Source organism: Peribacillus acanthi (genome assembly GCF_003073175.1).
GTDB lineage: Bacteria > Bacillota > Bacilli > Bacillales > DSM-1321 > Bacillus_BN > Bacillus_BN acanthi.
This window is the reverse complement of sequence record NZ_QBBX01000002.1, coordinates 162,875-254,775: the sequence shown is the minus strand read 5'-3', so window position 1 is coordinate 254,775 and position 91,901 is coordinate 162,875. Positions and strand designations below refer to the sequence as shown.

91 protein-coding genes, 3 pseudogenes and 1 riboswitch are annotated in these 91,901 nt (G+C 35.7%); of the genes and pseudogenes, 57 read left to right on the top strand and 37 right to left on the bottom strand.

The window, feature by feature from the left end; all coding sequences use genetic code 11:
• Positions 1–151, bottom strand: a pseudogene (locus DBX25_RS21120) (selenide, water dikinase SelD); the annotation flags it as partial.
• Positions 152–308: 157 nt separating this feature from the next.
• Here DBX25_RS21120 and DBX25_RS02995 point away from each other — a divergent pair.
• A pseudogene (locus tag DBX25_RS02995) lies at positions 309–497 on the top strand (Rdx family protein); the annotation flags it as partial.
• Positions 498–563: 66 nt separating this feature from the next.
• Here the strand turns inward: DBX25_RS02995 and DBX25_RS02990 are convergent.
• Positions 564–929, bottom strand: coding sequence for an Hsp20/alpha crystallin family protein (locus DBX25_RS02990; RefSeq protein WP_108669287.1), 366 nt, complete (start codon positions 927–929; stop codon positions 564–566).
• 102 nt (positions 930–1,031) lie between these two features.
• On the opposite strand from DBX25_RS02990, the gene selA reads away from it, so the two are divergent.
• Both selA and DBX25_RS02980 read left to right on the top strand, forming a co-directional pair.
• A complete protein-coding gene (selA, locus tag DBX25_RS02985) occupies positions 1,032–2,441 on the top strand; it encodes an L-seryl-tRNA(Sec) selenium transferase (protein ID WP_108669286.1) in 1,410 nt (469 codons plus the stop codon).
• A gap of 95 nt (positions 2,442–2,536) precedes the next feature.
• Positions 2,537–2,986, top strand: coding sequence for a hypothetical protein (locus tag DBX25_RS02980; protein ID WP_108669285.1), 450 nt, complete (start codon positions 2,537–2,539; stop codon positions 2,984–2,986).
• A 53-nt stretch (positions 2,987–3,039) separates the two neighbouring features.
• On the opposite strand, the gene DBX25_RS02975 is transcribed toward DBX25_RS02980, so the two are convergent.
• A complete protein-coding gene (locus DBX25_RS02975) occupies positions 3,040–3,183 on the bottom strand; it encodes a small acid-soluble spore protein P (protein WP_108669284.1) in 144 nt (47 codons plus the stop codon).
• Between the two features lie 166 nt (positions 3,184–3,349).
• On the opposite strand from DBX25_RS02975, the gene DBX25_RS02970 reads away from it, so the two are divergent.
• Positions 3,350–3,610 carry a hypothetical protein gene (locus tag DBX25_RS02970; RefSeq protein ID WP_108669283.1) on the top strand — a complete coding sequence of 87 codons (261 nt, stop codon included), beginning with the start codon at positions 3,350–3,352 and terminating at the stop codon, positions 3,608–3,610.
• A 43-nt stretch (positions 3,611–3,653) separates the two neighbouring features.
• Here the strand turns inward: DBX25_RS02970 and sspO are convergent, their stop codons facing one another.
• On the bottom strand, positions 3,654–3,806 hold the full coding sequence (sspO, locus tag DBX25_RS02965; protein ID WP_108669282.1) for a small acid-soluble spore protein O: 153 nt from the start codon (positions 3,804–3,806) through the stop codon (positions 3,654–3,656).
• A 380-nt stretch (positions 3,807–4,186) separates the two neighbouring features.
• On the opposite strand from sspO, the gene acnA reads away from it, so the two are divergent.
• The 9 genes from acnA (at position 4,187) to DBX25_RS02920 (ending at position 12,080) form a co-directional block, all read left to right on the top strand.
• Positions 4,187–6,898 carry an aconitate hydratase AcnA gene (gene acnA, locus DBX25_RS02960; RefSeq protein WP_108669281.1) on the top strand — a complete coding sequence of 904 codons (2,712 nt, stop codon included), beginning with the start codon at positions 4,187–4,189 and terminating at the stop codon, positions 6,896–6,898.
• A 121-nt stretch (positions 6,899–7,019) separates the two neighbouring features.
• Positions 7,020–7,427: a hypothetical protein gene (locus tag DBX25_RS02955; RefSeq protein ID WP_108669280.1), complete on the top strand. Its 408-nt coding sequence runs from the start codon at positions 7,020–7,022 to the stop codon at positions 7,425–7,427.
• Positions 7,428–7,446: 19 nt separating this feature from the next.
• Positions 7,447–7,956 (top strand): redoxin domain-containing protein, encoded by a 510-nt coding sequence (locus DBX25_RS02950; protein ID WP_108669279.1) that lies wholly within the window; start codon positions 7,447–7,449, stop codon positions 7,954–7,956.
• 76 nt (positions 7,957–8,032) lie between these two features.
• Positions 8,033–8,164, top strand: a complete 132-nt coding sequence (locus tag DBX25_RS02945; RefSeq protein ID WP_108669278.1) for an FbpB family small basic protein — start codon at positions 8,033–8,035, stop codon at positions 8,162–8,164.
• Between the two features lie 68 nt (positions 8,165–8,232).
• Positions 8,233–8,376 (top strand): acid-soluble spore protein N, encoded by a 144-nt coding sequence (locus DBX25_RS02940; RefSeq protein ID WP_108669277.1) that lies wholly within the window; start codon positions 8,233–8,235, stop codon positions 8,374–8,376.
• A 242-nt stretch (positions 8,377–8,618) separates the two neighbouring features.
• Positions 8,619–8,855 (top strand): small acid-soluble spore protein Tlp, encoded by a 237-nt coding sequence (gene tlp, locus DBX25_RS02935; protein WP_108669276.1) that lies wholly within the window; start codon positions 8,619–8,621, stop codon positions 8,853–8,855.
• Positions 8,856–8,964: 109 nt separating this feature from the next.
• Positions 8,965–11,337 (top strand): AAA family ATPase, encoded by a 2,373-nt coding sequence (locus DBX25_RS02930; RefSeq protein WP_108669275.1) that lies wholly within the window; start codon positions 8,965–8,967, stop codon positions 11,335–11,337.
• On the top strand, positions 11,324–11,767 hold the full coding sequence (locus DBX25_RS02925) for an acyl-CoA thioesterase (RefSeq protein WP_108669274.1): 444 nt from the start codon (positions 11,324–11,326) through the stop codon (positions 11,765–11,767). The genes DBX25_RS02930 and DBX25_RS02925 overlap by 14 nt, the downstream gene beginning before the upstream one ends.
• A gap of 1 nt (position 11,768) precedes the next feature.
• Complete coding sequence (locus DBX25_RS02920) at positions 11,769–12,080, top strand: hypothetical protein (RefSeq protein ID WP_108669273.1); 312 nt, start codon at positions 11,769–11,771, stop codon at positions 12,078–12,080.
• Between the two features lie 74 nt (positions 12,081–12,154).
• On the opposite strand, the gene DBX25_RS02915 is transcribed toward DBX25_RS02920, so the two are convergent.
• Positions 12,155–12,442: a HesB/YadR/YfhF family protein gene (locus DBX25_RS02915; protein ID WP_108669272.1), complete on the bottom strand. Its 288-nt coding sequence runs from the start codon at positions 12,440–12,442 to the stop codon at positions 12,155–12,157.
• Positions 12,443–12,653: 211 nt separating this feature from the next.
• On the opposite strand from DBX25_RS02915, the gene DBX25_RS02910 reads away from it, so the two are divergent.
• Both DBX25_RS02910 and DBX25_RS21115 read left to right on the top strand, forming a co-directional pair.
• Complete coding sequence (locus DBX25_RS02910; protein ID WP_108669271.1) at positions 12,654–12,971, top strand: PadR family transcriptional regulator; 318 nt, start codon at positions 12,654–12,656, stop codon at positions 12,969–12,971.
• Positions 12,972–13,847: 876 nt separating this feature from the next.
• Positions 13,848–15,146, top strand: a complete 1,299-nt coding sequence (locus tag DBX25_RS21115) for a globin-coupled sensor protein (protein WP_108669270.1) — start codon at positions 13,848–13,850, stop codon at positions 15,144–15,146.
• Between the two features lie 151 nt (positions 15,147–15,297).
• On the opposite strand, the gene plsY is transcribed toward DBX25_RS21115, so the two are convergent.
• A complete protein-coding gene (gene plsY, locus DBX25_RS02900) occupies positions 15,298–15,894 on the bottom strand; it encodes a glycerol-3-phosphate 1-O-acyltransferase PlsY (protein WP_108669269.1) in 597 nt (198 codons plus the stop codon).
• A 175-nt stretch (positions 15,895–16,069) separates the two neighbouring features.
• Here plsY and DBX25_RS02895 point away from each other — a divergent pair, with 175 nt between their 5' ends.
• The 17 genes from DBX25_RS02895 (at position 16,070) to DBX25_RS02815 (ending at position 35,242) form a co-directional block, all read left to right on the top strand.
• Complete coding sequence (locus tag DBX25_RS02895) at positions 16,070–17,371, top strand: purine/pyrimidine permease (protein ID WP_108669268.1); 1,302 nt, start codon at positions 16,070–16,072, stop codon at positions 17,369–17,371.
• A gap of 102 nt (positions 17,372–17,473) precedes the next feature.
• The gene (locus DBX25_RS02890) at positions 17,474–17,893 is read left to right on the top strand and encodes a CoA-binding protein (protein ID WP_108669267.1); all 420 of its coding nucleotides are present in this window, start codon (positions 17,474–17,476) and stop codon (positions 17,891–17,893) included.
• Positions 17,894–18,298: 405 nt separating this feature from the next.
• Positions 18,299–20,275, top strand: coding sequence for a DNA topoisomerase IV subunit B (gene parE / locus DBX25_RS02885; RefSeq protein ID WP_205685170.1), 1,977 nt, complete (start codon positions 18,299–18,301; stop codon positions 20,273–20,275).
• A gap of 4 nt (positions 20,276–20,279) precedes the next feature.
• Entirely contained in the window at positions 20,280–22,718 is a 2,439-nt protein-coding gene (gene parC, locus DBX25_RS02880; protein ID WP_108669265.1) for a DNA topoisomerase IV subunit A, read from the top strand.
• A gap of 448 nt (positions 22,719–23,166) precedes the next feature.
• Complete coding sequence (locus DBX25_RS02875; protein ID WP_108669264.1) at positions 23,167–23,727, top strand: GNAT family N-acetyltransferase; 561 nt, start codon at positions 23,167–23,169, stop codon at positions 23,725–23,727.
• 254 nt (positions 23,728–23,981) lie between these two features.
• Complete coding sequence (locus DBX25_RS02870; RefSeq protein WP_108669263.1) at positions 23,982–24,734, top strand: hypothetical protein; 753 nt, start codon at positions 23,982–23,984, stop codon at positions 24,732–24,734.
• A 77-nt stretch (positions 24,735–24,811) separates the two neighbouring features.
• Positions 24,812–25,276: a staygreen family protein gene (locus tag DBX25_RS02865; protein ID WP_108669262.1), complete on the top strand. Its 465-nt coding sequence runs from the start codon at positions 24,812–24,814 to the stop codon at positions 25,274–25,276.
• Between the two features lie 154 nt (positions 25,277–25,430).
• The gene (locus DBX25_RS02860) at positions 25,431–26,069 is read left to right on the top strand and encodes a TetR/AcrR family transcriptional regulator (protein ID WP_108669261.1); all 639 of its coding nucleotides are present in this window, start codon (positions 25,431–25,433) and stop codon (positions 26,067–26,069) included.
• A gap of 70 nt (positions 26,070–26,139) precedes the next feature.
• The gene (locus DBX25_RS02855; RefSeq protein WP_108669260.1) at positions 26,140–27,282 is read left to right on the top strand and encodes an acyl-CoA dehydrogenase; all 1,143 of its coding nucleotides are present in this window, start codon (positions 26,140–26,142) and stop codon (positions 27,280–27,282) included.
• Positions 27,283–27,416: 134 nt separating this feature from the next.
• A complete protein-coding gene (locus DBX25_RS02850; protein WP_108669259.1) occupies positions 27,417–29,057 on the top strand; it encodes an AMP-binding protein in 1,641 nt (546 codons plus the stop codon).
• 15 nt (positions 29,058–29,072) lie between these two features.
• On the top strand, positions 29,073–30,425 hold the full coding sequence (locus DBX25_RS02845) for an acetyl-CoA carboxylase biotin carboxylase subunit (protein WP_108669258.1): 1,353 nt from the start codon (positions 29,073–29,075) through the stop codon (positions 30,423–30,425).
• Positions 30,426–30,438: 13 nt separating this feature from the next.
• Positions 30,439–30,651, top strand: a complete 213-nt coding sequence (locus DBX25_RS02840; protein ID WP_108669257.1) for an acetyl-CoA carboxylase biotin carboxyl carrier protein subunit — start codon at positions 30,439–30,441, stop codon at positions 30,649–30,651.
• A 24-nt stretch (positions 30,652–30,675) separates the two neighbouring features.
• Positions 30,676–31,581, top strand: a complete 906-nt coding sequence (locus tag DBX25_RS02835; protein ID WP_108669256.1) for a hydroxymethylglutaryl-CoA lyase — start codon at positions 30,676–30,678, stop codon at positions 31,579–31,581.
• Positions 31,582–31,614: 33 nt separating this feature from the next.
• A complete protein-coding gene (locus DBX25_RS02830; RefSeq protein WP_108669255.1) occupies positions 31,615–32,397 on the top strand; it encodes an enoyl-CoA hydratase in 783 nt (260 codons plus the stop codon).
• Positions 32,398–32,416: 19 nt separating this feature from the next.
• Positions 32,417–33,946: an acyl-CoA carboxylase subunit beta gene (locus DBX25_RS02825; protein WP_108669254.1), complete on the top strand. Its 1,530-nt coding sequence runs from the start codon at positions 32,417–32,419 to the stop codon at positions 33,944–33,946.
• 116 nt (positions 33,947–34,062) lie between these two features.
• Positions 34,063–34,563, top strand: a complete 501-nt coding sequence (locus DBX25_RS02820) for a GNAT family N-acetyltransferase (RefSeq protein WP_108669253.1) — start codon at positions 34,063–34,065, stop codon at positions 34,561–34,563.
• Positions 34,564–34,576: 13 nt separating this feature from the next.
• Positions 34,577–35,242, top strand: coding sequence for a Dph6-related ATP pyrophosphatase (locus DBX25_RS02815; protein WP_108669252.1), 666 nt, complete (start codon positions 34,577–34,579; stop codon positions 35,240–35,242).
• Between the two features lie 51 nt (positions 35,243–35,293).
• Here the strand turns inward: DBX25_RS02815 and DBX25_RS02810 are convergent, their stop codons facing one another.
• Positions 35,294–35,842, bottom strand: coding sequence for a DJ-1/PfpI family protein (locus DBX25_RS02810; RefSeq protein ID WP_108669251.1), 549 nt, complete (start codon positions 35,840–35,842; stop codon positions 35,294–35,296).
• Between the two features lie 26 nt (positions 35,843–35,868).
• Positions 35,869–37,812 (bottom strand): AMP-binding protein, encoded by a 1,944-nt coding sequence (locus tag DBX25_RS02805; RefSeq protein ID WP_108669250.1) that lies wholly within the window; start codon positions 37,810–37,812, stop codon positions 35,869–35,871.
• A 122-nt stretch (positions 37,813–37,934) separates the two neighbouring features.
• Between DBX25_RS02805 and DBX25_RS02800 the strand changes: the two genes are divergently transcribed.
• On the top strand, positions 37,935–38,489 hold the full coding sequence (locus DBX25_RS02800; protein ID WP_108669249.1) for a GNAT family N-acetyltransferase: 555 nt from the start codon (positions 37,935–37,937) through the stop codon (positions 38,487–38,489).
• Positions 38,490–38,548: 59 nt separating this feature from the next.
• On the opposite strand, the gene eutH is transcribed toward DBX25_RS02800, so the two are convergent.
• From eutH to DBX25_RS02785, 3 genes are all read right to left on the bottom strand, one after another.
• Positions 38,549–39,628, bottom strand: coding sequence for an ethanolamine utilization protein EutH (gene eutH, locus DBX25_RS02795; RefSeq protein WP_205685169.1), 1,080 nt, complete (start codon positions 39,626–39,628; stop codon positions 38,549–38,551).
• 71 nt (positions 39,629–39,699) lie between these two features.
• Positions 39,700–40,764: a M24 family metallopeptidase gene (locus DBX25_RS02790; protein WP_115509726.1), complete on the bottom strand. Its 1,065-nt coding sequence runs from the start codon at positions 40,762–40,764 to the stop codon at positions 39,700–39,702.
• Between the two features lie 266 nt (positions 40,765–41,030).
• Entirely contained in the window at positions 41,031–42,716 is a 1,686-nt protein-coding gene (locus DBX25_RS02785; protein WP_108669246.1) for a sigma 54-interacting transcriptional regulator, read from the bottom strand.
• A 256-nt stretch (positions 42,717–42,972) separates the two neighbouring features.
• Here DBX25_RS02785 and DBX25_RS02780 point away from each other — a divergent pair.
• The 6 genes and pseudogenes from DBX25_RS02780 to DBX25_RS02755 all read left to right on the top strand — a co-directional run.
• Positions 42,973–43,331: pseudogene (locus DBX25_RS02780) on the top strand (SDR family oxidoreductase); the annotation flags it as partial.
• A gap of 154 nt (positions 43,332–43,485) precedes the next feature.
• Positions 43,486–44,139 (top strand): HAD family hydrolase, encoded by a 654-nt coding sequence (locus tag DBX25_RS02775; protein ID WP_108669349.1) that lies wholly within the window; start codon positions 43,486–43,488, stop codon positions 44,137–44,139.
• 174 nt (positions 44,140–44,313) lie between these two features.
• Complete coding sequence (locus DBX25_RS02770) at positions 44,314–45,171, top strand: MBL fold metallo-hydrolase (protein ID WP_108669245.1); 858 nt, start codon at positions 44,314–44,316, stop codon at positions 45,169–45,171.
• Between the two features lie 287 nt (positions 45,172–45,458).
• Positions 45,459–45,884 (top strand): hypothetical protein, encoded by a 426-nt coding sequence (locus DBX25_RS02765; RefSeq protein WP_108669244.1) that lies wholly within the window; start codon positions 45,459–45,461, stop codon positions 45,882–45,884.
• Between the two features lie 932 nt (positions 45,885–46,816).
• Positions 46,817–46,987: an imidazoleglycerol-phosphate dehydratase gene (locus DBX25_RS02760; protein ID WP_108669243.1), complete on the top strand. Its 171-nt coding sequence runs from the start codon at positions 46,817–46,819 to the stop codon at positions 46,985–46,987.
• Positions 46,988–47,002: 15 nt separating this feature from the next.
• Positions 47,003–47,353, top strand: coding sequence for a hypothetical protein (locus DBX25_RS02755; protein ID WP_108669242.1), 351 nt, complete (start codon positions 47,003–47,005; stop codon positions 47,351–47,353).
• Between the two features lie 90 nt (positions 47,354–47,443).
• Here DBX25_RS02755 and DBX25_RS02750 read toward each other — a convergent pair whose 3' ends face one another.
• Complete coding sequence (locus DBX25_RS02750; protein WP_276309569.1) at positions 47,444–48,316, bottom strand: YihY/virulence factor BrkB family protein; 873 nt, start codon at positions 48,314–48,316, stop codon at positions 47,444–47,446.
• 126 nt (positions 48,317–48,442) lie between these two features.
• On the opposite strand from DBX25_RS02750, the gene DBX25_RS02745 reads away from it, so the two are divergent.
• The gene (locus DBX25_RS02745; RefSeq protein ID WP_108669240.1) at positions 48,443–48,919 is read left to right on the top strand and encodes a GNAT family N-acetyltransferase; all 477 of its coding nucleotides are present in this window, start codon (positions 48,443–48,445) and stop codon (positions 48,917–48,919) included.
• Positions 48,920–49,314: 395 nt separating this feature from the next.
• On the opposite strand, the gene DBX25_RS21735 is transcribed toward DBX25_RS02745, so the two are convergent.
• The 4 genes from DBX25_RS21735 to DBX25_RS02725 all read right to left on the bottom strand — a co-directional run bounded on the left by DBX25_RS21735 (position 49,315) and on the right by DBX25_RS02725 (position 52,168).
• Positions 49,315–49,428 carry a DUF3898 domain-containing protein gene (locus DBX25_RS21735; RefSeq protein ID WP_108669239.1) on the bottom strand — a complete coding sequence of 38 codons (114 nt, stop codon included), beginning with the start codon at positions 49,426–49,428 and terminating at the stop codon, positions 49,315–49,317.
• Positions 49,407–50,108 (bottom strand): hypothetical protein, encoded by a 702-nt coding sequence (locus DBX25_RS02735; RefSeq protein ID WP_108669238.1) that lies wholly within the window; start codon positions 50,106–50,108, stop codon positions 49,407–49,409. Before DBX25_RS02735 ends, DBX25_RS21735 begins: the two co-directional genes overlap by 22 nt.
• Before the next feature lie 177 nt (positions 50,109–50,285).
• Entirely contained in the window at positions 50,286–50,909 is a 624-nt protein-coding gene (locus DBX25_RS02730) for a hypothetical protein (protein ID WP_108669237.1), read from the bottom strand.
• 200 nt (positions 50,910–51,109) lie between these two features.
• The gene (locus DBX25_RS02725; RefSeq protein WP_108669236.1) at positions 51,110–52,168 is read right to left on the bottom strand and encodes a DUF3900 domain-containing protein; all 1,059 of its coding nucleotides are present in this window, start codon (positions 52,166–52,168) and stop codon (positions 51,110–51,112) included.
• A 150-nt stretch (positions 52,169–52,318) separates the two neighbouring features.
• On the opposite strand from DBX25_RS02725, the gene DBX25_RS02720 reads away from it, so the two are divergent.
• From DBX25_RS02720 to DBX25_RS02710, 3 genes are all read left to right on the top strand, one after another.
• Entirely contained in the window at positions 52,319–53,461 is a 1,143-nt protein-coding gene (locus DBX25_RS02720) for an acyl-CoA dehydrogenase family protein (protein WP_108669235.1), read from the top strand.
• A 49-nt stretch (positions 53,462–53,510) separates the two neighbouring features.
• Positions 53,511–54,035 carry a peptide-methionine (S)-S-oxide reductase MsrA gene (msrA, locus tag DBX25_RS02715; protein ID WP_108669234.1) on the top strand — a complete coding sequence of 175 codons (525 nt, stop codon included), beginning with the start codon at positions 53,511–53,513 and terminating at the stop codon, positions 54,033–54,035.
• Between the two features lie 104 nt (positions 54,036–54,139).
• Positions 54,140–54,715 (top strand): nucleotidyltransferase family protein, encoded by a 576-nt coding sequence (locus DBX25_RS02710; RefSeq protein ID WP_240620128.1) that lies wholly within the window; start codon positions 54,140–54,142, stop codon positions 54,713–54,715.
• 41 nt (positions 54,716–54,756) lie between these two features.
• On the opposite strand, the gene DBX25_RS02705 is transcribed toward DBX25_RS02710, so the two are convergent.
• Both DBX25_RS02705 and DBX25_RS02700 read right to left on the bottom strand, forming a co-directional pair.
• Complete coding sequence (locus DBX25_RS02705) at positions 54,757–55,410, bottom strand: SIMPL domain-containing protein (RefSeq protein WP_108669233.1); 654 nt, start codon at positions 55,408–55,410, stop codon at positions 54,757–54,759.
• A gap of 127 nt (positions 55,411–55,537) precedes the next feature.
• Positions 55,538–55,831 carry a DUF6509 family protein gene (locus DBX25_RS02700; protein WP_108669232.1) on the bottom strand — a complete coding sequence of 98 codons (294 nt, stop codon included), beginning with the start codon at positions 55,829–55,831 and terminating at the stop codon, positions 55,538–55,540.
• Positions 55,832–55,972: 141 nt separating this feature from the next.
• Positions 55,973–56,150: riboswitch (Lysine riboswitch) on the top strand.
• 105 nt (positions 56,151–56,255) lie between these two features.
• On the opposite strand from DBX25_RS02700, the gene DBX25_RS02695 reads away from it, so the two are divergent.
• The 6 genes from DBX25_RS02695 (at position 56,256) to DBX25_RS02670 (ending at position 63,059) form a co-directional block, all read left to right on the top strand.
• Positions 56,256–57,671, top strand: a complete 1,416-nt coding sequence (locus DBX25_RS02695; RefSeq protein ID WP_108669231.1) for an amino acid permease — start codon at positions 56,256–56,258, stop codon at positions 57,669–57,671.
• A gap of 201 nt (positions 57,672–57,872) precedes the next feature.
• Positions 57,873–58,301 carry a MarR family winged helix-turn-helix transcriptional regulator gene (locus tag DBX25_RS02690; RefSeq protein ID WP_108669230.1) on the top strand — a complete coding sequence of 143 codons (429 nt, stop codon included), beginning with the start codon at positions 57,873–57,875 and terminating at the stop codon, positions 58,299–58,301.
• Positions 58,302–58,358: 57 nt separating this feature from the next.
• Positions 58,359–58,757: a DoxX family protein gene (locus tag DBX25_RS02685; protein WP_108669229.1), complete on the top strand. Its 399-nt coding sequence runs from the start codon at positions 58,359–58,361 to the stop codon at positions 58,755–58,757.
• Between the two features lie 322 nt (positions 58,758–59,079).
• On the top strand, positions 59,080–60,018 hold the full coding sequence (locus DBX25_RS02680) for a ring-cleaving dioxygenase (protein ID WP_108669228.1): 939 nt from the start codon (positions 59,080–59,082) through the stop codon (positions 60,016–60,018).
• Positions 60,019–60,117: 99 nt separating this feature from the next.
• Positions 60,118–60,540, top strand: a complete 423-nt coding sequence (locus DBX25_RS02675) for a DoxX family protein (protein ID WP_108669227.1) — start codon at positions 60,118–60,120, stop codon at positions 60,538–60,540.
• A 449-nt stretch (positions 60,541–60,989) separates the two neighbouring features.
• The gene (locus tag DBX25_RS02670; protein ID WP_108669226.1) at positions 60,990–63,059 is read left to right on the top strand and encodes a sigma-70 family RNA polymerase sigma factor; all 2,070 of its coding nucleotides are present in this window, start codon (positions 60,990–60,992) and stop codon (positions 63,057–63,059) included.
• Positions 63,060–63,910: 851 nt separating this feature from the next.
• Here DBX25_RS02670 and DBX25_RS02665 read toward each other — a convergent pair.
• Complete coding sequence (locus DBX25_RS02665; RefSeq protein ID WP_108669225.1) at positions 63,911–67,891, bottom strand: S8 family serine peptidase; 3,981 nt, start codon at positions 67,889–67,891, stop codon at positions 63,911–63,913.
• Between the two features lie 254 nt (positions 67,892–68,145).
• Between DBX25_RS02665 and DBX25_RS02660 the strand changes: the two genes are divergently transcribed.
• Positions 68,146–68,547 carry a VOC family protein gene (locus DBX25_RS02660; protein WP_108669224.1) on the top strand — a complete coding sequence of 134 codons (402 nt, stop codon included), beginning with the start codon at positions 68,146–68,148 and terminating at the stop codon, positions 68,545–68,547.
• Positions 68,548–68,692: 145 nt separating this feature from the next.
• On the opposite strand, the gene DBX25_RS20460 is transcribed toward DBX25_RS02660, so the two are convergent.
• The 4 genes from DBX25_RS20460 to DBX25_RS02645 form a co-directional block, all read right to left on the bottom strand.
• A complete protein-coding gene (locus tag DBX25_RS20460) occupies positions 68,693–68,845 on the bottom strand; it encodes a hypothetical protein (protein WP_157950859.1) in 153 nt (50 codons plus the stop codon).
• 606 nt (positions 68,846–69,451) lie between these two features.
• Positions 69,452–70,459: a biotin synthase BioB gene (gene bioB / locus DBX25_RS02655; protein ID WP_108669223.1), complete on the bottom strand. Its 1,008-nt coding sequence runs from the start codon at positions 70,457–70,459 to the stop codon at positions 69,452–69,454.
• Positions 70,460–70,472: 13 nt separating this feature from the next.
• Entirely contained in the window at positions 70,473–71,117 is a 645-nt protein-coding gene (gene bioD, locus DBX25_RS02650; protein ID WP_157950857.1) for a dethiobiotin synthase, read from the bottom strand.
• A gap of 1 nt (position 71,118) precedes the next feature.
• Positions 71,119–71,691: a biotin transporter BioY gene (locus DBX25_RS02645; protein ID WP_108669221.1), complete on the bottom strand. Its 573-nt coding sequence runs from the start codon at positions 71,689–71,691 to the stop codon at positions 71,119–71,121.
• A gap of 66 nt (positions 71,692–71,757) precedes the next feature.
• On the opposite strand from DBX25_RS02645, the gene bioA reads away from it, so the two are divergent.
• Positions 71,758–73,167, top strand: coding sequence for an adenosylmethionine--8-amino-7-oxononanoate transaminase (gene bioA / locus DBX25_RS02640; protein WP_420812895.1), 1,410 nt, complete (start codon positions 71,758–71,760; stop codon positions 73,165–73,167).
• A gap of 59 nt (positions 73,168–73,226) precedes the next feature.
• Here the strand turns inward: bioA and DBX25_RS02635 are convergent, their stop codons facing one another.
• The 4 genes from DBX25_RS02635 to DBX25_RS02620 are packed head-to-tail and all read right to left on the bottom strand — an operon-like array spanning position 73,227 to position 76,381.
• Positions 73,227–74,024, bottom strand: a complete 798-nt coding sequence (locus tag DBX25_RS02635; protein ID WP_108669219.1) for an ABC transporter permease subunit — start codon at positions 74,022–74,024, stop codon at positions 73,227–73,229.
• Between the two features lie 30 nt (positions 74,025–74,054).
• Positions 74,055–74,852, bottom strand: a complete 798-nt coding sequence (locus DBX25_RS02630; protein WP_108669218.1) for an ABC transporter permease subunit — start codon at positions 74,850–74,852, stop codon at positions 74,055–74,057.
• Positions 74,853–74,858: 6 nt separating this feature from the next.
• A complete protein-coding gene (locus DBX25_RS02625) occupies positions 74,859–75,743 on the bottom strand; it encodes an ABC transporter ATP-binding protein (RefSeq protein WP_108669217.1) in 885 nt (294 codons plus the stop codon).
• Positions 75,744–75,757: 14 nt separating this feature from the next.
• Positions 75,758–76,381: a TetR/AcrR family transcriptional regulator gene (locus DBX25_RS02620; RefSeq protein ID WP_240620127.1), complete on the bottom strand. Its 624-nt coding sequence runs from the start codon at positions 76,379–76,381 to the stop codon at positions 75,758–75,760.
• A gap of 214 nt (positions 76,382–76,595) precedes the next feature.
• Between DBX25_RS02620 and DBX25_RS02615 the strand changes: the two genes are divergently transcribed.
• A complete protein-coding gene (locus tag DBX25_RS02615; RefSeq protein ID WP_108669215.1) occupies positions 76,596–77,663 on the top strand; it encodes a DmpA family aminopeptidase in 1,068 nt (355 codons plus the stop codon).
• A gap of 65 nt (positions 77,664–77,728) precedes the next feature.
• Here the strand turns inward: DBX25_RS02615 and DBX25_RS02610 are convergent, their stop codons facing one another.
• A complete protein-coding gene (locus DBX25_RS02610) occupies positions 77,729–78,997 on the bottom strand; it encodes an ATP-binding protein (protein ID WP_108669214.1) in 1,269 nt (422 codons plus the stop codon).
• 285 nt (positions 78,998–79,282) lie between these two features.
• Positions 79,283–79,798 carry a DUF3189 family protein gene (locus DBX25_RS02605; protein WP_108669347.1) on the bottom strand — a complete coding sequence of 172 codons (516 nt, stop codon included), beginning with the start codon at positions 79,796–79,798 and terminating at the stop codon, positions 79,283–79,285.
• Positions 79,799–79,972: 174 nt separating this feature from the next.
• Here DBX25_RS02605 and DBX25_RS02600 point away from each other — a divergent pair, with 174 nt between their 5' ends.
• Positions 79,973–80,614, top strand: a complete 642-nt coding sequence (locus DBX25_RS02600; RefSeq protein ID WP_108669213.1) for an aspartyl-phosphate phosphatase Spo0E family protein — start codon at positions 79,973–79,975, stop codon at positions 80,612–80,614.
• Between the two features lie 50 nt (positions 80,615–80,664).
• On the opposite strand, the gene DBX25_RS02595 is transcribed toward DBX25_RS02600, so the two are convergent.
• Complete coding sequence (locus tag DBX25_RS02595) at positions 80,665–81,231, bottom strand: sugar O-acetyltransferase (RefSeq protein WP_108669212.1); 567 nt, start codon at positions 81,229–81,231, stop codon at positions 80,665–80,667.
• Between the two features lie 230 nt (positions 81,232–81,461).
• Between DBX25_RS02595 and safA the strand changes: the two genes are divergently transcribed.
• Positions 81,462–82,067: a SafA/ExsA family spore coat assembly protein gene (gene safA, locus DBX25_RS02590; RefSeq protein ID WP_240620126.1), complete on the top strand. Its 606-nt coding sequence runs from the start codon at positions 81,462–81,464 to the stop codon at positions 82,065–82,067.
• Positions 82,068–82,162: 95 nt separating this feature from the next.
• On the opposite strand, the gene DBX25_RS02585 is transcribed toward safA, so the two are convergent.
• A complete protein-coding gene (locus DBX25_RS02585; RefSeq protein WP_108669210.1) occupies positions 82,163–82,705 on the bottom strand; it encodes a cysteine hydrolase family protein in 543 nt (180 codons plus the stop codon).
• Between the two features lie 140 nt (positions 82,706–82,845).
• Positions 82,846–83,268, bottom strand: coding sequence for an Lrp/AsnC family transcriptional regulator (locus DBX25_RS02580; protein ID WP_108669209.1), 423 nt, complete (start codon positions 83,266–83,268; stop codon positions 82,846–82,848).
• 335 nt (positions 83,269–83,603) lie between these two features.
• Here DBX25_RS02580 and DBX25_RS02575 point away from each other — a divergent pair, with 335 nt between their 5' ends.
• Complete coding sequence (locus tag DBX25_RS02575) at positions 83,604–84,875, top strand: sensor histidine kinase (RefSeq protein ID WP_108669208.1); 1,272 nt, start codon at positions 83,604–83,606, stop codon at positions 84,873–84,875.
• 70 nt (positions 84,876–84,945) lie between these two features.
• On the opposite strand, the gene DBX25_RS02570 is transcribed toward DBX25_RS02575, so the two are convergent.
• On the bottom strand, positions 84,946–85,110 hold the full coding sequence (locus tag DBX25_RS02570; RefSeq protein ID WP_108669207.1) for a YfhD family protein: 165 nt from the start codon (positions 85,108–85,110) through the stop codon (positions 84,946–84,948).
• Positions 85,111–85,249: 139 nt separating this feature from the next.
• Here DBX25_RS02570 and DBX25_RS02565 point away from each other — a divergent pair, with 139 nt between their 5' ends.
• Positions 85,250–86,446 carry a DHH family phosphoesterase gene (locus DBX25_RS02565; protein WP_108669206.1) on the top strand — a complete coding sequence of 399 codons (1,197 nt, stop codon included), beginning with the start codon at positions 85,250–85,252 and terminating at the stop codon, positions 86,444–86,446.
• Positions 86,447–86,494: 48 nt separating this feature from the next.
• Here the strand turns inward: DBX25_RS02565 and DBX25_RS02560 are convergent, their stop codons facing one another.
• Complete coding sequence (locus tag DBX25_RS02560; RefSeq protein WP_108669205.1) at positions 86,495–86,803, bottom strand: MTH1187 family thiamine-binding protein; 309 nt, start codon at positions 86,801–86,803, stop codon at positions 86,495–86,497.
• 71 nt (positions 86,804–86,874) lie between these two features.
• Complete coding sequence (locus tag DBX25_RS02555) at positions 86,875–87,594, bottom strand: YebC/PmpR family DNA-binding transcriptional regulator (RefSeq protein WP_108669204.1); 720 nt, start codon at positions 87,592–87,594, stop codon at positions 86,875–86,877.
• Positions 87,595–87,970: 376 nt separating this feature from the next.
• On the opposite strand from DBX25_RS02555, the gene DBX25_RS02550 reads away from it, so the two are divergent.
• Positions 87,971–90,649, top strand: a complete 2,679-nt coding sequence (locus DBX25_RS02550) for a P-loop NTPase family protein (protein ID WP_108669203.1) — start codon at positions 87,971–87,973, stop codon at positions 90,647–90,649.
• A 132-nt stretch (positions 90,650–90,781) separates the two neighbouring features.
• Here the strand turns inward: DBX25_RS02550 and DBX25_RS02545 are convergent, their stop codons facing one another.
• Complete coding sequence (locus DBX25_RS02545; protein WP_108669202.1) at positions 90,782–91,138, bottom strand: hypothetical protein; 357 nt, start codon at positions 91,136–91,138, stop codon at positions 90,782–90,784.
• Between the two features lie 246 nt (positions 91,139–91,384).
• The coding region (locus DBX25_RS21110; RefSeq protein WP_240620125.1) for an NAD(P)/FAD-dependent oxidoreductase at positions 91,385–91,901 on the bottom strand (517 nt) is incomplete at its 5' end.

The following is a 91,901-nucleotide window of genomic DNA, read 5'->3' as shown; positions in this document are numbered from 1 at the left end:
CGGAAGTTTCATTTCCTACTAACAATTCTGGTATATGTGGTTGCTTTGGTAAAAGACGCAAAACTTGCGTCAAGTCCTGAGGACCAATTTTACAGCCTCAGCCAGCCTTTGAGGACAAAGATGTTAATTTAACCTTCTCTTGTTCTGTCATGTAAACCACCTCCCTAAAAAAGGAAATACTAGAATTAATTACTTGCGATTTATACTAGTTTATACTACACTCACAATTAATTCCAAGTTAAAAAGGAGGAAAAATCATGAGTTTTGAGGTAAAAGTTGAATTTTGTATGATGTGAAACTTCGCGCCAAAAGCCGCGAGTCTCGCGGAAGACCTTTTTGAGCATTTTAGAGGAACCATTTCTAAAATGGAATTGATTCCTGCATCTGGTGGCATATTTGAAGTAACAGTAAACGGGGAACTATTACATTCCAAGAAAGAATCTGGTGTATTCCCTGACCATGAGGAACTAATTAATAAAATCGAGCAACTAAAATAAAACAGACTGACACTATGAGAAAGTATAACTCTTAGTGTCAGTCTGTTTTTATTTTGGAATGTAAAATTATCCTTTTTCTTTTTTGGCTACGGTTATTTCTAAAATGTCGCCAGTTAGTTTTGGATTAATCTGGTTCTCTTGAAGGGGAAAGGGAAAATGAACGGAACGGCTTTTTAATACGTTTTTTCCGCATGAACTTGTGCAGAAAACATTAATGATTAGCTTCCTTCCATTAACGTTCACTTGGATATCCTGGTGGTTAATTCCATCAAGAAGAGCCTCCACTATATATTCCTCTGTCGTTTCGAATAAATCGATTCGAAATTGACACTCATCAAGCTCATTTGCATAGGGGTCAAGGAACAAATCATCCTGCCATGATTCAGAAAGGTAAAGCACATCCTCTTTTTTATTGTAAAGATTATCATTCATACAACTACCCCCATTGAATGCTATGTAATATAGTATGTTTTACTAAACCAAGCGTGAAAATGATATAATGATTTATCGAAAAATAGTACGGAGGTCATAAATTTGAATCATATATTACGGAATATTCCTGCCGTTCATGAATTGCAAAAACATGACAGATTTACTTTTCTACAAAAAAAATTCAACCTTGATACACATAAAATAACAGAACTAGTTAGAAAAGAATTAATGGATATAAGAAAAGGGATTTTAGAGGCAGAAACGAATGCTGGTTGGTCGGACAACCTTGATTTTATAGATCAGTTTTTCAGTTCTCTCGAACAACGATTAAAAACCTTATATAGTAAAAGATTAAAGAGGGTAATAAATGGAACAGGAACCGTTCTTCATACAAACTTAGGTAGAGCTCCTTTAAGTCAGTCAGCGATAGAACGAGTGGTTGAAGTTGCCAGTCATTATTCCAATTTAGAATATGATCAAGAAACCGGAAATCGGGGGTCCAGACATTCTCATATTGAACATTGGATTACTGAAATTACGGGTGCTGAATCTGCTATCGTGGTAAATAACAACGCAGCTGCTGTATACTTTATCTTAAAAGCCTTATCTAAAAATAAAGAAGTAATTGTGTCTAGAGGGGAGCTTGTGGAGATTGGTGGATCATTTAGAATTTCTTCAATCATGGAAGAAAGTGGGGCAAAGCTTAGGGAAGTCGGTACTACTAATAAGACCCATCTGTTTGATTATGAGAATGCAATAAATGATGAGACTAGTATGATTATGAAAGTGCACACTTCTAATTTTAAAACAATTGGTTTTACTAAAAGTGTTTCGATGGAAGAATTAATGGCATTGCGACAAAAAAAACCAGATATCATCTTCTATGAGGACCTTGGTAGTGGAGTTCTTTATAATTTTAAACAGCATGGCATTGGTGACGAACCTTTAGTTATGCAAAAGGTTGAATGTGGTGCCGATCTTATTTCCTTCAGTGGAGATAAACTTTTAGGAGGGCCTCAAGCAGGTATCATTGCTGGTAAAAAGAAATGGATAGATTTATTGAAAAAGCACCAGCTTGCTAGGGTATTAAGAGTTGATAAAATGACTCTTGCAGCATTAGAAGCCACTTTAACAGAGTATGCCCACGAGCAAAATGTAACAAATCAAAATCCCGTTTTAAGGGATATCGTCACCGATGAAATGTCCCTAAAAGAAAAATCCATTGCATTGCATTCATTATTAGATGGTATTGAAGCCCTTGAAGTTAGAGTTGCGCCAGACTACAGTAAAATTGGTGGGGGTTCTCTGCCAGATATTACATTGCCAACAATCGTCGTCACGATTAAAGTCAAAGACATGGATGTTGAAGCCGTTCATAAAGAATTAAGAACTTGGATAGTTCCTATAGTTACACGAATTAAGAACGACCATATCGTTTTCGATGTTCGTACTCTTATAGAAGATGACTATTCAATCATTCGTGATGCATTAGTCAATCTGATAAGAAAGTAAATTAGTATGCCTATTTATAAAAAAGATTGAATAATGCGAAACCCTTTTCATAATAGAAGCGTCATTAATTACAAAGGGAGTGTGGAGGTGAGGATTTGTTTGCATTTGGATTATTAACAACGATTCTGCCAGTAATTGTGATTGTATTTGTAATTGCTGTGGCTGTGAAAAACAAGGAAAGAGGGGAAGAATACATGTTTAGGCATTTATATACCTATTTAGTATTATTTGCAACATTGATGATGGTAATAGGTGGTGGCATCTCGATATTCATGGCAACGGCAGATTTAGTGAGCCCGCCAGGTTATTACCAAACGTACCAGGAATTTAAGACCAATAAGCAATATGAAAAAGAAGCGGGTAAAGGAGAATCCTTAAGTGAAGCGGAGTTAAAAGCAGAATATGAAATGATGGTTGAAGACGAAAAGGCCAGACAAAAAAACAATGCTAAAAATCAGTTAATCAAGAGCTTAGGATTCATTATTATTCCACTACCCATTTTCCTATATTTTAATCGGATGAGAAAGCGTGGAGAACCTGCGTAAAATTGAAGAAGCCAAATCGTGTTCTTACGATTTGGCTTTTATATTTTGCTATTCTACATATCGTGACTGCTATTATGTTTTTGGCGGGAATGTTTTTGATTTTTTGCTTTATGGGAACCACTCATTGGGGCGGGTTGTCCCGGTTGATCACCTTTAGGTGCATTTTTTCTCATGTCTTTCCCATCATTCTTGTTCATCTTCATTCCTCCTATGATCATGTACATTAATAGCTCAAAATAGAACCAGCCTAAAAGGCGAGATCTTTTTTTATTTTGCTTAGCTCTCGTTCATTTATTCATGTATAGCATTCTCTAACTTTGCAGACGCTAAAAAAGATTAGTACAAAAAGGAGATGAATCCAAAATGCCATATCATAAGGATAAACAACAGGCATTTCAAGCCGCTCAACAAGGTAGAGAGGAAGCATTTGATGTATATCACGAACTAGTAGAAAAAGGCGCTACATATGGCCAACAGCTTGCGCATCTTAAGCAAGAAGTAAATGAGGCGTATCAACAAATCGAAAATGCGTTAGAGGTTGCGTCAGAACATCAAAGAATCCAACTCGAGCAATATCAACGAGATTTGCAAAGTTTAGTTAATGAAGTGAATAGCATCGAATAAAATGGCCACCCCATTAATGGGGCGGCCTAATTCATTTCATAAATTATTGGTTTTTCTTGCGTTTTTTATTGTTCTGTCTTTCTGCTTCACTTAACGGTTCATTGGATACGGCAAACTCCTCGCCATATGCTTTATTTTGACCTTGGGCACTTGCTCCATTTCCACCTGGGATTAAATTACCTTTTCTTTTCGGCATGTTACTCACCTCCAGTACTAGGATGTGAAGAAAATGCAGAGATTATAAATAGTTTTATTATCTTAATATAACAACTAGTGAAGGTGAATCAAATTTAGGAGAATTGATATTCTTATTGAAAACCTTTATCAATTAGGAGTTACAGAATAGATGGTTTTTTTGTTATAAGAAATACTTATTAAAAACAATAACTTTATTGATATTTACTTATGTATATTTCTATATTAAGATTGAATTGTAAGAAAAGTGAGGATATGTGACAAAAATTCAAACTTTTCGACATATACGGTATTTTCATTTATATTTAAGTAGGGGATTGACCGATGAATGGTCAACCTAGCTTTAGTATGACTTGAAACAGAAAGAAGGGGAAGCATTTCATGACTAAGAAAGACTTTTTCCAAGCGCGTTCTTCCTTTGAAGTGAATGGTAAGCGCTACAACTATTATCGATTAAGTGCTCTAGAAGAAGCAGGGATCGGAAACGTATCCAAATTACCTTACTCCATTAAAGTGTTACTTGAATCAGTATTACGTCAAGCTGATGGCTTCGTAATCAAGCAAGAACATATTGAAAATCTGGCTAAATGGGGAACAAGTGAGCAAGCAGACGTGGATGTTCCATTTAAACCATCACGTGTAATCTTACAAGACTTCACTGGTGTTCCAGCGGTTGTAGACCTTGCATCCATGAGAAAAGCAATGGCGGACCTTGGCGGGAATCCAGACTTAATCAATCCAGAAATCACTGTGGATCTTGTCATTGACCACTCTGTACAGGTAGATAAAGCAGGAACTATGGATTCACTAAATGTAAATATGGACTTAGAATTTGAACGTAATGCTGAGCGTTACCAATTCTTAAGCTGGGCTCAAAAATCCTTCGACAATTACCGTGCTGTTCCACCAGCAACAGGTATCGTTCACCAAGTTAACCTTGAGTACTTAGCGAACGTAGTTCAAACTGTCGAAACGGAAAATGGTGAATTTGAAGCTTATCCAGATTCATTAGTAGGTACTGATTCACATACAACAATGATCAACGGTATCGGTGTTCTTGGTTGGGGTGTAGGTGGTATCGAAGCAGAAGCTGGTATGTTAGGTCAACCATCGTATTTCCCAGTTCCTGAAGTAATCGGAGTTAAATTAGTTGGAGAGCTTCCAAATGGAACAACTGCAACTGACTTAGCGTTAAAAGTAACACAAGTTCTTCGTAAAAAAGGTGTTGTTGGTAAATTCGTTGAGTTCTTTGGTCCTGGGGTATCAGTTTTACCACTTGCTGACCGCGCAACAATTGCTAACATGGCACCTGAGTATGGAGCTACTTGCGGATTCTTCCCAGTTGACAGCGAAGCATTATCATATATGCGTTTAACTGGTCGTGACGAGCAATTAATCAAGGTTGTGGAAGAATACTCTAAAGCAAACGGAATGTTCTTCACTCCTGATGCTGAAGAACCAACTTATACAGATATTGTAGAAATTAATTTATCAGAAATCGAAGCAAATCTGTCTGGTCCAAAACGTCCACAAGATTTAATCCCTCTATCCATGATGCAAAAAGCATTCAAAGAGGCATTAAGTGCTCCTGTTGGAAACCAAGGTTTCGGCTTAGATGCTACTGATATCAATAAAGAAATCACTGTTAAGTTTGCTAATAGCACTGAGACGAAAATGAAGACTGGTGCAGTTGCCATTGCTGCAATCACAAGCTGTACAAACACTTCTAACCCATACGTATTGGTTGGAGCTGGTCTTGTTGCGAAAAAAGCATTAGAAAAAGGTCTTCAAGTTCCTGCATACGTGAAAACTTCTTTAGCACCTGGTTCTAAAGTTGTAACAGGATACCTTCGTGATTCAGGTTTACAACCATTCCTTGATGAACTTGGTTTCAATACTGTTGGTTACGGATGTACAACATGTATCGGTAACTCCGGTCCATTAGCTGATGAAATCGAGAAAGCTGTTGCTGAATCTGACCTTTTAGTAACTTCAGTACTATCTGGTAACCGTAACTTCGAAGGTCGTATTCATCCACTTGTAAAAGCTAACTACCTTGCATCTCCACCGTTGGTTGTTGCATATGCTTTAGCTGGTACAGTGAATATTGACTTCTCTACAGATGCAATCGGTCAAGATAAAGATGGCAATGACATCTTCTTGAAAGACATTTGGCCGACAACAGAAGAAATCAATGAAGTGGTGAAGAGCACAGTAACACCTGAACTATTCCGTAAAGAATACCAACGTGTATTTGATGATAACGAGCGTTGGAATGAAATCCAAACAAGCAACGAGCCGTTATATACTTGGGATAATACGTCTACTTATATCCAAAACCCTCCATTCTTCGAAAATCTTTCTAAGGATGCAGGCGAAGTTAAGCCACTTAATGGCCTACGCGTTGTGGCTAAGTTTGGTGATTCCGTAACTACTGACCACATTTCTCCTGCTGGTGCAATTGGAAAAGATACACCTGCTGGTATTTACTTGCGTGCTAATGGCGTAGAACCACGTGAATTTAACTCTTATGGATCTCGTCGTGGTAACCACGAGGTAATGATGCGAGGTACGTTTGCAAACATTCGTATTCGTAACCAAGTCGCTCCTGGAACTGAAGGTGGACTCACAACTTACTGGCCGACTGGTGATGTTATGTCCATTTATGATGCTTGTATGAAATATAAGCAAGATGGAACAGGTCTAGTTGTATTAGCTGGTAAAGATTATGGAATGGGTAGCTCCCGTGACTGGGCAGCAAAAGGTACGAACCTATTAGGTATCAAGACTGTAATTGCTGAAAGCTTTGAGCGTATCCACCGTTCTAACCTAGTATTGATGGGCGTTCTTCCTCTTCAATTCAAACAAGGCGAAAATGCAGATGTTCTAGGATTGACTGGTAAAGAAACAATCGAAGTTGCTGTTGATGAGACAGTTAAACCTCGTGACATCCTTACAGTTACTGCTACTGCAGAAGATGGAACAAAGAAACAATTTGAAGTTCTTGTTCGTTTTGATAGTGAAGTGGAAATCGATTACTACCGTCATGGTGGAATTCTTCCAATGGTACTTCGTGATAAACTTAAGAAATAATATGAAATCAGCAGATCGAGATTAAACTCGGTCTGTTTTTTTAATTTTTGCAGATACCCCACATCGTATCAATTTTCATTTGGATGAGAATATAGTAAAATAATATATGGAGGTAGAGTAGATGGAAGGTTTTTATTTAGGATCATTTTACGTTCATTTTAGTTGGATAGCCATTTTATCCGGTTATTTACTGGCTTATATTGTGCTGGCTTTTCTAAATGCAGAAGCGAGTATGAAAAAATGGTTTGATGAAAGTATAAATGCAATCTTGCTCTGTTTTTTTACATATAAATTTAGTATTATTTTTTTTCGACCGAGCCTCTTATTAAATCATCCTATATCGATATTATTCTTAACGGGTGGAACTTCAGGGTTTCAAATCGGATTATTAATTGCACTATGTTATTTAATATGGAGAGGTAGAAAATTAAGAGACAAGCTATTCATAAAAAATCAAATTATTGGATTGATAATAATGGTACTGGGCTATTTACTTGTATTAACATTGCTTAATACTTTAAGCCAATAATCCGAAAGGTGGTAATATAATGATGAAAAAAATTATTGCTTCAGTAGCACTCGTATTGCTAGTAACCGTCGCAATGGTTCAAGCAATGGAACAAAAAAAGGAAGACAATGCTCCTGGTTTAAAAATAGGCAAAGATGCACCAGATTTTGAACTTCAAACATTGGATGGTCAAAAAGTAGCGCTTTCTGATTTGAAAGGCAAAAAGGTCATGCTTAATTTTTGGGCAACATGGTGTCCTCCTTGTAAAGCTGAAATGCCTGAGATGGAGGAATTTCAACAACAATTAAGCAAGGATGAAGTTATTTTGGCTGTAAATATTGACCCTCAAAACGATGTTGAAGGTTTTATTGATTCAATGGGTGTCACTTTTCCCATTGCGTTAGATGAAGGTGGAGAGGTTAATAAAATGTATAAAATTCTTACCATTCCAACTACCTACTTCATCGATTCAGAAGGCGTTATCCAAGAAAAATTCATCGGTGCCATGTCCTTAAAAGATATGAAAGAGCTCATGGGAAACCTAGAATAATTTTGTATTTTATAATCATAATTTTTAGTTAATTTGACCATACTGACTAATAATACATTAGTGAGTAGGTGAAATCATGAAAAGAAAACGAAAGCGTTCATTTGAAGAATTAGTAATGGAAAATAAACGTGAGCTGCTAAATGACGAAAAAGCAATGGAAAAGATTGAAGATCGCTTAGAGCAGCGTCACCTTCAAAAAGCGGAGTAATTTGGTCATAAATAACATTCATGATTCCCCTCTTATCGTTCACACTAAGTCTATAAGGGGGGATTATGATGGGAAATCCAAAAAGAGACTCTAAACACTTTAGACCTTATCACCGTGGGACACAATCTACTGCGTCACATGTGAATAACGGAAAGAAAATGGAAGATAATTCAGGACAACACCCTCAACTGATTCAAACTAAAGGTGAATAAATTTTACTAAGTAAAGAAGGCTAATAGGCCTTCTTTATTTCTGCCTGTAGACAAACTCGAAGTATTTCAAGATTGCTTACAATCTTTTTCTTCTTAATCAAAAATAAATATTTAGTTTACATAACAAAATTATGATTTATTGGTTATAATTGCAATCATAAACTCTTGGCAGTAGAACAAACTATATATCGTCACTACTATTTGTGGTGCTTTACTTCATCCAGCTCGAGGAGGAAAAAACTATGGCGTGGAATCAACCTAATAAAGATAATCGCAATGATAATGTGGAAAAGTTACAGGATATGGTGCAGAATACGATAGAGAATATTGAAAAAGCTGAGGAATCCTTGGCATTCAGTGACGGTGTGCAAAGAGAACAAATTGAAGCGAAAAATGAAAGAAGAAGAGAAAGTCTTGAAAGCTTCAGAAGCGAAATTCAAGATGAATCAGAAGCACGACAAAATGGATATCAAGAGTAATATTAAAACTGGCTGATTGGATTCCAATCAGCCTTTAAGTTGTTGTTGAGGCGAACGGTATCGTTATTATGGTAAGATATTATAACGAGAATGTAAAAAGTGAAGTGAAATGATGAAGATTGATGAATTACATAAAAAGGTAACCCTTTGGCGAAAACGAATAGAGAACAATGAACAATTACACTATCCAGAAATATTTGAAATGCTAAAGTTCCTTCAATTTGAAAAACTCCCATTTTCTCAAATTGAAGAAGATCAGCTAAGAAGCATGTTGTTTGCTATGCTAGCAATTGATAGAAAAAAGAATAATAAAGAAGACCAGCTATTTAAAACATGGTTAAAGATGTCATTGCAGTTAGATCCAAAAAATCCTCTAGCAAAGGAATTGAAAATTACAAATTTATTGGTAGAGAAGATTCATTTTTTTGATGATTTACAATTTCCGTCCATAAGAGAAACTGATAATAGACCTGCAAAGAGGACAGTTGCAGAAACTTATATTAAAGTGTGCGTAACTTTTCTTTCAAATATAAATGATGTGTGGGATGAATTGGAGGAAGGATTAGATTTCACCATTCGAAATTCTTCACAGCAAAGCATTCAAGAGTCTTATGGAGAAATGTTGAAATTATTACAGGAAGCCAAAGTTGCTTTAGAGCAATTACTAATTGCAAGTAGAGAATATTTAGATTCTTTAACAGGGGTTTTTTATACGGCAGAGCATTATGAAAAGATGAAAGAACAAGTTGAATTACTTATGGTGATTAAAAGGCAATGGTCTGATATTTTTGTTATTGAAGGTGACGAAAAACAGTTTACGAAAAGTGACCCTTTACAGGAATTGAAACAGATGGTTGGTTTAAAAGAAGTGAAAGAAAGTGTTAATGAATATTATCATTATCTTCAATATCAAAAAAAGAGAAGTGAATTAGGATTCACCACAATAAACGATCAAAGCTTAAATATGGTCATAACCGGGAATCCTGGAACTGGTAAAACTACTCTAGCGAGGTTATTTGCAAAAGTGTATCATCAGCTTGGTATTTTAGAACGTGAAGAAGTAATTGAAATGGATCGTAGTCAACTTGTAGGATCTTTCGTAGGTCAAACAGAGGAAAACATTCTTGCAGCTGTTGAAAAATCGCTAGGTGGAGTTCTATTTATTGATGAAGCCTACTCTCTAAAAAGAGAGGGTGGAACTGGAAACGATTATGGGCAAAATGCCATAGATACCCTTGTTTCATTAATGACAAATAAAAAATATGCAGGGAAGTTTGCTGTTATCCTCGCAGGATACCCAGAAGAAATGAGAAGGTTTTTACAAGCTAATCCCGGATTACGTAGTAGATTTCCGCAATCCAATCATTTTCATCTTCCAGATTATTCTGTGGAGGAATTACTTGAAATAAGTGAATTAATCGCATCTAGATATGATTATTATTTATCACCATCAGCTAAACGAGAACTTGGTTATAGAATCGAACAATCCATGGTGGACGAAACATTTGGGAATGCTAGAGCAGTCAAAGACTTAGTTATGGAGGCAATTCTTAAAAAAGGGGCCTCCGTTTCAAAATCTGAAAATACTGCTATTACAGATTATGCCCTTTTAGAAGCAGAGGATTTCGTAGTAAATTCCAAGGATAAAGATGAAAGCACCTTAGATAAACTCGAGGAAATGATTGGGTTAAATAACGTCAAAGAGGAAATACGGTCACTGATATCATTTGTAAAGCTTCAGCAATTTAGAAGAGATAATGGTTTACCAACGATTCCGCTGCAACTGCATTCCGTCTTTACAGGTAACCCTGGTACCGGAAAAACAACAGTAGCAACCCATTATTCTAAATTACTGAAAGAGTGTGGATTACTTAAAAGAGGTCATCTAATCGTAACAAGCAGAGCAGATTTTGTAGCAGGTTACGTTGGTCAAACTGCGATAAAAACTAAGAAGAAAATACGGGATGCGTTAGGCGGAGTTTTATTTATCGATGAAGCATATTCCTTATTAAGTCAGCAAACTGGGGATTTTTCTAAGGAAGTGATTGATACTCTGGTAGATGAAATGACAAAGCATCATGAAAATCTTGTTGTCGTTTTAGCAGGATATCCGCATGAAATGAATAAATTACTAGAAAGTAATCCAGGCCTTCGTTCAAGATTTAAGAAATTCATCCATTTCCAGGACTATTCAATCGAAGAGTTATTGGAAATCATGAAAAGTTATTTAGAACAATTCGATTATAGGATTGAGAATGATGCATTGGAATTCGTCCAAGAATTCCTTCACCAACATAAATGGAGTGGGAATGGCAGATTGGCTGCAAATATCATGGATGAAAGTATACAGCAACAATCATTACGTTTAATGAGTTCAAGCGAAAACCTTACTAAAGAAAAAGCCTCATTCCTAATAAAAGAGGATGTCCAAGCAGCGTTAAGGAAGATGGAGAAAGGGGAATGGAAAAATGTTAATATCTAAGAAAGAAATTGAAGTGCGATATGCTGAAACTGATCAGATGGGCGTAGTATACCATGCTAATTATCTCGTTTGGATGGAGTTGGGTAGAACACAAATTGTGAAAGATTTAGGCTTCAACTATGCGGATATGGAGAAAGATGGGATTATCTCTCCAGTCTTGAATATTCAAGCTACATATAAAAAGCCGATGCGATACGGTGAAAAAGCCACTGTGCACACTTGGATTGAACAGTATGATGGGTTTAGAACAGTATATGGTTATGAGGTTTATAATGAGCAAGGTGAGCTTTCGTTCATTGGAAAATCTGAACATGTATGTGTAAAGAGGGAGAATTTCCGTCCAATCTCACTGAGAAAAATATATCCTGATTGGCATGAGGTTTATTTGAACAATCAAAGACAAAAGACTCCAGAGGAAACAGTAAAGTAATATGGCATTCGGAATAAATCGAAGTAAACTGCAAAAGTGGAAACGAAAAATAGATGATGGTGAAATTGCATTTCTTACTCATTACTGGATTGATGATCGATTTCCTGGTTGTAAAACGGTAACGAAGGTAGGGTGTAAGGACCTTGAAAAACTAGCATCTTGGGGAAAGCAATACGGCTTGAAAAAAGACTGGATTGATATTCGAAGAGAAGGATATTCGCACTTTGATCTTTTCGGAGATATTGAACTGAAAATCCTTGAAGCTGAAGGCATCGAAGAAGAATTACTGGGTCTCAAACGTAAAAAGGATTAGTTGCCACATCTGAGCGTTTGTTAACAAAAACCTCCAGCATATCTGCTGGAGGTTTTTAATGTTTTTCTGATCTATTATTTATAACTGAATATCGGTTCTTTCAACTTTGGATTAAAACCAACTTCTAAGTCATGTCCTTCAAAGTACCAAGCGTCTTTATCTTCAATAAAGAATAAGATTTTCTTTACTTCTGTAGTGGCAATGGGAGACAGAGGTTTGTCATCTGAAATTCCCAATGAAAAGCCTGCTTGGATGGGGCTGTATCCTCCATAACGTACATAAAATCTAATGGATTCATTTCCTTTTAAGCCCAATTCCTCTATATACCAGTTTGCAGCTTCATCTGAAATTATTAATTTCATATATTTCCCGCCTTTATTAATTGTATCGTTATTATAAATCAAATTGATTCAAAAAACGAATGAAAGAATACAAATACATTTAGATTAAAAAAATTCTGATAATAAAGGGTTTAGGGAGAATTATACAGAATTATAACTATATCTTAATCAGATATAGTTAAGGAGTGTATGCTGTGTAGCTATATCGCATATAGATATAGGTGGTGTGTTGATGAGTCGATCTGAACAGATAAAAGGGTTCTCTGAATTAATATTGTTGGCATTATTAAAAGAACGTGATCGATATGGATATGAGATAACATCTGAAATGGAAGAGAAAAGCGATGGAATATTTAAAATGAAGGAGGGAAGTCTATATCCTGCTTTGAAAAAACTGGAGGAAAAAGGATTCATAAAAAGTTACTGGAAAGATTCATTTGACGGCCCAAGAAGAAAATATTATTACATCACCAAAATAGGGATGACGGAATTGCATAATCAAAAAAGCCAATTTGAATCCTTATACCAAATCATTCTACGTTTTATTTAATGCAAAAAGAGGGATATATAAATTACGGCTTTATTAAAAGACGTTTTTCTATGAGTTGATGGGAGCAGAGTTCGCTTGACTAAAGGAAAAAAACATCCTACCCAAGTAGTTAAAATCAACCCATTTATTCGAAGGCTGTGTTAAAGTCCATTGTTGATTTTTAGCAGTTTGTTGATTGAAGTAGGAGACGCTTGACTCCTGGGGGATTTGCGTTACAGGCGAGTCCACGCAGGAGCGCAAGCGACGAGGATGCTTGGCTAACGCTCACCGAAAAAGCAAGCGTCTGGAACGCAAATCAACAGGCAAGTTTAACAGAGTCAATTCGAAAAAAACTCATACTTATTGAGACCTTTATTTAAGGAGGAGTATCATGAAAATTACATATTCTGCTTATCAAAAGCTCAATGAAATATTGATGCAGGAACGTAATGAGGGTGAACAACTATTCATTCGATTGGAAATGGGAATCGGCTGAGGAGGACCAAAGTTATCGCTTTCTCTGGAGGAGGAGCCTTTAAAAAATGATCACATTATTCAAGTAGATGACATAAACATTCTAATTGGAGAGAGAAGCAAAACTCATTTCAAAGATACCAAGTTAGACTACGTCACTGATCCATTTGGAAACAAGAAATTTATACTATTACAAATTTAGTAAAGAAGACTTCTATATCGATTTATAGGAGTCTTTTTCAGTTAGGTCCGGAAATATGTTAAGAAATTTATAAACTTTTTGAAAACTAGTACATAGTGTATTGACACAACTTAGCTTTACTAGGAAAATAATCATACATTCAGATAATAATATAGGACTGTCGAAATATTGTCTGAAGGCAAAACTAAAGAAATATAGACATAGAAAAATGGGGTATAGACATGGGGATATTTACAAAACAAAGACCTACAGTAGCTAAATGGATTCAAAAGGCAGAACAATTACCTGTAACCATTTCAATTTCTGATCCTGAAGTCCTATTACAACTAAAAACGATTGATTTACAGGAAAATGATTTGCGATTAATCCATGTTTTTCAAGAAGTGGTTTCTGAAAATATCCAAATCTTAGTTGATTCATTTTACCAGTCAATACTTGGTGTTCCTGAGCTAAGTAACATCATACAGTCCAATACGACTGTCGATCGACTTACTTCTACTTTGAATCAACATATCATTGAACTGTTTAATGGAAGAATAGATAATGAGTTCTTGACTAAAAGAATGAATGTCGCTAAATCACATTATCGAATTGGACTCCAGCCGAAATGGTATTTAAGCGCTTTCCAAAATCTACAAAACACACTGATTTCTTTAGTATATGGAAATAGTGACTCGAAGGAAGAACAACAAGCTCTGATTCTCGCCATGACAAAAATCCTTAACTTTGAGCAACAACTTGTGTTGGAGGCTTATGAGAAAGAAAACATCAATATTAGAGAGCGTCAAAATGAAGAAGTGAAACAAGAGGTAAAGCAAACGATATTATCTATTTCAGAAGAGTTAGTTGCGCTAAGTGAACAAACTGATGCTTCAGTTAAGATGATTGTTTCTAATAGTAGACAAGTCAATCAATTAGTGTTCAATAATAATGAAAAATCAAGACATTCTCAAAGTCTTGCAGAAGAAGGGCAACAGAGAATGCGAAAGCTTACCGATAAGATTCATTCAATTTCGCAAAATACAAATAACGTAGAAAAGAATATTAGTGCTTTGAATGATTCACTTAAGCAAATTACGGAATTTGTCGGTTTAGTACAAGGAATTGCCGATCAGACTAACTTACTTTCATTGAATTCTGCTATCGAAGCGGCAAGAGCAGGAGAGCATGGACGAGGATTTGCTGTCGTAGCTGATGAAGTTAGAAAGCTTGCTGATCAAACAAAGAAATCTATCACTGAAATTTATTCCATTGTAAATACTTCGAATATTTATATGGAAGAGGTTATCAAATCAATCCATCAAGTACAATCAGTTGTGCAAATTGGTGAAGAAGAATCCGATTTAACACAGTCGTCTTTCAATGAAATTGTTACATCCATGGAAGAAAGTGTTGTCGGTGTAGGTGAGGTTGAAGAACAAATAAAAGGCTTGATAGCTGTGATTGACGAAATTGGAACAGCGACATCAAGGGTTACTAAACAAGCAGAAACATTGAATGACACAGCTTCATCTTTATAATATTTATAAACACACACGAAAACGGGGGCAATACGATGCCTTTTTCGTGTGTGTTTTTTTCTCCTTATATAAGCAAGCGCTACAATTGTCCATTTTATAAAGAAATAGACCCCGACTTAAAACTGGTCGAGGTCTTATAAAGAAGTGTTATTTAGCGATTTTCTTTACGTTGCATCCACTTTATTTTAGGTTCTGTGCCTTCTTTAATTCTCTTTAGGTTTGCTCGATGTCTATACACAATAAAAGTGGCCATCAGGGCAACAACTATAATTAATGGTATATCTCCACTTATAATTGCTCCTAATAACGCGATGATGGCAGTTATGATAGAAGATAGTGAAACATACCTTGTTATGTATAATGTAATGAAAAATACGGGAAACAACAGTAGGAATAACAAAGGGGCATATCCTAACAACACACCACCTGAAGTTGCTACAGCTTTACCTCCACGGAATCCTGCAAAGATAGGGTACATATGGCCGACAATAGCAAATACACCTACTAAAAGTGGGTGGAAATCGACTCCTAAAAATATAGGTAGAAGAGTAGCTAAAGTCCCTTTTAACACATCCATTATGGATACAATCAATCCTGCTTTAACTCCAAGAGTCCTAAAGGTATTTGTTCCGCCAAGGTTCCCGCTTCCGTGCTCTCTTATATCCGTCGAATAGAACAACTTACCAATTATTAACCCTGATGGGATGGAGCCAATTAAATAAGAAAGAATAAGAACTAAAACCGTCATTTGATAAGCCCTTTCTAATATCTTTACTTGAATTATCAGTGCTATTATTTTACCACGACTTTTGAGAGAAAACCTTAAGAATTTTTTATTAATGGCTTTTTAGAGGTTATTGTTTGAGAAACTTTTCCATATGACATACAATGAGGCAGAATTCGAGAAAAGATAGGTGTAAATAATGAAAACTACATTTTCTTCTTTGCAATGGATGGCCTTTATGTTTGCCAGTGCAATTGTGGCACCGATTGCAGTTGCAGGGCTTTATGGATTAGATGCTGCAGATACAGCCTCTTTCGTTCAAAGGAATATGTTTGTTATGGGAATAGCGGGAATCTTGCAAGCTTTTTTCGGCCATAGGTTGCCAATCAATGATGGACCAGCAGGAATATGGTGGGGGATTTTCTCAGTTTATGCTGGTTTATCAGGGACGTTATTTTCGAGTGAAATTGAAACCTTGCAAGCTCTCCAAGGCGCACTAGTTGTTAGTGGTATTATTTTTATTTTATTAAGTGTATTTGGACTAATAAATCCTCTAAGTAAGTTATTCACACCTGCTGTCACAGGAGTATATCTACTTTTGCTTGTGTTTCAACTAAGTAAAAGTTTCGTACTCGGAATGCTAGGGATAGGATATAGGCAAGACTCCATTGATGTAAAAGTGACCTTGCTATGTTTTCTTATTGTCGTTTTTACCATTTTACTTTCTAAAAGTAAAATACCTCTGTTAAAACAATACGCCATACTTTTATCCCTGGCCTTTGGATGGTTACTTTTTAAAGTGTTTGGGTTAACTTTTAGTATACCGTTACATTCTGACAAAATTATAAGTTTACCGAAAGTCTTAGTCTTTGGAACCCCGATTTTTGATGGTGGATTAATTGTGGCATCTATATTTGTGACCCTTTTACTAATTACTAATATGATTGCAAGTATTAGGATTGTCGAACAGGTAGTACAAGGGCTTGGTGCACCAGTCTTTAGGAATCGTGAGAACAAAGCCGGGACAATGGGAGGTGTCAGTCAAATATTGGCTGGTTTATTTAGCACTATGGGGCCTGTTCCTTTATCGGGGGCAGGAGGATTCATTCAAACGACCAAAACAGCTGGGAGATGGCCTTTTGTTTTAGGATGTGGTTTGGTGATCCTCGTTTCATTGTTCCCAACTTTGATGAATTTCCTATCCAGTTTACCGACACCTGTTGGATATTCTGTTTGTTTTGTTGTTTTTGCGGGAATGATTGGATTAGCTTTGCAGGATATTCAAAGGAACGACAACCCTAACATAAAATTGGCTATTGGGATTTCTCTTTTAAGCGGAGTAGGTTCAATGTTTGTTCCTGCCCAATCATTTTCAAGTTTACCTCCAATCGTCACAGCCATTTTTTCAAATGGATTAATTGTGGGTACCATTGTTATCATAGTTGGACAACAGCTAGTGAATTATTTTGACCGTACAACATTAGAAGATCAACAACACTAGAATTAGTAGCAAAAAGCTTTTTGATTAAAAAATGCCTAATCAATTAGGTCCTAATAGCTTTGCAATTTATTGAGTGGGTATAATGGCTAAAAAAAGGAAAGGATGATTGTTATGATAAATAATCCGACTAGAGAAGAAATGGGGAAAATCTTAAAAGCTTCTAAACGCATTGCTGTAGTTGGCTTGTCAGATAATCCTGATAGAACTTCATACATGGTTTCGAAAGCCATGCAGGATAATGGGTACGAAATCATTCCTGTTAATCCAACGATTAAGGAAGCATTGGGAGAAAAAGCGGTAGCTTCTTTAAAAGACATTGAAGGACATATTGATATTGTTAATATTTTTAGAAGATCTGAAGCCCTCCCAGAGCTGGCAAAAGAATTTGCCGAAATTGATGCAGACGTATTCTGGGCACAATTAGGGGTGGAAAATGAAGAAGCTTTTCAATTCCTTAAGAATAAAGGCTATACAGTCATCATGGACCGTTGCATTAAAGTGGAGCATGCTTTAACTAAATAAGGAAAGTGAACAAGGATGAGCTTCAATAGTTTATCCTTGTTTTTTTAGGTGGAATTTTGCAATTAATGGGGCATTTGTTAATTTATGTACTATGTTGATTGGATTGGGAAAATGGGAGACAGCTCCAAAAAATGACTATATTTTCAATAAAATTTACTAAAACGAATAAAAAGATTATTTGCGAAAAAAATTTTTAACGATACAATAAGTCATAGACTTTACCATTGAAAACAAGGATTTTGTGAATCCGATCTTTTGGTCAATTGAAAACACGAACACTTGTTCTTTGTGTGGTATAATGAAAATATAACTTTTGATAAATAGTATTTACAATGAAGTATGGCTCAGAGTCTTAGGAAGAAATAAAAAACTAAGACGAGTAGGGATGTTTAGTAAGAAAGGGGAATGTCAGTGGCTAGGAATACAAAAACCATTGAATATAACGACGATGCCATTCAGGTGTTGGAAGGATTAGAGGCAGTACGTAAACGACCTGGGATGTATATCGGTAGTACGGATGCAAGAGGTCTCCATCACCTTGTTTATGAGATTGTAGATAATTCTATCGATGAAGCGCTAGCTGGACATGGCGACACGATTATCGTAAAAATACATAAAGACAATAGTATTAGTGTAGTCGATAAGGGAAGAGGTATGCCTACTGGAATGCATAAGCTCGGCAAACCAACCCCAGAGGTTATTTTGACTGTCCTGCATGCCGGAGGGAAGTTTGGACAGGGTGGGTATAAAACGAGCGGTGGTTTGCATGGTGTAGGTGCTTCGGTAGTGAATGCACTTTCTGTATGGCTTGATGTTACCATTAAAAGAGACGGGAATTTATATAAACAACGCTTCGAGAATGGCGGTAAACCCGTAACTACTCTTGAAAAAGTTGGGACAAGCAAATCGACGGGGACGACTATCCATTTCAAACCGGATGCAACGATCTTCTCAACTACCACATTTAACTTTGAGACCTTATCCGAACGCTTGAGAGAATCTGCTTTCTTAATGAAAGGGATGAAAATTGAGTTAATTGATGAGCGTGATGGACAGCATGAAATTTTCCATTATGAAAATGGGATTGAAGCTTTTGTTCAATACTTAAATGAGGACAAAGAAACTCTTCATCCTGTAGTTAGCTTTGAAGGTGAGCAAAACGGAATTGAGCTAGATTTTGCATTCCAATTTAACGATGGCTACTCAGATAACGTCTTAAGCTTTGTAAATAATGTTAGAACAAAAGATGGAGGAACACATGAAATTGGCTCTAAGACAGCTATGACACGTGTGTTCAATGAGTATGCACGTAAAACAGGATTGCTAAAGGAAAAGGATAAAAATCTCGAAGGTACCGATATCCGTGAGGGATTGGCTGCCATCATTTCCGTAAGAATTCCTGAAGAGTTGCTTCAATTTGAAGGTCAGACAAAAAGTAAACTTGGAACTAGTGAAGCACGCTCCAGTGTAGATTCAATTGTATCTGAACATTTAGCGTATTTTCTTCAAGAAAATCCAGAAACAGCTTCCTTGCTAATAAAAAAATCAATAAAGGCGTTTCAAGCACGTGAAGCGGCGAGAAAAGCACGGGAAGATGCAAGAAGTGGAAAGAAGAGAAAAAAATCGGATTCCATTCTATCTGGTAAATTAACACCTGCGCAATCCAGAAACCCACAAAAAAATGAATTGTATCTTGTCGAGGGTGATTCTGCAGGTGGCTCGGCTAAACAAGGGCGAGATCGTAAGTTCCAGGCTGTATTACCATTGAGAGGTAAAGTTATAAATACGGAGAAAGCCAAACTTTCTGATATCTTTAAAAATGAGGAAATCAACACCATTATTCATGCTATTGGTGGTGGAGTCGGTCCTGATTTTAACGTTGAGGATATCAATTATGACAAAATTGTAATAATGACTGATGCCGATACGGATGGTGCGCATATTCAAGTTCTGTTATTAACATTCTTTTATCGATATATGAGACCATTGATTGAAGAAGGAAAGATTTTTATCGCGCTACCTCCTCTTTACAAAGTTAGTAAAGGAACAGGGAAAAAAGAAGTCATTGAGTATGCTTGGAATGATGATGAACTTCAAGGTACCATCAAAAAAGTGGGTAAAGGCTATATTATCCAAAGGTATAAAGGACTTGGAGAAATGAATGCAGATCAGCTTTGGGATACTACAATGAACCCAGAAACTAGAACGTTAATCAGGGTAAGAATTGATGACGCAGCACGTGCAGAAAGACGTGTATCCACTTTAATGGGCGATAAAGTTGAGCCTCGTAGAAAATGGATTGAGTCACATGTTGCCTTTGGCATGGAAGAAGATTCAAATATATTAGATAACCAGAATATGATCATCACGGAGGAGGTCTAATAACATGTCATCAATGGAAAAATTCCGAGATCTCCCCTTGGAGGAAGTGTTAGGCGACCGATTTGGTCGATATAGTAAATATATTATCCAAGACCGTGCACTGCCAGATGCACGAGATGGATTGAAACCAGTACAACGTCGTATCCTTTATGCAATGCATGTTGAAGGGAATACACATGAAAAAGGGTTCAGGAAGTCGGCCAAGACAGTTGGTAATGTAATTGGTAATTACCATCCTCATGGAGACTCTTCTGTTTATGACGCGATGGTACGTATGAGTCAGGATTGGAAGCTACGTAAGCTGTTAGTAGAAATGCATGGTAACAATGGTAGTATCGACGGAGATCCACCAGCCGCAATGCGTTATACAGAAGCTCGCCTGTCCTCCATTTCAGGTGAGCTTTTACGTGATATCGAAAAAAGAACAGTGGATTTTATTCCAAACTTTGACGATACATCCAGTGAACCAGTGGTCTTGCCTGCGATGTATCCGAATCTATTAGTAAATGGTTCAACAGGTATATCGGCAGGTTATGCAACAGAAATTCCTCCTCACCAGCTTGGGGAGGTCATCGATGCTGCTATCATGCGAATGGATCATCCAAAGAGTACGGTTGATGAATTAATGACCGTCATAAAAGGTCCAGACTTCCCGACTGGAGGAATCATTCAAGGGATAGAAGGAATTAAAAAAGCATATGAAACGGGTAAGGGAAAAATTATTATCCGTGGAAAAGCTGCAATCGAAGATGTTCGCGGCGGTAAACAACAGATTGTAATCACTGAAATTCCCTTCGAAGTGAACAAGGCTAACCTTGTGAAGAAGATGGATGAACTACGGTTAGACAGAAAAGTGGAAGGCATTTCTGAAATACGCGATGAAACGGATCGCACCGGACTTAGAATCGTAGTCGATTTGAAAAAAGAAGCGGATGCAGATGGCGTTCTTTATTTTCTTTATAAAAATACCGATCTTCAAGTTACTTATAACTTCAATATGGTGGCAATCCATAAAAAACGTCCAACACTCATGGGACTTCGAGAACTATTGGATGCATATATTGATCATCGGAAGGAAGTCGTTACAAACCGATCTAAATATGAGTTACAGAAAGCTCGCGATCGTGAACACATTGTTGAAGGGTTAATGAAAGCATTATCCATCTTAGATGAAGTTATTGCCGCAATCAGAGCATCCAATGACAAGCGCGACGCGAAAAATAACTTAATGGCTAAGTTCAGTTTTACGGAACCTCAAGCGGAAGCTATTGTATCTTTACAGTTATACCGTTTAACTAATACAGATATTACAGCTCTCCAAGAAGAAGCGGAAGAACTGAAAAACAAAATTGCTGAGCTACTATCCATTCTCGAAAGTGAGAAAAAGCTCCTTTCAGTAATTAAAAGTGAATTAAAAGGCGTAAAAAAACAGTTCAATGATGTTCGGCTTTCTAAAATTGAAGAGGAAATTGAAGAAATCAAAATCAATTTGGATGTTATGGTGGCAAGTGAGGACGTATTGGTCACTGTGACAAAAGAAGGCTATATTAAACGGACAAGCCTAAGATCATTTGCCGCATCTGGTGGCCAAGACTATGGAATGAAGGATACAGATACGATCCGTTTCCAATATGAAATGAATACGAAGGATGTTATCCTCCTCTTTACGAACAAAGGGAATTATTTATATTGCCCAGTTCACCAGCTTCCTGACATTCGTTGGAAAGATATAGGTCAGCACATTGCCAATATCATCCCAATTGACAGAGATGAAAATATTGTGAAAGCGATTCCTATCCAAGACTTCGAACAGCCTCAATTCTTATTGTTTATTACGAAGAATGGAATGGTGAAGAAATCAGAATTGTCCTTATATAAGGCGCAACGATATTCTAAACCACTTGTCGCGATTAATTTAAAAGATGAGGATGAACTTATCGACGTTCATGTTACGGATGGAAATAAGGAAATCTTCCTAGCTAGTAGATTAGGTTACGGACTTTGGTTTAAAGAAGAAGAAATTAGCCCTATTGGAGCTCGTGCAGCAGGTGTCAAAGGGATGAACCTAAAAGATGACGATTTTGTAGTTAGTGGAAAAATTATTGATGAACAAAATCAATCCATCGTAGTTACTACTCAGCGAGGAGCAATCAAGAGAGTAAAACTTTCAGAATTTGAGAAAACAACACGTGCAAAACGTGGTGTCTTGATGCTTCGTGAATTAAAAAACAATCCACATAGAATTTCTGGAATAGAAATAGTAAATCAAACTGATGTCATTACCGTCATGACTGAAAAAGGACAAATCCTAGAAATACCAATGGTTGAACTGAAATTTAGTGACCGATATTCCAATGGTTCCTTCATTTTTGACGAAAGTGACTCAGGTCCAATTACACAAGTGTCCAAAGTTCATAAAAAAACAGAACAAACTGAATCATAAATCTATTAAGAGTAAGTTAGTTCAATACTTTGGTGAAAATTCACACTCAAAAATGCAAGAAAAATAACAAAAGATGTATAAATCAAAAACGCATGGGATCGCAATAATGTCCATGCGTTTTTATTTGCCTAAAATTGCGAACCAACTCAATAAACTCGTTTTTTTTTGAAAAATGAGAGCTTTATCATTTTGTATTTTCTCATATCGATCAAATATATTTTCATTAATTCAATAGAAGCTGACCAAATGGTGTTATACTCAAATAAGGTGTTACAAAAATTTCCATTATCTTTTTATATAATATAATGTTTAAAAATTTATCTATTTTAAGCGATTTCCTTTTAGATGTAGATAGACGTTATGGATCTTTTTCTAGAGCTAAAAAGATTTTGTTAGGCAATGAAAAATTAAAAATAGCCATGAAATTTAGAAAGGATGAAAAAATTAATTGTTAACTAAATTTGATTTTAAAAATTTACTCATTAAAACTAATAGGCTAACCATTAGACCATACCAAATAACAGATGTTGATGATATATATGAAGTAGTGAAAGAACCTAGTTTTTATGATTTTATACCCGAAAGCCCACCATCCATTAAACAAGTAGAAGGAATAGTAAAATGGTCCATTGATTGTAATGAAAAGAATACATTGGAAAACATCTTAAAACTTAATCTTGGAATTGTACACAAGGATGAGAATTGTTTAATTGGTTATTGTGGATTAGGGCCATTTGACTTGGATACTTCGAAGATAGAACTCTATTATGGCATCCGAAAGGATTTTAGGGGTAGAGGGCTTGCAACAGAGGCAGCACTATCACTGATAGACTTTGGTTTTGATACGCTAAATTTAAATGAAATTGTAACAACCGTTTTCCCTCAAAACATTTCGTCAGTAAAGGTATTAGAGAAAATAGGAATGAAAAGACAATATTCTATTGTTTCACCACCAGATGATTTTAAGGAATTTGACGGGATGGATTTTTATTCAATTCATAAGATGTAATAAAAAATAGGATTATTGCGGTTTCTTTTATGAACAGTTAAGGATATACAAAAATTCAAAAACTATTAATGTATTAATATATATCTTCCTGGTTTTGTCCTTTACTGGTTTTATTCTAACTCAAGTCACATTTTAGTCCCAACTCCAATTCGCTTTTTTTACAAATGTAGGGATTTTAAGTGAATTGAAAGGATAAATCCAGTAAAAATGGAAACATTAATTCCATCTCTATTTCAATTTGAAAGGGCCAGGAAATGAAAATAATTAACATTATAATTCCTATAATTTCATTTGGTTTCTTTTTCGCACATCCAGTTCCTGAAATCAAAGCAGGGCAAGTGGAACCTAAAACATTAGTGATAAAAAAAGAAAATGTAACATGTGATGGGAAAAAAGATACTGTTTCTCTAATCGGTATTCCATATGATGAAACTGCAAGCTACTTAAAAGAAATCTTCTTAAAAGTCCAATATAGCGAAGGTGGAGAGAAAACAGTACTTGTAGGAAGTGGATATGAGCCTACTGTGCAATTCGCTGACATAAATCATGATGGGTGTAAGGATGTATTTGTTTCTATACAGACCGGTGGCAGCGGAGGGATTGTGCAGAATGACTTGTACGCCTATAAAGACAGGGAATTTGTAGATTTAACTGTGCCACCACCAGTACAAGTGGAAGCATACTTTATAGATGGATATAAGGCGATTATCAAACTTTCAAATAAAAAAGAATACAACATTGATTTGTCTAACAGAAAAGAAGATTATGATCGACTTGGACTATATAACGATGGGAAACTTAGTGAACTTTCAGAGCTTATGGTCGATCCATATTCTAATATGAAAATTACTGGGACACTATCAGGATTAGGATTAAAAGGGATACAAAGAATTAGCGGAGCCTATCATGCAGACGGGATTGGAGACATAGAATCGCTTTGGTTTTACACAAATGGCAAATGGGTACTTGAAAAAGTAAAATTCAGGGAACTAAAAAGACATAAATGATGGTTTGATTAACCAAAATTAGGCAAACATCATATGATAGGGCAAGGGAAACTTTCAAAAGAAAGGAGTCACTTGCCATGTCTACATTTAATCCAGAAAAGTTGAATACTACATTTATACCTCCAGCAACCCCTTATTCTCCAGTTGATGGAAGGAAGTACACAATGACACATTCAGATACGACTGGTGAATTATTTGTAAGTATCGGGTGTGACTATGATTGGGGGAAAATCAACCCTCATTTGAGGGACGAAGTGTTGGCTGAGTGGAGACCTAATCACGGTGAATATTCATTACAAGCAAAGGTGTATATAAGTGGTGGAGAATTCGATTACAATAATGCAAAAGTTCGATTCTTGATATTTGAACGCGAACTTCCACTGGCTTTTTCCGCAATCTTCCATGCTGATGAAACGTTTTTTCATTTCTTTCCATGGTTCTTAGATTTCCCGATTTATGTTCACTATCAATCGATATATCCAGAATTTCAAAAAACAGTATATGCAGGTACACCCCGGCAATATTTAGTAAAAAAGAGTTAATTACAAATGCTCCCAGTAAAGCTCTACTGAAGACTTTTCTGGGAGCTATATTTTTGAAAGCGATTCCATATATAAATTGACAATTTTAAATTGTCTGTTAAAATCAAATCATGGTTATTTAACTTTTTAATTTTATTTAATTGATTGGAGGAATATTGCTACGGAACTTAAGGATAAAATCATTGATACAGCACTGCGTCTTTTTGAACAGCATGGATATCATGGAGTCTCTGTCCATCAAATTGTTCAAGAAAGTGGAACCTCTAAAGGGGGATTTTATCATCATTTCCAATCGAAAGATGAACTCCTTTATGTCATTCATGATTACTTTATTTCATATGTATTAAATAAAGCTCAAGAAGCACTAGCAACCAGTCAAAGCCCCACAGAAAAACTTCAGAGTATCATACAATCATTTGTAAAAGTGTTTCACCTCTATAAACCTCATATTTCTGTTTTTTATCAAGAGAGTATGTATCTTAAACCGCAATATATTCAAGTGATTAAAAAAAAGCGTGATCAGTATAGGGATTTACTTTTCAAGGTTATCGAAGAAGGTAGAGAAAAAGGGGAATTTCGAAAAGAACTTCCAATTGAGATTACAGGAATGTCCATTCTAGGAATGGTGAACTGGACCTACAAATGGTATAGGGTAGATGGTGGAAAATCGATTGAAGAAATTGCCAATATCTTTTCTGACATTGTTCTACAGTCATTATGGACCGAACAGGCAAGAGATTGTCCAGACTACCAGAAATACCGTTTGGTTAATTCCAATACCCATTCTATATAAAGCGCTTACAAACAATTATGTGCAGGACAGACCAACTAGTCGGTCTTGCAAAAACTAAGGGGGATATAAAATGATTTTTGAATTAACTAAAGAACAACAAATGATTAAAGAAATGGTAGCGGATTTCGCTGAAAAAGAAATTAAACCTATAGCAATTGATCTTGACAGAGATTCTCGTTTCCCAGAAGAAGTTTTTAAACAAATGGGAGAACTTGGTTTGTTAGGAATTCCGTTCCCAGAACAATACGGTGGTTCTGGTGGAGATACGATTTCATATGCAATTGCAGTAGAAGAGATTGGTAAGGCTTGTGGCGGAACTGGTCTAAGCTATGCTGCAGCTGTTTCCCTTGGAGCATCGCCGATTTATTACTTTGGTACAGAAGAACAAAAACAAAAATTCCTAGTTCCTCTAGCTAGCGGTAAAGCATTGGCATCATTCGGTTTGACTGAACCTAATGCTGGATCTGATGCAGGTGGAACGCGTACAAGAGCAGTGTTAGACGGTGATGAGTATGTAATCAATGGCGAAAAATGCTGGATTACCAATGCAGGTTATGCGGAGACAATCACAGTTACAGCTGTAACAGGGAAAGACGAAAGAGGCAAAAATATTATTTCTGCATTCCTTGTGCCTACAAACACGCCTGGATTAAAAATTACTAGCAACTACGACAAAATGGGAGTTCGTGCTTCCAATACTTCTGAAATTATTTTGCAGGATGTTAGAGTACCGAAGGAGAATATTTTAGGAGACCCAGAAAAAGGGTTCAAGCAATTCCTTTATACATTAGACGGTGGAAGAATCTCAATTGCTGCCCTAGCGGTAGGTTTGGCACAAGCAGCCTTTGAGCGAGCGCTTGCTTACTCTAAAGAAAGAGTACAGTTCGGCAAATCTATTTCTAACTTCCAAGCCATCCAATTCAAATTGGCAGACATGGCAATGGAGATTGACTTAGCAAGAACAATGGTTTACAAAGCAGCTTGGTTGAAGGATCAAGGAAAGAACTTTACGAAGGAATCCGCTTATGCGAAACTTTTCGCTTCTGAAATGGCATTCCGCGCTTGTAATCAAGCAATCCAAATTCATGGTGGCTATGGATACATGAGAGAATACGAGGTTGAGAGATTCTTACGTGATGCTAAGTTACTAGAAATTGGAGAAGGAACTTCAGAGGTTCAAAGATTAGTAATCGCAAGACAACTTGGCTGTTAAGTTAAAAAAGTCAACATGAATAAACTCCCATCCTAGATTAATCGATTACATTTTAAAATGTTTCATTAATCGAAAGGGGTATAGGGTGTATCCCTTATCCCTTTCGTTTTTACAAGAATAAAGGAGGAGCAATCATGTCCAATTTGTTGAATATCACGGTAGGTAAATTACTTGAGGATGTAGCTGACAGACAGCCTAATCATGAAGCAGTTGTCTATGCAGATCGCAATTTGCGTTATACATATAAAGAGTTTGACAATGTGTGTAGAAAGGCTGCCCGTGGTTTTATGTCTTTAGGAATTGAAAAAGGCGACCATGTTGCTATATGGGCAACGAATACTCCAGAATGGCTCATCTCCCAGTTTTCAACAGGAAAAATGGGTGCAGTCCTTGTAACGGTAAATACCAACTATCGATCAGCAGAACTTCAATATCTGCTACAACAATCGGACTCCTCCACATTGATATTAATGGAATCCTTCAAAGAACATTCATATATCGATACGTTATACGATATCATTCCAGAGCTAAAGGATTCAGAGCCTGGTAAATTAATGAGCAGTAAACTTCCTAAACTGAAAAACGTAATTGTCCTTGGAGAAAATAGTTATCCAGGTACTTTCAGTTGGGAAGATGTAATGACCTTAGGTAATGGAGTTTCAGAGGAAGAATTGGATTTCAGAATGGAAACTCTTCATCCTGATGATGTCATCAATATGCAGTACACCTCTGGAACAACTGGATTTCCAAAGGGAGTTATGCTTACACATAGTAACATCGTGAATAATGGGTACAACATTGCTAGCTGTATGAAATTGACAGACGAAGATCGACTTTGTATCCCGGTACCATTTTTCCATTGCTTTGGGTGTGTTCTCGGAACGATGGCTTGTGTTTCTGTAGGAGCAACGATGGTGCCTGTACAAGAGTTTAATCCTCGTACAGTCCTTAAAACAGTACAGGATGAAAAATGTACTGGACTACATGGGGTACCAACGATGTTCATAGCTGAATTGAACCTTGAGGAATTCCAGGAATACGATTTGTCACACCTACGGACAGGTATTATGGCGGGTTCAAATTGCCCAATTGAAGTCATGAAGGCTGTCGTTGAAAAGATGGGAGCTAAAGAAATCACCATCGCATATGGTCAGACTGAGGCTTCACCTGTTATCACGCAGACGAGAACAGACGATCCGATTGAGCTCAGAGTAGCCTCTGTAGGAAAGGCTCTTCCAAACGTTGAAGTGAAAATCGTTGAGCCAGGCACAAACCAGGAAGTTCCTTTTGGGACACAGGGTGAGTTATGTACTCGTGGCTATCATGTCATGAAAGGTTATTATAATAATCCGGATGCTACACGTGAAGCGATTGACGAAGAAGGATGGTTACATACTGGTGACTTAGCTGTCATGGATGAAAACGGATATTGTAAAATAACTGGTCGATTGAAAGATATGATTATTCGTGGTGGGGAAAACATCTATCCAAGAGAAATTGAAGAATTCTTATATCAACATCCTAAAGTGCTCGATGTTCAAGTAGTTGGTGTGCCTGATTCTAAATATGGCGAGGAAGTTATGGCGTGGATCATTCTTAAAGAAGGACAAACGGCGACGGTTGAAGAAATGAAAGAGTTTTGTGATGGGAAAATCTCTCGACATAAAATCCCGCGTTATATCGAATTTACAAGCGATTATCCTATGACAGCTAGTGGGAAAATTCAAAAATTCAAGCTTCGCGAACAGTCTATGGAATTAATAAATGCAAATTGAGGAGGAATGTACAGCATGATTCAGAAATTATTAGTTGCCAATCGTGGCGAAATCGCTTCACGTGTCATTCGTACTTGTAAAAAATTAGGTATCATTTCTGTTGCAGTCTACTCTGAAGCAGATGCGGATGCTCCTTTTGTAAAAGAAGCAGATGAAGCCTATTGCATAGGTGGACCTCGTGCACAAGATAGTTATTTACAGAGTGATAAGATTCTCGCTGTAGCCAAGGAAGCTAATTGTGATGCAGTCCATCCTGGATATGGTTTTTTAAGTGAGAATACTACGTTTGCTACAAAATGTAAGGACGAAGGCATCATTTTTATCGGACCTTCACCTGACGTTGTAAACATGATGGGGAAAAAAATCGAAGCAAGAAAAACAATGGAGGCAGCTGGCCTTCCATTAGTACCAGGTATTTCAACTGCAATTGCTGATGCGGATGAAGCGGCATTACATGCTGAAAAAATGGGTTATCCTGTCATGCTAAAGGCTTCTTCAGGTGGAGGCGGCATTGGGATGCAAGCGGTCTTCAATGAAGATGAGCTACGTAAGGCATTCGACGGCAATAAAAAGCGTGCTGAAATGTTCTTTGGTGACGGAGCGATGTTTATTGAAAAGCTTATTGAAAATCCTCGTCATATTGAGATTCAAATTTTAGCAGATTCGTATGGTAATACATTGTACCTTTGGGAACGTGAATGTTCGATCCAAAGGCGTAATCAAAAAGTTGTTGAAGAGGCACCATCTGCATTCCTAGATTCAGAAACTCGAAAGAAAATGGGAGAAGCAGCAGTAAAGGCATCAAAAGCAATTGGGTACGAAAACGCTGGAACGATTGAGTTCTTAGTGGATGAACAGAAAAATTACTATTTCCTTGAGATGAATACTCGTCTTCAAGTCGAACATCCCGTAACGGAAGAAATCACTGGTCTTGATTTAGTTGAACAACAAATCAAGGTGGCTAATGGTGAAAAACTAGAGTTTACTCAAGAGCAGATCAATCTTAATGGGCATGCTATTGAAGTAAGAATTTATGCTGAAGATCCGGTAACTTTTTACCCATCTCCAGGAAAAATCACTTCCCTAACAGTTCCTGAAAAAGCTCGACATGAATTGGCAGTCCATGGTTCTTCAACGGTAAGCCCATTTTACGACCCAATGATTGCTAAAATGATTGTTCACGGTGCTACAAGAGATGAAGCTATCGAATTAATGGAAGAAGCATTATCAAATTACGTAGTAGAAGGAATTAAGACCAATATTCCAATGTTAAAAGAAGTCATCTCCCATGATGCATTCAAGGGAGCAGACACGACTACGGCATTTGTTAGCAAATACTATAATAAAACAAAAACAAGTACAACTTAGGAGGCAAAACAAAATGACAGAAATTAAAGCAAGCATGGCAGGTAGTGTTTGGAAAATCGTAGTGGCTGTGGGTGATAGTGTAGTAGATGGTCAAGATCTAATTATCTTGGAATCTATGAAAATGGAAATTCCCATTGCTGCAGAAGGTTCTGGAACAGTTGCAGAGCTAAAAGTAAATGAAGGCGATTTTGTTAACGAAGGCGATGTTTTAGCTATTATAGAATAATTTTTACGACAAGGAGGTACAAACATGGGGAAGTCTAAGAAAATCATCATTAAAGAAGTTGGTCCTCGTGACGGTCTTCAAAATGAAAAAGTCATGATTGAAACAGAAGATAAAATTTCATGGATTGATTCTTTGTCCAAAACTGGTCTTTCCTATATTGAAGTTACCTCCTTCGTCCATCCAAAATGGATACCACAACTTGCGGATGCACTTCAAGTTGCAAAAGGTTTTCATAAAGAAGAACAGGTAACGTATGCCGCTCTCGTGCCCAATATGAAAGGACTTGAGACTGCGTTAACTACTAACCTTGATGAACTATCTGTATTTATGTCAGCTAGTGAGAGCCACAATTTAAAAAATATTAATAAATCCATTCAAGATACATTTCCTGTGATAAATGAAGTAGTCAATGGAATTTTAGAAAATGGTAAAACCGCTCGTGGATATGTGTCTACGGTATTTGGCTGTCCGTACGAAGGAAAAGTGAATCTGGAATCTGTCATATCAGTTTGCGACACGCTTTTTGATCAGGGAATTCATGAGATTTCTCTTGGAGATACCATCGGTGTAGCCAATCCAAGACAGGTAGAAGAAGTGTTGTCCGTTTTGTTGAAACGTTATGATGCTGGTCGTCTTGCACTCCATTTTCACGATACAAGAGGGATGGCTTTAGCGAATATTGTAAAGTCCATAGAGATGGGAATCACCATCTTTGATTCTTCACTTGGTGGATTAGGTGGCTGTCCGTATGCACCAGGCGCTTCAGGAAATGTTGCCACTGACGATCTTGTCCATATGCTACACGAAATGGGCTATGAGACAGGGGTTGATGAATCAAAACTAATTGAGAGTGCTATGACAATCCAATCTAAATTGCTTAAACCACTTAATAGCCATACGATGCATGTACATAGCTCGACTTGTAAGTAATTTGTTGTCAAAGCAACACAGGAGGTTTCACACATGACAAGTTGTATTAATCATGTAACTGATGAACATGGAATCGTAACGATAACTTTAAATCGTCCAGAAGCAGCAAACGCACTATCGCGCCAATTATTATCGGAGCTTAAAGAGCTGCTGCATGGGCTTTCCTTTGAAACAGCCATTCGCTGCATCGTCATAACAGGTGCAGGTGAGAAAGCCTTTTGTGCAGGAGCTGATTTAAGAGAGAGGGCGACCATGAATGTCACGGAAGTCAAACAGACAGTGGCTCTTATTGGGGAATGTATCACTTCTATCGAAAAGTTACCTCATCCGGTAATCGCTTCTATTAATGGCGCGGCATTTGGTGGTGGATTGGAACTTGCCCTTGCGTGTGATATCCGCATTGCAGCACAAGGAGCAAAAATGGGACTGACGGAGACGTCTCTTGGTATCATTCCAGGTGCTGGTGGGACTCAAAGATTACCACGTCTTATTGGAATTCCAAAGGCGAAGGAGCTCATATATACGGCTCGTAGAATTTCTGCAATTGAAGCCCAAGACATAGGACTAGTAAACGTTGCTGTTCCAGATAGGAATCTTTCTTCTGAAACTATGAATTTAGCTAAAGAAATTGCCAAGAATGCTCCGATTGCTTTACAGCAAGCTAAAAAAGCAATCAATCAAGGGATGCAAACAGATATAAGTACTGGTATGAAAATTGAAGAATTATGCTATGGAGTGACTATCCCAACTAAAGATCGACTAGAAGGACTTCAAGCATTTAAAGAAAAACGACAGCCTGTTTATAAAGGCGAATAATGGGAAGGAGATTCAAGCTATGACCATACAAGAACAGCTTCTTCAAAGAGTTGAAAAAATCAAACAAGGTGGGGCAAGTAAATACCACGATAAAAATGCTGAAAAAGGAAAATTATTTGTTCGTGAACGCTTGGAATTATTATTTGATGAGGGTGTTCAAGTAGAGGATGCGTTTTTTGCCAATTGCATGAGCGATGGCCTTCCAGCAGATGGAGTAGTCACTGGAATTGGGAAAATAAACGGGCAGACTGTATGTGTGATGGCGAATGACTCAACTGTTAAAGCCGGATCTTGGGGATCCAGAACGGTAGAAAAAATCATCCGTATCCAAGAAACAGCGGAAAAATTAAATGTACCGATGCTTTATTTAGTAGACTCAGCTGGAGCTCGAATCACCGACCAAATCGAAATGTTCCCAGGACGTCGTGGTGCAGGGAGAATCTTTTATAATCAAGTGAAGCTTTCTGGACGTGTCCCTCAAGTTTGTCTATTGTTCGGTCCATCTGCAGCTGGTGGAGCTTATATTCCTGCATTTTGTGACATCGTTGTGATGGTGGATGGAAATGCTTCCATGTATCTTGGTTCCCCACGTATGGCTGAAATGGTTATTGGAGAAAAGGTAACGGAAGAAGAAATGGGTGGAGCAAAAATGCACTGTTCCGTTTCTGGTTGTGGGGACGTGCTTGTGAAGTCTGAGGAAGAAGCTATTTCTTTTGCGCGTAAATACCTTGCCTACTTTCCAGCGAATTATGGGGAAAGAGCGCCAGTAGCTCCATCCAGAGACATCAAATCATTTGAGAAATCTTTAGAAGAAATCATTCCACAAAATCAGAATGCTCCTTTCAATATGCAGGATTTAATTGAAAGAATTATAGATGAAGATAGTTTTTGTGAAATTAAGAAACTATTCGCTCCTGAATTGATCACAGGTCTTGCAAGAATGGAAGGAAAGCCAATCGGTATTATCGCTAACCAACCACGAGTCAAGGGTGGAGTCCTATTCCATGATTCAGCAGATAAAGCAGCAAAATTCATTTCACTTTGTGATGCCTTCAATATTCCTTTATTGTTCCTAGCTGACATTCCAGGATTTATGATTGGTACGAAGGTAGAGCAAGCAGGAATCATTCGTCACGGTGCAAAAATGATTTCTGCCATGAGTGAGGCAACAGTTCCAAAAATTTCGGTCGTGGTTAGAAAAGCTTATGGAGCTGGACTTTATGCGATGGCGGGCCCTGCATTCGAACCAGATTGCTGTTTAGCACTACCTACAGCTTCCATTGCAGTTATGGGTCCCGAGGCTGCAGTCAATGCGGTATACGCAAATAAAATTAAAGAGCTTCCAGTAGAAGAGAGAAATGATTTCATTCAACTGAAACGTGAAGAGTATAAGCAAGATATTGATATTTACCGACTAGCGTCTGAAATGATTGTGGATGGCATTGTGCAACCGAACGATCTTCGAAAAGAATTACTACAGAGATTAGAGGCATACAGCAGTAAACAACAAATTTTCACGCACCGTAAACATGCGGTAAACCCAGTTTAATAGAATAAACAAGCAGCCGATTTCAACAATCGGCTGTTTTCCCTTTTCCTTAGGGGTATTGAATTCATTGATAGGGTGAAGTAAGGAAAAAATCATAAGGGAGTTCATTAGTAATTATGGCTATAAGACAATTAACGGAGTACGATGCGGAACAATACCGTGTGATAAGGTTAGAATCTTTACAAAATGCTCCTGAAGCTTTTGGCTCCAGCTATGAGGAAGAAAAGGAGCGCCCGCTTGATTTCTTTAGAAGTAGACTGCAATCTGACTACTCATTAACATTTGGTGCATTTGAATGTGATATATTAGTAGGTGTCGTGACGCTTGTAAAAGAAACAAAATTGAAACTAAAGCATCGAGCCAATATATTTGCTATGTATGTTTTACCAGAATATAGGGGAACAGGTCTAGGCAACAAACTGATTTCTGAGGCAATTAATAAGGCCAAAGAATGGACTGATGTTGAACAAATCAATTTAACTGTGGTCTCTACTAATAAATCAGCTAAACGATTATATCAATCAATTGGATTTGAAGTTTTTGGTGAAGAGAAAAGAGCTCTAAAACTGGATGGCCGATACTTAGATGAGCAGCACATGGTCTTATTCCTGAAATAGAAAGAGGTACAGTATGGGGAAGAAAATCGCATTGTCTTGGAGTGGGGGAAAAGATGCTTGTATGTCGCTTCATACCTTGAAGGAAGCTGGATATGATATCGTATGTTTCTTTACTACACTACCTACTGATATCAACCGGACTTTTGGTCATGGAGAGAAAAAAGAAGCAATCGAAGCGCAAAGTGAAGCCTTAGGTATACCAATTCACTGGATTCAGTGTACGTTTTCTACATATACGGACGATTTTATTAATGAAGTAAAAGTAGCAAAAGAGAAATACGGTTTCGAAGCCATTGCATTCGGTGATTTGTATCTGTCAGAGCATCGGGAATGGGGCGAAAAGGTCGCTAAACAAGCTGAAATTGAAGCTATTTATCCTTTATGGATGGAACAAAGTATGTCACTTTCTGCATTGGATCGTTTTGTGAAATCTGGCTACAAAGCAAAAGTCATCCGAGTATCAGATGAAAAAATGGATCTTTCGTGGTTAGGGAGAGATGTTAATGAAGATTTTTATCATGATATTCAAAAGCTACTAATCTGTCCTATGGGAGAGGGTGGAGAATACCATACCTATGTGTATGATGGACCACTATTCAAAACACCAATCCAAGTACATGATATAGAGACCACAAAACTAGAAACCACACACCGTTTAGAAATAGAAGTTATAAAATAAATAGAGGAAGATCCCATTTGCGGATCTTCCTTTTGCATGTTTTTAAAAGATTTAGATATTCTCCAAATACCAATGATCATCAAATTTTAGATTCAAAGCTCGTCCTAATAATTTTCCGAACGTAATAAATCCTCTTCCGCGTGCCGTAATGATATGGCCGTCTTGGACTACAAGATCTTGTGAATAATTGGCGGGTTCAAATACTCCTATATTATTTATTGCTTCAGGTGGAAGTCCTACTGTATATTTTTTCCCTTTTAGAACTCCTGCTTTTGCTAATAGCAGTGGGGAGCTAGAAATACTTGCAATGACTTCTGCAGAATCTGCAACCTTTTCGATAAATGTAATATATCTGCTATCTTCCGCGATAGGAAATATGTCCATGCAGCCGGTCAGTAATAGACTATCAATCTCTGAAAGATTAACGTCTTTTACCGCCGTATCTGGCAGGACCGTTAACCCGGATTCCCCTTTGATCGGCACCTTATCAACTCCTACAATTATAGTAGGCTTCTGTCCTTGCATAAGTATAGATAGTGCAACAGTTAGTTCATATTCACTGAAATTTGGATACAGTAAAACGACCGTCTTCTTTAACACAAATTATCCTCCAAGGACCTTGATATTTATATAGTCTTTAAAGCTCTAATGTCCTCAAGAATTTGAGAATTTTCTAATGAAGAAACATCACCAACCGATTCATCAAGATAAGCTGCTCTAATGACTCTTCGCATAACTTTTCCATTACGCGTTTTAGGAAGCTCATTCACAAATAATATCGCTTTAGGTTTAAGAGCCTTACCTAAGTTGGCGGATACAAGATCCATCAATTCTTTTTGAACAAGTGATAGGTCTGTATTTTTATCCTTTAGGACAGCAAAGCAAACAGCTGCTTCGCCTTTGATTTCATCTGGCACGCCGATCGCTGCAGATTCTACAACTAGTGGATGCTGGATTAAGATAGACTCCATTTCTGCAGGTCCCAAGCGCTTTCCTGCCACATTTAAAATGTCATCCGACCGTCCCGTAATCGTCCAATATCCATCTTGATCTTTGATTACCCAATCTCCATGTACCCATGTTTCTGGCCAACGGTCCCAATAGGCTGTTTCATAGCGCTCATTTTCCTTCCAGAATCCATTGGTCATGCCAACCCAAGGCTTAAGGATTACTAGTTCGCCTACCTCGTCGATTACTGAATTACCTTCTTGATCATACACCGCAATGTCCATTCCTGGTAAGGCGGCATTAAAGGTGATTGGAGAAATTGGCTTAACTAACACATTTCCAAGTATTCCTCCTGAAATTTCAGTTCCTCCAGAATAGTTGAAAATTGGAATTCGCTTTTTACCGATATTTTCAAATAACCACATCCATGGCTCTGGATTCCAAGGTTCACCGGTTGAGCCAATGAGTCGAAGAGAGGACAAATCGTGATTATTAATCCAATCTGTACCATGCTTCATCGTTGAACGAATCAAAGTAGGAGAGATCCCAAGATGCGTAACTTTATGTTTACTTGTTACTTCCCAAATTCTGTCGACATTTGGATAATCGGGTGTTCCTTCAAATAGCAGGATGGATGCTCCGTTAACCAATCCTCCAAATACAAGAAATGGTCCCATCATCCACCCCATATCTGTATACCAGAAAAGGGTATCGCCTTGTTTTACATCCATACATATTCCAGCATCAAATGCTGACTTAATCGGGAATCCAGCATGTGTGTGAACAGCGCCTTTTGGCTTTCCTGTTGTTCCAGATGTATAAATTAACATAAATGGGTCTGTTCCATTTGTCGAAACGGTTTTGGAAGGGTTTTCATTACAAATTAAAGTATCCCATTGAATATCACGATCATCATCCCAAGGAATGTCTTGACCTGTTCTTTTTACTACGATTACTTTTTCAATCGAGCTACATTTAGATACTGCCTTATCAGCTTCCTCTTTCATAGAAACTATTTTTCCACGACGACTATAACCATCTGCCGTAATTAAGTATCTTGCTTGTGCAGCATTAACCCTAGTAGCTACAGCATCCGCAGCATATCCTGAAAAAGCTGGAGAGAAAATAGCGCCAAGTTTAGCGATCGCAAGCATACTAATGACTGTCTCAGGAATCATTGGCATATAGATGGATACTACATCACCACGCTTTAACCCCATTTTCTCTAAACCAGTGGAAAAAGCAGTGATTCTTTCATTCAAATTTTTAAAGGAATAAGAAATAACATCCCCCTCGTCACTTTCCCAAATAAGAGCGGATTGATTTTGAGTGGAAGCATTTGTTGCCCATTTTTCTACCGCATTATGTACGATATTCATTTTTCCGTCCACAAACCATTTTGGATACTTCCATCCTCCAGTTAGCTCAAGAGGAGATGTATAGGCTGTTTCCCATTCAATCCCAAGCTTTTGTACGGCTTGGTCCCAAAACCAGCCTACCTGATCGACTGTTTTAGTATGAAAGGATTCATAATCGTCAAATCCAAGTTCTTGCATCCAACTATATAATCTAGTATTCTTCAATTCTTGCTCATTAGGAAACCAAACACTCTTTTGAGACATAGTACTCCTCCTAAAAACAATGTGATTAAAAATTCTTAAAGTTTAGATAAATCTATTATATACTATCGAAGTACAGTGACGAAACATGACCTAAAAAAAATTAAAATACGGAAGTGAGACAAATGATAGATTTGAGTTATAAACCACAAATTGTGGGTGAAAAGGTAGTATTAAGGCCTTTTAAAGCCGAAGACCTTCCTTATATAAAAGAATGTTTATTGGATCATGAAGTTATCAAACTTACAGGAAGTACAACTGATTTTGATAGAGATGCTGTTATCCATTGGTACGATACTAGAAACGAACAAAAAGAACGATTAGATTTAGCTATTGTTGACAAATCCTTAAACATCTTGGTGGGAGAAGCAGTAGTCAATCTATATGATGAGAAAAATGAAAGTATGAATTTTAGGATACTCATTGGTCCGAGGGGAAGAAACCGTGGATTAGGAACAGAATCAACTCAACTCATTATCGATTATGTCTTTAAAAATACGAATCTGAAACAGCTCACTTTGGGTGTTTATGACTTCAATCCAAGAGCAAAGAAAGTCTATGAAAAGATTGGTTTTGTTTTAGATAGTGTAGATAAAAATGACTTAGAATTTGAGGGAGAATGGATTGACTCCCTCAATATGGTATTGACAAGAGATCATTGGATGAAAAGACATGTTTGAAAAGTATATTATTGGAGGAGGTAGATTTGAAAAAGGGCTATATTTAAACCATAGCCCTTTCATTGTTTAATTCTGATTTGTTGTGTTGCATAAATCGCTATAATAGCTGCCAATAATCCAGCTGTCAGTTTACCTACAATGAGTGGTAGAACAAAACTTTTTTCCAAACCTGCTACAAAGCCTAGATGACTTCCGAAGACAAATGCTCCGCTAACAGCAAATGCAGTGTTTACGACTTTACCTCTATTGTCCATTTCATGTAAGGTTGCGAACATTGGAATGTGGTGTGCGAAAGATGCGATAAATCCACCAAGAGATTGTTGGTTCATTCCTAGCTTTTTTCCTATTAGGACAAAAGGCTTTTGTAATACTTTTACTAACACGAATACGAACGGAAATGCGCCAGCAAGCATAATGGTGATCTTCCCAACTGTCACGAATCCTTCTTCAAGCGACATCATCCCTGGTATCATCACAACACCCGTTAAAGTTTCAATGATAATGGAGACAAGACCGATGATGATTACAACTTCAATTCCTTTTCCAAACCAAGTAAATCCTCGTATCATTATGGTTTGTGCGAAAATCATACCAATCGCGATTAATACAGAAATAAGAATCGACGGTAATAAATTTTTAATCATCCAGATAAAGTCGAACCCTGCTACATATCCTCCAGCTAAACAGCCAAATGGAATAGTCATAAGTCCAATTAGTATCCCTTTAGCAAAGAAGGGATGATCATCTTTTTTGATAATACTTAAAGCTACTGGAATAGTGAAAACAATAGTTGGTCCCATCATCGTTCCTAAGAATATCCATGAAAAAAGAGCTGCATCATTGGTTTGTGCCATCTCATTTGCAAGAGAGTACCCCCCCATATCCAATGCTAAAAAGGTGGAGGAAAACATCGCAGGATCCGCTCCAAGAAATTGATATACAGGGGAGACTACCGGTGATAATATTTTAGCCAACACAGGGGCTAATGAAATCATACCGATCATTGAAAGAGCTAATGCTCCCATTGATTGGAAGGCTTCCTTGAATTTTTGACCTATCCCCAATCGGTTGTCCAGTAGATAATCAATTGCTCCAAGTATCATAAAACCGGTCATGATAATAATAATGATATCGTTCATTATAAAAACCACCATTCAAGGACATCATACCCCAATCGCTATGATGTCCTTTCTATTTATTTTCATGTTCCTTATAGAATCAGTAATTCCTTTGTCGAATGGGTAATAATTTCATAGCCATTCTCTGTTACAATTACATCATCTTCAATTCTACAGCCACCCCAGCCAGGGACATAAATCCCAGGCTCTATTGTTACCACCATTCCGGTTTGGAGGATTTCTTCACTAATGTTAGAAAGACGTAGTGGTTCGTGTACTTCTAGACCTAAGCCATGCCCAGTTGAATGTCCAAATCGATGTCCATAGCCTTTTTCTGTAATATAGTCTCTCGTTAAATCGTCAATAGTGTTCGTTTTTTCCCCTGATCGAATCCCTTCAGTGCCACGTTTTAACGCTTCTAAAACGACATGATAAATACTATGAAACTCATCTGAACAACTTCCAACAGCTATGGTTCTAGTTATATCTGAACAATATCCCTTATATAATGAACCAAAATCTAACGTTACCATGTCACCGTACTCAACAATTTTTCCAGAGGCTACTCCATGTGGTAAAGCAGCTCTTTTCCCAGAAGCAACAATAATATTAAACGAGGAAGAGGAGGCACCTTGTCTTCGCATATAGAATTCAAGTTCATCCCGAATCTCAATTTCAGAGACCCCAGGTTTAATGATATTTAAAATATATTCAAACGTTTTATCAGCAATTTGTGCTGCCGTTCTCATAGTCTCTAACTCTAAATGATCTTTAATTTCACGAACCTTTTCAATGATATTTTCCAATTGAACTAATTGTGCATTTGTATATTTTTGTAGAGTTGAAAAGGTTTTTAGTGTCATGGAATTTGCCTCTACAGCGATTCTTTGAATGCCTTGTCGGTCGATTTCAGCAGCAACCGCTTGTTCAATATTCCCATCATGAATTACTATTTTTGCAACTTTTACTTCATCTTGTGCTTGCTCGCCATAGCGAAAGTCTGTAATGAATGTAGCTCCATTATGTGAAACCAACACCATGCCTGCAGATCCTGTAAAACCAGTTATATATCGACGGTTTTCACTTTTTGTAATTAAGATTGCATCAACATTGTTTACTAAAAGCTGTCTTTGAATTTTTTCGATTCGGTTCATTATTTTTCCTCTCCTTTTACAATCAACATGTTCTTCGGAAACTTGGTTAAAATTTCAAAGCCATTTTCGTTCATTCATGTAACTTTCTCCTTTATTAAAAAAATGAATCTAGACATACAGGAATATTGCAAGTTTTGTGCCAACCTTAAGTACAAGTGTTTTAAAGCAAGACGAGGTTTAGTGTCTATGTTTATTGACAGATGAATGTATGTAGTGTCAAATTTATTAGACAGAAAAACCAGTGCCTTATCTCTTGGCACTGGTTTTCATCATAGATTGATGTTTAATTTTTTTAATTTATTGTATAAAGTAGCTCGAGATATTCCTAGTTTTTTAGCTGCTGCTTGCTTGTTTCCATTCTCCATTTGAATGGCTTCTAGTATTTTATTTTTCTCAAATTCATTAAGGTCTTCCTGTAATGATTCGTCTAGATAAAGGGAAGAAGAAGTAGTTTGTAGCAGTTTTTGTGGTAATGCTGCGACTGATAGAATTCCGTCTCCTGACAATAACACTAACCGTTCAATAACATTACGTAGTTCTCTAACGTTTCCTGGCCAATCATATTTTAATAGTGCTGAAGTGACCTGTGGATCGACGACTTCAAGATGTCGATTATAGAGTAATGAAAACTCATAGATAAACAGATGGAGTAGCTCCATAATGTCTTCTTTTCTTTCTCTTAAAGGAGGAATCGTAATGGATAATATGTTAAGTCGATAGAATAAGTCTTCCCGGAATGTATTAGCTTCCACCATAGCCTCTAAATCCTTATTCGTTGCTGCGATGATGCGACAGTTGGCTTTTCGTTCTTCAGTTCCGCCTACACGATAGTAGGTTTTATCTTGGAGAACACGGAGTAGCTTTACTTGCATATCCAACGGCAAATCAGCAATCTCGTCTAGAAAAAGTGTTCCTCCATTTGCCAACTCAATTTTCCCGGGTTTTCCTTTAACATCTGCACCAGAAAATGCCCCTTTTTCATAACCGAAAAATTCACTCTCAAACAGGGAAGGTGGAATCGCACCACAATTGACGGCTACAAAAGGAGAGTCATGGCCTTGGTAAAAATGAATAGCTTTCGCAAAGACTTCCTTTCCAACTCCTGTTTCTCCAAGTAGTAAAATGTTCGCACTTGTTTCCGCCATTTTCTTGGATAAAGAAACAGTCTCATGGATTAATTGACTTGATCCCCTTATATGCTGAAATGCATCCTGTGAAGATTGTAGTCTTGAAACCTCTTTTTGAAGCTGGAGGATTTTAGTTGAAGCATTCATAAGTTCCTGGTTCATCAAAACTTGACTCGTTATGTCCGTCTCTGCAGCTACCGCACCGACAATCCGATCCCCGATAATAATTGGACTACTATTAATCATGACAAATAGGTCTTCTCGAGGCTTATGCTGCTTATGACGAAACGATTCTCCAGTTTCCATCGTGACTTTATTTAATAACATTTCTTTTGGAAAAAACTGCTCCATTTTCTTGCCGATAATATTTTTCGCTGGGATAGAAAAAATCCTTTCTGCTCCTGGGGTCCATACCACTGTTTTTCCAGCCTCATCTACAACTGAGACAGAAGCATCCATAGTATTAATCATCGTTTGAAAATAAGCATGTAAATATTGATAGGATTCAAATATCTTTGTAAGCAAAGTCGTGGAGTCAATATAGCCCAGGATTGTACCTTCCTCATCTAAGATAACTACAACATCTGTTGTTTGAATTTCTTGGATAATGTCAAATATTGAAACATTCTCATGAAATGCAAATACACTTTTCCAAGGATAGTCCTTAAGATCATTATGATGAAACTCGTTTCTATTAATCATATAGACTTTACCTTGGTTCTTGTTAAATACATAGGATGCTCCATAATCTTTTTCATGATTAATATCGGATAGCATTATAAAATCATATTGCAATATGTCCTTTATATGAGGAAGAAGATGCTTCATGATGAATCCACCACCTAATTAACTTATCTAACTCATACTCTATCATTTTGGTAGGCCGGTGTCGTTGATAACGGGAAGTTTTTTTATGGATAAAACTACCCAATAAACAATTTTTTTATCTGTAAGTTTGTAAAAATAAAGTACGCTAACATAATCAGCTGGTTTTTATTTTTGCTTAGTTTTAACAACTGAAGCTGTCTTATTATGCTTTAAAATTTCTAATAAATGTTCTGCCATATAATTAGTACTATATTTAAATGGAGTTGTCATTAACATCGCTTCAGCTGGTGGACTTCAAGGAGCTAGAGCAGGTGCAGCTTATACTGCTTCTAAACATGCAGTTGTTGGTTTTACTAAGAATACAGGATTCATGTACGCAAATAACGGCGTTCGTTGTAATGCGATTGCTCCAGGTGGAGTAGAAACCAATATCGGGTCTTCCATGACAGGTAACAATCAATTGGAATGGGAGGTATTCAACCTGGATTAGGAGTAAACCCAAGAGTAGGTAAACCAGAAGAAATTGCTAACATCGCTCTATTCCTTGCATCTGATGAATCAAGCTTTGTAAATGGAACGGTTATTACTGGCGACTCAGGTTGGACAGCCTATTAATTAGATGTGATAGATATTGAACCAACAAGATTATCTTGTTGGTTTTTTATTTGGAGGGGGAAAAGACTATTAAACTAATCGTATAATAGAGGAAAAATCTTACACATTGAAGAAAAGGTATAGAGTAGTAGAATAAGAAAAGGGTGTGTTTGTTATTAAAGCAGTTATTTTTGACTTTGATGGGACACTTGCTGATACTTTGCCAGTTTGTTTCATTGCATTTAAAGGGGTTTTCAAGGAATTTGATAATAGAGAGGTTACAACAGAAGAGATTATTGCCATGTTCGGTCCATCTGAGACTGGCATTATTCGAGAGAACCTTAGGAATTCTGATTATGAAAAAGCTATAGAGTTATATTATGAAAAATATAACGATCATCACAGAACTATCGTTCAGAATAACGAGGAAATAAATTCGTTAATTCATCAGTTAAAAACCGATGGATATAAGCTTGGAATCGTGACTGGAAAAGCACGAAGAAGTCTCGACATATCTTTAGATTGTCTTGGACTAAAAAATGTTTTTGATGTAATAGTAACTGGTGATGATGTAGAATTTCCAAAACCTCATCCAGAAGGAATAAACAAAGCTTTAGAACAGCTAAGCGTGTCAAACAAGGAGGCTGTTTTCTTAGGAGACAGCGATGCTGATATACTAGCTGGTAAGCGAGCAAATGTTTATACGATAGGAGTACAATGGTTACCAAACTACCAGACAATGGAGTTTAAGGTTCAACCAGATGAAGTATATAGTAACATAAATGAATTCTTACCATCACTCTTAGTATCTAAAATAAAAAGTATTTGATAGCTACCAAACTTGGTGGCTATTTTCATTATAGGAGAAAAGTAAAGTAGTTATTACTAGAAAAATATGATACATTGAGAATATTCTAAATATTCATAACTAAATTCAAGAAACTTCTACATTAGTTTTTAAGGAATCTAGAAATTTTGGATAATTAATAAGGGGTTGAAAGGTGTGTTTTTAAAGAAAAAATCATATTTAGGAGAGAAAAATGGCGTTTCCTACTTGAATGGGGTTGTTAAACTCCACAATGTTACGTTAAATGTTCACAGCTATTTAGTTGATGGTGTATTAATTGATACTGGAGCTCAGTCTTTACATAAATATTTTGAAGCATTTATTGATCAAGCCGATTTTGATCAAGTAATGATTACTCATTTTCATGAAGACCATTCGGGTTGTGCAGCTTATATTGAAAAAACAAAGAAACTACCGATTTATTTAAATGAAAAAACAATGGATTATTGTACACAACGGGCAGACTATCCATTATATAGGCAGGTTTTTTGGGGAAGGAGAAAGCCTTTTCAGGCTAAAGCTATGCCTGATACGTTTACTTCAAGAGGTGCCACTTGGGAAGCAATTGATACTCCTGGGCATGCTAATGATCATAAAGCCTTTTTAAATCGGGAAACGGGTCAATTATTCACAGGGGATTTATTTATAAGCGAACGCACCAAAGTCGCTTTGAAAGAAGAAAGTATTCCTACAATTATTCAATCATTAGAGCGAGTATTAACCTATGATTTTAAAGAGGTATTTTGCAGCCATGTGGGATACGTAAATGATGGTAGAGCAGCTCTTCAACGGAAACTAGAGTATTTATTATCTATTAAACATAGTGTATTAACTTTACAAAAAGAAGGGGATTCAGCTGAAGTAATCCGTAATAAGTTGTTTCCTAAACAATACCCAATTATTAAATTCTCTAGCGGGGAATGGGATTCACTCCATATTGTCACATCAATATTGAATGAAAACCATATAATTGAACGAGAGGCTACCTTAAAAGGAACTAATCATTTTAGATAAGTCTACAAATAAACTAATGTGAATTTATTGCTTGGTTATATCTATTCAATTTGATGAATTTCATATAAGTAAATCTCTTCATCTCTGAGTTTGTAAGAAATGATCTTGTGTAAATAACTGAAAATTAGAATATAGTTTATATTAGAAATGCTATCCTCTAAAAGAGAACGATAGCTTTTTCTATGTTTTAGAGCTTTTTTATCAATAACTTCAATCAACAAACATTCTTTGTATTACTTACAATCAAAATGTTTGATGTTATTTGCAAAGGAGGAGAAAAATTCCGGTTGAAAAAGATTATGCTCCCTTTGATCTATGTAGTTGAGCTGGTTTTATTCTTTTATGTTCTTATCTTTGTTTTTCTGTTCAATATGGTCTATTTTGCTAACATTGTGCTTATTGATATGCCTTGGGAAGAACCAATTACGTTTGCATCACCTCTAATTAAATCATTAATGATCATATGTGGAGCAGGGATCTTAGGCTTCCTCTATATAAAATATTTAACAGGAAACAGAGTATATAGAAAAATCAAGGAAGTTATTTGGGGAATATTGTTAGGTTCAAATGCATTAAGTTGTATGCTTTGGTTAATTGTTGGTTATCCCTTTGATTTTTCTAATGATCAAAGAATAGAGTTGCTGTTCGCTACTTTAATTAGTTTACTTTTAACCATCCAGATTTTTATGAAATTCCGTAACGAAAATAAATAGAATCCCGTGAACTGTACATTCTTGGCAATATCGTTGAATAATATCCTAGTGGGCATTTTCCTCAAATTACGGATCCAAGAGTTGTCATTGATTCAATCAAATATTGTTTTAAGCAAATAAATAATGAGATTGAATGAAAGGGGATATTGTTTTAAAACAATTAATGAAAATGGGGTGGAATCTTGGGAATTGACAATGATCAGCGAGAAAAAAGTAAAATGAAACCGATGATGGATGGAATAGAACCTTTTATGGAAGCCCCACAATTGGAGGAATTCTTGTAATTGGTGCAATCGTACTTTACTTTATATTTAAATAGTAATATTCATACGTAAGAATTTAGAGAAGAGCTGACATTTTTCACAGCTCTTTTCATTTGCTAAGGGGGATTATCTGTTTAAAGGGTACAGCTTTTAGATAATCAAAGCGGATAATTTCAAAACAGTTCTTAAAAAGTGAACCATCGTTCTAATTAGTCGTAGAAGCTGTCATTGAGACAGCTTTTTCTTGTTTTTAATTTTTACATCTTTTTAATGTTTATATTCCCTAATGATTACATAAGTTTTATAGAAATAGTATTAGTAGGCGATCCCCACGCGAGATTGAATAAAATCGATTCTTTTTATCTGGCTAAATGTAAATTCAGCTGTATCCTGCACGGAAATTTCAACACCATCTTCCGAATGACCTCCTTTTATTACCCAGCACTTAAATATTTACTATATCTTCTTTTTCAACGAAGAGGCGAATTAACTGAATAGAAGTATATAAACATAACCATTTAACGAGCTAATACACAAAAATTAAGAGCATGACTGTAACAATTATGGCAGCTTTATCTTTTCCTTCTCTTCCATTAAAGGGGATAATGAGTAAAATCCATGGTAATAGCAATACTAAGAAGGATGTTTTTTAGTAAAGGAGGGAATATGATGACGAGTCGCAATGGTAGCAAAGGAAGTCAAAATCAAAATTCACCACAAGCACAATACAATCAAGAATTTGGTAGTGAGTTTGTAAGTGGAGATAATAACAAAGGAAATGAATATCGTTCTAAGATAGGAAATAAATCTAAAAGTAAGTCCAAGCAGAGTGGAGAATGAAAAAATCGTGAGGCAATGAACGCCTCACGATTTTTTTGTAATTTTTTTCTAGATATTCATCTTCCTTCTATCATTCAATCATTAGAAAGAGTACTAACCTATGATTTTCAAGATGTCTTTTGCAGCCATGCAGGATTGGTAAAAGACGGACATGCAGCACTTGAACGTAAACGAGATTATTTATTAACGATCGAACAAAATGTATTGAGTTTACATAATGAAGAGGATACCGCTGAAGAAATCTGTAATAAGCTATTTCCAAAAAAATACCCAATAATAAAATTGCCAAGCGGAGAATGGGATATACTACATATTGTCACATCGATTATTAATGAAAATAATATCTCTAAATCAGAGATTACTTGATGTGAATTCACATAAATAAGAGCATGTTTCAGTGTTTCGAAACATGCTCTTATTTATGTTGTTCGTTACTCTAAACTTCGTATGTTTAATTTACATAGAAATGGATTGATCATTCCTTATTTGTTCCATTCTTCTTTCATATTTGCTAGAGAAGTCACGATGGACCAGGGCATTTATCTCCCCACCTATTACAAGTGAGAGTCCAGTAAGATAAAGCCACAACATTAAGATAATTACCCCACCGAGTCCACCATATGTTGAACTGTAATTGCCAAAATTACTTACATAAAATGAAAACCCAAGAGATATCAATTGCCACAGTAGTGTGGCTACGACCGCTCCAGGAATCACTTGTTTAAAGGGATAATGCTTATTTGGTGCGAGCTTGTACAACAGGGCTAAAACAACGACAATGATGGAAAATGCAACCAACCAACGTAAAATCCGGAATAAAATTTCAGTTTCATCTGGTATTAATACAAATTTCTCGATTGTATTAAGAATAACATCTCCGAAAACTGGTAAAACAAGGGCTACAATAAATGCTACAATCAAACCAATCGTTAACCCAATTGAAATTAATCGAGCAACAATGAAATTTCTAGTTTCTTCAACATCAAATGCAACATTCATCGAATGGATAAAAGCATTCATCCCATTAGATGCAGACCAAATTGTTCCCAATATACCTACCGTTAATAGTCCGCCATTTCTCTCACTAACTAATTTCACGACATTTTCTTCAAACAGCTCAGACGATTCACGGGGCATTAACGAATTCAATACATTCATCACTTTTTGAGGATCAATGTCCAAATATGGGACAATCGATAATAACAAAATCATTAATGGAAATAAGGAAAGCATGTAATAGTAGGATTGCTCCGCCGCCAATCCTGTTGCACGGTCTTCCTTCATTTCTTTCATTAATTTTCTCCCAAATGGGATCCATTTTTTCTTCAAAGGCTTCAACTCCCAAATAGCTATTCTAATAGATGTATAAATGACTATTCCCATTCAGTAACGAATATAATCCTATAATGAGGATTTTCCAGGAATAGCTAGTCATCAAAAAAATGGAGGTATACTATGAAAAAAATAATGAGAGCCACAATTGAAGATGCTTCTGCCATACTATCGGTTCAGAAATTAGCTTATATAAGCGAAGCGGAGATATGTGGCAACTATGAAATAGAACCATTGATGCAAACTGAAAATGATGTAGAAAAAGCATTTGCTACTCATATAATTCTAAAATATTTATATAATGATATTCTTGTAGGTTCTGTGAGAGCCTATGAAAAAGAGGGGACATGTTATATTGGTAAGTTAATGGTACTTCCTGAATATCAAAACAGAGGAATAGCAAAGGAATTAATGAAAGAGATTGAAAGTTTATTTGAGAATGTCAGATATGAATTGTTCACTGGCAGTGAAAGTAAAAAAAATATCTCATTCTATGAGAAAATTGGATATAAAGGTTATAAAATAGAAAAATTAGCAAGAGAGGACACAGTGTTCTTGTTTATGGAAAAAACGACACCTACTCCTACAAATATTAGATAATTAAAAAAATGCCCGTCCATGTTTGTTCAACATGAGCGGGCTTCATATAAGGAGTAATGTATAATATGCAGCTCATCGTAAAGAGGACAAGGCATATGTATTATTTTCACATAAGAAACATGATAAATTATTTTTATTATGTTTTTTTTTGTACAAATAAGAACGAATGTTCTATAATAAGGATTACATCATTTTGAATGAGACTTAGGTATCCGATAGAGGTGAATGAGATGCAATTGTTATCAAAATTTACTGTGTTAAAGCAGAAAAACAATGAAATTATTAGGAATAAGAAAAAACTATCAAAACGGTTATCAGTTTTGATCCTTCAAAATAAAAATAAAACAAAACCACCAGTTTCATAATTGGTGGTTTTATCTATTCAACAACTTTTATTAATTTTCATGTTTTTGTTTTAAGATTTCAATAATTTGGTCTAACGAATGAGGCTTCACAAACTCAATGGGTGAGAAGTTCTTTTCAAACGTTATTCTTCTGATTTTACCCAAGTTTCTCCATACTCATCAATTAATTGAATGCTATTTAATTCCTTTTCAATTTTGAAAACAACACTTCCAATTTCTGAAGTTAAAACCAGTTTGTTTCCTTCTATAAACCAATCAGCAGTAGTTATATCAAACGTTCCAATATAACTATCCATAAAGCTTCTATTAGTATAAAGATGGGATTCTTTCATTAATTTAAAAACAGTATAACCGCCGTCGTTTGACCATACACCTAATAAATCATCTTCAAAAATCACCATTCCATTAATAGTTGTTGAATTACCCAATGTTTTGGAGTATTCTTCCCAACTAATTATACCGTTTGAAGATCCGACAACAAGATTCTTTGTGTCAATTTGAAGTGCATAAGAGATACCTTCACTCTTCTCAAATTCAGATAAAGGATCAAAGACATAATATGATATTCCATCCACTACTTTAGGGGTTTCTTGACTTAAAATTAGGTCGAGTCCTGTAATGTTTTTAACTAAAGACTTTGCTTCTCCTGCAGAAATAATATCTTTTTCTTCATCAGTATCAATTTCTTTAGTTACTTGTTTTTCTTTAACTTCTACTGGTTCTTTAACAACTTCTTCCTTATTAACTTCTTTTTGATTTGAACAAGCAGATAGTAAGATTAATAGTGTTAAAAAAATTGTTAGCTTGGATAATTTGTAATTCATAGTTGTTCCTCCCAATACTGGTACTTTTTACATAAAAAATATTTTACCAGTTAATAGCAACTAATGTCGAATCCTTTTTCAATATTAATAAAATCGAAGATTAGCACAAAACAAAAACCACTGAAATTAGTTTTCGGTGGTTTCTTTGTAGTAGTATTTATTATATTTTTCTTATTCTCATTTTAAATAAATCATACCAGACAAAATTAAACACAGAAAGCCAATAAGAGCACCAATCATTCCAATAGTTATCATATAGTATAAAAGGGTATTAAATACCACTCTCCATAACTTGTAACCAATAACTCCTATTTGAGCAAATGGTAATAGATAATCCTTTTTTCTCTTTTTAGTCCATTTATTATAATCTAAAGGATCAATGCCAACTACTTTGCGATGTATAAATTTGTGGATTGTATAATCAGATTCAAATAAAAAATAAACAAGATATTTTAAGATTAATAGTATTGCAAAATATAATAAGCCATAAATAAAAACAATACCTACAGTTTGATCAAAAACTGATGTGAGTGTAGGCGTAAAGCCAAGGAATTGAATAGCAAGATAGTTAGCAGCTTTAACAGGAAGTAGTAGTAATTTAGCTAATGCTATCCAATCACTTTTTTCAACTAAATTATGTACAGCTAAAAACTTAATAATTACATTAATAAAGGTTAAAAAAGCAATTACAAATAGAAAAGATAATGCGCCACCAATACCAGAACCAATTGAACCACTACCATCAGAATATCCACTTTTATAAGCCTTTATTAAATCACCAAAAGAAAATAACTTTGACATTATGAACCATCCTAATTATTATTATAGGATTATTCTACCATTTTACTTATGGGTTTTATATACATTTACAAATTATTAGGAATATTGAGCGTCTAAAAAGAACCACCAGTCAGTTAAGAGTGGTGGTTGTATTACTAAGAACCTAGTAGTTTTAGGGCGAAATATAGTTTTTATAGGTCACGAATCGGTCACCAAAATCTTTATAATTTATTATTAATACGTTCAATAACCGTGTTTAAATCGTCTGGTTTATGAAATTCAATCGGAGAATATCCTTTATCAAACAACACACTTTCAGCTTCAATTACAAGAATAAACTTACCGTTGGATTTTGCTAAATGGATTTTATCACCAAAATCTGAAAGCATACCTTTAACAGAAATATGGTCTAGTTTCATCTTCAATTCGATTTCAGGATCATGCTCAATTAACACTGAAGATGCCTCTAAAACCTCGTCAGTACTGAAGTGCTCTTGAATCTCGCGCTTATCACTTGTAGCCCAGATTTCCATCGCTTCTTCTAGCTGTTGCTGATCGAAGTCATCTGGCTGTATGGATTCAAATTGGTCACGAACCATAGAGATGACATGGGACTTTACGATTTCAGGCATCGATTCCCCATATTCAACGAATTTAAGGAATTCTTCGAAGTAGCGTGATTGAGAAGACTGATGGAGCTTTAATTCACTTTCCTCGAGCATTCCCTCTTCGGGCATATAAGGATATTGAATTGACTTCATACTTTTTGTCGTAATCGCCATTTCTACGTTTTTAATTAGTGACTTTTCATCTGAAATAGTCGCTACTTTAGGCTCAAAATCACACTTCAACACAAAAAGGAAAGGATCATCATAAAATTTAGTCAGCTTTGCATTCGCAATAATTAAAGCGCCACCACGGACTGAACTAGTATCGATATATGCTTTTACAATTTTTTCAGCTGCTGTTTGAAAATCTTCCTTAGATCCGGCCACCCTTACTTTTTGAAACATATTGAAATTAGGATTGGAGTCGAGTGCGTACCCTTCCTCTACGATAAATCTTCCAATTTTGGTTGGGGCAGCCTCTGATTTTGGATGTCTTTCCACTTTACGTTTTGTAATTTTAGTAAATTCACCGTCAAGGAATTCCTTAAGTGAGCTGGATTCGTACATGGTTTGATCAAGCGTCTGGAAATGCTTATACGTCTTATCCGATCCGTCATCCTTACCTGTAGATTGAATGAGGTAAAAGGATAAGTAGTTTATTTGAAAGTCCATACATTCACCTATTTTCAGTAATTTGCTTCTAAAAGTATAGGTGCTTAAAACTAATTCGTCAATTTTACAAAAAATAAAACGGTTTCCTTGATTTCATAGTTATTTTTCCTTTAAATGAAAGGTACGTAAAGTGAGTAGGAGGTTCAAAATATGTTTATTAAAACTGACAAGCAAGCAGAGCTACTAAAAAAATTAGAGCCTGTCCTGCTGAAAATTGCTGATCGATCTCAGGAATTAGAAGACAGTAGAGATTTTCCCTTTGAAAATATAGAGGATTTGGTTCGAATTGGTTATAGCACTTGGACACTACCAGTTCATGAAGGAGGAAAGGGATTAGGACTGTATGATTTCCTTCTATGTCAGGAAAAAATTGCAGAAGCTTGTGGTCCCACTGCTCTTTCCATTGGATGGCATTCCGGGATTGTGTTACAGCTTCAAGAGAACCGCAATTGGGAAGCGGCTATATTACATGAAACATTCCAACAAATCAAAAAGGGAGCCTTAATCAACCGCGCTGCCACGGAACCAGCTACAGGTAGCCCTACAAGAGGTGGAGTTCCTTCTACACAAGCTCGCAAGGTTCATGACAGTTGGGTTATTTCAGGAAGAAAAACATTCACGTCAATGGCACCTATGCTCGATTTATTCCTCGTCAATGCATGGATTACAGAAGAAAATAGAATGGGATGGTTTTTGATTAACAGGAGCCAACCAGGTGTAACTATAGAAAAAACTTGGGATGTCATAAGCATGCAAGGAACTAGTAGTGAGGACTTACTTTTGGAAGAAGTAATAGTAGAAGATAAATATTTGGTAGAAGAACCTAAAGGGATGGATAAAAAAGGGGAGGGCTGGCTGTTACATATCCCAGCTTGCTATTTAGGAATTGCTTCTGCAGCTCGGAATTTTGCAATTAAGTTTGCTAATGAGTATACACCAAATAGTATTAAAGCTCCGATAGCTACCTTGCCAAACGTCCAACGATTAATTGGTGAAATGGAGCTTGAACTCATGCAATCCAGACATTTCCTATATTCTGTAGCGGGTAACTGGCAAAATGAAATCGATTTACGGCATCAGCTGACTCCTCACTTGGCAGCAGCTAAGCATTCGGTAACCAACTCGGCAATTAGAATTGTTGATAAAGCGATGAGAATTGTGGGAGCTCAAAGTCTTCAAAGAACGAACCCATTATCTACGTATTATAGAAACGTTAGGGCTGGACTGCACAACCCACCGATGGATGATGCTACCATTCACATGCTAGCACAGTGGTCTAATTTGAAAAAATAGATTATTATTTTTATATAAAAAATGCTTTTAGAGAAAGGGATCGATGATAATGGAAAAAGCAACTTTTGCTGGTGGGTGTTTTTGGTGCATGGTAACACCATTCGAAGAACTACCTGGTATTGGAGGAATTGTTTCTGGTTATACAGGTGGTACTACCGAAAATCCAACCTATGAAGAAGTAAAAACAGGGAAAACCGGGCATGTTGAAGTGGTACAAATCACCTTTGATCCTGAAATATTCCCTTACGAAAAATTGTTAGAGCTTTATTGGCCGCAAATTGACCCGACGGATGCTGAAGGCCAGTTCCATGATCGTGGTACACAATATAGACCGGTCATATATTATCACAATGAAAAACAACACGAACTAGCTCTTCAATCTAAGAAGGAATTGGAACTTAGTGGTCGTTTTTCAAAGCCAATTGTAACGGAAATTTTGCCAGCCCAGGTCTTTTATCCAGCGGAAGATTATCATCAGGATTACCATAAGAAAAATCCAAAGCACTATAAAGAAGACCGTGAAAAGTCAGGTCGCGATCAGTTTATTAGTGATCATTGGAAAAACGAAGAGTAATGGTATTAATATTGGAAATCAACCAGTCCAACACATTTGAAATGGACTGGTTTTTTTTCTGTCTCTAGGAATTTTCTGTATAATTCGATAAAGGGGGGATTTGTTTGATAGAAACAAAAGAGGATATTCTAAAATTAATTCATAAAGATGAGTGGTTAATGGAGATTTTATTTCAAGTAAAGTCCTTAAATTTACCTGATTGTTGGGTATGTGCAGGAGTAATCCGTTCAAAAATATGGGACAAGCTACATGGGTATTCACAGAGGACTCCGGTGGAAGATGTAGATGTCGTATACTTTGATCCTGAAGATTTGAAGGAAGAAACAGAAAAAATGTTGGAAAAAAGACTCCTTTCCATCCTACCTTCAATACCTTGGTCAGTGAAAAATCAAGCTAGAATGCATACAGTAAATCAAAATCCTCCATATGACTCCACCGAAGATGCTATTTCTAAATTCCCTGAAACCGTAACGGCCATAGGAGTACGTATGAACGAGCTGAATGAATTGGAACTACTGGCACCATGGGGGATTGAAAATCTTCTAAAAATGGAGGTTCGACCTACAGAAATATTCATTATTAATAAGGATGCTTATGGTACATACGAACATCGAATGAATAAAAAGAAATGGCATGAAACATGGCCAATGATAAAGGTTCATCAAGTTGAATGGAAATAGAAATAAGGGTGGTCATCCACCCTTTAATATAATCGTTTATTCTACAAATGTAGCAAAAATTTCACAATGACTTTCGCTTGAATGCTTAATTCACCTGGCTGGATCGGTGTTGCTGAATCGAATTTGGCAGAGGCAACCATATAAGGTCTAGGGCCTTGTTCAAATACTTCTTGTATGTCGACGATAGCAGGTTCCTTGTTAAATCCAGACGCTCTTGCAAGTGTAATAGCCTTTTGTTTAGCATCTTGTACGGCTAATGTAAGAGCGGATTGATAATAGGCAGTAGGGGCTGTGACAGTAAAATTTATGGATCCGATAAAGTTCGCTCCATTTTTAACAGCCGTATCAATAATCAGTCCCGTTTTACCCATTTCATTTATAGTTACGTTGACAGCATTTGTGACTTTGTAACCGATAAAGGTAGGAGGGGTTTTTGAGTAATCATATTGTGTATCAATTTGATATTGTATGGTCTGGATGGCTGAGTCAGGGATGCCTAACTGTTTGATGGAAGCCAGAACTTGATTCATGACTGCGGCGTTTTTAGCTTGAATCTCGGTTACATTCGATCCGTTTGTGACAACTCCTATTGTGACATTAACGCGGTCAGGCTGGGCTTGAATGGAACCAGTACCTTCAACGGTTATTGTTGCTGATGTAGTGGGAGCGGGTGAGGCAATAGGTTGTCGATACATATTATCACTCCTAAATAATACTGTTCATGACAATATATATGACCTGTTCATATCACATAGAAGAAATTATCCTGTTAAATAAAAAAGCAAAGAAGACTATATCCTTCTTTGCCCCTGTATGTAATGACTATTCATCCTCAGGAAGATGTTCTTTGCAATATGCCTCAAGGACAGCAAGCTCTTCATCCTCAAGTTCGAAGTCTAAATAATCCCCTGATTCTGTTTCAAATAAATCGTACTTCACGATTTTTTGTTCATTTTCTTCCACTAGATAAATGACTTTAACATGAACACCTTTTTCAGAAAACAATTCGTCATCTTCTGGAATGTCTAAATTAAGAAAAAACTCGAAGCGGTCTCCAGACAAAATGCCAAAATCATCATTAATTAATTCGACAGTATGCGAAGTTACATTAATCATATAAACATCCTTTCTTATTATAACCATGTAAGTAAAATAGTACAGAAAATCGATAATTACTTCAATATATTATTGACAAATAATAACTAGACTATTATTATTCTATAGTATGTTTTTAATATAATAATCCTCATCAGCTTAAGATGAGGTAGAGGTCGCGGTTCATAAAAGTAAATTAAGGTAGAGACAGACAATCTCGATGACCTTAATTGAAAGGATGATCCGCCGAAGCGCAGTAGGTTTCTGACTACTGAAAGCTGGGACTGTATCCGAACAGGTGCAGGACTGTCATGGGCATCCATGATGAGCTATCCGTTAAGTTGGTGTAATAATCGTGCAAACACACCATACTAAGGGTGTGTTTTTATTTTTTCTGCTTCTGCCTCTTATATTAAGCTATATGATTAGAAAGGGGTTTAACAACATGAGTCACTCAAATAAATTAGGATTTTGGATTTTGACATCACTTGTTGTCGGAAATATGGTCGGTTCTGGAATATTTATGCTACCACGTACATTATCTGAGGTAGCTAGCCCAGCAGGATCAATATTAGCATGGTGCTTCACTGGACTGGGGGTTCTATTAACAGCAATAGTATTTGGCAACCTTGGTCAACGTAAACCAGAGTTAACAGGAGGTCCGCAAATCTATGCGAAAGAGCTATTTACAAATTCTTTAGCTTCAAGACTTTCGGGGTTTATGACTTCATGGGGGTATTGGATAGGGAATTTAGCAGGTAACATAGCCATCATTACTACATTTGCTGGGTATCTATCAACATTTTTCCCAGTCATGACAAGTGGGGCAGAGTTATTTACTGTTAATGGTTTCACATTAAAAGTAGGAAATGCATTAACTTTTGTAGTTTGTACGATTTTATTATGGGGAACACATTTTATTATCTTACGGGGACTAGAAAATGCAGGGAAGCTTAATTTTATGGCTACTTCTGCCAAAGTTATTGGATTCATGCTATTTATCGTTATTGGATTAATGGCCTTTGAAGCTTCTAATCTTATGCCTTTTGTCGATGTAAGAATGGATGAAGAGGGTAATACTATAGGTTTATTAGGACAAATAAATGCTTCTGCAGTAGCAACATTATGGGCATTTGTCGGGGTAGAGTCAGCAGTTGTTTTCTCATCAAGAGCAAAACGTCAGAAAGATGTTAAAAGGGCTACAGTTCTAGGATTATTATTAGCACTAGGTCTTTATATCGGGATTAGTACGTTGGTTATGGGAATGATGGATCAAGCATCATTGCAACAATCTGAAAAACCGTTAATTGATGCGATCGAAATGGTTTTAGGACCTATAGGTGGTAAAATTCTTGCTGCAATTGGTTTAATCAGTTTGTTTGGATCGACACTGGGTTGGGTTATGTTAAGTGCAGAAATACCTGTAGCTGCAGCAAGACAAGGGATGTTTATCCCAGCATTCGCTAGAGAAAATAAAAAAGGTATACCAGTATTATCATTGGTTATTACAAATGCTTTAGGTCAATTATTCATTTTTTCTACAATATCTAATTCAATCTCAGCAGCATTTGATTTTGTAATCTACATTGCAACATTATCCTATTTGTTCCCGTATGTAATATCAACTCTATTCCAATTAAAACTTGTGATAACAGGTGATACTTATGGGAATTGGGACCGATCAAGGATAACAGATGGGATAATAGGACTCTTAGCAACTGTATATTCAATTTGGGTAATTATAGCAGGAACAGCAGATATTAAAACATTTACATTCGGAATGGCATTAATATTTAGTGGAATTATCTTTATTAAGTTATTACCTAAGAATGGTAATGAATTAGACGTTATAAATAAATAATAGAAAAAAAGAAGTAAAAACCTGCAGAATGCTGACTGCAGGTTTTTTTATGTTATTAACTGGTTAGGCGTTAGGATCACAATTATTGATGAAAATGAAAAAATTAATTTAAAAGGTTATTGACACAAGAGTATTAAAGTTTTATGATTATCTCGCATTAAAGATATTTTAATTCGAGATAATTTTCAAGGAGGTGCTTAAATGATCAGCAAATGTACAAACCAACCATTTTTGTTTTTAATGCAAACTTCAAGAGCTTTACAAGAACGTATCAGGGAAGATATCGCCCTATACAACATAAGTAATACAGAATTTTCGGTTTTAGAGGTATTATTTCTTGAAGGAAAACAAACAATCCAGCAAATAGGTAATAGCATACTAATTTCGAGTGGATCAACGACTTATGTTATAGATAAGTTAGAGCAAAAAAAATTATTAAAACGAAACCCATGCCCTGAAGACCGCCGAGTTATACATGTGACATTAACGGATGATGGGATAGAATTAATGAATAAAATTATGCCGAAACATAAGGATTTCATAAATTATACTTTTGACTCATTAAATGGCAATGAGGCAGATACTTTAGTAAACCTATTGAAGAAAGTATGGGAAAGAGTAAGAAAATAAGATATTTTAAATAAATATCTCGAATTCGAGATAAAAAACTTTTAGGAGGATATAAAAATGATGGATCTTGGCTTATTAATTATTAGATTGGTAATAGGTGTTTTATTCATTGGTCACGGAGCTCAAAAATTGTTTGGTTGGTTTGGGGGTTATGGTTTAAAAGGGACTGGAGGTTGGTTTGACTCTATAGGTATGAAACCTGGTCTAATGATGGCACTTTTTGCTGGATTAGCTGAATTTATTGGAGGAATTTTATTTGCATTAGGACTATTAACTCCATTAGCAGGTATTTTGATTGCAGTAACTATGATAATGGCTATCGTTAAAGTGCATGCTCCCAATGGTTTATGGGCAACTTCAAATGGTTATGAATATAACCTAACATTGCTTGCAGTTGCAATTGGTACAGTTTTAATTGGGCCTGGTCGATACGCTATAGACACTTTTTTATTCTAAAATATCTCGAAGTAAAAATTCTTGGATTAAATAATAAGTTTGATCATTACTGATTATATAAAGCTGATAAAGGAAAGCAATCTGTTAGTCATCTTTCTACTTGTTCATACTATAAAACAGATTATATAAATGAAATATTTGAATTGGTTAAACTATGACTATTTTGCTTTACCCTTCAGCAAACAATTAACATTAGAGGTAAAAGAAGTACAAAGTAAGGTAAAAACCAAGTTGGTATCGAAAGCTTAAAAATAAGTAAGTTGGGTTTTCTAAATGAAATCACTTGATAAATATAAGTGTAAACAAATTGGAGTGTGAAAAAATGAGTAAAAAAACTATGGGTATTCACCATATCACCGCAATTGTAGGACATCCTCAGGAGAATGTAGATTTTTATGCCGGAGTTTTGGGTTTACGTTTGGTGAAACAAACAGTAAATTTTGATGATCCAGGTACTTATCATTTATATTTTGGTGATGAAGGTGGAAAGCCAGGAACTATCATTACTTTCTTTCCATGGACTAATGCGTATCAAGGGAAAATTGGAGACGGGCAGGTAGGCGTGACATCATATGTTGTACCTAAAGGTGCTATGGAATTTTGGGAACAAAGACTAGAAAAGTTTAATATTCCTTTTACTAAATTGGAACGCTTTGGTGAGGAGTATCTAAAATTTGATGATCCACACGGACTTCACTTGGAAATAGTTGAACGAGAAGATGGGGAAGTTAATACTTGGACTTTTGGAGGGGTAACTCCTGATGTTGCAATTAAAGGATTCGGAGGTGCAACTCTTTTATCCACTCAGCCTAATAAAACAGCAGAATTATTAGAACAGGTAATGGGGCTTGAACTAATTGGTAGAGAAGGGGACTTTATCCGTTTTCGTTCAACAGCAGACATTGGAAATATAATCGACCTAAAATTAACTACAATTGGTCGTGGACAAGTGGGTGTTGGAACTGTACATCACATTGCATGGCGAGCAATTGACAACCAAGACCAATTAGATTGGCAACAATATGTTGCAGAAAATGGATATGGTGTCACTCCAGTTCAGGATCGAAATTATTTTAATGCAATTTACTTTAGGGAACATGGAGGAATACTATTTGAAATTGCAACGGACCCTCCTGGATTTGCGCATGATGAAACACAAGAGACTATGGGGGAACACTTAATGCTACCAGAACAGTATGAGCCTCATAGAGAACAAATTGAAAGAGTGTTAATTCCTATTATGGTAAGAGAGATAGATTAATTTTATAAAAAGGAAGGTTTACTTTGCTTTCAATAGATACAACTGAAAATACTGAAAGAGAAAAAATTTTCACACATCATTTTGGAGGTATTGTAAGAAATGTTTAAAAATGAATTAGGTGCGCTTATATTACGTGTAACATTAGGTATATTATTTTTCATTCATGGTTTTGTTAAGTTTCAAGGCGGCATCGAAAATATTGCTGGATGGTTTGAAAGTATAGGGTTACCTGGATTTATGGCATATGGAGTTGCATTAATTGAAATGATTGGTGGCGTCGCATTAATAATTGGATTTGCAACAAGATTAGTTGCTGCTTTATTTGCATTATTAATGATTGGAGCAACTTTAAAAGTAAAGCTTTCGATTGGATTTTTAGGAAATGGACAAATGGCAGGATATGAATTGGATTTAGCGTTTTTAGCGATTGCGATATATCTTGCAATTAATGGAAGTAGGATTTTAACAGTAAGTAAATTGTTATTTCAAAAGGATTCAGATGAGGTAACAAAAGCGGTTTAATAGGTATGTATTTGCAAGAGAAAGAAATAATTTTCGATGTAACTCAAAAATAATACTACCAAAATTTCAGGATAGATTTATTTCTTATCCAAACTAACCATTAAAACTGAAACGAGTTAATGTGACTCTTTTTTTAAAAAAATTCTTATTTAACGTAATATGAAAAAGGCGGGGGAAAACTCCCGCCTTTTTCATATTGAATTTTTCATTTCCTAGGCAAGCGCAATCTTCTAACAAATAAGACAATTTCCTTATTTGTATATTGGTTCAAGAATCATTATTTGGAGGGATATAACAATATATATCGAAATAAGTATTGATTATGTTTGCTTACATACCTGAAATAATTTGAAAAGGGCAAAATGACTTCGAGAAGCTGTTATAATCTTTCAAATAGCTACTCTCCTTAAATCAATTAGTATAAAGAGAAAGATAATAGGGGGACATATATGTTATCAGCAAAAATAGATCCTATTTCAATCACTGGAATAAGCGAAAAAGACGTTGAATACATCTTCAATTGGTTCAATCTTCATAAACAAACGTTTTATACACTTGGTTGGTCCTTTCTTAAAAATCAGCAGCAAATGGAAGAGCTATTTTACCGATCTATTTTAAAAGTTCACAAGGAATTGCCACGATTTAAAAGTGAGACATCTTTCGAATCGTGGGTTACATCGATTTTCATAGATTTCTGCCGGGAGCTTAAAGTTGATAGTAGTTTAAAATCTATGGAGGAAACTGAACCTCGTCAGGATTTATTTAAGGCACTTGATCAATTGAATAGGGACGCGAAAGAAGCGGTGGTCCTTACATATGTAAATAAGCTCTCACACGAGGAAGTGGCGTATCTTCTTCAGGTTTCAGTAGAAAGGATTAAAGAGAGTTTGTTTTCTGGAATCCAGTCACTTAGAAAAGAAATGGGGTATGAATCAAATTTTAAGGGCTGTAAAGAATATCATAATGATTACATCGATTACTTAGAAGGAGCTATGGATCGCTCGAAAAAAATTGATTTAGAAGTACATATTTATCATTGTCAAGATTGTCAGGAGGATCTGGCTACCTTTCAGACTGTTATGTTAACTATGTTAAATCTTACTGAGCGGATCGAAGAGTTGCATATTCCTTCTGGGTTCATGGAGAAGGTCAAAAATAAGCTGGAAGAATTGGAAAAGCACAGTCAACTGAAGAATAAAAAACGTAATAGAAAAGCACTTGTTTTGGCAGGTGTATTCGCGTTCATAATGGGAATAGGTTTTTTTACGGGGGTATTTACTAACCTATATTATACTTGGACAGAAGAAGATCAGGAATTGCGCGTCTTTCTTCAACAGGACCTGGGTGAAAGGCTGAATCTCAAAGCAGAAAGCGATGGGGTAAAAATTACGATCAAGAGCGTCATTGCTGATGATATTCAGACGCTAGTTTTCTATGAAATAGAAGATACAGAAGAAGATAATCAATTTGTAATGAATTATCATGACGGCGTAATAGTAGAGAACGAACATGAAATACTGAGCCGCGTAGCATATCCAAGGCATTATCCACCTGACCTTGAATCGGATGTAAATAAAGAGGCAAAGAATGTGTTTCAAGGGAAGCTTAGTTTAATGCCACTCGAAAAAGATACCGAGACAATTAAACTCAAAATAAGTAAGCTTCAGAAGTTATTTCGTGATTCCTTTGAACAAAATAGTTTAGTAGCTTACGAGAAAATAGAATATAAAACAGGAGAGTGGAACTTCGAGATCTCAGTAACAAAACATCCTTCCAAAGAATACGTATTGGATGAAGAAACTGAAGTCGAAGGGATTCCAGTTCGATTTGATAAACTAATCATTGCTCCAACAGTGACAATATTGCAATATGGTATTAATAATAATAAGTCGGAGAAGCGGATAGAAGCTCTTAATTTTGACAATTTAGAAGTGAACAATAAAAAAGTGAAAGCTGATATGTATGGCAGCTCTTATTTACATCAAAGCATGGATTGGATTACTTCTCATACACACTTTGACCCTCTTTTTGGAGAAAAACCAAAAGAAATCAACCTTCAATTCAAATCTGTTCATTTATCGTATGAAGACCAAAATACTATCGATCTAGATGCTTCAAAGAAATATCCTCATTCCTTTAAATATGCAGGCACTACAATCTCCATCGACAAGGTGGAAGTTGGTAAGCCTACCCAGGTTGTTATCAGCAATCATGAAATTGAGAACCGACCATATGATACGCTTCAATTCCGTATTGTAAGTGAGGATGAAAGTGAATCTATTTCCATGGAGATGAATAATGAAGGAGTGCTTGTGGATAAAAAAGGGATTAAATATGATATAAATAAAAGCCCTTTTGTATATGAAGAAATTGAGCAACCCCGATATTTATTTACAGTTCAAAACATAAGGTTACACAGTAACAATGGTGGAGAAAAAGTGGTTCCTAAGAGGTTGGAGATTTACGGGTATAATACAACCAAATATTTGGATGATGTTGTGAAGATAAAGTTGGATTAAAATTACAATGCAGAAAGGTATTGTACACCTCTGCATTATAATTGTATAAACGTTGAACAAACAATTAACAAATTAATAGCAAGAAAAAAGCGACACTTGAAATAGTGTCGCTTTTACATTTATTCTCTATATGAATTGTGAGTAGGAGAGAATAGATCATCATCTGAATACCTAACTAAAGAAAAGTGTTGCTGGATAAAACGTGGAACAAGAGTAGGAATTAAAACCTCTAAATCGGTGGACCGCTTATAATCCTGAAAAAAGCATACGAGATGTCCAAATCACTTTAATGGGTACGTAAGGTGTTTTTGAGAGAATATGTTAGAGTTCCAAATACAGTAAAAATCATCTAAGGCTTGTAGAAAGACCAAAAGAATGAACTTAAAATCGATTACTTTCGGAGATCATCAAAACGTGTTAACAGTAAAGACCAAAAGATTATCGTAAAATTCACAATTCATATGTTTATTATAGGAACTCAATTAAAATGAGTAAATTTCTTTTTCGTCTCATTAACTTAAGTAATCTTTTTAATTGAGACCTAACTTCTGTGTGTTTGTTCAACTTCCTATAATATATATTATGTAAACTAGAATAAAATTATTTTATTATCCGGTGTTTCCCCTTTAAGTCCCTTGTACGTTGAAGCAAAAGTGTATACATTCATTCTGGAAGCAAATGCGTAACATAAGCCAAAACATCAAGAAATCTATCTACACTTCTGACGCATTCGTACTAACCCTCCAACCATCTAATCACTACTTAAGGTTGTTTCTTATATCCGTGTCTACATGTCAATGAATAAAAACTGCCTGTCTCAAAAACGAACGAGACAGGCAGTTTTTATTTTTTTACTTTAATCCTAATTTCGTCAAAATATTGTCCAATGTAGTCCCTTTATAGGAATCTTTAGCTTTTGGTGCATCTGCTACAGTTGGATTTTGTAATCCGTAGTTTTTGGTAATGTAATTCATGTCTTTTTCATCCACCACTTTATCGAAGTTAAAGTCAGTAGGTGCATGATCTGAACCCCAATACTTCTGTACTTCTAATGCATCTAATACGTCAATGACATCATCTTTATTCGAATCTCCTGCAGCAGCTATTGGCAAATGATAGTTTTGTCTCTTTCCAACAGTTTCTCCTCGAATTTCATTTGATAATACTAGTTGTTTGTTTATCGTAAAGTGTCCAGGAACATCTACTTTTACTATATATGGCGTTTTTTCAGCCTTTATTCCTTCTGCGCTATATGAACCATTTTTAGTAGTAATAGGAGCTTCAATAATGGTATTGCCATCATCAGATGTGACCGTTACTTTTGCACCGATGTTTCTTTGTTCTATAGCGTAGTTCATTTCACCAGTAGAAGGATTTATCGTTCCCTCTAGCTTTAAAGCACCATCTAATTTTGAGTAAGTGGATTTGGTTGTATAGGTTTCCATATAAGTGTAAACATTTTTCGTCTCAACATCTGATTGATCGATTGTTGATGCGCTCATTGAATACCAACTAAATGGCACACTTCTTGTGTACTTATTCAAAGCCTTTAAATCGAAATTGAATAGCTCCAAATCTTCTGGTAATGCTTTATTGCCTAAATACGTAAAAGTAAGACTATAGTTACTTCTTGATCCTGAAGGTGTAGACGTGACAGAAACATGGGCGTCACCATATTGTTTCACTGCCTCATTAACCGCTACATTTTCGATTGCTACTAGAGTTGGGTCAACAGGTAACGTAATTTTTGTCGTTTTTAAATTTTTTACATTATTAGAGCGAACGCTATAGTTTACAGATTCGCCTGTTGTTACGGTTTTCTTATTTGCCTTCAAATAGTAATATGGTAATTTATGATCAACAAACACAACTTTTAACATATGAGAAGCATCTGCAGTGAAGTTTCCAGCTGCATCAAAACCATAAAATGCTACATCTAATGGTGCAGCCTGCTTCCTCACTAATATTTGATCTGTATAATTTCCGTCTTTATCTGTCTTTATTGGATTTGCTGGAAATGGACTGTTATAGAAGGAAACGACGGAATTACTAGATTGATCTAAATCGCTACCAAAACGATTCGCTTGTTCGACTTCAGGATCATGAAGATTAATGTTAAAGTCATATAAAAATTCGCCTTTTTCATTAAATTGACTATCATTATATTCGATTACTTTTTGTTCTAAGGCATCGAAAGTAGATGTCATCGTAGGTGCAGCAAGCTCATAGATGACATCTGAAGCAGCAGTAAAGGCTTTACCTTCTTCATTTGTTCCTACTAGCTTCAACTGGTAATGCCCTGTTTGAACAATTTCAGGAATATAGCTGATTGGATTATCTGAATCATTCGTAAATGGATAGTAAACATTACTAAATCCTCTTGCGATAAAATAGGATTGCTCATTATTTATTAGGATTGGATCAAAGGACCCTACTAATCCAAGGTCTTTACCTGTCTTTGGATCATGTAATATGACATCTAATGTTTTCATATGTGATTTTAATGTGAATTCAAATCCAAGGAATGGATAGGAATTAGCTGGCCAAGCTGTATCAGTTGAATATAAAGGCTTAACAACATTAAATGTTTCAATACCTTCATTCACCACGCGTACACCAAATGGAACTTGATACGTTTCAGAAGGATCCTCATGGTTTGTATAAACGATAAACCCTTCATAGACCCCTATTTCCGCTGTTTTTGGAATCGATAGTGAAACATTTCTAGTAATCTGACTATTGGCTGGTACTTTAATAGACACATCTGTCTTTAATTCTACACCATTTTTCTCCGCATCTTTTGATTCTCTAACATCCGATTGGAAGGTAACCTTTACATCAAAAGTTTTTTCTTTTACTCCATTATTTTCAATCGTTACATTACGGGAATCTTTAAAATCCTTTTCATTAGAAACGACCTTGCCGAAGCTAAGTGCACCTGTCTCTTCCTTTATCTGCTTTTCTTTACCAGTTGAGATTGTCGTGGTTTTATCTTTCACTTTTATTTCAATTGAAGAATGAATGGCCTCAAAAGGATCCACGCGCCCTGCACCTTGTTCAAAGACACTATATGGTTTAGTTAACGGATCTGCAGTATTCATTAAAATAGCTTTTACTTCTTCAGGTTCTAGTTCTGGTTTTGCTTGTAATAATAATGCAGCAACACCCGATGTAAATGGAGTTGCCATGGATGTTCCAGACATACGTTTATAGGCAATTGAATAATTAGTCGTATCATTTGGACTGTTAATAAAGCTAGGAACAGTTGATAATACGCTTACACCTGGAGCGGTAATTTCAGGTTTAATCTCATAGGTTACACGGGAAGGCCCACGGGAACTGAAATCTGCCATTGTATCTCCCTCTGTTTTTGCTTCACTCATTTCAGTAAAGGTAAAGCTATTGGAACCTGCTTGTATTTTTTGCTTCAAAGCTAATCCATCTTCATGAGTCAAATTGAATGTTGGAATGAAGTTAACTCCTTCTCCGAAATAAGCTGGAATATAGCCTTCTTCTCTATTATCATTGTACATTAGGACAATGGCTGCCCCTTTTGACTTTGCGTAAGCAATTTTTGAATCTAAAGTGTAAGTTCCACGACTGATGAGAACGATTTTTCCATTTACGTTTTTACCGGAATAGCCGGCAGGGTCTCCAATACCAACATCTACAATTGTATTCACTTGTCCCTTTAACTCAGTTATGTCATCTGTATATCCCCTTGCCATGAATCGCAAATCTGCGGATATATCCCCTAGCGATCCCTTCGCAGCAACAGTCGTAATCGGAACACTGCTCGCCCCTACTGTAAGTGCCAAAGCTGCGGTACCCGGTGAACCTAGTGTGTACATTTTGTTCCCAGCGTTCCCAGCGGCTACAATTGCGGTCACTCCGCTTAGCACTGCGTTGTTAATGGCGATACTAGTTGGATACATAGGGTCATTATAATTAGCCCCTAAAGATAGATTCATAACGTCCATGCCTTCAGCCACTGCATGATCAATTGCCGCAATTATACCTTCTGTAGCTCCGCTCCCCCCAGGGCCAAGAACACGGTATGCATAAATTTGCGCATCAGGAGCGATGCCCTTTGTTGCGTATTCGCTCTTATTTGTACCTTGACCAGCAATCGTACCAGACACGTGAGTTCCATGATCAGTAACATAAGCGGCTGCATTGCCTGGTTTTCCTGCTTTAATCCAGTCTTCGTATGTCGTTTCCATCGGATCATTTTCATTATTTACGAAATCGTAGCCTCCCTCATAGGCATCCTTCAAGTCTGGGTGGTTGTAATCAATACCTGTATCCAGTATAGCAACCTTAACACCTTTACCTGTGTAACCTCGTTGGTGTAATTGATCTACCTTCAGGAAAGCTCGCTCGTCTGCCATCCCTTGTCCTTCAGTTTTTGTAGAGTTTTCAATGGAAGGTTCTGCTTGTACGGTTACATCACTATATATTGCTAAAACTGCGTCTGATTTCATTAATTCATTAAGCTTATTGGCTGGTACTTCCAACGCGACTCCGTTGAATGCGTGCTTATATTCGCGTTTTATTTTGTATGATCCATCAGATTTATCTTTAAAAATTGTATCTAAATCTTTTTTAAATGTTTCATGGTCTGCTTCTGCATTGCTTTTTGCTTGTTCGTCAGATAAGCTTTTACCTTTTACAACAGCCTCTAATTTTGCAATTTTTTGTGGCTTATTTTTAAATGAAATAATAACCGATACTGTGTTGACACTATCTAAATTAACCGTTGAATCTAGATAAAAACCCGACTGATTATCTGTTGAAAACTGATTTAAGGCTTGTCTTTGCTCTGAGCTCAAATTTGCAAGAATGGGGTAGCGTCAGGAAAATGCGAATTTACAACGTTAAGCAATTTGATACAAGTCTTATGAGACATTGTAAATCCTAATTTAGAGGTATTTTGGATATGTCTCAATAGTCTTTACTCTATTGAGATTGTGAAGGTTTCTACTTAAACTAACGAAGCAGAATAATTCCTTTTAACAGAAGGTATTATGGTATTATTATAAATGGAACAGTTTTCCAAATTATTCAATTGAGAGGGGGAATGAATTTGCAAAAACAAATGTTGACTGGGGTGAAAAAGATCCAGTGTGTGTATCTACCTGCAATAAACACTGAAGAATCTGCAATATGGTATGTTGAACAACTTGGTTTGAAACTATTGAGACCAGTTCATGAGAATCAGGCACAGTTGAGCATAGGTTTTGAGCAAACAATTTTTTTAATCAAGTCGAAAGAGCCAATCAATGTGAATTATACAGAAATTGGTGGGTCTGAGCAGTGCATCATGACAATCGAAGTTGAGAATTTTAATGAACTTTACAGCAGACTGAAACTGTCAGGTACTCATGTAACCGATATTGAGGATAACGCCGAATGTGGGCAGAATTTTTATGCTTATGACCCATCTGGAAACAAGATTGATATATGGAGCGGTTGGCCCAAGGCATAACATGGTACGGAGGCTGTTCACTCTATATCTATCAAAAAGTTTACTAAACTAACGGAGTGCTTTAGTTCAACAGTCGATTCCTTGAAATCGGCTTTTTTTATGGGTAAAAGTTTCCTTATCGTTGTAAATCCGCATTTTCCTGACGCTACCCCAGAATAGACTCAGAATTTAAAGTCGTGACAGCACGGACTCTTGATGGTGAATTAACAAATGGAGCTACCAAACTGCTAGAAACTAAACCTACCCCTAATGTAAGGGCTGTTGCTTGTTTGATGATTTTCTTTTTGATGTGTTTCATGTGCGTATTTCTTCCTCTCCACTAGTTTTATTGGTTTCGTTTTGGGTTAATGCTGTATCAATATCTATTAACCTATAATTTTGATTCCCTCTACCATTGTTGAATTTTCGTAATGTTAGAATTAATCAAACTATAAGAGTAATAATAAGTGGGAAAAGGGATAGAAGTAAATTGGGGTTGTTGAGGTAGGAGTTTTTTGATAGAACACGGAAAAAGTAATGTTTTTGAGTCAAAATTAGACATTTTCCCTTGTGAATTCGTAAGCTTTACCAATGTATAGAGGTCAATAGTCACGGATTTTTGTGTTTATTTTATCTAAAATGCTCCTTGAAAGTTAATCCTAGTAAACCAAAAGGATAATATATACTAAAATAGGCTTATAAGCTCTTTAAGACTAATGTATGTAGTTTGAATTGAAACAGATGAAGGGGGAATTTAATCTCCCCTAATAATTAGAAATGTAATAACAATTTTATATATAGATTTCAATCTTTGTTCTACATAGTAGGAAAAAAAATGAAACCTTGAGTTAACAAGGTTTCGTGGGAATACGGTAGTTTATAATAATTAGTAATACGGACTATATGTAATGAATTTGGAAGAGACTCATAGAGAGCCTTCTAACATTCTCTCCTCTTGTTTTTGAACCAATTCAATTTCAAACCCCAAATCCTCTAACATCGCATGATCCTTATTGGTTTCCTGTCCCTCTGTCGTTAAATAATCTCCAATGAAGATACTATTAGCAGCGAATAGCCCTAAAGGTTGTAGACTACGAAGATTTACTTCACGGCCACCTGAAATACGAATTTCTTTTGTAGGGTTCATGAAGCGGAATAAGGCTAAAACTTTTAAACAATATCGTGGATTCAACTCGTTAGCATCTTCCAATTTGGTCCCTTTTATGGCATGAAGGAAGTTAATTGGGATAGAATCGGCATCTAATTCGCGTAAAGAACGAGCTAATGAGATTACGTCTTGAAGAGTTTCCTTCATTCCAATGATCGCGCCTGAGCATGGTGATATTCCTGCTTTCTTGATTTTTTCCACTGTATCTACACGATCTTGATAAGTGTGTGTGGTAGTTATGTACTCATGATGCTCCTGAGATGTATTTAAATTATGATTGTAGCGGTCGACACCAGCTTCGTGTAATTGATTTGCTTGGTTATCTTTGATTAGACCTAGGCATGCACAAACCTTTAATCCATACTGTTCCTTGATCTCCTTCACTGCTTCGCTTACCGTGTTTACATCACGATTGGTTGGTCCACGACCACTGGCCACGATACAATAAGTTCCTGCTTTTAAATCAAAGGCACGTTTAGCACCTTCAAGAATTTCTTCTTTTGATAAAAATGGATATTTGTCGATGGGTGCACTTGAAATAGAAGATTGGGAACAATAACCGCAATCCTCTGGGCAATAGCCGCTCTTTGCATTGATAATCATATTGAGTTTTACTTTTTTCCCATAATAATGCTTACGTATAATAAATGCACCTTGTAAAAGTAAGAGTAACTCATCATCATCACTGGTTAAAATGCTCAATGCTTCTTCATTTGTTATTTCTTTCCCTTGAATGACTTCGTATGCTAATTCTGACCAATTCATGGTATAACCACCTTTACGCTATTATATTTTCTTCCATCTCTGGGATCCAACCTAATATATCAAGACATGTTAGTTTTTTTATCATGAACATATTATCCTCTTCCATCTCATTTAAAGTGGATGGAACTCTATTGATGATTAATCCTTTAATGTTAATATGATGGTTCTTTAAATACTCTGCCGTAAGAAGAGTATGATTAATTGTCCCCAATTTTAAAGTGGTAACAATAATAACGGGAATGTTCAATAGCTTAATTAGGCTAATCGTATTAAAATTTTCCATCAATGGGACGGCTACCCCTCCTGCCCCTTCAACGATGACGACATCATGTAGCTTTTCTAATTCCTTGTATCTGCTTAGAATTAGCTCTTCATCCATGTGTTGATTTTCTAGTTTGCAAGCTAAATGTGGAGATACAGGAGTGTGAAGGGTATATGTATTGTAATAAGAATAGTCTTCTTGAAGTTGTAGGTGTTCTTTGTAAAAGTCTACATCTTCCCCTATCAATCTATTATTCTTCCTAATTGTCCCACTTTGAATTGGTTTGTAAGGAATGGCGTCAAAACCTTGTTTTTGTAGAAAGTCTACTAAATATGTTGTTGCAATGGTTTTCCCAATATTAGTATCTGTACCCGTCATGAAGTAGCCGATTCCCATATTAGGCAGCCACCTTTCGATGTTCAATCCGTACTTTGGCAAAAAATGCATATAATCGTTTCGCTAATACGCTAGCGAAAAACACTAAGAATAAATCTTGGACAATGCTATATGCAAATCCCATCATCATCACGGCTTGAAAAGATGTTGGGGTTCCCACCCACGTATTTAAGGCTAAATATAGATAGGAGACACCAACAACATAAACAATGAGTAATCCAATAAAATTAGCAAACAGCAAATTTTTGAAAACATCTCCATTTGTTCTTTCCAAAATGAAACCGATTACGTAAGCAGCAACGATAAATCCTATTAAGTACCCGAATGTAGGTCTAAAAATATATTCTGGTCCCCCTCCTGATGCAAATACAGGTACTCCTATTATGCCAATCCCTACGTAGAGAAGTTGACTCAACATCCCTTTCTTGCTCCCTAAAAGACTACCAGCTAAAAATACAAATAAGATTTGAAGTGTAAATGGCACTACCGGTAAAGGAATCTTGATAAAAGCACCAATACTTGTAAGTGATGCAAATAAAGACACGACTGTTAATGAAAAAGTTTTGTTCTGCATGGTATCCCCCAATTAAATTGTTAATTGACAAACTATTAAAAATAAACTACCATGCTAATAAAAAATATGTCAACTAAATTATATAATAGGTTAACATTTAGTTTTAAGAGAAGGGGTATGGTTATGTACAACGAATTAGCAGAAAAAAATAAGAAGTATGTGTGGCATCCTTTCACTCAAATGCAGGATTACATAAATGAAGATCCCTTGATCATTTCACACGGAAAAGACCGTAAACTTTTTGATATGCAAGGCAATGAATATTATGATGGAGTATCTTCCATTTGGTTAAATGTTCATGGTCATAATATCCGAGAATTGAATGAAGCCATTATTCATCAATTAGATCAAGTGGCACATACAACTTTACTTGGGATGGCGAATGTTCCAGCCATTCTCTTGGCAGAAAAGCTAGTTGAAATCTCTCCAGATGGTTTAGAAAAGGTATTTTATTCTGATTCAGGTGCTACAGCAGTAGAGATTGCTATTAAAATGGCCTTTCAATACTGGAGAAATATAGGGAGAAGAGAAAAAAACTTATTTGTGACGATGAAGGAAGCCTATCATGGAGATACGATCGGAGCTGTTTCAGTAGGTGCGATTGACATATATCACCAGGCTTATAGTAGTTTATTGTTTCCAAGTTTAAAATTACCTTACCCTAATATGTATCGGCCGAAATATGAAGGTACAGCTGAAGATATAAAACAAGCATATTTAGCTGAGGTTGAAAATCTCTTTCAGGAAAAAGCCCATGAAATTGCCGCGTTAATTATTGAACCAATAGTCCAAGGTGCTAGTGGGATCATTGTCATGCCTGAAGGCTATCTCAAAGCGCTACATAAGCTGTGTATACAATATGATGTTTTGTTCATTGCAGATGAAGTGGCGACTGGTTTTGGGCGAACGGGGAAAATGTTTGCATGTGACCTAGAAAATGTTACACCGGATATTCTTACATGTGGAAAAGGCTTAACGGGTGGCTACCTCCCCGTAGCTGCAACATTAACGACAAATAGAATTTATGAAGCTTTTTTAGGTACATATGAGGAACAAAAAACTTTTTTCCATGGTCATAGTTATACTGGGAATCCACTTGGGTGTGCGGTTGCAATGGCAAATCTAGAATTATTTGAAAAAAATCAACTTTTAGAGCATGTAGATAAGATTTCACTTTTCATTCAGGAAAAAATGATGAAATTTCATGAATTACTGCATGTTGGGGACATACGACAAAGTGGTATGATGATTGGAATTGAACTGGTATCCGCCAAAGGAACAAAAGAACCTTATCATTGGAATGATCGAATAGGTGTAAAAGTTTCGAAAAGGGCTAAAGAATTAGGGTTATTGACACGACCTCTAGGTAACGTAATTGTGTTTATGCCACCTTTAGCTTCTACAGAATCAGAATTAGCAGAAATGATTGAAATCCTGCATCAATCGATTAAAGATATTACCGAAAATAAGGAATAACAAAAAAACCAAAACTACCAAAAATGAAAATTATGGTGGTTTTGGTTTTTAAATTTTGGCTATACCTTTAAATCTCTCTTTTCAAAGAACGTAAAGGTAACGATCATTAGCAATCCAACTAAAATAAAGGAAATCAGAATGAAAATTAAATCCAAACCTCCACCATACATGACATTTTTTGCTTCAAAGTATTTAAATGGGGTTAGAAATTTTAATCGCTTCATGCTTTCGTTTAAGTCTATGGCTACCGATAAAATAAACATGACTAAGAGTATAGCCGTCGATAAGGAAGATGCTTTTTTAGGATTTTGAGAAATGGCTGCAATAGCACTACCTATTGATAAAAAAAGTAACTGAAGTATATACATTCCTAGTATCGTAATCCCTATATTAGCCTGTACCTCCTCCCCTTCACTATACAACCCTACAAATAAAATACAGACAATCCAAGTGAACAAAGTTAAAATACTAACATTCGTTAGGGCTGCCAATACTTTCGATAAGATAATCTTTTTTCGTGAAATGGGTTTCACAAATAAAAATTCAACCGTTTTCTCTCTCTCTTCTTTCGAAATAATAGTTGCTCCAATCATTACAGCTTGGAGGGTTGCCATCAATAGTAGATACAAAAAAAGTAACCCGTAATATCCACTGGCTGTAGATATATCTAAACTCCCTATCCCCATTAAAGCTTGCAGTGATTGAGGCATTTGTGACATTAATTCATTCATAGATTGACCTGAGGATTTGAAACCCGCATATTTAGCCATCCCTGAACCAATCATAGCAAGCATTCCAATACACCATAGAATTAGTGATTTCCTATATGCCTTCATTTCTCTTATATAAACGTTCATTTGCAACAAGCTCCTTTTACTAGCTGTGTTTTATACAGTTTGGATATCCCTTTTGAGATAAATGATAAAACTAGTTACTACAGAAACAATAATGACAGCTATCCCTGTTACTAAGAAAGAGGTTTCATAGCTAGAATTTTGTACAATATAGGAAGAGTCGAAATACTTAAAAGGAGAAAAGTACCTTCCAATATCCTTACCGTCGCTGGATGCAATCATCCCAATAATAAAGAACATAAATACAATACCTAGCGAAATAGTAATGACTGATTTTACTTTTGGGAAAACCAAAGCTATTAAAATTCCAATAGAAAGAAAAATCAGCTGAATAAATAATAAAGTAAATGAGATTAACAGAAAGATTGTAGTGTTATAATTCTCTATTTTTACTATATTAGCAATAATGTTAGCGGCAATTAGATAAAAAACATTCGTAATCAGAATAGATATTACAGCTGCTAGGAATTTATTATAAAGAATGTATGAACGGCGAACAGGTTTAGTAAACAAAAAATCTGCTGTTTTTTCACGGGTTTCCTTAGAGATAATGGAAACTCCCAAATTCATCCCTTGTATTGCACCGCATAAGGTTATATACGTAAAGGCATAGGAATAAAAACCAATGAGAGATCCAATACTTTCAATTTGTATTCCTAGAGATTTTCTAACCCCTTCTGGGAATCCTTCTAATAACTTTTTAAACCCTACAATTTCCTTTGTGATAGAAGGGAACATCGACATGAAAAGAATTAATATTAAGACTAATGAAGCTGTCCAAACGAATGTGGATTTTTGGTAGGCTTTTATCTCATGCAAAAATATATTCATAGCATGTTAAGCCTCCTTTTCATAATAATGCATAAAAATCTCTTCAAGGTCCGGCTCTTCTATCCATAGATTGCTAATATTGACCTCAGCTATTTTCTTCATTACCGAGTTAATATCCCCTCTGTACACAAAACTAATTGTTTTACCTTGTAATTCAAGATTGTTTACTCCAGCGATATCGAAGAACTCTTTATCAATTTCGTCCTTACACTCAATTTTAAATTTCTTATGGGTATTTTCTTTTAATGTACTAATTTTTTCTACTTGTACAATTTTTCCTTCTTTAATAATGGCGACTCTATCGCATAAACGCTGTACTTCACTTAATATATGAGACGAAAACAGAATCGTGGCTCCTTTTTTATTTTCATTCTCAAGCAACTCGAAGAATTTTTGCTGGTTTAAGGGGTCTAACCCACTCGTCGGTTCATCCAAAATAATTAGTTTTGGTTCATGGAGCAAGCCTTGAACAATTCCTACTTTCTTTTTGTTACCAAGAGAAAGATCATCAATTTTCTTTGTAAGGTCCAAATCTAATATTTCGGCTAATTCTCTGATTCTTTTACTGCAATCTTTTTTATAAAAACTAGCGGAGTATTTTAGTAAATCAATCACCTTCATATTGTCGTAATAAAATACTTCAGAGGGCAAATAGCCAATATCCTTTGCAATTTCGGATGCGTGTTCAATACAGTCTTTTCCAAAGATTTTTGCATGGCCGCTTGTTGGATAAATCAGCGACAACAAGGTTCTTATGGTCGTTGATTTTCCTGCACCATTAGGGCCGATGAAGCCAAATATTTCTCCTTCTTCCACATTAAAACTAATATTATTAATCCCTCTTGATTTACCATAAGTTTTTGTCAGATTATTAATTTCAATGACATTCATGAGTGCAATCCTCCCTATTTATAAAACGAATTTTTCAGTAATTCTATATAGGAATCAATTTCTGATAAGACTTCATTCGCAGCAATTTGATCTACCGACATGGTTTTTGTTTTTGCTTGTTGTCTCGTTGCGACTCCTTCAAACGTCCAAAAAATAACCTCTATAGCTTTAGCAACATCTATACCTTCTTTAAATTTGGATAAATCAATATCAGAAAATAAATTGTTAAAGCTGATTCCAGTTAATTTTTCTTTTAGTTGATTAATATCTTCTTTTACCACTAAAGATTCTTCATTATTTACACTGATTAGGAAATTAATCATTTCTGGGTATTTCTTAAATAATTCAAATTTAATTAATGTAACTTGACGTATTGTCATAAAAATATCTCGTTCTTTCCAATCGAACACATTATATATTTCCTGTGCAAGCAAATCGGTTAAATGATGAAACAAAGATAAATACAAATCCTTCTTACTTTTGAAATAATGAAATAACAAGCCTTTTGAGATTTCTGCTACTTTTACAATGTCATTTGTGGAAGCTTTTTGATAGCCATTTTCCGCAAAAATCTTAGTCGCGGCATTTACAATCCGATTTTCCTTTTCTGGATCTATGTTTAAAGATTTGAACAACAAGTTGCAGTCCTCCATTTATGGAATATTACGTTGACCTGTGTGGTCAATTAGATTATATTACCATTGACCATGATGGTCAACTTGAAAAATTGAAATTCAATGTGTGGCTCTCCATCGAATAGCGGTCTTTTATTCTTTCAAATTAAAAATAGCCATTGCTAAAAAAGATTGAATTTGGAAAAATGAAAAAAAGAATGAATGGTGGGAAAAAAGATTGAAACAAAAAAGGATTAGAGATTATGGAGTAAAAATCGGTTATTTAAAAACTGGAAAATTAAACTCGATAACAGATGTTGAAGGGGTAACAGTTGGGCATGTTACACTGAGTAAAAATGAGATGCAAACGGGTGTAACAGCTATCCTGCCTCATCAAGATAATATTTTTAAAGAAAAATTAATCGCCTCAAGTCATGTCATAAATGGATTCGGCAAAACAGTGGGGACAATTCAGATAAACGAGTTAGGTTGTTTAGAGACACCGATTATATTGACCAATACATTAAGTGTAGGGACAGCAGCGGATGCATTAATTGAACATATGTTATACCACAATCCTGAAATTGGCAGGACAACTGGAACGGTGAATCCTATCATTTGTGAATGTAATGATATGTTTCTTAATGATGTACGTGCAAGATTTATTACGAAGGAGCATGTATTTCAAGCAATATCTGAAGCATCCACTGAATGTAGTGAAGGAACAGTTGGAGCAGGAACGGGGATGATTGCTTACTCATTAAAAGGTGGTATAGGTACTTCTTCTCGGATAATGGAAATGGATCATGGTGTTTATACATTAGGTGTTTTGGTGTTATCTAATTTCGGTAGATTGAGTGATTTAACAGTAAAAGGAAAGCCTGTAGGGGAAAAATTGCAGGAAGAGCTTACAAAGAAAGATGAAGAAAAAGATCAAGGTTCCATTATCATTATTGTTGCTACTGACCTCCCCGTTTCTGAAAGACAGCTGAACCGGATCATAAAGCGTGCAATCAGTGGATTGTCCCGTACAGGATCCATCATTACACATGGAAGCGGCGAGATTGTTATAGGTTTTTCGACAGCAACTAGGATTCCTCATGAAAAAACTTCTACTTGTCTATCAATCTCCATGATTCATGAAGAAGATATTGATACAGCATTTAGAGCCATGGGTGAGGCAACCGAAGAGGCGATATTAAATTCATTAGTAACTGCCACATCAGTAGTGGGTAGAGAGGGAAATAAAAGACCTGCATTAAAAGATTTAATCGATTCTTTAAATATTAAATTATCTACGTTTTAGTTTTATTTATCACGATATCATTCATGAAAAAGAGCTCAAGTCAAATGTATGACAAGAGCTCTTTTTCATGAAGCATTCTTTTGAATCATAATAGGTAATTCAATTGTAACCCTCGTACCATTATTTGGTTCACTTTCAAATATCATTTCCCCGTAATGCTGTTCTACAATTTTAAAACTTGCAGTTAGACCAAGACCTGTGCCTTTTTCTTTTGAACTGTAGAATGGTTCTCCTAACCTTGCCATGAAATCATCTGGAATACCAGGGCCATTATCTTCTATGGTAATTGCCACTTTAGCATTTTCATGTTTCTGTAACCTAACTTTCACAATCCCCTTCTCGCCTGCTGCTTCCATTCCGTTCCTAATAATATTAATGAATAATTGCTTTAATTGGTTTTCCTCACAATCTATAAAGCATTCACCTATATTTTCATAAGTCATTCTGATATTCATCATATTTGCTTCTACTTCTAAAAGAGAGACAACATCTTGAAGGGTTTTAGCAATATTTTTATTGCTAAATTGTAGAACTTGCGGTTTAGCTAATATTAGAAGTTCACCGACAATATCATTAATCCTGTCTAACTCATTGAGCATGATATCGTAGTAGAATTCATTATTATTGTCTTGGGATTTCATTAATTGCGTAAACCCTTTTAATGAAGTTAAAGGATTCCTTATTTCATGACCCACACTAGCGGCTAATTCACCTATTACTGAAAGTTTCTCAGTGCGCAAAAGTCGTTCCTCGGCAACTTTTTTGTCCGTTATGTCCCTACCAATTACGATTAAACCTTTTCGGCTTCCATCCTGATTGAATAAAGGCTGCTTGATTGTATCAAATGTTTTGGTTCCCCCACCTGGTAAAGGAATGGTTTCTTCGCAACGGGTCACAGTTCCGTTGTTCCACGCCTCTTCATCGGATCCAACGCAGTAAAGAAGTGCATCGTGATAGAACTCAGTATACTTTGCTAAATCAGCATCCGTTTTTCCTTTATAATCCACATGTTCTAATTGGAATAATTTTAAGCCATATGTATTAGTTTCAATCCATCTACCTTCTCCGTCTTTAAAACAAACAAAATCAACCATAGAGTTAATTAGTGAAGATAGTCGTTGCTCATCTTTCTTGAGCTGTACCATCTGTTCCATCCTTTTCATTATTAGATAAAAAAGAGTGGCGGTTACCATAATCAAGATAAATCCAATTCCGAATTCACCTATACGGATGAAGTTAGGTGAGATGTATCTATGAATGATAGCTTCTGAAGCTAAGATGAAAACACAGCTGATCAATACATATAATAATAGAAATTTATTACTTTTCTTCATCTTTTACAATCTCCTATATTTTTCAGCTACTAGTATTAACTCGAGTTTACTACTGGTATATCATTTTGTTATACCTTGATTATAAAATTTTACCAGAGAAAGCTATATCCATAAACAAAAAAAATAAACCGTAATTAATACAATGCGGTTTTTAGTGGGAAATTGAGTAAAATACATACTTTTGTAGGGGTTATATAAGTGATTATTGTATGTGATTGATGCATAATATCTATATACTGAAATAGTATTAATGTCTTTATTGGGTCTTTTTTATCGGGTTTAAAATCATGCCTGAAACTTCTTATTTTCAATAACGATAATTTGTTCCTTCGTCTTTTCTTTTGCAATTTGTTTAGTTTGATCCACTAACTGAAATATATGGCTATAACACTGCTGCGCTCCCTTTACGAGTAATGGTACCCCCAAAAAATCCAATCCTAATTCTCTTGATAGGAATCCCCCTAAAGTCATTGCTAGTGGAACAGTTGGAGATGTACTTGAGAAAATGATTTTTTCTTCAAGTTGAGACCTTTCTGCTAAAATCAAACTGAAATTGAAAAGGGAAGGTACTATAAGCCTTGAATATCGAATTCCAATTGTATAAACTGGATGATTTTCTTCGTCTTTCCCATGAAAAATAATTTTTCCTGCATCTTTTTTAGATAATTTATTAAAAAATGGTATGCTTAATATCTCTTCTTTTGTCAGGGTTTTGTTAGAAGCTTTTATGAGATTTAAATGGTATGCCGCAGCTATCGCAGATGTATGGGTACCACCGAAGTCATTATAAATATAAATCATAGCTGTCTCTATCCTTCCCAATTTACATTTTTATCAAATACTATCTCCTTTTAATTGCAATTTTATTTATATAGAAAGATAAACTAAAATGGCCGCTGTATGTAAGTCCATGATAAAATTGTCATTATTACCATTTCATTCAAGCAAATTACTAGGATAAAAGGAAGATTATCAATGATAAATGAGGCAATTGAAAGGATTCGTTCACAGTTATATGAAATAACCGATTTAAATGATTTAAGTGCCCAGCATACAATACAATTGAGCGAACAACTTAACAGATTGCTCAATTTTCAATCTAGAATGACAAATAAGAATGTCAATATGGACTATTCAAACTCACGTGTTCATGCAAATGCGATTCAAAATATACTGGCAGTATCTGCAAAGGAAAAATTTGACCTGTCGTATATACTTGAAAAGAGTATTGTGAAAAATGATACGTGGTACAAACTAGATTTAGTCTATTTACTACTTAACTCCATATCCAATAAGTACGGATGGGATGCAGTAGAGTATATGGGGGAGTTTGTTCCAGAAAAATGCATCTATCCTGATGATATTGATACTTTCTATGATTCCTTGCTTAACTTGAATTATATTTATTATTTAAACCATAAATCTAATATTTATATTGGAGAGTATTTGCTAGAAACGGCTATTAGAAGTGAACTGCAACTTTTTTGTCATACTCCTCATTACCCAGCATCTTTTAATCACGGGATTATAAAAGGACTTGCAAACAAATATAATACTTCACTTAAACTTTCAATCACTAACCTTGATCAAGGTGGACATTTTAAAATTGTCATTTAATCCCTTTAAGCAAAAAAGCCGTTGATTCTAGTGCAGAATCAACGGCTTTTTTACTCCCATTCAATTTTCTTTATGATTCGTGCTGGATTTCCACCTACTACTACATTATCCTGAATATCTTTCGTCACGACTGATCCTGAGGCAATCACTACATTGTTACCTATATTAACTCCAGGATTAATGACCGCTCTTCCACCAATCCAAACATTATGGCCAATACTTACGGGTTTTCCAAATTCTATTCCAGATCGCCGTTCGACTGGATGTAGAGGATGTGTCGCGGTATAGATATGGACTCCTGGAGCCATAAAGCAATGATCCCCAATCCGTACTTCACAAACATCTAAGATGACACAATCAAAATTCGCGTAGAAATTTTCTCCAACATGTAAGTTGTATCCATAGTCACACCGAAATGTAGGTTCTACAGACAAGCTTTTCCCTGTAGATCCGAATAATTCTTTTAATAGTTTCGTTCGTATGTCAGTTTCTGATTCGAGTGTTTGATTGTAAACTCTTGTTAAACGACGCGCATTTTCACGGTCATTCACTAATTGTGGGTCAGCTGCATTATACATCTCCCCACTTAACATCTTTTCCTTTTCTGTTTTTGACATTGCTCCACCTCATGGCTTTTTCATTTAATATACTATAGTAACGTAACAGAATACTATTTTAAGCATATAGCTCTTCCAAAAAAACCGTTGGAAAATATATTTTTCTAGATTTATGTAACTTAACTGATAATTCATTCAATACCTTCCTTATATTGGTCATGTACTCACAGTCTATTTTATTGCAAAATAAATAGTGCAAGATTAATAACTTTAATTAAATGGAGGACAAAATGAAGAAAGTAGTATTATCATCAGTTTTAGCTTTTTCACTACTATTCCCCACTTATGTATTAGGAGCGGGTACATATAAAGTAGTAAGCGGAGATACATTATGGAAAATTGCTTCTAAGAACCAAGTGGGTGTTACAGAATTGATTAAAGCGAACCCGCAAATTAGCAACATCAATATGATCTATGTTGGTCAAACTATTAATATTCCAATGAGTACGACTCAAACGGTAGAGCAACAAGTGGTAAACCTAGTTAACCAGGAAAGAGCGAAAGTAGGCCTTCCTGCATTAAAATCAGATTGGGAGCTTGCTAGAGTAGCAAAATACAAATCTGAGGATATGAGAGATAAAAACTATTTTGATCACAATAGCCCAACTTACGGTACTCCATTTCAAATGATGAAGTCTTTCGGAATTAGCTATAGCTATGCTGGAGAAAATATCGCTGCAGGTCAAACAACAGCACAAGCAGTCATGACAGCATGGATGAACAGCCCAGGACATAAAGCAAACATTCTTAGCAAGAATTTCACGTATATCGGAGTAGGTTATGCTAAGGGTGGATCATATGGCCACTACTGGACACAACAATTTATTAGTAAATAAAAGTATAAAACTTGGTTAGAACCAAGCCTAAGCGCACGAAAAAAGGCAGCTCCGAAGCTGCCTTTTTAATATTTACTTTATCAACTTTACTTTATTTACGAGTTTAAAAGAACTTGTTCCGTAGTAACAACCGTAGCAAACTCTTCATTCAAATTGACCATCGTCATATTATGGATAGTCTCCGCACTATATACAATACCGTCTGGACCTTTACGATCAAACGTAGCTGTTGCGTCCGTAACCAAATACGTATTAAATCCTAAATTACCCGCCATTCTCGTTGTCGTTTCCACACAATGGTTGGTTGTTAATCCAACGATTACTACAGTATCAATGTGACGTTCTCTTAAACTACTTTCTAAATTGGTTCCAATAAATGAACTATTGACCACTTTCCTGATTACAGGCTCTTCTGGTAGAGGCTTCACTAAATCTTTAAAATCATGTGCCGGTTTATAAGATCCTTCAACGTGCTGGATATGGAAGATTGGTCGATCAGAAGCTCTCCATTTTTCCAATAAAGATGCGATGTTTTCTTCGGCTTGTGGATTATTTCGGTTTCCCCATCTTGGCTCATTAAAGAATTTTTGAACATCAATTATAATTAAGGCTGCATTTTTCGGTAATGTTTTTATCATTATTATTCCCCCTTTGGATGATTAAATTGTATATCATCTTTAAGGAATTCTTAATGACAAAACTAAGGTAGTTTTCCCTATTTACTTATAAAATAAAGTTATTTTTTTACATTTACTTGTAAAAAAAAACAAAGGAAATTTTATGTTATGACTGAAGATTCAATCGGTGAAGACAGTACCAACAAAGTAGATGACTTGCCATATTGCATCGTAGAGTCAATAAAGCTTTCTAGGGAATGGACGGAAGAAGTAACCAGTTTGACTAAATAGCTGTATTTACCTGCCAGTCTATGACATTCAACAACATCCGGATATCCCTTGCAAAATTCAACAAACTGTTTGCATCTTTCAGTATCAAATAAAATAAAAGCTGTAATAATTTTATCAAGTTTATGAGGATCGACTGTAATTGTATAATGCTTGATGATTCCACGATCTTCTAATTTTTTGACACGTTCTGTGGCAGCTGGTGCAGTCAAGCCTACAACTTTACCCAATTCGGTCATCGTTTTTCTACCGTTTAGTTGCAATTCAATAAGGATCTTTTTATCTACCTCATCCATTTTCCTAACTCCCCCTCGTCTTTTGCCAATATTAAAATATGTAATGGTTTGCATGAATTTGTCAAATAATATCTAGAAAGTCTTTATTCTAAACTCTTAATTGTATATGTCTGTTAAAGAGAAGAGAATGGTTTAAATCACTTGAATAATATACCAGGATTTTAGCATGGTTAGATGGTAATTTCTATTGATTATTTATTCTGTGACATTTTTCTTTATTCTATATACTGGAACTTTATAGGTGTATGGATTACCATCTCTAGACTATAATTAGATGATGCGTTTAATCTAGTTTATATTTAATTAAAGTTTATTTAGTCAGGCGGAATTATAAAATGAGTATCTTAATTAAAGATTTTCAAACCTTTTTATTGAACACTTTTTTCGTCTTTACTTTTTTCTACCTTTATACCAAGATTATCGAAAGAAAGATGAGTCCCATTATTAATGAGATATTAATAATCATAATATCTGGATTTTCGATACTTCTCTCAATGTCCTTCCCACTCGAATTATCGGAAGGAAATATTTTTGATATGCGTCAAGTTCCCTTTATTATTGGTGCATTGTACGGTGGTAGGAGAGTTGCAGTTATTTTATTTTTCATTTTAGTAGGTTTTCGTTTTTATTTAGATGGTCAAGGATTGTATGGTGCATTTACCGTATCTACTCTTCTGCTAATTTCTTTATGGTTCATTATTCCGTCATTTATTAAAACAGTTAGTATGAAAAAAAGAATATACCTTGCAACTTTGTCTTCCTTACTCGGATTGGTATTTTTGATGTTAATCGTATTCTTGCTTTCCTCTGAAATCGTCAATCAAAGATACTTATCATTTATCATCCCTTTTTTTATAGCGCAATCTATTGCAATTATCTTATTTGTTAATTTTATTGAAAAATCCAAACTAAATGCTGCAGTCGCCAGGGAAATTAGAAAGTTAGAAAAATTAAAAACGGTTAGTGATATGGGTGCAAGTATAGCCCATGAAATTAGAAATCCTCTTACAGTTACAAAAGGTTTTGTTCAATTAATGAGAAATCCTGAGTTAACATCCGATGAGAAGAAGCTTTATATCGATTTCGCTATTGCTGAATTAGACCGAGCTGAACATATCATTTCTGATTATTTGACTTTTGCAAAGCCTACTCTAGAAAATATTGAAATTTTAGAATTAAATAAACACTTAGACTTTATTATTCAAATTGTAAATCCATACGCGACCATGAACAATGTACAACTTAAGGTCCAAATTGAGGATGACATTTATGTAGCAGGAGAGAAACAGAAGCTCCAACAATGTATAGTTAATATTATTAAAAATGGCATTGAATCCATGGAATCCGGCGGGATAATTGAAATTAGTTTAAAGAAAAACAATGGCACAGCCGAATTGAAAATAAAAGATTCAGGTAATGGAATGAATGAAGAACAAATTGACAGATTAGGAACCCCTTTTTACTCAACAAAAGACAAAGGAACCGGATTGGGTACAATGGTTGTTTACAGCATTGTTAAAGCCATGCGCGGAGATATTAAAGTGGAAAGTGAAGTGGGTATAGGAACATGTTTTACAATAAACTTCCCAATCGTTGACAAATCATAACGACTACAAAAATAGACAGCCTAGAGCTGTCTATTTTTTGAGCTGTTCAATTGTAATAAGGTTGTTACTATTATTTTGATTTTTTATTTAAAGATTCTCTTGCTGCTCCATGATGTGCCAATTCTTCTGCAAATTCTTCCGTAACACGGTTTGGCTCAATTTTTAGGTTTTTCGGTGTTTGAGGTAGTGAGTTTTTATTGTTACTAGAAGATGTATGATTATTTCCTCTTCCCATGACGATCCCTCCTAATAATTTTGGTTCGATTATAGTATTGGTTCAGAACGAACTTTTTTATGTTCAAAAATAAAAAGTGTCTTAAATTAAGTGTGAGAGCAAATACTAAGCATTGGAATCGCACTAGGAGGGCTTGAATATGATTCACATTTTTTCTCACAATGATTTAGATGGACAATCATGTGGAATGCTCGGCAGAATCGCATTTGGAGAGGAATCGGTAAAAGCTACATATTGTTCGCATGACACCATTAACCAAAGAGTCTCACATTTTTTAGATGAAGTTAAAGATGAAAATCAAACTTTATACATAACGGACATTGCTGTGAATGACGATGTAGCCAAGAAAATCCAATCCTTTTTTGAAAGTGGACATACCGTTCATTTAATTGATCATCATGCAACCGCATTTCATTTAAATAGTTATAAATGGGCAAAAGTGATTGACAAAGCTGATGATGGAAAACTTACTTCCGCCACTTCCCTATTCTATGAACATCTAGTTGAAAAAGGTTTATTACAGGATAGTGGTGCGCTTAAGGAATACGTGGAACTTGTAAGGCAGTATGATACGTGGGAATGGTTTGAGAATGAAAACAACAATGCAAAAAGGTTAAATGATTTATTTTACCTTTTTCCACCAGGGGAATTTGAACAGAAAATACAAGCAAGACTTCAAACTGAACCTAAATTTACCTTCAATGATGTGGAAATAACCATTTTGACCATGGAAGAGGACCGTAGAAATGGTTACATTCGTAGGAAACAACGGCAAATGGTTGAAATTTGGCATGATTATTCTACGAAAGAATCAAAAGGAAGATATCGTATTGGAATTGTTCATGCAGAAAATCACCAATCTGAACTTGGAAATGAATTAAACAGAAACAATCCTCACTTAGATCTTATTGTACTAATTAATATTGGTACAAAACGTATTGGATTTCGAACCATTCACGACGAAGTAAATGTTTCATTATTTGCAAAACAATATGGTGGTGGTGGGCATCCTAAAGCATCAGGTGGTACTTTGACAAAAGAAGGTTTTGATCATTTTGTTACACCAGCCTTTGAGGTTTGGCCACGGAAGCAAGATGCTCAAGATAACACCCAGAATACAAAAGGAAATTCGCATGGAACGTTTTACATCAATCATGACAAAGAAATAACAAGTATTCATACTCAGAAAGAAAATAGTTGGAAAATTCTTCATAAAAAAGATTGGGTTAACGAGATATTTCCTTCTTTTGAAGAAGCAGAAATGTATGTTAAAAGACATTACAACTCTTGGCTCATGGATGATATAGATTTTAAAAGACATCAGAGTGAATCCTAACATTCCGTATGAAAAAGGGCCGATTCATTGAATCCGGCCCAAACTTACTTACATTTTATTATATACACTCTCAAGCTTGCTCTTCATATTAGACTTTTTATCTCTTCTGTCATCTATCCGGATATTTGTTGCAATTCGCATGATTCCCTTATTAAATACGGCTTCGTGGAGAGCCTGGACGGTATCGAATAACACCGGAAGGTCTCCTTCGATAATTGTACTCATTGGTGTAAGTTGAAACTCAATTCCTTTATCTTCTTTATACTTCATTAATACCTTTTGAATCTCAGCTACATAATCACTCACACTTGTTGTCTCTGTCCCAATGGGAATAATTGTAATATCGACAATTGCCATTTCAGCACCACTTTCCAAAGTTTTTGAGCTAAATAAACAGACCTATTCAACAACAGGTCTGTTTTCAAATATTACTCTCCTAGATCCACATTGTGGTAAACACGTTGAACATCTTCCAAATCTTCAAGTGCATCTATTAGTTTTTCAAACTGAGTTTGTCCGTCTACAGATAGTTCAATTTCATTTTGTGCAAGCATAGTCAGTTCAGCAACTGTAAATTCCGTAATTCCAGCATTTTTAAATGCCTCTTGTACAGCATGAAACTGTTCAGGCTCTGCATAAATAATGACCGCTTCATCTTCTTCGAGAATATCACGAACATCTAAATCTGCTTCCATTAGGATTTCAAGAGCCTCATCTGCTGTTTTCCCTTCAATGCCAAATACCGCTGTAGCATCAAACATATAGGATACAGATCCGCTAACTCCCATGTTCCCACCATTTTTTCCAAATGCTGCACGCACATTCGAAGCAGTACGGTTAACGTTGTTTGTCAGTGCATCAACAATAATCATGGAACCGTTTGGACCAAATCCTTCATAACGAAGCTCATCGTAGTTTTCATCGGATCCACCTTTTGCTTTATCAATAGCACGATCAATAATCATTCTTGGGACATTATATGTCTTCGCACGCTCAAGCACGAACTTTAAAGCCTGATTGGATTCAGGGTTCGGCTCCCCTTGCTTTGCAGCTACGTAAATCTCTAACGCGAACTTAGAATATACTCGACTTGTATTAGCATCCTTTGACGCTTTTTTTTCCTTAATATTGTTCCATTTGCGGCCCATTAGTAACACTCGCTTTCAACATTATATATACATTTTGTAATGGCTAGTCTCTATTCTATTAGAGATGGCATGTTACATTCGATAATATTATACCTCAAAAAGATGGTTTGTTAAGTGTTTAATCTATTGAATAGCCTTCTTCTATAATGGATTGGTACATTTTATTACAAGGATAAGATAACCAAATCTTATATAATTGGAAAACCATACCACTAATATTACAGGAAGTAATCATTTTGTATCAAAAATGAAAGTAAACTGAAATCCTTATTATAATGGAACTTTGTTAAAATACATGGATGGAAACGGCTAGATATTCATAGAATTGTTGGAGCCCTATTCTAAACAACGTGAAAATAAACATTGGGGGATCGACATGACTTTAGATAATCAACTCATCAATAAAAGATTTCATAAAACTTTAATAGAGGAAAATGATACTCGTCATCCTGTACAAATACTAGGGGAGAAATATTTTGATGAAAATCAAAATGAGGTTCCGGAGCTCTCCTCAATTCGATTTGCACAAGGTGAAGTTTATTACCATTATAAAGATTTCGAATCTGCTATCTTTAAATGGCAAAATATTGACAATGAACTGGCATCATGGGCACTAAAGAATATGGCAGATGCTTATGTGGAGCTAGGCCTACTTACAACAGCTGAAGAAATATACAAATCTGTATCAGATGAATCGAGTACAGTTAATTCTGAAGTAGCATTGCAATTATTCTCGTTATACATAGACCAAGGAAAAATGAAGCTTGCGGATGGGATTATTAAAAAAGCTATCGGAGCAAATCCAGATTATCCAAATGTAACTACAGTGGCACGTGCATTCTTTGAAGAGCAGGAAGACAATAAGAGTGCTGTTGATTTAGCTTTACAAGAAGGAATTCGAACTCAATCCCTCTACTGGTTTGAGGTATTAAAATCTTATATCGATAGTGGAAATACAGAATCGTTGCCACCTTCCTATTTCAAAGAAGGGTTATCGACTGTATATCATCTTGATGAGGGGTTATTTGAAAAAATGGCTGTATCCCTCTGGAACAGTTATAAGAGCGACGAACACTATAAAGCATGGATTAATGAATTTAATTCTCTGATTCTTAACCTTGAAAATATAAGAGGGAAATCCATGCCTGATCTTTCTTCCTTGTTTGAGGAAGCTTATTTACATTTCCTCAAAGGAAATTATTTTATTAAACAACTAACAAATGTTATGCCAAATCTATTGACGGCTTGGCTATATATTACTGATTCTTCGCGGGCATTAAAGGCTAGTTCAGCCGCTTTATCATGGGATGAATTATTCCCCGGAAGCATTGATGATTCGTCAATAAATGCAGTAACCCACCTTATTAATGAATCTCAAAGTCTTCACCTAGATATACTTGAAGACACACAAGATTTATTTGATTCCATTGCATCATGGGCGACTGCTCATGATTTAAAAGTAAACTTCAAGCACAACTGGCAGGTTCGCGAACTTTTAGATTTTGAAAATCGACGTGTAGTGATAGCAGGCACTTCAGATAATTCAAAGACATCTTTTATTAACTCGATTATGGGTGAATCTATTATTAAAGAGAGCCCAATTTCACTTGGGTGGACTATTAAAGATAACGATGAGTTCTCCATCTGTGAAATAAATAATATAGGATTAAAATCGTTATCGACATTAGATGATTTAAACTTTCGGAGCCATGTGGAACTAAATCTTCCTAATACATTTTTAAATCAATATAAACTATCAATGCTATATAACTCCAATGATTATGATCGATTGGATGAATATCATTTAGCGGACAGTATTTTATTTATATTGGATGCTGATGCTCCTTTTACAGAAGCCGAGTATGATTTATTAATTAGGATTCAAGAGAATGCTCCAGATCTTCCTATTCATTTCGTTCTAAATAGTCTTCAAGAACATGTTTACGGTGGAAGCTACGAAGATGCTGGATTAACAGTAAGAGAATACTTCCCTTCTGCAAGTGTCATGAAATATTCGTCCTTCCAGCCTTCAATCCAAGGTCTTCAGCAATTAGGAGATACTATTCATGCCTCTATCTCTATGGATACAATAGAATCTAATCGAACATTTAAGATTTTAGATGTTATTAGTACTAGTATTAAAAATTTGGTGAGAAAACGTTTAGAGGTTGAAACCGAATTAGAAAATACCATTCAGTGGAATGAAGAAATGGTTGTAAAGTTAAATGGAGCCATTCACCAAGTAAAAGATCTTGAAAAAGACCATGTAAAGAAGATTTCCTCTTCTTATTACTCAATCAAAGAAGAAGTTAGACAAAAACTGAAAAAGGAAATACCAAGTCTCCTTCGAGATTGCTCTTCTATTATTAAAGAAGACAGTGATTTTGGGAAAATCCATTTAGAATTGAATGATGAAATGAACAATCGCGTTCAGTTTTATCTACAAACAACTATCTTACCAGAAACATATCGTTTACTACATGAATGGATTGAGGCATCTAATGAAGATTTTACTGGAAGTCAATATTTCTTAAATGAAATGGCAGAAGGATTTAATAATTTGTACAAAGAAAATCGAATGAAGCTAAATTGTGACTTAAAAATATTGGATGACTGGAGAAGAGATGCAGATCGACTTACCACAAGTGTCCAATTGGAAAAAGTCAATATTCTACTTCGTCATACTCCTTCGCAAGTACTTTTAAAAAGTGCTGGAAAGCTTTTTAGTGCCATAACACAAAATCAAACACTGATGTACAACAAATATAAAAAATTTGTTGAAACAGAAGATTATCAAGATATTACTCTGTTAATAATTGACAAGTTCCTTCAGAAGTTTGAACTGTTCGAACAATCAATTGAAAGAGATATTTCAATATCATTCAGAGAACCAGCTAATATTTTAATAGCAGCAGAGAAAGAAGCAAGACAGGAAATCGAGACAAATAAACAACAGCTTAACCAAATGAGGAAAAATCCACGTGAATTTGAAGATCCAATCACTTTATTTAAAGTTAGGCTACGTCAATTTCAGTATATGTTGGAATTGAAATGATCACTTAATAGAGCTAGACCATACAACCCTAATTGACACGAAAAAGAGCATCAATATGGATGCTCTTTTTCGTGTATTAATTGTTAATTGTGATTAAGTACATTTGGAGCGGGCTATTAACCCCCTAAATGATCACCCACTAGTTTGTAGCACATTTGGAATGTAAGGTTGTTTGGAATCTTCTTTTCGACTAACCTCATCAATTTTTGTGACAAACATTTGGAACACTTTCCTTTTTTCTTCTAAATCTTTTATTTCACCCATTAGTTCATGGTATCTTTCTTCAAATGGCTTATGATATTGTTCTCGTATCGTCTCAATTAGTTCATCATTGAGTGTAGATTGAATGACTTGTTTAGTGATGCCATACTTATATGTATAAAGCTTCAATTCTTGTTTTACTTTTTGGTATTCTTCATCAATTTCGCTTAATAACTCTGAAATTTCCTCTTTCCATTCTTCTAACGATTTCTTTATATATGATTCCATAGGACCTCCCAGTATTTCATTATAATTTTTAGGAAAATATGTACGTTACCCTTTATCATTATACGGAGGTTTGATTACAGAAGGTTTTCGATAAGATTACGTTCTATTTTAATTATGGTTAATAGTTTGAAATAATTGTAGTATTGTCTAGTCGCAATTATGATTAATTTCTAAAATTAGAAGTTAAATTCTTTGTTTCCAATCAAATGTAAAAAAGCAGAGTGTTTATTCTCTGCTTCCAAATTTCTATAATTTTGGTTGGATGGCTGCATGTACATCATAATCCTCAAGATTAATGTCTGTTGGTTGACCGAGGGCGATTTTTGCTAACTCTGCCCCTACATATGGGCCACAAGTCAGTCCTGAGGCTCCCAGTCCATTGGCTACCAAGATTCCCTTCATGTTCGGCAATTCCCCTATCACCGGAAGAAATCCAGGAGTAAAGGGACGGAAACCAACCCTTGTTTCAAGTAGAGTGCCACTTGCCAAACCCGGGGCTATAGATAATGCTTTTTGAAGAACTTCAAAGACTCCCCCTGCTGTCACCCTTTTGTCAAAACCGACATCATTTTCATGGGTTGCTCCTATCACTACTCGACCTTCATCAAAAGAAAGAAGGTATTGATCATTAGGAGGCATGACTACTGGCCATTTATTTGTTGAGTAACCAACCAATTCTAGATGAATAATTTGAGCTTTCTGTGGAGTCACCATAAAGGAAACGCCAAGAGGTTCTAATAACTCTTTTGACCAAGCACCAGCA

What these genes read in the sequence shown, in the direction of transcription:
- DBX25_RS02630 (WP_108669218.1), bottom strand. Translation starts at nt 74,852, where the DNA reads ATGAATATATTTTTGCATGAGATAAAAGCCTACCAAAAATCCACATTC.
- DBX25_RS02690 (WP_108669230.1), top strand. Translation starts at nt 57,873, where the DNA reads ATGATCAGCAAATGTACAAACCAACCATTTTTGTTTTTAATGCAAACT.
- DBX25_RS02940 (WP_108669277.1), top strand. Translation starts at nt 8,233, where the DNA reads ATGGGAAATCCAAAAAGAGACTCTAAACACTTTAGACCTTATCACCGT.
- DBX25_RS02560 (WP_108669205.1), bottom strand. Translation starts at nt 86,803, where the DNA reads ATGGCAATTGTCGATATTACAATTATTCCCATTGGGACAGAGACAACA.
- DBX25_RS02680 (WP_108669228.1), top strand. Translation starts at nt 59,080, where the DNA reads ATGAGTAAAAAAACTATGGGTATTCACCATATCACCGCAATTGTAGGA.
- acnA (WP_108669281.1), top strand. Translation starts at nt 4,187, where the DNA reads ATGACTAAGAAAGACTTTTTCCAAGCGCGTTCTTCCTTTGAAGTGAAT.
- safA (WP_240620126.1), top strand. Translation starts at nt 81,462, where the DNA reads ATGAAGAAAGTAGTATTATCATCAGTTTTAGCTTTTTCACTACTATTC.
- DBX25_RS02730 (WP_108669237.1), bottom strand. Translation starts at nt 50,909, where the DNA reads ATGTCAAAGTTATTTTCTTTTGGTGATTTAATAAAGGCTTATAAAAGT.
- DBX25_RS02755 (WP_108669242.1), top strand. Translation starts at nt 47,003, where the DNA reads ATGAACGCCTCACGATTTTTTTGTAATTTTTTTCTAGATATTCATCTT.
- DBX25_RS02975 (WP_108669284.1), bottom strand. Translation starts at nt 3,183, where the DNA reads ATGAACAAGAATGATGGGAAAGACATGAGAAAAAATGCACCTAAAGGT.
- DBX25_RS02725 (WP_108669236.1), bottom strand. Translation starts at nt 52,168, where the DNA reads ATGGACTTTCAAATAAACTACTTATCCTTTTACCTCATTCAATCTACA.
- DBX25_RS02610 (WP_108669214.1), bottom strand. Translation starts at nt 78,997, where the DNA reads ATGAAGAAAAGTAATAAATTTCTATTATTATATGTATTGATCAGCTGT.
- eutH (WP_205685169.1), bottom strand. Translation starts at nt 39,628, where the DNA reads ATGAACGATATCATTATTATTATCATGACCGGTTTTATGATACTTGGA.
- DBX25_RS02625 (WP_108669217.1), bottom strand. Translation starts at nt 75,743, where the DNA reads ATGAATGTCATTGAAATTAATAATCTGACAAAAACTTATGGTAAATCA.
- msrA (WP_108669234.1), top strand. Translation starts at nt 53,511, where the DNA reads ATGGAAAAAGCAACTTTTGCTGGTGGGTGTTTTTGGTGCATGGTAACA.
- DBX25_RS02850 (WP_108669259.1), top strand. Translation starts at nt 27,417, where the DNA reads ATGTCCAATTTGTTGAATATCACGGTAGGTAAATTACTTGAGGATGTA.
- DBX25_RS02915 (WP_108669272.1), bottom strand. Translation starts at nt 12,442, where the DNA reads ATGAAATTAATAATTTCAGATGAAGCTGCAAACTGGTATATAGAGGAA.
- DBX25_RS02930 (WP_108669275.1), top strand. Translation starts at nt 8,965, where the DNA reads ATGATGAAGATTGATGAATTACATAAAAAGGTAACCCTTTGGCGAAAA.
- DBX25_RS02890 (WP_108669267.1), top strand. Translation starts at nt 17,474, where the DNA reads ATGATTGTTATGATAAATAATCCGACTAGAGAAGAAATGGGGAAAATC.
- DBX25_RS02815 (WP_108669252.1), top strand. Translation starts at nt 34,577, where the DNA reads ATGGGGAAGAAAATCGCATTGTCTTGGAGTGGGGGAAAAGATGCTTGT.
- DBX25_RS02675 (WP_108669227.1), top strand. Translation starts at nt 60,118, where the DNA reads ATGTTTAAAAATGAATTAGGTGCGCTTATATTACGTGTAACATTAGGT.
- DBX25_RS21115 (WP_108669270.1), top strand. Translation starts at nt 13,848, where the DNA reads ATGGGGATATTTACAAAACAAAGACCTACAGTAGCTAAATGGATTCAA.
- DBX25_RS02955 (WP_108669280.1), top strand. Translation starts at nt 7,020, where the DNA reads ATGGAAGGTTTTTATTTAGGATCATTTTACGTTCATTTTAGTTGGATA.
- DBX25_RS02840 (WP_108669257.1), top strand. Translation starts at nt 30,439, where the DNA reads ATGACAGAAATTAAAGCAAGCATGGCAGGTAGTGTTTGGAAAATCGTA.
- DBX25_RS02635 (WP_108669219.1), bottom strand. Translation starts at nt 74,024, where the DNA reads ATGAACGTTTATATAAGAGAAATGAAGGCATATAGGAAATCACTAATT.
- DBX25_RS02800 (WP_108669249.1), top strand. Translation starts at nt 37,935, where the DNA reads ATGATAGATTTGAGTTATAAACCACAAATTGTGGGTGAAAAGGTAGTA.
- DBX25_RS20460 (WP_157950859.1), bottom strand. Translation starts at nt 68,845, where the DNA reads ATGAAACACATCAAAAAGAAAATCATCAAACAAGCAACAGCCCTTACA.
- DBX25_RS02845 (WP_108669258.1), top strand. Translation starts at nt 29,073, where the DNA reads ATGATTCAGAAATTATTAGTTGCCAATCGTGGCGAAATCGCTTCACGT.
- DBX25_RS02805 (WP_108669250.1), bottom strand. Translation starts at nt 37,812, where the DNA reads ATGTCTCAAAAGAGTGTTTGGTTTCCTAATGAGCAAGAATTGAAGAAT.
- DBX25_RS02990 (WP_108669287.1), bottom strand. Translation starts at nt 929, where the DNA reads ATGAATGATAATCTTTACAATAAAAAAGAGGATGTGCTTTACCTTTCT.
- DBX25_RS02895 (WP_108669268.1), top strand. Translation starts at nt 16,070, where the DNA reads ATGAAAACTACATTTTCTTCTTTGCAATGGATGGCCTTTATGTTTGCC.
- DBX25_RS02720 (WP_108669235.1), top strand. Translation starts at nt 52,319, where the DNA reads ATGTTTATTAAAACTGACAAGCAAGCAGAGCTACTAAAAAAATTAGAG.
- DBX25_RS02830 (WP_108669255.1), top strand. Translation starts at nt 31,615, where the DNA reads ATGACAAGTTGTATTAATCATGTAACTGATGAACATGGAATCGTAACG.
- DBX25_RS02545 (WP_108669202.1), bottom strand. Translation starts at nt 91,138, where the DNA reads ATGGAATCATATATAAAGAAATCGTTAGAAGAATGGAAAGAGGAAATT.
- DBX25_RS02550 (WP_108669203.1), top strand. Translation starts at nt 87,971, where the DNA reads ATGACTTTAGATAATCAACTCATCAATAAAAGATTTCATAAAACTTTA.
- bioA (WP_420812895.1), top strand. Translation starts at nt 71,758, where the DNA reads ATGTCAACTAAATTATATAATAGGTTAACATTTAGTTTTAAGAGAAGG.
- DBX25_RS02685 (WP_108669229.1), top strand. Translation starts at nt 58,359, where the DNA reads ATGATGGATCTTGGCTTATTAATTATTAGATTGGTAATAGGTGTTTTA.
- DBX25_RS02735 (WP_108669238.1), bottom strand. Translation starts at nt 50,108, where the DNA reads ATGAATTACAAATTATCCAAGCTAACAATTTTTTTAACACTATTAATC.
- DBX25_RS02920 (WP_108669273.1), top strand. Translation starts at nt 11,769, where the DNA reads ATGGCATTCGGAATAAATCGAAGTAAACTGCAAAAGTGGAAACGAAAA.
- DBX25_RS02565 (WP_108669206.1), top strand. Translation starts at nt 85,250, where the DNA reads ATGATTCACATTTTTTCTCACAATGATTTAGATGGACAATCATGTGGA.
- DBX25_RS02575 (WP_108669208.1), top strand. Translation starts at nt 83,604, where the DNA reads ATGAGTATCTTAATTAAAGATTTTCAAACCTTTTTATTGAACACTTTT.
- DBX25_RS02970 (WP_108669283.1), top strand. Translation starts at nt 3,350, where the DNA reads ATGCCATATCATAAGGATAAACAACAGGCATTTCAAGCCGCTCAACAA.
- parC (WP_108669265.1), top strand. Translation starts at nt 20,280, where the DNA reads ATGTCATCAATGGAAAAATTCCGAGATCTCCCCTTGGAGGAAGTGTTA.
- DBX25_RS02785 (WP_108669246.1), bottom strand. Translation starts at nt 42,716, where the DNA reads ATGAAGCATCTTCTTCCTCATATAAAGGACATATTGCAATATGATTTT.
- bioB (WP_108669223.1), bottom strand. Translation starts at nt 70,459, where the DNA reads ATGAATTGGTCAGAATTAGCATACGAAGTCATTCAAGGGAAAGAAATA.
- DBX25_RS02855 (WP_108669260.1), top strand. Translation starts at nt 26,140, where the DNA reads ATGATTTTTGAATTAACTAAAGAACAACAAATGATTAAAGAAATGGTA.
- DBX25_RS02700 (WP_108669232.1), bottom strand. Translation starts at nt 55,831, where the DNA reads ATGATTAATGTAACTTCGCATACTGTCGAATTAATTAATGATGATTTT.
- DBX25_RS02570 (WP_108669207.1), bottom strand. Translation starts at nt 85,110, where the DNA reads ATGGGAAGAGGAAATAATCATACATCTTCTAGTAACAATAAAAACTCA.
- parE (WP_205685170.1), top strand. Translation starts at nt 18,299, where the DNA reads ATGTCAGTGGCTAGGAATACAAAAACCATTGAATATAACGACGATGCC.
- DBX25_RS02865 (WP_108669262.1), top strand. Translation starts at nt 24,812, where the DNA reads ATGTCTACATTTAATCCAGAAAAGTTGAATACTACATTTATACCTCCA.
- DBX25_RS02945 (WP_108669278.1), top strand. Translation starts at nt 8,033, where the DNA reads ATGAAAAGAAAACGAAAGCGTTCATTTGAAGAATTAGTAATGGAAAAT.
- DBX25_RS02820 (WP_108669253.1), top strand. Translation starts at nt 34,063, where the DNA reads ATGGCTATAAGACAATTAACGGAGTACGATGCGGAACAATACCGTGTG.
- sspO (WP_108669282.1), bottom strand. Translation starts at nt 3,806, where the DNA reads ATGCCGAAAAGAAAAGGTAATTTAATCCCAGGTGGAAATGGAGCAAGT.
- DBX25_RS02645 (WP_108669221.1), bottom strand. Translation starts at nt 71,691, where the DNA reads ATGCAGAACAAAACTTTTTCATTAACAGTCGTGTCTTTATTTGCATCA.
- DBX25_RS02695 (WP_108669231.1), top strand. Translation starts at nt 56,256, where the DNA reads ATGAGTCACTCAAATAAATTAGGATTTTGGATTTTGACATCACTTGTT.
- plsY (WP_108669269.1), bottom strand. Translation starts at nt 15,894, where the DNA reads ATGACGGTTTTAGTTCTTATTCTTTCTTATTTAATTGGCTCCATCCCA.
- DBX25_RS02910 (WP_108669271.1), top strand. Translation starts at nt 12,654, where the DNA reads ATGAGTCGATCTGAACAGATAAAAGGGTTCTCTGAATTAATATTGTTG.
- tlp (WP_108669276.1), top strand. Translation starts at nt 8,619, where the DNA reads ATGGCGTGGAATCAACCTAATAAAGATAATCGCAATGATAATGTGGAA.
- DBX25_RS02600 (WP_108669213.1), top strand. Translation starts at nt 79,973, where the DNA reads ATGATAAATGAGGCAATTGAAAGGATTCGTTCACAGTTATATGAAATA.
- DBX25_RS02745 (WP_108669240.1), top strand. Translation starts at nt 48,443, where the DNA reads ATGAAAAAAATAATGAGAGCCACAATTGAAGATGCTTCTGCCATACTA.
- DBX25_RS02580 (WP_108669209.1), bottom strand. Translation starts at nt 83,268, where the DNA reads ATGGATGAGGTAGATAAAAAGATCCTTATTGAATTGCAACTAAACGGT.
- DBX25_RS02825 (WP_108669254.1), top strand. Translation starts at nt 32,417, where the DNA reads ATGACCATACAAGAACAGCTTCTTCAAAGAGTTGAAAAAATCAAACAA.
- DBX25_RS02605 (WP_108669347.1), bottom strand. Translation starts at nt 79,798, where the DNA reads ATGATTTATATTTATAATGACTTCGGTGGTACCCATACATCTGCGATA.
- DBX25_RS02670 (WP_108669226.1), top strand. Translation starts at nt 60,990, where the DNA reads ATGTTATCAGCAAAAATAGATCCTATTTCAATCACTGGAATAAGCGAA.
- DBX25_RS02760 (WP_108669243.1), top strand. Translation starts at nt 46,817, where the DNA reads ATGACGAGTCGCAATGGTAGCAAAGGAAGTCAAAATCAAAATTCACCA.
- DBX25_RS02870 (WP_108669263.1), top strand. Translation starts at nt 23,982, where the DNA reads ATGAAAATAATTAACATTATAATTCCTATAATTTCATTTGGTTTCTTT.
- DBX25_RS02595 (WP_108669212.1), bottom strand. Translation starts at nt 81,231, where the DNA reads ATGTCAAAAACAGAAAAGGAAAAGATGTTAAGTGGGGAGATGTATAAT.
- DBX25_RS02585 (WP_108669210.1), bottom strand. Translation starts at nt 82,705, where the DNA reads ATGATAAAAACATTACCGAAAAATGCAGCCTTAATTATAATTGATGTT.
- DBX25_RS02835 (WP_108669256.1), top strand. Translation starts at nt 30,676, where the DNA reads ATGGGGAAGTCTAAGAAAATCATCATTAAAGAAGTTGGTCCTCGTGAC.
- DBX25_RS02950 (WP_108669279.1), top strand. Translation starts at nt 7,447, where the DNA reads ATGATGAAAAAAATTATTGCTTCAGTAGCACTCGTATTGCTAGTAACC.
- bioD (WP_157950857.1), bottom strand. Translation starts at nt 71,117, where the DNA reads ATGGGAATCGGCTACTTCATGACGGGTACAGATACTAATATTGGGAAA.
- DBX25_RS02555 (WP_108669204.1), bottom strand. Translation starts at nt 87,594, where the DNA reads ATGGGCCGCAAATGGAACAATATTAAGGAAAAAAAAGCGTCAAAGGAT.
- DBX25_RS02925 (WP_108669274.1), top strand. Translation starts at nt 11,324, where the DNA reads ATGTTAATATCTAAGAAAGAAATTGAAGTGCGATATGCTGAAACTGAT.
- DBX25_RS02705 (WP_108669233.1), bottom strand. Translation starts at nt 55,410, where the DNA reads ATGTATCGACAACCTATTGCCTCACCCGCTCCCACTACATCAGCAACA.